At 40.0% G+C, this 115,343-nt stretch carries 100 protein-coding genes and 5 tRNA genes (2 of these 105 running past the window's edge); 70 read left to right on the forward strand and 35 right to left on the reverse strand.

Annotation, left to right across the window (positions count from 1 at the left end; translation table 11 throughout):
• The 3 genes from mazG to RI844_RS18560 form a co-directional block, all read left to right on the forward strand.
• Positions 1–208, forward strand: the 3' end of a protein-coding gene (gene mazG / locus RI844_RS18550) for a nucleoside triphosphate pyrophosphohydrolase (RefSeq protein ID WP_348396129.1). The gene continues 593 nt to the left of window position 1, outside the view; 208 of the gene's 801 nt are visible here — the last part of the coding sequence; the start codon falls outside the window, past its left edge; the stop codon is at positions 206–208.
• Between the two features lie 9 nt (positions 209–217).
• Positions 218–829 (forward strand): hypothetical protein, encoded by a 612-nt coding sequence (locus RI844_RS18555; RefSeq protein WP_405054427.1) that lies wholly within the window; start codon positions 218–220, stop codon positions 827–829.
• 117 nt (positions 830–946) lie between these two features.
• The gene (locus tag RI844_RS18560) at positions 947–2,104 is read left to right on the forward strand and encodes a DUF3083 family protein (protein WP_348396130.1); all 1,158 of its coding nucleotides are present in this window, start codon (positions 947–949) and stop codon (positions 2,102–2,104) included.
• A gap of 4 nt (positions 2,105–2,108) precedes the next feature.
• Here the strand turns inward: RI844_RS18560 and RI844_RS18565 are convergent, their stop codons facing one another.
• Entirely contained in the window at positions 2,109–2,528 is a 420-nt protein-coding gene (locus RI844_RS18565) for a secondary thiamine-phosphate synthase enzyme YjbQ (protein WP_348396131.1), read from the reverse strand.
• 206 nt (positions 2,529–2,734) lie between these two features.
• On the opposite strand from RI844_RS18565, the gene RI844_RS18570 reads away from it, so the two are divergent.
• The 12 genes from RI844_RS18570 (at position 2,735) to rpoS (ending at position 13,159) form a co-directional block, all read left to right on the forward strand.
• Complete coding sequence (locus tag RI844_RS18570) at positions 2,735–4,372, forward strand: CTP synthase (RefSeq protein ID WP_348396132.1); 1,638 nt, start codon at positions 2,735–2,737, stop codon at positions 4,370–4,372.
• A 218-nt stretch (positions 4,373–4,590) separates the two neighbouring features.
• On the forward strand, positions 4,591–5,889 hold the full coding sequence (gene eno / locus RI844_RS18575; protein WP_348396133.1) for a phosphopyruvate hydratase: 1,299 nt from the start codon (positions 4,591–4,593) through the stop codon (positions 5,887–5,889).
• A 144-nt stretch (positions 5,890–6,033) separates the two neighbouring features.
• The gene (locus tag RI844_RS18580; protein WP_348396134.1) at positions 6,034–6,678 is read left to right on the forward strand and encodes a hypothetical protein; all 645 of its coding nucleotides are present in this window, start codon (positions 6,034–6,036) and stop codon (positions 6,676–6,678) included.
• Positions 6,679–6,772: 94 nt separating this feature from the next.
• Entirely contained in the window at positions 6,773–7,051 is a 279-nt protein-coding gene (gene ftsB, locus RI844_RS18585; RefSeq protein WP_348396135.1) for a cell division protein FtsB, read from the forward strand.
• 2 nt (positions 7,052–7,053) lie between these two features.
• Positions 7,054–7,761, forward strand: a complete 708-nt coding sequence (ispD, locus tag RI844_RS18590; protein WP_348396136.1) for a 2-C-methyl-D-erythritol 4-phosphate cytidylyltransferase — start codon at positions 7,054–7,056, stop codon at positions 7,759–7,761.
• Complete coding sequence (gene ispF, locus RI844_RS18595) at positions 7,752–8,249, forward strand: 2-C-methyl-D-erythritol 2,4-cyclodiphosphate synthase (RefSeq protein ID WP_348396137.1); 498 nt, start codon at positions 7,752–7,754, stop codon at positions 8,247–8,249. Before ispD ends, ispF begins: the two co-directional genes overlap by 10 nt.
• Positions 8,242–9,288, forward strand: coding sequence for a tRNA pseudouridine(13) synthase TruD (gene truD, locus RI844_RS18600; protein ID WP_348396138.1), 1,047 nt, complete (start codon positions 8,242–8,244; stop codon positions 9,286–9,288). The genes ispF and truD overlap by 8 nt, the downstream gene beginning before the upstream one ends.
• A 27-nt stretch (positions 9,289–9,315) precedes the next feature.
• A complete protein-coding gene (gene surE / locus RI844_RS18605) occupies positions 9,316–10,068 on the forward strand; it encodes a 5'/3'-nucleotidase SurE (protein ID WP_348396139.1) in 753 nt (250 codons plus the stop codon).
• Positions 10,069–10,070: 2 nt separating this feature from the next.
• Positions 10,071–10,721 carry a protein-L-isoaspartate(D-aspartate) O-methyltransferase gene (locus RI844_RS18610; protein ID WP_348396140.1) on the forward strand — a complete coding sequence of 217 codons (651 nt, stop codon included), beginning with the start codon at positions 10,071–10,073 and terminating at the stop codon, positions 10,719–10,721.
• Positions 10,718–11,296, forward strand: a complete 579-nt coding sequence (locus RI844_RS18615; protein ID WP_348396141.1) for a YqaA family protein — start codon at positions 10,718–10,720, stop codon at positions 11,294–11,296. Before RI844_RS18610 ends, RI844_RS18615 begins: the two co-directional genes overlap by 4 nt.
• Positions 11,297–11,358: 62 nt before the next feature.
• Entirely contained in the window at positions 11,359–12,168 is an 810-nt protein-coding gene (locus tag RI844_RS18620; protein WP_348396142.1) for a peptidoglycan DD-metalloendopeptidase family protein, read from the forward strand.
• 67 nt (positions 12,169–12,235) lie between these two features.
• Complete coding sequence (rpoS, locus tag RI844_RS18625; RefSeq protein ID WP_405054428.1) at positions 12,236–13,159, forward strand: RNA polymerase sigma factor RpoS; 924 nt, start codon at positions 12,236–12,238, stop codon at positions 13,157–13,159.
• Between the two features lie 75 nt (positions 13,160–13,234).
• On the opposite strand, the gene mutS is transcribed toward rpoS, so the two are convergent.
• The gene (gene mutS, locus RI844_RS18630) at positions 13,235–15,802 is read right to left on the reverse strand and encodes a DNA mismatch repair protein MutS (protein ID WP_348396143.1); all 2,568 of its coding nucleotides are present in this window, start codon (positions 15,800–15,802) and stop codon (positions 13,235–13,237) included.
• A gap of 394 nt (positions 15,803–16,196) precedes the next feature.
• Between mutS and recA the strand changes: the two genes are divergently transcribed.
• The 13 genes from recA to RI844_RS18695 all read left to right on the forward strand — a co-directional run bounded on the left by recA (position 16,197) and on the right by RI844_RS18695 (position 30,208).
• Positions 16,197–17,228 carry a recombinase RecA gene (gene recA / locus RI844_RS18635; RefSeq protein ID WP_348396144.1) on the forward strand — a complete coding sequence of 344 codons (1,032 nt, stop codon included), beginning with the start codon at positions 16,197–16,199 and terminating at the stop codon, positions 17,226–17,228.
• A 157-nt stretch (positions 17,229–17,385) separates the two neighbouring features.
• Positions 17,386–18,297 carry a homoserine O-succinyltransferase gene (locus RI844_RS18640; RefSeq protein WP_348396145.1) on the forward strand — a complete coding sequence of 304 codons (912 nt, stop codon included), beginning with the start codon at positions 17,386–17,388 and terminating at the stop codon, positions 18,295–18,297.
• 51 nt (positions 18,298–18,348) lie between these two features.
• The gene (metH, locus tag RI844_RS18645; protein ID WP_405054493.1) at positions 18,349–22,044 is read left to right on the forward strand and encodes a methionine synthase; all 3,696 of its coding nucleotides are present in this window, start codon (positions 18,349–18,351) and stop codon (positions 22,042–22,044) included.
• Between the two features lie 122 nt (positions 22,045–22,166).
• Positions 22,167–22,607, forward strand: a complete 441-nt coding sequence (locus RI844_RS18650; protein WP_348396147.1) for a regulatory protein RecX — start codon at positions 22,167–22,169, stop codon at positions 22,605–22,607.
• A gap of 49 nt (positions 22,608–22,656) precedes the next feature.
• Positions 22,657–25,278 (forward strand): alanine--tRNA ligase, encoded by a 2,622-nt coding sequence (gene alaS, locus RI844_RS18655; RefSeq protein WP_348396148.1) that lies wholly within the window; start codon positions 22,657–22,659, stop codon positions 25,276–25,278.
• A 32-nt stretch (positions 25,279–25,310) separates the two neighbouring features.
• Positions 25,311–26,531, forward strand: a complete 1,221-nt coding sequence (locus tag RI844_RS18660) for an aspartate kinase (protein ID WP_348396149.1) — start codon at positions 25,311–25,313, stop codon at positions 26,529–26,531.
• Positions 26,532–26,654: 123 nt separating this feature from the next.
• Positions 26,655–26,849 (forward strand): carbon storage regulator CsrA, encoded by a 195-nt coding sequence (csrA, locus tag RI844_RS18665; protein ID WP_348396150.1) that lies wholly within the window; start codon positions 26,655–26,657, stop codon positions 26,847–26,849.
• 216 nt (positions 26,850–27,065) lie between these two features.
• Positions 27,066–27,157, forward strand: a tRNA-Ser gene (locus RI844_RS18670).
• 66 nt (positions 27,158–27,223) lie between these two features.
• Positions 27,224–27,300, forward strand: a tRNA-Arg gene (locus RI844_RS18675).
• Positions 27,301–27,493: 193 nt separating this feature from the next.
• Positions 27,494–27,570, forward strand: a tRNA-Arg gene (locus RI844_RS18680).
• Positions 27,571–27,711: 141 nt separating this feature from the next.
• A tRNA-Arg gene (locus RI844_RS18685) sits at positions 27,712–27,788 on the forward strand.
• 1,017 nt (positions 27,789–28,805) lie between these two features.
• Positions 28,806–29,759, forward strand: coding sequence for a ribosome biogenesis GTPase YlqF (ylqF, locus tag RI844_RS18690; RefSeq protein ID WP_348396151.1), 954 nt, complete (start codon positions 28,806–28,808; stop codon positions 29,757–29,759).
• A gap of 23 nt (positions 29,760–29,782) precedes the next feature.
• A complete protein-coding gene (locus RI844_RS18695; protein WP_348396152.1) occupies positions 29,783–30,208 on the forward strand; it encodes an HIT family protein in 426 nt (141 codons plus the stop codon).
• 16 nt (positions 30,209–30,224) lie between these two features.
• Here the strand turns inward: RI844_RS18695 and RI844_RS18700 are convergent, their stop codons facing one another.
• Together RI844_RS18700 and RI844_RS20305 are read right to left on the reverse strand one after the other, a co-directional pair.
• On the reverse strand, positions 30,225–31,115 hold the full coding sequence (locus RI844_RS18700; RefSeq protein ID WP_348396153.1) for a ketopantoate reductase family protein: 891 nt from the start codon (positions 31,113–31,115) through the stop codon (positions 30,225–30,227).
• Positions 31,112–31,465 carry a VanZ family protein gene (locus tag RI844_RS20305; protein WP_405054429.1) on the reverse strand — a complete coding sequence of 118 codons (354 nt, stop codon included), beginning with the start codon at positions 31,463–31,465 and terminating at the stop codon, positions 31,112–31,114. Before RI844_RS20305 ends, RI844_RS18700 begins: the two co-directional genes overlap by 4 nt.
• Positions 31,466–31,631: 166 nt before the next feature.
• On the opposite strand from RI844_RS20305, the gene RI844_RS18705 reads away from it, so the two are divergent.
• Both RI844_RS18705 and RI844_RS18710 read left to right on the forward strand, forming a co-directional pair.
• Positions 31,632–32,114 carry a YajQ family cyclic di-GMP-binding protein gene (locus RI844_RS18705; protein ID WP_348396154.1) on the forward strand — a complete coding sequence of 161 codons (483 nt, stop codon included), beginning with the start codon at positions 31,632–31,634 and terminating at the stop codon, positions 32,112–32,114.
• 164 nt (positions 32,115–32,278) lie between these two features.
• Positions 32,279–33,625: a sodium-dependent transporter gene (locus tag RI844_RS18710; RefSeq protein ID WP_348396155.1), complete on the forward strand. Its 1,347-nt coding sequence runs from the start codon at positions 32,279–32,281 to the stop codon at positions 33,623–33,625.
• A 361-nt stretch (positions 33,626–33,986) separates the two neighbouring features.
• Here the strand turns inward: RI844_RS18710 and RI844_RS18715 are convergent.
• Positions 33,987–34,062, reverse strand: a tRNA-Trp gene (locus RI844_RS18715).
• A 268-nt stretch (positions 34,063–34,330) separates the two neighbouring features.
• On the opposite strand from RI844_RS18715, the gene RI844_RS18720 reads away from it, so the two are divergent.
• From RI844_RS18720 to secF, 6 genes are all read left to right on the forward strand, one after another.
• The gene (locus tag RI844_RS18720) at positions 34,331–34,510 is read left to right on the forward strand and encodes a hypothetical protein (RefSeq protein WP_348396156.1); all 180 of its coding nucleotides are present in this window, start codon (positions 34,331–34,333) and stop codon (positions 34,508–34,510) included.
• Between the two features lie 134 nt (positions 34,511–34,644).
• Positions 34,645–35,685, forward strand: coding sequence for a tRNA preQ1(34) S-adenosylmethionine ribosyltransferase-isomerase QueA (gene queA / locus RI844_RS18725; protein WP_348396157.1), 1,041 nt, complete (start codon positions 34,645–34,647; stop codon positions 35,683–35,685).
• 92 nt (positions 35,686–35,777) lie between these two features.
• Positions 35,778–36,914, forward strand: a complete 1,137-nt coding sequence (gene tgt, locus RI844_RS18730) for a tRNA guanosine(34) transglycosylase Tgt (RefSeq protein ID WP_348396158.1) — start codon at positions 35,778–35,780, stop codon at positions 36,912–36,914.
• A 61-nt stretch (positions 36,915–36,975) separates the two neighbouring features.
• Positions 36,976–37,308, forward strand: coding sequence for a preprotein translocase subunit YajC (gene yajC / locus RI844_RS18735; protein WP_348396159.1), 333 nt, complete (start codon positions 36,976–36,978; stop codon positions 37,306–37,308).
• A gap of 9 nt (positions 37,309–37,317) precedes the next feature.
• The gene (gene secD / locus RI844_RS18740; RefSeq protein WP_348396160.1) at positions 37,318–39,168 is read left to right on the forward strand and encodes a protein translocase subunit SecD; all 1,851 of its coding nucleotides are present in this window, start codon (positions 37,318–37,320) and stop codon (positions 39,166–39,168) included.
• A gap of 14 nt (positions 39,169–39,182) precedes the next feature.
• On the forward strand, positions 39,183–40,130 hold the full coding sequence (secF, locus tag RI844_RS18745; RefSeq protein ID WP_348396161.1) for a protein translocase subunit SecF: 948 nt from the start codon (positions 39,183–39,185) through the stop codon (positions 40,128–40,130).
• Between the two features lie 318 nt (positions 40,131–40,448).
• Here secF and cobA read toward each other — a convergent pair whose 3' ends face one another.
• Positions 40,449–41,321: a uroporphyrinogen-III C-methyltransferase gene (gene cobA / locus RI844_RS18750; protein WP_348396162.1), complete on the reverse strand. Its 873-nt coding sequence runs from the start codon at positions 41,319–41,321 to the stop codon at positions 40,449–40,451.
• A 219-nt stretch (positions 41,322–41,540) separates the two neighbouring features.
• Here cobA and RI844_RS18755 point away from each other — a divergent pair, with 219 nt between their 5' ends.
• Complete coding sequence (locus RI844_RS18755) at positions 41,541–42,887, forward strand: M24 family metallopeptidase (protein ID WP_348396163.1); 1,347 nt, start codon at positions 41,541–41,543, stop codon at positions 42,885–42,887.
• 59 nt (positions 42,888–42,946) lie between these two features.
• On the opposite strand, the gene suhB is transcribed toward RI844_RS18755, so the two are convergent.
• The gene (gene suhB / locus RI844_RS18760) at positions 42,947–43,750 is read right to left on the reverse strand and encodes an inositol-1-monophosphatase (protein WP_348396164.1); all 804 of its coding nucleotides are present in this window, start codon (positions 43,748–43,750) and stop codon (positions 42,947–42,949) included.
• A gap of 350 nt (positions 43,751–44,100) precedes the next feature.
• Between suhB and trmJ the strand changes: the two genes are divergently transcribed.
• From trmJ to fdx, 9 genes are all read left to right on the forward strand, one after another.
• Positions 44,101–44,871 (forward strand): tRNA (cytosine(32)/uridine(32)-2'-O)-methyltransferase TrmJ, encoded by a 771-nt coding sequence (gene trmJ, locus RI844_RS18765; RefSeq protein ID WP_348396165.1) that lies wholly within the window; start codon positions 44,101–44,103, stop codon positions 44,869–44,871.
• A gap of 58 nt (positions 44,872–44,929) precedes the next feature.
• The gene (gene cysE, locus RI844_RS18770) at positions 44,930–45,736 is read left to right on the forward strand and encodes a serine O-acetyltransferase (RefSeq protein WP_348396166.1); all 807 of its coding nucleotides are present in this window, start codon (positions 44,930–44,932) and stop codon (positions 45,734–45,736) included.
• A gap of 173 nt (positions 45,737–45,909) precedes the next feature.
• On the forward strand, positions 45,910–46,416 hold the full coding sequence (gene iscR / locus RI844_RS18775) for a Fe-S cluster assembly transcriptional regulator IscR (RefSeq protein ID WP_348396167.1): 507 nt from the start codon (positions 45,910–45,912) through the stop codon (positions 46,414–46,416).
• Between the two features lie 31 nt (positions 46,417–46,447).
• Positions 46,448–47,662: an IscS subfamily cysteine desulfurase gene (locus tag RI844_RS18780; protein ID WP_348396168.1), complete on the forward strand. Its 1,215-nt coding sequence runs from the start codon at positions 46,448–46,450 to the stop codon at positions 47,660–47,662.
• A gap of 44 nt (positions 47,663–47,706) precedes the next feature.
• Positions 47,707–48,087, forward strand: coding sequence for a Fe-S cluster assembly scaffold IscU (gene iscU / locus RI844_RS18785; protein ID WP_348396169.1), 381 nt, complete (start codon positions 47,707–47,709; stop codon positions 48,085–48,087).
• Between the two features lie 9 nt (positions 48,088–48,096).
• Positions 48,097–48,420 carry an iron-sulfur cluster assembly protein IscA gene (gene iscA, locus RI844_RS18790; protein WP_348396170.1) on the forward strand — a complete coding sequence of 108 codons (324 nt, stop codon included), beginning with the start codon at positions 48,097–48,099 and terminating at the stop codon, positions 48,418–48,420.
• 24 nt (positions 48,421–48,444) lie between these two features.
• Positions 48,445–48,969, forward strand: a complete 525-nt coding sequence (gene hscB, locus RI844_RS18795; RefSeq protein ID WP_348396171.1) for a co-chaperone HscB — start codon at positions 48,445–48,447, stop codon at positions 48,967–48,969.
• Between the two features lie 33 nt (positions 48,970–49,002).
• A complete protein-coding gene (gene hscA, locus RI844_RS18800; RefSeq protein WP_348396172.1) occupies positions 49,003–50,868 on the forward strand; it encodes a Fe-S protein assembly chaperone HscA in 1,866 nt (621 codons plus the stop codon).
• A 2-nt stretch (positions 50,869–50,870) separates the two neighbouring features.
• Complete coding sequence (gene fdx, locus RI844_RS18805) at positions 50,871–51,209, forward strand: ISC system 2Fe-2S type ferredoxin (RefSeq protein ID WP_348396173.1); 339 nt, start codon at positions 50,871–50,873, stop codon at positions 51,207–51,209.
• A 67-nt stretch (positions 51,210–51,276) separates the two neighbouring features.
• Here fdx and RI844_RS18810 read toward each other — a convergent pair whose 3' ends face one another.
• From RI844_RS18810 to RI844_RS18850, 9 genes are all read right to left on the reverse strand, one after another.
• Positions 51,277–51,702 carry an acyl-CoA thioesterase gene (locus RI844_RS18810; protein ID WP_348396174.1) on the reverse strand — a complete coding sequence of 142 codons (426 nt, stop codon included), beginning with the start codon at positions 51,700–51,702 and terminating at the stop codon, positions 51,277–51,279.
• Between the two features lie 121 nt (positions 51,703–51,823).
• A complete protein-coding gene (gene fdhA / locus RI844_RS18815) occupies positions 51,824–53,020 on the reverse strand; it encodes a formaldehyde dehydrogenase, glutathione-independent (protein WP_348396175.1) in 1,197 nt (398 codons plus the stop codon).
• Positions 53,021–53,342: 322 nt separating this feature from the next.
• Positions 53,343–54,221, reverse strand: a complete 879-nt coding sequence (gene purU / locus RI844_RS18820; protein WP_451923623.1) for a formyltetrahydrofolate deformylase — start codon at positions 54,219–54,221, stop codon at positions 53,343–53,345.
• Between the two features lie 128 nt (positions 54,222–54,349).
• Positions 54,350–54,946: a sarcosine oxidase subunit gamma gene (locus RI844_RS18825; protein WP_348396176.1), complete on the reverse strand. Its 597-nt coding sequence runs from the start codon at positions 54,944–54,946 to the stop codon at positions 54,350–54,352.
• Complete coding sequence (locus tag RI844_RS18830) at positions 54,939–57,962, reverse strand: sarcosine oxidase subunit alpha (protein ID WP_348396177.1); 3,024 nt, start codon at positions 57,960–57,962, stop codon at positions 54,939–54,941. The genes RI844_RS18825 and RI844_RS18830 overlap by 8 nt, the downstream gene beginning before the upstream one ends.
• On the reverse strand, positions 57,959–58,258 hold the full coding sequence (locus tag RI844_RS18835; protein ID WP_348396178.1) for a sarcosine oxidase subunit delta: 300 nt from the start codon (positions 58,256–58,258) through the stop codon (positions 57,959–57,961). The genes RI844_RS18830 and RI844_RS18835 overlap by 4 nt, the downstream gene beginning before the upstream one ends.
• A gap of 12 nt (positions 58,259–58,270) precedes the next feature.
• A complete protein-coding gene (locus RI844_RS18840; RefSeq protein WP_348396179.1) occupies positions 58,271–59,521 on the reverse strand; it encodes a sarcosine oxidase subunit beta family protein in 1,251 nt (416 codons plus the stop codon).
• A 74-nt stretch (positions 59,522–59,595) separates the two neighbouring features.
• Complete coding sequence (gene glyA / locus RI844_RS18845) at positions 59,596–60,849, reverse strand: serine hydroxymethyltransferase (protein WP_348396180.1); 1,254 nt, start codon at positions 60,847–60,849, stop codon at positions 59,596–59,598.
• Between the two features lie 209 nt (positions 60,850–61,058).
• On the reverse strand, positions 61,059–62,156 hold the full coding sequence (locus tag RI844_RS18850) for a hybrid-cluster NAD(P)-dependent oxidoreductase (RefSeq protein WP_348396181.1): 1,098 nt from the start codon (positions 62,154–62,156) through the stop codon (positions 61,059–61,061).
• A gap of 335 nt (positions 62,157–62,491) precedes the next feature.
• On the opposite strand from RI844_RS18850, the gene RI844_RS18855 reads away from it, so the two are divergent.
• Both RI844_RS18855 and RI844_RS18860 read left to right on the forward strand, forming a co-directional pair.
• Positions 62,492–63,766 (forward strand): aromatic ring-hydroxylating oxygenase subunit alpha, encoded by a 1,275-nt coding sequence (locus RI844_RS18855; RefSeq protein ID WP_348396182.1) that lies wholly within the window; start codon positions 62,492–62,494, stop codon positions 63,764–63,766.
• A gap of 465 nt (positions 63,767–64,231) precedes the next feature.
• Positions 64,232–65,824 (forward strand): BCCT family transporter, encoded by a 1,593-nt coding sequence (locus RI844_RS18860; protein WP_348396183.1) that lies wholly within the window; start codon positions 64,232–64,234, stop codon positions 65,822–65,824.
• A gap of 292 nt (positions 65,825–66,116) precedes the next feature.
• Here the strand turns inward: RI844_RS18860 and RI844_RS18865 are convergent, their stop codons facing one another.
• The 8 genes from RI844_RS18865 to RI844_RS18900 all read right to left on the reverse strand — a co-directional run bounded on the left by RI844_RS18865 (position 66,117) and on the right by RI844_RS18900 (position 75,481).
• Complete coding sequence (locus tag RI844_RS18865; RefSeq protein WP_348396184.1) at positions 66,117–66,671, reverse strand: GFA family protein; 555 nt, start codon at positions 66,669–66,671, stop codon at positions 66,117–66,119.
• Positions 66,672–67,021: 350 nt separating this feature from the next.
• Positions 67,022–67,228, reverse strand: a complete 207-nt coding sequence (locus tag RI844_RS18870) for an AbrB/MazE/SpoVT family DNA-binding domain-containing protein (protein ID WP_348396185.1) — start codon at positions 67,226–67,228, stop codon at positions 67,022–67,024.
• Positions 67,229–67,763: 535 nt separating this feature from the next.
• A complete protein-coding gene (locus RI844_RS18875) occupies positions 67,764–69,125 on the reverse strand; it encodes an L-serine ammonia-lyase (protein WP_348396186.1) in 1,362 nt (453 codons plus the stop codon).
• Between the two features lie 262 nt (positions 69,126–69,387).
• Positions 69,388–69,612 carry a formate dehydrogenase subunit delta gene (locus RI844_RS18880; protein ID WP_348396187.1) on the reverse strand — a complete coding sequence of 75 codons (225 nt, stop codon included), beginning with the start codon at positions 69,610–69,612 and terminating at the stop codon, positions 69,388–69,390.
• Between the two features lie 36 nt (positions 69,613–69,648).
• Positions 69,649–70,491 (reverse strand): formate dehydrogenase accessory sulfurtransferase FdhD, encoded by an 843-nt coding sequence (gene fdhD / locus RI844_RS18885; protein ID WP_348396188.1) that lies wholly within the window; start codon positions 70,489–70,491, stop codon positions 69,649–69,651.
• Positions 70,478–73,378, reverse strand: a complete 2,901-nt coding sequence (gene fdhF / locus RI844_RS18890) for a formate dehydrogenase subunit alpha (RefSeq protein WP_348396189.1) — start codon at positions 73,376–73,378, stop codon at positions 70,478–70,480. The genes fdhD and fdhF overlap by 14 nt, the downstream gene beginning before the upstream one ends.
• Before the next feature lies 1 nt (position 73,379).
• A complete protein-coding gene (locus RI844_RS18895) occupies positions 73,380–74,993 on the reverse strand; it encodes a formate dehydrogenase beta subunit (RefSeq protein WP_348396190.1) in 1,614 nt (537 codons plus the stop codon).
• Positions 74,990–75,481, reverse strand: coding sequence for a formate dehydrogenase subunit gamma (locus RI844_RS18900; RefSeq protein WP_348396191.1), 492 nt, complete (start codon positions 75,479–75,481; stop codon positions 74,990–74,992). Before RI844_RS18900 ends, RI844_RS18895 begins: the two co-directional genes overlap by 4 nt.
• 430 nt (positions 75,482–75,911) lie before the next feature.
• On the opposite strand from RI844_RS18900, the gene gbdR reads away from it, so the two are divergent.
• From gbdR to RI844_RS18945, 9 genes are all read left to right on the forward strand, one after another.
• On the forward strand, positions 75,912–76,958 hold the full coding sequence (gbdR, locus tag RI844_RS18905) for a choline metabolism transcriptional regulator GbdR (protein ID WP_348396192.1): 1,047 nt from the start codon (positions 75,912–75,914) through the stop codon (positions 76,956–76,958).
• Between the two features lie 84 nt (positions 76,959–77,042).
• A complete protein-coding gene (locus tag RI844_RS18910) occupies positions 77,043–78,935 on the forward strand; it encodes a hypothetical protein (RefSeq protein WP_348396193.1) in 1,893 nt (630 codons plus the stop codon).
• Between the two features lie 281 nt (positions 78,936–79,216).
• The gene (locus tag RI844_RS18915; RefSeq protein WP_348396194.1) at positions 79,217–80,203 is read left to right on the forward strand and encodes a dipeptidase; all 987 of its coding nucleotides are present in this window, start codon (positions 79,217–79,219) and stop codon (positions 80,201–80,203) included.
• 3 nt (positions 80,204–80,206) lie between these two features.
• Positions 80,207–80,752, forward strand: coding sequence for a DUF5943 domain-containing protein (locus RI844_RS18920; RefSeq protein ID WP_348396195.1), 546 nt, complete (start codon positions 80,207–80,209; stop codon positions 80,750–80,752).
• Positions 80,753–80,803: 51 nt separating this feature from the next.
• On the forward strand, positions 80,804–82,864 hold the full coding sequence (dgcA, locus tag RI844_RS18925; protein ID WP_348396196.1) for a dimethylglycine demethylation protein DgcA: 2,061 nt from the start codon (positions 80,804–80,806) through the stop codon (positions 82,862–82,864).
• A 75-nt stretch (positions 82,865–82,939) separates the two neighbouring features.
• Positions 82,940–84,889 carry a (Fe-S)-binding protein gene (locus RI844_RS18930; protein ID WP_348396197.1) on the forward strand — a complete coding sequence of 650 codons (1,950 nt, stop codon included), beginning with the start codon at positions 82,940–82,942 and terminating at the stop codon, positions 84,887–84,889.
• Entirely contained in the window at positions 84,886–86,127 is a 1,242-nt protein-coding gene (etfA, locus tag RI844_RS18935; protein ID WP_348396198.1) for an electron transfer flavoprotein subunit alpha, read from the forward strand. Before RI844_RS18930 ends, etfA begins: the two co-directional genes overlap by 4 nt.
• Positions 86,117–86,908, forward strand: coding sequence for an electron transfer flavoprotein subunit beta (gene etfB / locus RI844_RS18940; protein ID WP_348396199.1), 792 nt, complete (start codon positions 86,117–86,119; stop codon positions 86,906–86,908). The genes etfA and etfB overlap by 11 nt, the downstream gene beginning before the upstream one ends.
• A gap of 201 nt (positions 86,909–87,109) precedes the next feature.
• Positions 87,110–88,315, forward strand: a complete 1,206-nt coding sequence (locus tag RI844_RS18945; protein WP_348396200.1) for an MFS transporter — start codon at positions 87,110–87,112, stop codon at positions 88,313–88,315.
• A 388-nt stretch (positions 88,316–88,703) separates the two neighbouring features.
• Here the strand turns inward: RI844_RS18945 and RI844_RS18950 are convergent, their stop codons facing one another.
• The 3 genes from RI844_RS18950 to RI844_RS18960 form a co-directional block, all read right to left on the reverse strand.
• A complete protein-coding gene (locus RI844_RS18950) occupies positions 88,704–89,906 on the reverse strand; it encodes a serine hydrolase domain-containing protein (RefSeq protein WP_348396201.1) in 1,203 nt (400 codons plus the stop codon).
• Positions 89,907–90,008: 102 nt separating this feature from the next.
• Positions 90,009–90,875, reverse strand: coding sequence for a TolB-like translocation protein (locus RI844_RS18955; RefSeq protein ID WP_348396202.1), 867 nt, complete (start codon positions 90,873–90,875; stop codon positions 90,009–90,011).
• Entirely contained in the window at positions 90,872–91,741 is an 870-nt protein-coding gene (locus RI844_RS18960; protein WP_348396203.1) for an alpha/beta hydrolase, read from the reverse strand. The genes RI844_RS18955 and RI844_RS18960 overlap by 4 nt, the downstream gene beginning before the upstream one ends.
• A gap of 263 nt (positions 91,742–92,004) precedes the next feature.
• Here RI844_RS18960 and RI844_RS18965 point away from each other — a divergent pair, with 263 nt between their 5' ends.
• The 3 genes from RI844_RS18965 to RI844_RS18975 all read left to right on the forward strand — a co-directional run bounded on the left by RI844_RS18965 (position 92,005) and on the right by RI844_RS18975 (position 96,092).
• Positions 92,005–94,206, forward strand: coding sequence for a winged helix-turn-helix domain-containing protein (locus RI844_RS18965; protein WP_348396204.1), 2,202 nt, complete (start codon positions 92,005–92,007; stop codon positions 94,204–94,206).
• Between the two features lie 255 nt (positions 94,207–94,461).
• Complete coding sequence (locus RI844_RS18970) at positions 94,462–95,400, forward strand: phosphotransferase (protein WP_348396205.1); 939 nt, start codon at positions 94,462–94,464, stop codon at positions 95,398–95,400.
• Between the two features lie 125 nt (positions 95,401–95,525).
• A complete protein-coding gene (locus RI844_RS18975) occupies positions 95,526–96,092 on the forward strand; it encodes a hypothetical protein (protein WP_348396206.1) in 567 nt (188 codons plus the stop codon).
• A gap of 427 nt (positions 96,093–96,519) precedes the next feature.
• Here RI844_RS18975 and RI844_RS18980 read toward each other — a convergent pair whose 3' ends face one another.
• Positions 96,520–97,734 (reverse strand): carbohydrate porin, encoded by a 1,215-nt coding sequence (locus tag RI844_RS18980; protein ID WP_348396207.1) that lies wholly within the window; start codon positions 97,732–97,734, stop codon positions 96,520–96,522.
• Positions 97,735–98,132: 398 nt separating this feature from the next.
• Here RI844_RS18980 and glyA (RI844_RS18985) point away from each other — a divergent pair, with 398 nt between their 5' ends.
• The 5 genes from glyA (RI844_RS18985) (at position 98,133) to ribBA (ending at position 102,979) form a co-directional block, all read left to right on the forward strand.
• On the forward strand, positions 98,133–99,389 hold the full coding sequence (glyA, locus tag RI844_RS18985) for a serine hydroxymethyltransferase (RefSeq protein WP_348396208.1): 1,257 nt from the start codon (positions 98,133–98,135) through the stop codon (positions 99,387–99,389).
• Positions 99,390–99,523: 134 nt separating this feature from the next.
• On the forward strand, positions 99,524–99,979 hold the full coding sequence (gene nrdR / locus RI844_RS18990; protein ID WP_348396209.1) for a transcriptional regulator NrdR: 456 nt from the start codon (positions 99,524–99,526) through the stop codon (positions 99,977–99,979).
• A gap of 6 nt (positions 99,980–99,985) precedes the next feature.
• Positions 99,986–101,125, forward strand: coding sequence for a bifunctional diaminohydroxyphosphoribosylaminopyrimidine deaminase/5-amino-6-(5-phosphoribosylamino)uracil reductase RibD (gene ribD / locus RI844_RS18995; protein ID WP_348396210.1), 1,140 nt, complete (start codon positions 99,986–99,988; stop codon positions 101,123–101,125).
• Positions 101,126–101,194: 69 nt separating this feature from the next.
• Positions 101,195–101,863, forward strand: coding sequence for a riboflavin synthase (locus RI844_RS19000; protein WP_405054494.1), 669 nt, complete (start codon positions 101,195–101,197; stop codon positions 101,861–101,863).
• Between the two features lie 6 nt (positions 101,864–101,869).
• Entirely contained in the window at positions 101,870–102,979 is a 1,110-nt protein-coding gene (gene ribBA, locus RI844_RS19005; protein ID WP_348396212.1) for a bifunctional 3,4-dihydroxy-2-butanone-4-phosphate synthase/GTP cyclohydrolase II, read from the forward strand.
• Between the two features lie 161 nt (positions 102,980–103,140).
• On the opposite strand, the gene RI844_RS19010 is transcribed toward ribBA, so the two are convergent.
• Complete coding sequence (locus tag RI844_RS19010) at positions 103,141–104,076, reverse strand: DUF808 domain-containing protein (protein WP_348396213.1); 936 nt, start codon at positions 104,074–104,076, stop codon at positions 103,141–103,143.
• 296 nt (positions 104,077–104,372) lie between these two features.
• Between RI844_RS19010 and RI844_RS19015 the strand changes: the two genes are divergently transcribed.
• The 4 genes from RI844_RS19015 (at position 104,373) to RI844_RS19030 (ending at position 108,940) form a co-directional block, all read left to right on the forward strand.
• The gene (locus tag RI844_RS19015; RefSeq protein ID WP_405054495.1) at positions 104,373–104,963 is read left to right on the forward strand and encodes a transglycosylase SLT domain-containing protein; all 591 of its coding nucleotides are present in this window, start codon (positions 104,373–104,375) and stop codon (positions 104,961–104,963) included.
• Between the two features lie 192 nt (positions 104,964–105,155).
• Entirely contained in the window at positions 105,156–105,725 is a 570-nt protein-coding gene (locus RI844_RS19020) for a hypothetical protein (protein ID WP_348396215.1), read from the forward strand.
• A 2-nt stretch (positions 105,726–105,727) separates the two neighbouring features.
• Complete coding sequence (locus RI844_RS19025) at positions 105,728–107,824, forward strand: alpha/beta hydrolase family protein (protein WP_348396216.1); 2,097 nt, start codon at positions 105,728–105,730, stop codon at positions 107,822–107,824.
• A gap of 330 nt (positions 107,825–108,154) precedes the next feature.
• The gene (locus tag RI844_RS19030) at positions 108,155–108,940 is read left to right on the forward strand and encodes a PhzF family phenazine biosynthesis protein (protein ID WP_348396217.1); all 786 of its coding nucleotides are present in this window, start codon (positions 108,155–108,157) and stop codon (positions 108,938–108,940) included.
• A 236-nt stretch (positions 108,941–109,176) separates the two neighbouring features.
• Here the strand turns inward: RI844_RS19030 and RI844_RS19035 are convergent, their stop codons facing one another.
• The gene (locus tag RI844_RS19035) at positions 109,177–109,359 is read right to left on the reverse strand and encodes a hypothetical protein (protein WP_348396218.1); all 183 of its coding nucleotides are present in this window, start codon (positions 109,357–109,359) and stop codon (positions 109,177–109,179) included.
• 92 nt (positions 109,360–109,451) lie between these two features.
• Entirely contained in the window at positions 109,452–109,607 is a 156-nt protein-coding gene (locus RI844_RS19040) for a hypothetical protein (RefSeq protein ID WP_348396219.1), read from the reverse strand.
• 252 nt (positions 109,608–109,859) lie between these two features.
• Between RI844_RS19040 and RI844_RS19045 the strand changes: the two genes are divergently transcribed.
• Entirely contained in the window at positions 109,860–110,522 is a 663-nt protein-coding gene (locus RI844_RS19045) for an outer membrane beta-barrel protein (RefSeq protein ID WP_348396220.1), read from the forward strand.
• Between the two features lie 35 nt (positions 110,523–110,557).
• Here RI844_RS19045 and RI844_RS19050 read toward each other — a convergent pair whose 3' ends face one another.
• The 4 genes from RI844_RS19050 to RI844_RS19065 form a co-directional block, all read right to left on the reverse strand.
• Complete coding sequence (locus tag RI844_RS19050) at positions 110,558–112,174, reverse strand: GMC family oxidoreductase (protein WP_348396221.1); 1,617 nt, start codon at positions 112,172–112,174, stop codon at positions 110,558–110,560.
• A 140-nt stretch (positions 112,175–112,314) separates the two neighbouring features.
• The gene (locus tag RI844_RS19055) at positions 112,315–113,595 is read right to left on the reverse strand and encodes an HlyC/CorC family transporter (protein WP_348396222.1); all 1,281 of its coding nucleotides are present in this window, start codon (positions 113,593–113,595) and stop codon (positions 112,315–112,317) included.
• An 81-nt stretch (positions 113,596–113,676) separates the two neighbouring features.
• The gene (locus tag RI844_RS19060; protein ID WP_348396223.1) at positions 113,677–114,477 is read right to left on the reverse strand and encodes a cytochrome C assembly family protein; all 801 of its coding nucleotides are present in this window, start codon (positions 114,475–114,477) and stop codon (positions 113,677–113,679) included.
• Between the two features lie 87 nt (positions 114,478–114,564).
• On the reverse strand, positions 114,565–115,343 hold the 3' portion of the coding sequence (locus RI844_RS19065) for an SO_0444 family Cu/Zn efflux transporter (protein WP_348396224.1). The gene runs 304 nt beyond the window's last position; 779 of the gene's 1,083 nt are visible here — the last part of the coding sequence; its start codon lies beyond the right edge, outside the window; the stop codon is at positions 114,565–114,567.

Here is a 115,343-nt window from a genome sequence, read left to right on the forward strand (position 1 = left end):
GATTGGCGATTTGTTATTTGCTGTGGTTAACTTAGCTCGACATGCCAAACAAGATCCCGAGCAACTACTGCGTCAAGCAAGTCGAAAGTTCACCAAACGTTTTAATTATATCGAGCAATATCATTTTGATAATAACCTTGATATCAAACAGTCGACATTATTGCAGTTAGAACACCTTTGGCTACAAGCTAAGAACATAACCATTTAGGAAATTAGTATGAAAATGAAAGCCGTAATATTTACTTTATTAAGCGCTACAATTTTAACCATAAACTCCAATCTATCGACTGCTAGTGAAGCGCCGTTGGTTTCAATTAAAAGCCAAGATGCATTTTTTAATAATATCAAAGCTCATTGTGGCAAAGCATTTGCTGGTCAAGTTACCGTTGATAATTCATCATCGGACAGTTTTGCCAATAAAGCATTAGTGATGCATGTAAGAAAATGCAGTGACACTGAATTACAAGTACCATTTCATGTTGGTGAAGACTCATCACGTACTTGGATCATCACTAAAACTGGCAGCGGTATGTCGTTAAAGCATGACCATCGCCATAAAGATGGTTCAAACGATGAATCAACCATGTATGGTGGTCATACATTGGACGCAGGTTGGGCACAGGTACAATCATTTCCAGCAGACCAATACTCGAAAGAGTTGTTTGTCAGCCTGGGTATTCCACAGTCGAATGGTAATACCTGGCAAATGTATATCTACCCTGAAGTTTTCACGTACAGAATGGTTAGAGAAGGACGCGAGTTTAGAGTTGATTTTGACCTAACAAAGCCTATTACCCCACCAAGCGCTCCTTGGGGCTATAAAGATTAGTTGCGACAGCCCATATAATTCAATCCGCGGGCAATTAACGTCATAAAAACGTCATCTTTTTGTCACCGCGCTGACATCTTTTAACTTTATTCTACTTCTAAATCTAAGGAGTAGAATATGTTAAAAGTGAATTCCAGAATAAATCTAATTCGTAAACGAAGTGCCGCAGATAAAGTATATGTACCAAGTGACGCCCGAGAAAATCAATATGTATTAGTTGAATTTAAACCTAATTTAGCCTTACTGGAATTAATCTCTGGTAAGTCAAACAATGGTGTATATTTTTCTGATTTCTATCGAAACTTGAGTCATAGCTTTTTTAATTTATGTGAGCAATATGGTTTTGAAAATGTCAGCTTTATTGCTAAAAATAAATTAGTAAGAGTGATGTATGCGCAAGAACAGCAAGTGATTGAAACGCAGCAGCAAATCCTGTTTATGTATAACCCCGAAGTTCATACTGGGCTAAGAACATTTTTTAATGCCGATTTGTTGGCTGATAAAATAGAGTTATTATTTTTAGCAACTGGAGAGCAGCTTCGTTTAAATGCGCCTGAATTTCATCAACGAGTTAGTGAATTAATCACTACATTTTCCCGATTGATGAGCGTCGATATTGGCACCTTTAAAATACGCGATCATCAACATTTGACCTACGATGTATTTTCGTCAGTTAAAGGCAATAAGAAAACCGTCACTCATGGCTTTAGGCCTTTGATTAAAAGGTATCAGCAACAATCATTAATATTACCTAAAACTAATCACAATATGACGTTTGCAATAGCAAGCTTACCGGTAAATAAGAGTTTATTGCAGTTTTGTGATATTGATGAAAGTGCGCCAGATCCTTACAATCCGCTGTACACATATGTAAGTGATTTATTTGTAAAAATTGCCAAGCAATACAATCTTAATCAACTAGCGATAGTTGCTAATGGTAAAGTGCCTATTATTCGACAAGACAATGAAGATTATCTGTTGCCTAAAGGTGAGTTGCTTTATCTTGGATTTAAACCTGTTGGTAGTGGTGGCCTTTTTGTAAGTCAGTGGGATAGTCAAAACTTGGTTGATACCATTAAATTAGTATTTATCGCATCAGAAATAAATATAAATAAACGCGGCTATGGTCGGTTTGTAAACCATTTAACCGAGGCGTTAAAGCAATTAAGTTTTGAATTAGGGTATAAGCCCAACAAAGACACTGTGATGCTTAGGTTTCATCAACATTTGATGTATAACCTTCCCAAAGCAAATGACAGTTCAACTGGGATATAAAAATTTATTGACCATTGATGGTGGCTAATATTCTGCGCGGGGAAGCGTGATCACGATGTTCATTCAAATATATACCCTGCCATGTGCCTAATGCCAGTAGGCCATTGGTAATAGGAATAGTTAATTGACAACCTAAAATAGACGACTTGATATGTGCTGGCATATCATCGCTTCCTTCATAGTCATGCTCGTAATAGGGTGCATTTTCAGGCACAAATTTATTAAAATGTCGTTCCAAATCTGCGCGCACTGTCGGATCGGCATTTTCATTTATTGTTAGTGACGCTGAGGTATGTTGTAAGAATAGATGCAATACCCCCATTTCTATGGTTTGTATTTGCGGTAATTGCACTGAAATTTCATTATCAATTAAATGAAATCCACGATTTTTAGCGTTAAGTTTTATTTGCTGTTGCAACCACATTTTGACCTCTGTTGTGCGGAGTAATTATTGATATAACTTGTATAGCAAAATATTATAGATACTGACATAAAATCTCTATTGTTGAAATGCTTCTCTTTTGCTACAATATCGCCCCGTCCTGCTACACTTGTAGCGAAAGTAAATTTATACGTTAAATCTACTTAAAATAAACAATTTTCTGTTAATTCCATTGTTCTGGGTTTCAAATGACAACAAGATATATTTTTGTAACTGGTGGGGTTGTATCATCCCTTGGTAAAGGTATTGCTGCTGCTTCAATGGCTGCTATTTTAGAAGCTCGTGGCTTAAAAGTTACCATGCTAAAACTTGATCCGTATATTAACGTTGATCCAGGTACCATGAGCCCTATTCAACATGGTGAAGTTTTTGTTACTGAAGACGGTGCTGAAACCGATTTGGATCTTGGCCATTACGAGCGTTTTATTCGTACCAAGATGACTAAGAAAAATAACTTTACTACCGGTAGAATCTATCAAGGTATCCTAGCGCGTGAACGCAGAGGTGAATTTCTTGGTGCAACAATTCAAGTTATCCCGCATATTACCAATGATATTAAACGTCGGGTAATTGAAGGTGCTGAAGGCTACGATGTTGCTCTGGTTGAGATTGGCGGAACGGTTGGTGATATAGAATCACAACCATTCTTAGAAGCAATTCGTCAATTAGGTGTTGAGCTAGGCCGTGAACGTGCTATGTATATGCATTTAACGTTAGTACCTTATCTTGCTGCTTCTGGTGAAATAAAAACTAAACCAACCCAACACTCGGTTAAAGAATTACGTTCTATTGGTATTTTCCCTGACATTCTTGTGTGTCGTAGTGAACGTCCTATCCCTGCAAACGAACGTGCAAAAATAGCCTTGTTTACCAATGTAGAAGAAAGAGCTGTTGTGTCAATGCGTGACGTAAACAGTATCTACAAGATCCCTGCAATGCTAAAAGCGCAAGGTATTGATGAAATTGTCTGTAAGCGTTTTGGTATTGAAGCGCCTGAAGCTGATTTACACGAATGGGAACAAGTGCTATTCCATGAAGCTAACCCTAAGGGTGAAGTAACTATTGGTATGGTTGGTAAGTACATTGAATTACCAGATGCCTATAAATCGGTTAATGAAGCACTAAAACATGCAGGCCTTAAAAATCAGTTAACTGTAAACATTAAATACATTGATTCACAAAGTGTTGAAGCCAAAGGGTCGGAAGCGCTTGAAGGTGTAGATGCATTACTTGTTCCTGGTGGTTTTGGTGAACGTGGCGTTGAAGGTAAAATAGCAACGGCTAAATATGCTCGTGAGAACAACATCCCATACTTTGGTATTTGTTTAGGCATGCAGGTTGCACTAATCGAATATGCTCGTAACGTAGCTAACATGACTGACGCCCATTCTACAGAGTTTGATGCAGAATCCACGCACCCAGTTGTTGGTCTAATTGAAGAATGGTTAGATGAAGATGGTCAAGTTGAAATGCGTGATAGCAATTCAGATCTTGGCGGCACTATGCGCTTAGGCTCACAACAATGCCATTTGATAGCGGGTACCCGTGCGGCAAATATATATGGCGGTACAAGTGTTTTTGAACGCCATCGCCATCGCTTTGAGGTAAACAATAACTTCCGCAAAGAGTTATCTGATGCCGGTTTAGTGTTCTCAGGTTTATCAGCAGACAAAAAGCTGGTTGAGATGATTGAGATACCAGAACATATTTGGTTTGTTGCTGGCCAGTTCCATCCAGAGTTTAATTCAACCCCTCGTGATGGACATCCGCTATTTGAAAGTTTTGTTGCTGCAGCATTTGAGCATCAAAAATTACTAGAAAAATAATTAAATAGATAAAGCCGCGTTTTTTACATGCGGCTTTATTACTTCTACGGCTCTATTTCATAGAATGTAATTCGATTGCTTAATAAGTGATCTATTCGATGAAAAAAAACATTGTTCCAACATGTAATTTTTAAAAGATTTTTATCTTTTTTATCTTTATTATAGAGCCATAATTTATAAATTTACTATCTGTTAAAAATTGAAATTTTGAGGTTAATATGTCTGAAATAGTTAAAATCATCGCGCGTGAAGTTATGGACTCTCGTGGTAACCCTACGGTTGAAGCTGATGTGCGTTTAGCATCTGGTGCGTTTGGCCGTGCTTGTGCTCCATCTGGTGCATCAACTGGTTCTCGTGAGGCACTTGAATTACGCGATGGTGACAAAGCTCGTTACTTAGGTAAAGGTGTATTAAAAGCCGTTGCTGCGGTAAATAACCAAATCGCTGGCGCGTTAATTGGCAAGAGCGCTTTAGCACAAAGCGAAATTGATCAATTAATGATCGACCTTGACGGCACTGAAAATAAAGAAACATTTGGCGCTAATGCTATTCTTGCCGTGTCTCTTGCTGTTGCTAAAGCTGCAGCTGTTGATAAAGGTGTTGAGCTTTACGAACACATCGCCGATCTAAATGGCACTCCTGGTGTATATAGTCTGCCAGTACCTATGATGAATATTATTAACGGTGGCGAACATGCAGACAATAATGTTGATATTCAAGAGTTTATGATCCAACCTGTTGGCGCACCTAACTTTAGCGAAGCGTTACGCATGGGTGCAGAAGTATTTCATGCCCTTAAAAAGGTTTTATCAAGCAAAGGTTTAAATACCGCTGTTGGTGATGAAGGTGGTTTTGCCCCTGATTTGGCCTCAAATGCTGATGCATTAGCCGTTATTAAAGAAGCTATTGCTGCAGCCGGTTATGAACTTGATAAAGACATTACTTTAGCGATGGATTGTGCTGCTTCAGAATTTTATGATGCTGATAAAGGTATTTATGACCTTAAAGGTGAAGGCAAGCAATTCACTTCAAATCAATTTTCAGACTACTTAGCTGAACTTTGCCAGCAATACCCAATTGTTTCAATTGAAGATGGTTTGGATGAATCAGACTGGGATGGTTTCAAATATCAAACAGATCTAATTGGTGACAAAGTACAAATTGTTGGTGATGATCTGTTCGTTACTAATACTAAAATACTTAAACGCGGTATCGATAACGGTATTGCTAACTCAATTTTAATTAAATTTAACCAAATCGGTTCACTAACTGAAACGTTAAATGCAATTAAAATGGCTAAAGATGCTGGTTTTACTGCTGTTATTTCTCATCGTAGTGGTGAAACTGAAGATGCTACTATTGCAGATTTAGCGGTTGGTACTGCAGCTGGCCAAATTAAAACAGGTTCATTATGTCGTTCAGACCGTGTTTCTAAGTACAACCAACTTCTTCGTATTGAAGAATTCTTAGGTGACAAAGCGATTTATAACGGTCGTAGCGAAATTAAAGGCCAATAAACTAATAGTTATTATAAGCTCTTAAATTAGCTGGTTAATTTTATAAAAGGCTCTTCAATTGAAGAGCCTTTTTCTTTTATAGCAGCCGATGATGAGCTATTATTATTTAATCTAAGTTTGAAGTTATTTTGAGCAGGTTTGTAAATGCATGATTTATTATCTAACGCACTCGAGCACTCGACCCAGTTTTCTGAACTGTGTAGTGCTTTGTATGAGCGGGAAATAAATCTGTTAGCCAATACTCAGTTAAACAGTAAAGAACAAATTCAAGCGCGCTTGAAAAGCTTAAATTATTATGTGAAACGCACTGCAGGCTCTATGTTGGCAGTGCAAAGCCCACTTTTGCTTGATTTGCAAAATGCCAGTTGGACAGAGAAACAATCGAAACAGTTGCCAATAAAAGAGCAAACTGACGCTGATATCCAAAAATGGTATCAAAGCAATAAACTTTGTTTAGGCTTAGTAGTGCCTGTACTCATTAAAGATCGTGAAAAATCTCGTATAATGATTGATTGCATTGACCGAGTAGATGAAGAAAATCAACGTTTTAGAACAAATTATTGTGGTTGGTTTTATTTAAATAAAACGCCATCTCATCAAGACGAAAGTTACACTTTGCTTAAACCCAGCAAAAAAGTGTTTACTGCAGCGTGCAGCGGGCATCAATGGCAGGGCAATAATCGTACTCAGCCGCTCACCCTACCACTAAGAGAGTTATTACTGTCTTGTCAAATAAACTGGCGTAATTTGCGCTTGCCAGTATCTTTAAAGTCGACCATTTTTAATTAAAAACTCGTTCTAGGTTAATATTAATGGACTTGTGATCCTCAGTATTTATAATGATCAGTACAATAATAATTATTAAATTTATATATACTCGTTTATGCGTTTAATCACAGCTATGCTGGTACTTTTTTTAGTATTACTTCAATACCGTCTTTGGTTTGGAAAAAACAGCGTGCCTGATTATCTCGAATTAAAAGAGAGCGTTGCTCGGCAAGTAGATCTTAACAATAAACTTAAACAGCGAAATAAACTGATTTATGCCGATATTGATGATCTTAAAAATGGTTTGCAAGCGGTTGAAGAGCGAGCTCGGAATGAACTGGGCATGATTAAAGATGGCGAAACTTTTTTCCGCATTATCCCTACAGAGAACTAACCTTGAATAGTAAAATAGACTCCCTTTGTGTTGTTTTACCCGCCGCAGGTATCGGTAAACGTATGAGTCAAAATATCCCTAAACAATACCTGAAAATTAATGATAAATGCATTATTGAGCACACCATTGAACGGTTGCTTTCGCACCCGAGAATTGGCCAAGTTATGGTTGTACTTGCTGAGCATGATAATATTTTCTCAGCTCTTGAAATATCAAAAAATGCCAAAGTCTGTACTACTATTGGCGGAAAAGAACGAAGTGATTCTGTGCTAGCTGGACTAAAAGCAATATCTGAACAAACTTGGGTGTTGGTGCACGACGCCGCACGTCCTTGTTTAACTCATACTGATATAGATGCCCTCATTGACTTTTGCATTGAACAAAATACTGGCGCAATTCTAGCTTCGCCGGTTAGAGATACAATGAAGCGCAGCCAGCACAATCAAAAAATTGAAAACACAGAAAACCGTGACAACTTGTGGCATGCACAAACACCGCAAATGTTTAAACATGAACAATTAATTTCTTCCCTGGAGCAAGCATTAGCACATGGTGTGGCAATAACCGATGAAGCATCAGCGATGGAGTTTGCCAATGTTGATTGTTTTATTGTTAGTGGACGGGAAGATAATATTAAGATCACCCGTCCAAGTGATTTAAATTTAGCTGCGTTTATATTAACCCAGCAAAAGGAAGAAACATGCGTATAGGACATGGTTTTGATGTTCATAAATTTGGTGGTGTCGGGCCAATAGTATTAGCCGGTGTTAATATTGATTTTGAACATGGTTTTATTGCTCATTCTGATGGCGATGTTGCTATTCATGCCTTGTGTGATGCCATATTGGGTGCCTTAGCACTAGGAGATATTGGTAATCATTTTCCAGATACTGACGCCAATTATGAAAATATTTCCAGCCGAATCTTGTTGCGTCATGTTGTTTCATTAATGCTTGAGCGTAACTATCAAATTGGTAATGTGGATATAACCATTGTGGCGCAGGCGCCGAAAATTGCTCCTCATTTGTTAACTATGCGCGAAATCCTTAGTGAAGATTTACAAACCCAAATTGGCAATGTGAATGTAAAAGCCACAACTACAGAAAAACTTGGCTTTGAAGGTCGTAAAGAAGGTATTTCAGTTCATTCAGTAGTACTCTTGAATCCTGTAAGATCAAAGGCAACATCACATGACTAACTCGATAACCGAATTGGCATATTTATATGACAAGCCAAAAAGTCACGGTGAATTGCGCAGTTGTGTAGATGACTTTAAAGTGTTTGAAATTTTACCCTTTGAACCCTGCGGTGAAGGTGAACATTTAATTATTCACATTCGCAAGACCGGGGCTAATACCTTATTTGTTGCTCGCCAATTAGCGAAGTATTTTAAGGTAAAAGACGCATTAGTATCTTACGCTGGGTTAAAAGATCGAAATGCCGTGACCGAACAATATTTTGGTGTACATGTGCCTGGTAAAACTCAGTACGATCTTAGCGATTTAGATATCGAAGGTGTGCAAGTTTTATCCTATAAGCGTCATAACAAAAAATTAAAAACCGGTGCATTAATTGGCAACCGTTTTGAATTAATGCTTAGAAATGTTGATGATATTGACGACATTAAAACAAGATGGCAAAAAATCCTATCTTTTGGTGTTCCTAATTATTTTGGCGAACAGCGCTTTGGCCAACAGGGCAATAACTTAACTGCAGCAAGTGAACTGTTCAATGGCAAAAAAGTAAAAGATAAGAAAAAACGCGGCTTTTATTTATCGGCGGCGCGTTCGTTTCTGTTTAATCAATTTGTTAATGAACGCATAAACAACAACCAATTCTCCAGCCCAATGAATGGCGATGTTTATATGCTTAGCGGCTCGCGCTCTATATTTTCTCAAGATGAAATTGATGACGTGATCATGACCCGATTGGCTGAGAAAGATATTGCAATTACTGCGCCACTCTGGGGGGCAGGAGAGGTAGCTACATCTAATCAAGCCTTAGACTTCGAGCAAGAGCTAGCTAGTAATTATGTTGAATTTTGTCAAGGCTTAGCAAAGTTTGGTTTAAAACAAGAGCGCCGGAGTATTAGTTTGTTTGTAGAATCAGGTCAGCTGGAGGTTATTAACGATGACATAAAATTGTCATTCTTTTTACCCGCTGGCTGCTTTGCAACCACCATTTTACGAGAGCTGTTGCAATATACTGATGTCTCGCAAAGCCATTTTGAACAGTAATTAAAGAATTTAAAAAAAGAATTAACAATGAAAATATTAGTCAGTAATGATGATGGAGTAAATGCGCTGGGGATCAAGGTTCTTAATGATGAGTTAGCAAAATTTGCACAAACATTAGTAATAGCACCAGATCGAAATTGTAGTGGTGCAAGTAATTCTTTAACGTTATTAAACCCGTTGCGAGCTGAAACTTTGGCAAATGGTTTTGTTTCTGTAAATGGTACCCCAACTGATGCTGTGCACTTAGGGATTAGTCAAATTTTTGATGGTCAACCCGACTTGGTAGTGGCAGGTATTAATAATGGTGCCAATTTAGGCGATGACGTACTTTATTCTGGTACAGTTGCGGCGGCAACAGAAGGTCGACATATGGGGCTTCCAGCGGTCGCTGTTTCTTTAGTAGGCAAAGAGCAAAATAATTACCAAACTGCAGCAATTGTCGCTGCAAAATTTATTCAACGGTTAAAACAGCACCCTTTACCTAGCGATCAAATCATCAATATTAATGTGCCTGATTTACCTTTAGAACAATTAAAAGGCATTAAGGTGACACGCCTTGGCAATAGGCATAAAGCGGAAACCATGCGTAAAATGTCAGACCCATGGAAGCGAGATATATACTGGTATGGTACGTTAGGTAATGAATTAGATTGTGGTGAAGGCACTGATTTTCAGGCTATAGCTAATGGGTTTGCTTCAGTGACTCCGTTAACGATAGATATGACCGCTTACAGTAGCATGCAACAAATGACAGATTGGATGAGTGAATTGAGTTTATGAATATGACACAAAGAATTAGCGGTAAATCTCAACGAAGCGGAGAAATCCTAGCTCAGCACCTTTACAATTCGGGTATTCGCAATACTGCGGTACTTCATGCCATTGCAAATAGCCCAAGGCATATATTCGTACCTGAAATTTTAGCTCATAAGGCTTACGACAATACCGCACTGCCTATTGGTCAAGGGCAAACTATTTCCCAACCATATATTGTTGCTAAAATGACAGAGCTTATTTTAGAGCAAGAGGGTAACGAAAATGTGCTAGAAATAGGTACCGGCTCTGGTTACCAAACATCAATTTTGGCGCAGTTGTTTAATAAAGTATATTCGGTTGAACGTATTAAAGCGTTGCAGTGGCAAGCTAAACGTCGTTTGCAAAAAATTGATTTGCATAATGTCTCGATGAAACATGGTGATGGTTGGAAAGGCTGGGCAAGTAAAGGCCCTTATAAAGCTATTATTGTTACCGCTGCTGCGCGTGAAATACCAACGGAGTTACTTAATCAATTAACTGATGGTGGTAAGTTAATCATTCCGGTTGGAGAGCAGGCACAAGTACTCAAATTGATCACTCGCCAAGGTGACAACTTCATTAAGCAAAGAATTGAAGCGGTAAAATTTGTACCTCTTGTTCCGGGCGCATTACTATGAAAATTTTTACACCGTTGTATAATTGGACTATGCGCTGGGCTGAACATAAATTTGCCCCAATGATGCTAGCGATATTAACTTTTGCTGAGTCTGTGTTTTTTCCTATCCCTCCTGATGTCCTACTTGCCCCTATGGTGCTGTCTAAGCCAGAAAGAGCATGGCGATTAGCTACACTTACAACCGTTTCATCGGTAATTGGTGGTGTAGTGGGGTATTTACTAGGTTATCTACTGTTTGAACCCGTTATCCAACCTATTTTAATTGATTTTAATTACATGGATAAATTTAACCATGCTATGGATTGGTTTAAAGAGTATGGGGTCTGGGTGGTGTTTATTGCTGGTTTTTCACCAATTCCATATAAAGTTTTTACTTTAAGTGCAGGTTTTCTGCAAATGTTGTTTATTCCGTTCTTAATTGCTTCAACTGTGGGAAGAGGTTTACGTTTCTTTTTGGTTGCAGGCTTAATTAAAGCGGGTGGCAAACCTATGGAAACTAAGATAAGAGAAAGTGTCGATCTTATTGGCTGGGTTATTGTATTTCTTATCATAGCGTTATACTTTATTATTAATTAAAAAAATATTATTTTTCAATGGGATACTTTAATTTAAAGAGCAAAAGGATATTTTTATTGTTCATGGTACCAGTAACCATGACAATGCTGCTCAGTTGTGCCGATAGGACACGGCCAGCTCCTGTTGTTAACCTTTCCGGATCTACCGTAACCACAGCAACTAATAAGAACACCTTAAATAGTAGTCAGTATAAAGTAAAATCTGGTGAGACATTATATTCTATTGCTTGGCGCTCAGGTAAAGACGTCAGAACTATTGCCGAACTCAACCGCTTGTCAGCACCTTATAAAATTTATCCTGGACAGATTTTGCAACTTCATACAAAAGTGTATAAATCCCCAGGTTCGAGCTCAACGGTAAGTAAAGCAAATGTTAAAACTAGTCAAATTAAGCGAAAAACTAGTCCTAAAGTTGTTGCAAATCAAAAATCACAGGAGTATGGTAAATCTAGTGGTGGGAATTTCACTGGTGTAAAAGTGCCATCTCTCACTCAGAAAGTGAAAAGTTGGATGTGGCCGGTAAATGGTCGAATAATATCAAACTTTTCAAATTCCCCGCAGGGCAATAAGGGGATCGACATTGACGGCAATAAAGGGAAACCGATAAAAGCCGCTGCCGATGGACTTATTGTTTATGCAGGAAATGCGTTACGCGGTTATGGCAATCTAATAATAATAAAGCACAACGATGATTATCTAAGTGCCTATGCTCATAACGATACTTTACGGGTTACAGAACAACAAACCATAAAAGCAGGAAGCGTAATTGCGACAATGGGCAACACTGGTACAGATAAAACCATGTTGCACTTTGAGATTCGATTTAGGGGCAAATCGGTAAATCCATTACGGTATTTACCGAAAAATAATTAATTAGCTAATAGAGGCGAGTAAAAAGTGACAGTGTAATTATAAAACCGGTGAGTATTGGGAGATATCAATGGTAAAAGTTAAAGAACCTGCAGTAGCAATGAATGTAACTGCAAACAGTGAAAAAAATCAGAAAATAGCTGTAGAAGAAACCTCATCAAATTTAGATGCAACACAAATGTATCTAGGTGAGATTGGCTCTTCCCCCCTTTTAACTGCAAAAGAAGAAGTATATTTTTCGCGCAAAGCGCTGAAAGGTTGCGAAGCATCTCGAGCCCGAATGATAGAAAGCAACCTGAGACTTGTTGTAAAAATTGCACGAAGATATAATAATCGCGGCTTACCTTTATTAGATTTAATTGAAGAAGGCAACCTAGGCTTAATCCGCGCAGTAGAAAAATTTGACCCTGAACGAGGTTTTCGCTTCTCTACTTATGCAACTTGGTGGATCCGTCAAACAATTGAACGGGCTATCATGAATCAAACCCGCACCATTCGACTTCCTATCCATGTGGTTAAAGAACTTAATGTATATTTACGCGCCGCACGTGAACTCATCCAAAAACTAGATCACGAACCAACAGCAGAAGAAATTGCTAAAAAATTAGATGTACCCGTTGCCGATGTGAGCAAAATGCTTAAACTGAACGAGCGTATAACATCTGTAGATACACCATTTGGCGGCGAATCAGACAAAGCTTTGTTAGATGTTATTGCTGATGAAAAAAGCCAAGGTCCGGAATCTGATTTACAAGACAACGACATAAAACAGAATATTGTTCATTGGTTAAATGAGTTAAATTCAAAACAACGTGAAGTGTTGGCAAGACGTTTTGGCTTGCTTGGTTATGAACCTGCTACGCTTGAAGATGTAGGCCATGAAATTGGCTTAACTCGTGAACGAGTAAGACAAATTCAAGTTGAAGCGTTAAAACGTTTACGTGATATTTTATCGACTCAAAATTTATCGATTGAAGCGTTGTTCCAGGCTTAGCCTATAAAGTGACTACCGGATAAAAAGAAACCAGCGTTACGCTGGTTTCGTTGTTTTTGATGAATAAAAACAGCGCTACACTTTGTTTTTCAATTCAAATAACAAATCCATCGCCTGTCTCGGCGTAATGTCATCAATATTCAAGTTTCTTAATTGTGCAATCATCGGGTGCTCTTCGACAAACATATCTTGTTGTAGTTCAGCCGCTTGTTGATTTGTAATAACTGTCGCAGGTGCTTGCATTTCAAGTTCATGTAAACGCTGTTTTGCTCGTTTTATTACCGTTTTCGGAACTCCAGCAAGTTGTGCTACCTGCAAACCGAAGCTTTTGCTGGCAGCCCCTTCTTGCACAGCATGCATAAAAATAATTGTGTCATCATGTTCCATTGCATCAAGGTGAATATTAGCGAGCGTATCGAGTTGCTCAGCTAATTCAGTAAGCTCGAAATAATGACTGGCAAATAAAGTAAAGGCTTTACTATTTATCGCTAAATACTCAGCACAGGCCCAGGCCAACGATAAACCATCGTAGGTGCTGGTACCTCGACCAATTTCATCAAGTAATACCAACGACTGTTCTGTTGCATTATGTAGAATATTCGCTGTTTCAGTCATTTCTACCATAAATGTTGAGCGGCCACTGGCTAAGTCATCAGACGCACCTATTCGGGTAAAAATTCTATCTACTAAACCTATTTTTGCATTGTCGGCAGGCACGTAACTGCCGACATGCGCTAACAGAGTAATTAACGCCGTTTGTCGCATGTAAGTAGATTTACCGCCCATATTAGGCCCGGTGATAATTAACATTTTGCGTTGCTGTGATAATTCAACCGGGTTAGCGATAAAAGCATCAGTAGTAACTTGTTCAACCACTGGATGGCGACCAGCATCAATGTGTATGCCCGGATCTTTACTTAACATCGGCTTATTATAATTTAATGTAAGCGCACGCTCGGCAAAGTTATTTAATACATCAAGACTTGCAACAGCCTCTGAGCATAATTGTAATTGCTCAATAAATGGCGCAAGTTGATCAAATAATTCATCGTATAAGCGTTTTTCTAAGGCAAGGTATCGGCTTTGTGCTGTTAGAACTTTCTCTTCATGAGATTTTAGCTCTTCGGTAATAAATCGTTCGTTGTTTTTAAGAGTTTGTCTGCGAATATATTCCACAGGTACTTCATTTGACTCTCTTCGACTTATCTCAATATAAAAACCATGAACTCGGTTATAACCAACTTTTAATGTGCTGATCCCGGTTTTTTCACGTTCACGTTGTTCTAATTCTGCTAAGAAGTTACTCGCACCTTGGCTTAAGTTTCTCAGCTCATCTAGCTCGCTATTATAGCCGGGAGCTAATACGCCACCATCTCTAATCAACACTGGTGGGTTTTCAATAATGGCTTTACTTAACAATTCATGTAACTGTGGAATTGGGCGGCTAACATTTGCCAATTGCTGCATATAAGGTTGAGAATTTAATAACAGAAGTTGATTAAGCTCTGGCAACAAACCCAACGCATTACGTAAGCGGGCAAAATCTCTTGGGCGCGCGCTTCTAAGAGCAATTCGAGCGATAATTCGTTCAATATCACCAATACCTTTAATGGTATCGAAAATATCTGTTTGTACGTCCTCGCTAATAATTGCGGCAATTGCATTTTGACGATTCTCTAGTGCCTCTATGTTCCTTAGCGGAAAGTGCAGCCAACGCTTTAATAACCGAGACCCCATAGGTGATGCAGTTTTATCAAGAACCGAAGCTAAAGTATTATCGCTACCGCCTGAAAGGTTTTGCGTTAACTCAAGGTTTTTACGGGTGGCAGCATCTAAAATTACCCCTTGAGCATAGGCTTCTGCTTTTATACTTCTAATGTGTGGAAGTTCACTGCGCTGAGTATCTTTGACATATTGCAATAGGCAACCAGCAGCAGCTAAGCCGTAATGATATTCATCAACGCCAAAGCCAACCAACTCTTTTGTGCCAAATTGCTTATTTAAGATTTTGATCGCAGTATCTAAATCATACTCCCAGTCAGGACGACGTCTTTTGCCTTTTATTTGCTCAATCAAGTCTGTATGTTCAAATGATTCTGGATATAGTAACTCTGCAGGTGTTAAGCGTTGCAATTCAGCTTGTAATTGCTCTTCATTGTTTGGCTGGCAAAGGACGAAGCGACCGCTGCTCATATCAAGGTAAGCAATGCCAAATTTTTCTTTATGAGCAAAAATAGAGACAAGTAAGTTGTCTTGCTTATCTTCTAATAATGCTTCATCTGAAATGGTTCCGGGTGTAACAATGCGTACAACTTTTCGTTCAACCGGTCCTTTACTGGTGGCTGGATCGCCAATTTGTTCACAAATGGCTACGGATTCACCCATTTGAACCAGTCGAGCTAAATAATTTTCAACTGCATGATAAGGAACACCGGCCATAGGTATTGCGTTGCCACCAGTTTTTCCTCTGGCAGTTAGAGATATGTCCAGTAGATCAGAGGCTTTTTTAGCATCATCAAAAAACAACTCGTAAAAGTCGCCCATTCGATAAAACACTAGAATATGTTTGAATTCTGATTTTATTTTTAAATATTGGCGCATCATAGGGGTGTGATTAGATTGCGCAAAAAGATCGTCTGTCATTTATTAGCTTTTGTATTTATTAAAGTTATTTTGAGTTCGGCAAATTAATTGGAAAATAGATAAAATAGGCCGTGATTCATAGCGTATATGGATGGTAAAATATTATTACTCGAAGCGCAAAGCAAGATATCATTAATTAACAATATAATTATCACTAAACTACTGTATAAAAAATCTAAATTTTAATTTTTATTACTGTATATAAAACCACGCTTGTGTGTGTTTATATTTTTTATTAAAAATAAATAGATTATTAATTTCTTATTTATCAGGTTGTTAAGTGTTTTTGTTGTTGATTTTAAGAAAAAATAAAATTTAGTAGTTGATACTGTATTATTATACAGTATACTGAGTGCATAACTACTGGATAAATAGAAAAATATTGGAGATTTTAATGGACGCAAATAAAGAAAAGGCATTATCAGCAGCCCTAGGTCAAATTGAACGTCAATTCGGTAAAGGTTCAATCATGAAGCTAGGTGATAACCAAAGCATGAACGTAGAAACAATTTCTACCGGCTCGCTTGCTTTAGATGTTGCCCTTGGTGCTGGCGGTTTACCAATGGGTCGTGTTGTTGAAATCTATGGTCCAGAATCTAGTGGTAAAACGACACTTACTTTAGAAGTAATTGCTGAAGCACAGCGCAATGGTAAAGTATGTGCGTTCGTTGATGCTGAACATGCTCTTGATCCAATCTATGCAGAAAAACTTGGTGTGGATATTAATGAATTGTTAGTGTCGCAGCCAGACACTGGTGAACAAGCATTAGAAATTGTTGATATGTTAAGTCGCTCAGGTGCGGTAGATGTTATCGTAGTCGATTCGGTTGCAGCACTTACGCCAAAAGCTGAAATTGAAGGTGATATGGGTGATAGTCACATGGGCTTGCAAGCTCGCATGTTGTCACAAGCAATGCGTAAATTGACTGGTAACCTAAAGCAATCAAACACCATGCTTATCTTTATTAACCAAATTCGTATGAAAATTGGTGTAATGTTTGGTAACCCTGAAACAACAACCGGTGGTAATGCGTTGAAGTTCTATGCTTCTGTTCGTCTAGATATCCGTCGTATTGGTGCTGTGAAAGAAGGTGATGAGATTACCGGTAACGAAACCCGTGTTAAAGTGGTTAAAAACAAAATTGCACCGCCATTTAAACAAGCTGAATTCCAAATTTTATACGGTTTAGGTATCAATAGTTTAGGTGAGCTTATCGACTTGGGTGTTAAGCATAAAATGGTTGATAAAGCTGGTGCATGGTACAGCTGCATGGGCGAAAGAATTGGTCAAGGTAAAGCAAATGCAACTAAGTACCTTGCAGAAAACACAGCAATGGCGAAAGAGTTAGAAGCTAAGTTACGTGGCTTGTTACTCACTACTGTTAAAGATTCAGAAGATGAAGAAGTTGTTGCTGAAGTAGAATAATATTCAATACACTATTATTTAATAAACCGCTCACTGAGCGGTTTTTTTATGTCTAAAGGTAAATAATAAGTTTATTTAGACGTCTATACGTTTAGATGTTGACATTTCTATATGGTTGGGTAGTATTAAGTTTTTACTCTTTCATAGGTCTGTATTAATGCCGATTAAAATCCCTGATCAACTTCCTGCCTTGGCTGTACTCGCAAATGAGAACATCTTTGTCATGTCTGAAAATAGGGCTGTTAATCAAGATATTCGACCAATGCAAGTAGCAATATTGAATTTAATGCCTAATAAAATTGAAGCAGAAATTCAAATATTACGCATGCTTTCCAATACACCATTGCAAATCAATATTGAATTTGTACGTTTAAATTTAAATGAGTCTAAAAATACGCCTAAGGCACACTTAGATGAGTTTTATTGTTTATTCGATGATATTAAGCATAAACACTATGACGGCTTGATTGTTACTGGTGCTCCTTTAGGCCAGCTTAATTATGAAGATGTTTCTTACTGGGACAAAATTGTAGAAGTGTTTGAATGGTCACAAACAAATGTAACATCAACGATGTATTCATGCTGGGCTGCGCATGCTGCGCTATACTACCGTTATGGCTTAAACCGAAAATTACGGGATAAAAAGCTTTCAGGTGTGTATCTTCATAAAACATTAGATTCAATGGAACCATTAACACGTGGCTATGAAGAAGAATTTTCAGTACCGCATTCACGCTATGGTGAAATTGATAAAACAATTTATCAAAGCGTCGATGAACTAAATATTTTAGCTGAATCTAAGCAAGCAGGAGTTTACTTGGTTGCTACAAAGGATAAGAAACATGTCTTTGTAACCGGACATCCTGAATATGATGCTTGTACCTTAAGTGATGAATATCAACGCGATATAAACGTCGGAGTTGATACCTTCATACCCGAAAATTATTTTAAATTTGATGATGTAAATAGCATCCCAAAAAACAAGTGGCGTAGCCATGGCTGCTTATTGTTTAGCAATTGGCTAAATTATTATGTTTATCAAATTACTCCTTACAACCTTGAAAATTAGCTCTGTTAAAATTAGTACAAGCAGCAATTATTTAATTCAGAACCAGGAACTATTACGGTGAAATCTCCAACCACTATTTTATTAGAGCAACAACTGCAAGACCGAATTTTAGTACTTGATGGTGCTATGGGTACTATGATCCAAGATCATAAATTTGAAGAGCAAGATTATCGAGGTACCAGGTTCGCAGATTGGCATTGTGATGTGAAAGGTAACAATGATTTACTTTCAATCACCCAAAGTGAAGTTATAAAAGATATCCACCGTCAGTACTTAGTAGCGGGTGCTGATATTATTGAAACTAATACATTTAACTCTACTACCATTGCCATGGCTGATTACGATATGGAAGATATCAGTCGTGAGATAAACTTAGTTTCAGCACAAATTGCTCGCCAAGTTGCAGATGAAATAAGTTTAACAACCCCGGATAAACCAAGGTTTGTTGCAGGTGTGTTAGGGCCAACTAACCGTACATGTTCTATTTCACCTGATGTAAATAATCCGGCATTTCGAAATGTAAGTTTTGATGAGCTAAAAGACGCATATATTGAATCTATTCTTGCCTTAATAGAAGGCGGAGTAGATATTATAATGCTCGAAACTATCTTCGATACGTTAAACGCAAAAGCTGCTGTTTTTGCTGTGGAACAAGTGTTCGCCGATCTAGGCTATCGCTTACCCCTAATGATCTCTGGCACAATCACAGATGCTTCGGGTAGAACCCTATCAGGGCAAACTACTGAAGCATTTTATAACTCATTGCGTCATGCTGACCCTATTTCATTCGGCTTAAACTGTGCGCTTGGTCCGGTTGAGCTTAGGCAGTATGTAGAAGAGTTAAGCAATATCTCCGACTTCGCCGTTTCAGCCCACCCAAATGCGGGTTTGCCAAATGCCTTTGGTGAATATGACTTTACTGTTGAAGATATGAATGAGCATATTATTGAATGGGCTCAAGCTGGCTTCTTAAATATAGTCGGCGGTTGTTGTGGTACCACACCTGCACATATAAAAGGTATTGCCGATTCAGTTGCAAGTATTAACCCTCGTAAAATCGAAGCTAAAAAAATAGCGTGTCGGTTATCAGGGTTAGAAGCGCTAAATCTTGATGAAAACAGTTTATTTGTTAACGTTGGTGAGCGTACCAATGTGACAGGTTCAGCCATATTTAAACGCTTAATAACCGAAGAAAAATACGATGAAGCAATCGCCGTAGCGCTCCAGCAAGTTGAAAATGGGGCGCAAATAATTGATATCAATATGGATGAGGGCATGCTTGACTCCTATGGGGCAATGGTTAAGTTTCTAAACTTAATTGCTGGCGAGCCTGATATCTCGAAAGTACCTATCATGCTTGATTCCTCTAAATGGGAGATCATGGAGGCAGGCTTAAAATGTATTCAGGGCAAGGGCATTGTTAACTCTATTAGCTTAAAAGAAGGTGAGGAAGCGTTTAAGCATCATGCTGAACTCGTTCGTCGTTATGGCGCCGCAGTAATTATCATGGCTTTTGACGAAGTTGGCCAAGCTGATACCAAAGATAGAAAAGTAGAAATTTGTCAACGAGCTTATCGTATATTGGTTGATGAGGTTGGCTTCCCGCCGGAAGATATCATCTTTGATCCAAATATTTTTGCGGTAGCAACTGGTATTGATGAACATAACAATTATGCCGTAGACTTTATTGAAGCCACTAAAGTTATTAAGGAAACTCTACCGCATGCGATGATTTCTGGTGGCGTATCAAATGTGTCGTTTTCATTTCGTGGTAATAACCCGGTACGTGAAGCAATCCATGCAGTATTCCTTTATCATGCGATTAAAAATGGCATGGATATGGGGATTGTTAATGCCGGGCAATTAGCAATTTATCAAGATGTTCCTGAAAATTTATTAAAAGCTGTTGAGGATGTTATTCAAAATAGCGATGAAGATGCGACAGAACGTCTGTTAGAGGTTGCTGAAGAGTATCGTGGCCAAGGTGGTCAAAAAGCTGCTGGAGCTGACTTAAGTTGGCGTGAGCTACCGGTAATCAAAAGATTAGAGCATGCATTAGTAAAAGGCATTAATGAATTTATTGTTGAAGATACTGAAGAAGCAAGGTTAGCAGCAGCGCGACCTATCGATGTTATCGAAGGGCCGCTAATGGACGGGATGAATATCGTTGGTGACTTATTTGGCGAAGGTCAAATGTTCTTACCGCAAGTGGTAAAATCTGCACGAGTAATGAAGCAAGCTGTGGCGCATTTACAACCTTTCATTGAACTTGAAAAAACAGAAGCAAGCTCCAACGGTAAGGTATTACTAGCCACGGTTAAAGGTGATGTGCACGACATTGGGAAGAATATAGTTGGTGTAGTATTGCAATGTAATAACTATGAGGTAATCGATCTTGGCGTTATGGTTTCATGTGATAAGATTTTGCAAGTAGCCCGTGATGAAAATGTTGATATTATCGGTTTGTCAGGCTTAATTACACCTTCTCTCGATGAAATGGTCCATGTGGCCAAAGAAATGCAGCGTCTTGATTTTGATTTACCTTTATTGATTGGTGGTGCAACAACATCGAAAGCGCACACTGCAGTTAAAATTGAACAAAACTATGAGCATCCAGTGGTTTATGTACCAAATGCCTCTCGCTCAGTATCAGTGGTTAATTCATTATTAACCCCAGAATTGAAAGATGCATTGGTTGAACGTACAGAAAAAGAATATGAAACTGTTCGCCAACGTTACAGTAAAAAAGGACCTCGCTCTGATTTATCGTCATTAAAAGATTCTCGCGCGAACGCTTTTCCATTAAGTTTTGACAACTACACACCGGTCACACCAAAACAATTGGGCGTAACAGTATTAGATAACTTAGATTTGAATGTGGTACGAAATTACATCGATTGGACGCCATTTTTCTTAACCTGGCAGTTATCAGGTAAATATCCAAAAATTTTGGAACATGAACTTATTGGCGAAGAAGCAAAAAAATTATTTGCTGATGCCAATGCCATGCTTGATGAGGTGATTAACAATCAAACCTTAAAAGCAAAAGCGGTATTTGGCTTATTTCCGGCACAAAGTATTGGTGATGACATTGAAGTGTTTACCGATGACACACGCAGTGAAATATTAAATACACTTTGTGGATTGCGCCAGCAAACGAAGAAGCAAGCAGGGCAGTTCAATCGTTGTTTAAGTGATTACGTTGCTGATAAAGACTCGGGCATTAATGACTACGTAGGTGCATTTGCAGTATCTGCAGGTTTTGGTGCGGATGAGTTAGTGCAAGAGTATGACTCTAAACATGATACTTATAATTCTATTTTATTAAAGGCTGTTGCCGATAGGCTTGCTGAAGCAACAGCAGAATATTTACATGAACAAATTCGTAAGGAATATTGGGGTTATGCCAGTGATGAAAATCTAGATAACGAAGCTCTTATCCGTGAAAGTTATCAAGGTATTAGACCTGCTCCAGGTTATCCAGCATGCCCTGAACATACGGAAAAGGCAACGATATGGCAGTTACTTGATGTTGAAAACAACATCGGCATGGAGTTAACAACAAGCTATGCGATGTGGCCAGGTGCAGCAGTTAGTGGTTGGTATTTTGCTCACCCAGACAGCAAGTATTTTGCTGTTGCTAAAATAGATAAAGAGCAAGTAGAAAGCTATGCAACTCGTAAAAATATGAGTGTAACTGAAGCTGAGCGCTGGTTGTCACCAAACCTGGGTTATGATCCTGATTAAAGATTAATTTAGCGAACAAAATTTAAAAGGGCCAGAAGGCCCTTTTCTTGTTTCAAGCAGTATTTTTTTTATCCAAACACAGGTAGAATATGCACAATTATACCCGTTGAAGTAATGCTTTAGTGATAAAAAAGGACGTTAAAAAAGCCGCTTATTCTTTATTAGCAAGACGCGAACATTCGCAAAAAGAGCTAATGCAAAAGTTAAAGCTAAGAGAGTTCAATAGCGATGATATACAAATTGTATTAGATGCCTTGAGTGAGCAAGATATTCAGAGTGATTTACGTTTTGGTGAAAGTATGTTTCGCCTACGAATTGCCAAAGGTTATGGATGGATTTATATCGCCGCAGAATTAAAGCAAAAAGGCCTGACAAGTGATACTATAGCCGCCGTTTATGCTAGCCAGCACGTTGACTGGTTTTTACAGGCAGAGATTGCTTATCAAAAGCGTTTTGATAACACTGAAATTATCGACCAAAAAGATAAAGCCAAACGAGTAAGATTTTTACAATATCGTGGATACAGTTTTGAACAAATAAACACGGTATTGAACTTAAGCTAATAAATAGCTACCTAATTAATGAATACAAATTTTTTATTGGATAACGACCATGATTAAATCCAGTGCCGAAATAAGACAGGCATTTTTAAACTTCTTCGCGCAAAAACAGCACCAAATAGTTGCGAGTAGCTCACTTGTACCAGGCAATGATGCAACTTTACTGTTTACCAATGCTGGTATGGTACCATTTAAAGATGTGTTTTTAGGCGCTGAAACTCGCAGTTATACCAGAGCTACATCATCACAGCGTTGTGTACGTGCTGGTGGTAAACATAATGATTTAGAAAATGTGGGTTATACCGCTCGCCATCATACATTTTTTGAAATGCTGGGTAACTTTAGCTTTGGTGACTATTTCAAAATAGATGCTATCAACTTCGGTTGGGAATTCTTAACTTCAGTGTTAGGTTTACCAAAAGAGAAATTATTAGTAACGGTGTATGAAACCGACAATGAAGCATTTGACCATTGGGCAAATGTGATTGGTGTTCCGGTAGATCGTATCATTCGTATTGGCGACAAGTCAGCAGACAAAAAATTTGAGTCTGACAATTTTTGGTCAATGGGTGATACTGGACCATGTGGCCCTTGCTCTGAAATATTTTATGATCATGGCGAAGAAATTTGGGGCGGTCCTCCGGGTTCACCTGAAGAAGATGGTGATCGTTTTATCGAGATTTGGAACCTTGTTTTCATGCAGTTTAACCGCCAAGCTGACGGCACTATGGAACCACTACCTAAGCCTTCTGTTGATACCGGCATGGGACTGGAGCGTATTGCTGCAATCATGCAAGGCGTACATTCAAACTATGAAATAGATATATTCCAAGGTTTAATTAAAGCTGCGGCTGACTTACTTGGTTGTGAAGATTTAGAACATAAATCATTACGAGTAATAGCCGATCACATCCGTTCGTGTAGCTTTATGATCACCGATGGCGTTAACCCATCAAATGTAGGGCGTGGTTTTGTACTTCGTCGTATTATTCGCCGTGCGGTACGTCATGGGCATAAACTTGAAGCAAAATCCCATTTCTTCCATCAATTGGTTTCAGCGTTGGCTGAACAAATGGGAGAAGCATATCCTGAGCTTATCAAGCAACAAGCGATTATAGAAAAAACATTACGCATTGAGGAAGAGCAATTTGGCCGCACGTTAGACCGTGGCATGAACTTACTTAGCGATGTGATTGCTAATTTAACTGGGGATGTTATTCCTGGCAAGGATGTGTTTAAGCTCTACGATACCTACGGATTCCCAGCTGACTTAACTGCCGATATAGCTCGTGAAAAAGAATTAACCATTGACCAAGACGGTTTTGATAGTGAAATGCAAGCACAACGTGAACGTGCGCAAAAAGCATCAAATTTTGGTACTGATTACAATGATCAAATCAAATCAGACAAAACCACACATTTTGAAGGCTATGATAATCACAGTTTTAGCTCCACTATAGTTGAATTATTTAACAGTGAAGGTAGTGTTTCATCGTTAAATGCCGGTGATAAAGGCGTCATTGTTTTAGACAATTCCCCATTTTATGCTGAATCTGGTGGTCAAGTAGGTGATACCGGCACTATAACCACTGACAGTGGCATTTTCAAAGTAACTGATACAGTTAAATTGGGTAATGCTTTTGCTCATCACGGTGTGGCCGAGTCAGCTATTCAATTAAATGCTAGAGCAAATGCAGCAATAGACAGTGCTCGCCGTAGTAATATTGTCAAAAACCATTCAGCGACACATTTATTACATGAGGCGCTTCGTCAGGTTTTAGGTGAGCACGTGATCCAAAAAGGCTCATTATGTGATCCTGACAAACTTCGTTTTGACTTTTCTCATTTCGAAGGCGTAACAGCTGTAGAGCTTCGTCAGGTAGAGCAATTAGTAAATGATAATATTCGTGCCAATTTCATTCGTGAAACAGCACTAATGGATATTGAATCAGCTAAAGAAAAAGGCGCAATGGCGCTGTTTGGTGAAAAGTATGACGATGAAGTGCGTGTTGTTAGCTTAGGTAGCTTTTCAACAGAGCTTTGTGGTGGTGTGCATGTTGAACGTACCGGCGATATTGGTTTATTAAAAATCACTTCTGAAGCAGGTATTGCTGCAGGCACAAGACGTATTGAAGCAGTGACTGGTATTGCTGCAATGACATACGTTGACGAGCAAGCTGATAAACTAACCACTATTGCAAACTTAGTTAAATCAGATGCCGTTAATACGGTAAGCAAAGTTGAGCAGTTAATTGCTAAATCTAAACAATTAGAAAAAGAAATCGCACAATTAAAGCAAAAGTTAGCTTCACAAGCGGGGTCAGACTTAATCAATAGTGCAATTAATATTAATGGCGTTAAGGCATTAATTGCCGATGTTGAGGGGAGCGACCCGAAAGCATTACGTGAAATGGTTGACGATCTTAAAAATAAATTAGGCTCCGGCGTTGTATTGTTAGCGTTAGCTAATGGCGCCAAAGTAAGTTTAATTGCCGGGGTTACCAAAGATTTAATTAGCAAAGTAAAAGCTGGCGATTTAGTGAAAATGGTTGCCGAACAAGTTGGTGGTAAAGGCGGAGGCCGTCCAGATATGGCGCAAGCCGGTGGCACTCAACCTGAGAATATTGCAACTGCACTTGCCAGTGTTGAAGCTTGGTTAGCTGATAAGCTATAAGGGTTGAATTATATGATGGCGATTAATCGTTAATGGCAATTATTGTACAAAAGTTTGGGGGGACCTCTGTTGGTTCCCTTGAACGAATTGAAAATGTAGCCGAACAAATCATTAAAACAAAGCAACAAGGACATCAAGTTGTTGCTGTGTTGTCTGCAATGTCAGGTGAGACTAACCGTTTAACTGAACTTGCTAACAAACTCGATCCAAATCCCTCTCCTCGTGAACTCGATATGCTGCTCGCTAGTGGTGAGCAAGTATCAATTGCTTTGCTCTCTATAGCGTTGATTAAACGCGGTTTTTCAGCTGTTTCGTTATTAGCTCATCAAATTGGGCTGCTAACTGATAATCGCTTTAATAAAGCGCGCATTTTAAATGTTGATAATCAGCGAATGCTGAAAGAGTTACAGCAAGGACATATTGTTATCGTTGCAGGTTTCCAGGGTAATGACAATGAAGGCAATATTACTACATTAGGAAGAGGGGGGTCTGATACATCAGCAGTGGCAATTGCAACAGCGCTGCAAGCGAAGGAGTGCCAGATTTTTACTGATGTAGATGGTGTATATACTACGGACCCCCGTCTCGATGAAAATGCTCGAAAATTACCTTATGTGAGTTTTGAAGAAATGTTGGAGATGGCAAGCTCCGGTGCGAAAGTATTACAATCACGATCAGTTGAATTTGCCGGCAATCATAAAATGCCACTTAGGGTGCTTTCAAGCTTTAGCGAAGGTGATGGCACTAGTATTACTTTTGAGCAACAAGCAGACAAAACGCATCCAGTGTCGGCTATTACCAGCCACAAAGATGAGGCAATGATCAGTGCTAGTGGAGTCGAGAGTGGTGAAAAATTTAGAAATAAACTCTTTGCATTACTTGCCAAAGTAGATATTGAAGTTGATATGCTAACGCAAACAGCTAAAGATAATGATAAAATTAACCTTAGTTTTACTGTTCACCGAAATGATTATCAACAAACACTACGCATTGCTAATTCTTTAACCGCTGATTTTTCTATTGAGCAACTCTGTGGTAATAATAAAGTAGTAAAAATATCTGCAATTGGTAATGGTATGCGCTCACACTCCGGAGTCGCAGCAGAACTGTTTGAGTGCCTATTAGATAATAAAATCGATGTTTATTTAGTTTCAGCAGCCGAAATCAAAATATCAGTACTAGTAAAAGAAAGTGATTTAACAAGTGCTGTTTGTTTTTTACACGAAAAGTTTCAACTAAATGTAACAAATTAGTCTCTTTTTCCGAAAACTTTGCTAAATTCTTATATGTTAAGGAAAAAATCTAGTTATTTTGTTTATTTATTGAGCCTAGGTTTGCTAACATAAGAGTGATTTCTAATAAAAGGGAGCATATGGATGCTAATATTAACAAGAAGGGTTGGTGAAACTCTAATGGTCGGTGACGATGTTACAGTCACTGTTTTAGGGGTAAAAGGGAACCAGGTCCGCATAGGTGTTAATGCACCAAAAGAAGTGTCTGTTCATCGTGAAGAAATTTACATGCGCATACAAGCGGAAAAGGATAATCCTGATAATGTGGGTAACGAGTAATTAGCGTTATTTAATTGTCAAAATTGATTCATTAATATTTGCTAAAACCTTTGGTATTTATTTAATGGGTTAAGTTAGTTTGATGTTAACTTCAGCGTTAACTCTGTATATAAATGGTCTGATATTTAAACATCTTGTTTGAAATATCAACAAACAGAAAAAAAGACAAAAAAATCCGTTGACTTATTTTTCGAATCCATTAATATGCACGCCATTGGTGAGGTGGCCGAGAGGCTGAAGGCGCTCCCCTGCTAAGGGAGTATAGGCGTTAAACCCTATCGAGGGTTCGAATCCCTCCCTCACCGCCATTCTTCTTCGAAAGATTGCTGAATGGGCAAGAAAAAGAGTTTTTAATATTTTAATTTCTCGATTGCGGACGCGTAGCTCAGCTGGATAGAGTACCTGGCTACGAACCAGGCGGTCGCAGGTTCGACTCCTGCCGCGTCCGCCACTTCTTTCAAAGAAGTGGTCACTTTCTCAAAGTGAATAAATAACTGAGTCGTGTTGTTCGAGGTAACAACAGTGCGGGTAGCACTTAAAATATACGATCCTGATTTGGCATTAGCCGCTCAGCGTAAGTAAACACTTCCTCAAAGTGGCTAAACATTGAGGGGTGAGGTTATCACTTTAATTATAACGACCGCGGACGCGTAGCTCAGCTGGATAGAGTACCTGGCTACGAACCAGGCGGTCGCAGGTTCGACTCCTGCCGCGTCCGCCACATTAGAAGGCCCTATTTTATCGGAAGATAAATTAGGGCCTTTGCTTTTATTGAGGTCATTGTATTTTGGCTTTTAGTAACACTTCCTCAAAGTGGCTAAACATTGAGGAGTGAGGTTATCACTTTAATTATAACGACCGCGGACGCGTAGCTCAGCTGGATAGAGTACCTGGCTACGAACCAGGCGGTCGCAGGTTCGACTCCTGCCGCGTCCGCCACATTTACAATAAACCGATCCTGTGATCGGTTTTTTGTTTTTTGAAATATAAAAATATAAGTACCTGGCGCTAATACAAAGGCCAGGCGGTCGCAGGTTCGACTCCTGCCGCGTCCGCCACATTTACAATAAACCGATCCTGTGATCGGTTTTTTGTTTTTTGAAATATAAAAATATAAGTACCTAGCGCTAATACAAAGGCCAGGCGGTCGCAGGTTCGACTCCTGCCGCGTCCGCCACATTTACAATAAACCGATCCTATGATCGGTTTTTTGTTTTTTGAAATATAAAAATATAAGTACCTAGCGCTAATACAAAGGCCAAGCGGTCGCAGGTTCGACTCCTGCCGCGTCCGCCACATTTACAATAAACCGATCCTGTGATCGGTTTTTTGTTTTTTGAAATATAAAAATATAAGTACCTAGCGCTAATACAAAGGCCAGGCGGTCGCAGGTTCGACTCCTGCCGCGTCCGCCACATTTACAATAAACCGATCCTGTGATCGGTTTATTGTTTTTTGAAATATAAAAATATAAGTACCTAGCGCCAATACAAAGGCCAGGCGGTCGCAGGTTCGACTCCTGCCGCGTCCGCCACATTTACAATAAACCGATCCTGTGATCGGTTTTTTGTTTTTTGAAATATAAAAATATAAGTACCTAGCGCTAATACAAAGGCCAGGCGGTCGCAGGCTCGACTCCTGCCGCGTCCGCCACATTTACAATAAACCGATCCTGTGATCGGTTTTTTGTTTTTTGAAATATAAAAATATAAGTACCTAGCGCTAATACAAAGGCCAGACGGTCGCAGGTTCGACTCCTGCCGCGTCCGCCACATTTACAATAAACCGATCTTGTGATCGGTTTTTTGTTTTCTGAAATATAAAAATATAAGTACCTGGCGCTAATACAAAGGCCAGGCGGTCGTAGGTTCTAGTTTCTATTCCTTCCCCCTCGTTTCTTTTACGTTTCCTTGCTAAAATATTAGTATCTTTCAAATACCTAAGTAATTTTACCGAATGGCAATAAACTGGTTCCCAGGGCATATGCATAAAGCCCAAAAAGAAATCAAAGAAATTATTAACCAAATTGATGTAGTTATTGAAGTTTGCGATGCACGACTGCCATTTAGCAGTGAAAACCCAATGATCACTGATATTCGGGGTGATAAGCCGCTTATTAAGATCCTCAATAAAAGTGACTTGGCCGACGCTGAGTTAACTAAAGTATGGATAGATTATTTTCATTCGCAGCATAATGTCAAAGCCATTGCATTAACAACGGAAGAGCCAAGTGGCGCTAAAAATATTGCCGCATTAATCCGTAAACTTGCTCCGCATAAAAATGAAGACGGAAAGCAAATTAACGCAATGATCATGGGGATCCCTAATGTAGGTAAATCCACATTAATTAACACTCTGGTTGGTAAAACAAAAGCTAAAGTTGGTAACGAGCCGGCAGTGACTAAAGCTCAACAACGTATTCGTTTAGAAGAGGGCGTGTATTTATATGACACACCAGGCATGTTGTGGCCTAAAATTGATAATGAGAATAGCGGCTATCGTCTTGCCGTCTCTGGTGGTATTAAAGATACGGCCTTTGACCATGAAGAAATAGCCTGTTTTGCCGCTGAATATTTATTGCAATCTTACCCTGAACTGCTAAAAGAACGTTATAAAATAAGTGAATTGCCTGAACATGAAGTCGAGTTTTTGGAAGAGCTTGGTCGCAAGCGTGGCGCGGTAAGAAGTGGTGGGCATGTTGACTTTCATAAAGCTTCTGAAATATTAGTGAATGAAATTCGTGATAAAACCTTGGGCAATATAACGTTTGAAACCCCTTCAATGATAGAAAAAGAAAACGTTTATTTTGCTGAGTTACAAGCTAAAAAAGTAGCTGACCGAGAGGCTAAAAAAGAGGCTCGAGGCCGAGGCCGAAAAAATAAACCAAAAAAGAAAAAGAGCGGTAAATAACCGAAACAGTATAGGAAAATAAAATGAGTAATGAATTTGTACTACATAGCGATTTACAACGAGATGGCATTGAAATAGCTAATTTACCATTGTGTACATTACTGCTTTGCAACGATAGTAATTACCCTTGGTTTATTATGGTTCCACGTCGTAGTGATGTTAAAGATATTTATCAACTAGAGTGGCAGGACCAACTTCAGTTTCTTAATGAATCAAGTGCCGTATCTGAAATTTTAATGCAGTGCTTTAATGGTGACAAAATGAACGTTGCAGCGTTGGGGAATATGACGCCGCAATTACATATTCATCACATTGTTCGCTTTAAAAATGATCCTAGTTGGCCTAAACCTATTTGGGGACAACTGCCTTTAAAGCCTTATGAAAAAAATGAGCTGGAACAATTGCAGAGAAAACTAGTACCAATGCTCAAAGAAGTGATTGGTAGTTAATCGGCATTAGTTAAATTTAATTGCTTATGCTTTTTACTTGCTTGTAGAGCTTGGTGTTGGTTGGGGTAGCAATGTTATGTTTTTGCCCTAACCGATAAATAAAACCATTAATAAAATCAATTTCTGTCTCTTGCTGCTTTAATACATCTACGCGCATTGATGAGCTATTGTTTGCTGTTTTGTCGATGACATCCACAATGGTACTAATTAAATTATCGAAGTTAAGAAGCATCCCTTCCTGTTTGGCCACAACAATTAACTCTTTGATAGCATCTGCTATTATATTTCTATAATAGAGTCCTTTTAATTCTCCGTTATCCACATTATTAATGGCAGTTAATGCATTAATCGCACAGTTAATTGCTAGCTTTTGCCATTGAAGACTTACAATCTGTTCAGTATATGTAAAGCAAGGTACTGAATTTGTTAGAATGTTTATAAGCTCTCGTTCATGTTGCCCATTAGCCTTGCCACTAACTAAACCCATTTGATTTTTACCTATCCCAGTGTGAATAATATGACTAGGAGAAAGCCGCTTCGCCGCCATTGTCGTTAATAAGGCATAAATGGGATTACTACGGCTAAATGTTTTTTGAAGTTGCTCAATTATACCCATGCCATTATTAGTTAGAACTATTGCACAGTGGCTCTTAATATAAGGGGCTATCTCAGCAATTACCGTACTAACATCATAGGATTTAACGCAGCAAATAATGCAATCGGCATTCGCTATCTCTTTATTGCTGGCCGGATTAAAATGGTGCTGTGATGATAAGCCATAAATGTTAGTGAAAGAAAATATATCCGTAAATGAAGTCGCACGTGCCTTTACACTAATATCATGATCGATAAGATAATGAGAAAACAATAACCCCATTGCTCCTCGACCAACGATTAAAATTTTCAAGCTTGTTCCTTTTTCACTTTGTTTTTGTTGGCCATAACAATTAATACGTAACAGAGACAGCCTAATACATCGGCGATGAAGTCAGTAAATTGGCCACTTCTAAATTCTAAATATGATTGCCCAAGCTCAGTCAGGGCTGCATAAACGCATAAAGTGAGTATAGTCGGGGTTAAATCAATTTTTATTAATCTATTTACTAACCAGGTCAGTAATAAAAAGCCGAAGAAATGTCCCGATTTATCAAGTAAATGGTATTGATAAAGAAGTTTAGTAATAAAAGTATAGTTAAGTGCTAATAAGCTAAAGGTTATTACGATGAAGAGGTATATACGAAAATTTGATGTATTCACGACGGCATATTTTTATAAATTTTATCCATGTTAACATGCTTGCCAGCTTAATTAAAAAAACTAAAATATTGTTATTTAATTTACACATTCACCCTAGCCCTTAAAAGAGAGCTTTGTTAATCTATAGCTAACTAATTAATAAAAATTATTTTAAAGAGATTTAATTATGCCTTCATTAGATATTGTGTCTGAAGTTGATTTAGAAGAAATTCGTAACGCTACTGAAAATGCCAATCGCGAGCTCGGAACTCGTTTCGATTTTCGCGGTGTAGAAGCATCATTTGAATATAAAAACCCTGATGTGACGGTTAAAGCCGAAGGTGATTTTCAAGTTAAACAAATGCTTGATATGTTACGTGCACAATTAGCAAAACGTCAAATTGACTCCAAAGCGATGACTATTGGTGACTTCGTTCACTCAGGTAAAACATACTCGCAAAAAGTGTCATTTAAAGTTGGTGTTGAACAAGCGGTTGCTAAAAAAGTTGTTAAGCTTATTAAAGACAGTAAATTGAAAGTTCAAGCGTCTATTCAAGGCGAAAAAATTAGAGTTACCGGTAAAAAACGCGATGAACTTCAAGCTGTAATGAAACTCGTTCGAGAAGCAGAGTTAGAACAATCATTTCAGTTTAATAATTTCAAAGATTAACGCTCTAACAGTAAAACTCAACAGCAATGTTTTGTTATTGGTAACGATATAATTACAAGTTCAATAATTGAAATTATCAATCCCCTCCACAATTCATTGCTTATGCAGATAACTTTCATTATTGTTATCTATCACATATCAATAGAAAAAATATAAGAATTAATATGGCAGCAGCACGTGGTGGGTTTAGCTCACGTTTAGGGTTTATTTTAGCAGCGGCGGGTTCTGCCGTTGGTTTGGGCAATATTTGGGGATTTCCTACACAAACAGCGAGTAATGGTGGTGCAGCTTTTGTTTTAGTGTATCTCATTCTAGCTTTCAGCTTGGCTTATCCTGCATTTATGGCTGAGCTATTAATTGGCCGTTATGGTCAAGCGAATGCGGTAACTTCATTACAAAAAATGTCTAGAAAAGCATGGCAAAAAAAGTTTGCCTTTGTTGTCGGCTTTGGTGGGATTATCTGTGCAGCTTTAATATTAAGCTTTTATGGCATTATTGCCGGATGGATGATGTCATACGCAGTTGAACCAATAGCTCGGATGTTTTCCTTACAGCAAACGGCAGATTGGCTTATTACTCAAAGCAATGTGCGCAACCTATTATTTACGACGCTATTTATGTTTTTAACGGTATTTATTATCCGTAAAGGCGTAGAAGACGGTATCGAAAAATGGTCAAAAAGATTAATGCCATTGTTAATAGGTTTATTAATTATTCTCATCGTATATGTCATGACTTTAGATGGCGCCTCAGAAGGTTTGCAAGCCTACTTAAATCCAGATTTAGAGCGTGTTTTTCATCCTGATCTTTTAGTCAGTGCACTTGGCCAAGCGTTCTTCTCTCTTTCTTTAGGCACCAGTGTAATGGTGATTTATGGCTCTTACATATCTAAAAAAGAAAACTTAATTACTTTAGGCGCGCAAGTTACCTTAATTGATGTGTCAATTGCATTCCTCGCTGGCTTGTTAATTATTCCTGCTATGTACGTAGCACAGCATCAAGGCGTTGCTATATTTGCAGCTGATGGCTCCCTTATCGCTGGGCCAAGTATGGTCTTTACTGTTTTACCAGCATTATTTAATGATATGGGGTTTATGGGCTTATTTGTGGCTTTTGCATTCTTTGTATTAATGAGTGTTGCAGCACTTACTTCGTCAATTTCGATGCTAGAAGGGCCTGTTTCATATGCGGTTGAACGCCACAATATACAACGTGAAAAAGCAACGCCTTTAATCAGCGTTATAATATTCTGTATTAGTGCGATTATTATTTTTAATTTAGATTTCATGCTTGATTTTGTTGCTATGTTGGCAACGGAATACGGTCAGCCAATTATTGCTATGCTATGTTGTGTTTTTGTCGGTTGGATTTGGCATAGAACAGAAATACTCGAAGAAATAAAACAAGGTAATGAGCAAGTTGAACATACTCTATTCTGGAAGATTTGGCCTTGGTATTGCAAGTTTGTTTGTCCAGTGGCAATTGCAACTGTGTTTATTCATTCATTGTAAATTGTATTATAGATAAATTAAATCAACAGTATCAGGAAGTTTTTACCTAATTTGTATGTGATTTTAAGCACTTGATTATTTACTTAATCAAGTGCTTTTTTATTGTAGTAATTGAATTTATTGCGCTTTGTTGTTCATGGTTCACTTTTTAATATCCACAGCACGCTTTATGAGGTCCCCGATGTCGCATTAGCTCTTCGGGAATGACGGTGTATTTTTTCTATTTCTGTTGATGCCATTTTGATATAGTCAAAAGTGAGTGACTATTCTGCTTTTAGGGGGATATCCATTAGATCTTTTAATTAGAAAGAAAAAGCTATTTGAATCGAAATTTAATTTGCAGAAAAATAAATAAAAGAAGTGGCAGGGGTGGAGAGATTCGAACTCCCAACATTCGGATTTGGAATCCGACGTTCTGCCATTGGAACTACACCCCTGCAATGGCTTTGCATTATACGTATCGTTTAAACGCTGTAAAGAGAAAGTTTAATAAAAGCGGTCAACCGATTAATTATTCACCAGCTTTGAATGAAGAAGTTGAACAGGTCTAAAATAAAGGGCTTTTTAAACAGAAGTGAAGAGATATTAAACTCCCCATTAAAGTTGTAAAAAATATGTTAATAAAAATTTGAAAATAGCTTTTTTACAAACTACTATAAATGCTTAATAATAAAAATTGTCTAATTACTTAAAAGGAGTTTAAGTATGAATTTTTTTAAATTCATTTCAACCATCACTGGTTTTAAAAAGCAGCCAAGCAATAATAAAGTACAAGTCGATATTAACTATATTCAAACTCATGCCGAGCCCGGTAGTTTCTTTGGTCAAACCATGGATTCAAGCGAAACAGAATGCGAACCTGCTGAGCATAATGTAAATAATTAGTTAAAGACTTATTTACTGACATTCAATTTTCATGAAAAGCCAATGTAATAAGCAAGTGTTACACATTTTTCTTGCTATTAATGAGCCTCAGCACTAAAATTACGCGTTTTATTTTTATCTAACTAGTGCTGAATATGAAAGTTTCTGACTTTTCCTTTGAATTACCAGACGAGCTCATTGCTCGTTATCCTCAAGCTGAACGTTCAGCCAGCCGATTAATGTCGGTTGACGGCCGTACTGGCAATATAGAGCACCACAAATTTAATCAAATTATTGATAAGTTAGAGCCGGGTGATTTGTTGGTTTTCAACAACACCAGGGTTATTCCTGCTCGCGTCTATGGCGTTAAATCTACTGGTGGCAAAATTGAAGTGCTGGTCGAGAGAGTATTAGATCAACACCGTGTTTTAGCGCATGTAAAAGCAAGCAAATCGCTTAAAGTCGGTAATGAAGTATTGCTTGAAGGTAAAGTGAATGCCACCATGGTTGCTCGCCATGAAGCCTTGTTCGAGTTAGAGTTTCATGGTGAACAAACGGTATTAGAAGTGTTGGAAGATATTGGTCATATGCCATTACCTCCTTATATAGACCGTCCTGATGAAAATTCAGACCGTGAACGTTATCAAACAGTATATAATGAAAAGCCAGGTGCAGTAGCTGCACCTACTGCTGGATTGCATTTTGAACATGAATTACTTGAGAATATTAAAGCCAAAGGGGTGAACCTGGCCTTTGTTACTTTACATGTTGGCGCTGGTACTTTTCAGCCCGTAAAAGTTGATAAAATTGCCGATCATGTCATGCACTCTGAATATGTTGAAGTTAGCAGTGACGTAATGAAACAAGTGCAGGCAACCAAGGCTGCAGGAAAGAGGGTTGTTGCTGTTGGAACAACCTCTGTTCGCTCTCTAGAAAGCGCCGCCCAATATGCTCTTAAAAACGGCAAGCCACTTGGCGAATTTTATGGTGATACAGATATCTTTATTACCCCAGGCTATGAATTTCAACTGATTGATGCCTTAATTACTAATTTCCATTTGTCAGAATCAACGTTGTTAATGCTAGTGAGTTCTTTTTCTGGCTATGAGCATATGATGAATGCATATAAAGTAGCAATTATTGAAAAATATCGATTCTTCAGTTACGGCGATGCGATGTTTTTAACTAAACAATAAGCAAAATATCAATAATAAGACAATTCTTATTATTGATGCCGTAACCTCAACTACACCTGTGGCCTGTTTCGCTACATGGTAAGGAAAATAACATGAAATACGAATTAATAAATAAAGACGGTAAAGCCCGTCGTGGTCGCATCACTTTTGATCGTGGGGTTGTCGAAACGCCAGCATTTATGCCGGTTGGTACCTATGGCACGGTTAAAGGTATGAAAATGGATGAAGTTGAAGCAACTGGTGCTCACATCATCTTAGGCAATACCTTTCATTTAATGTTGCGCCCTGGTACTGAAATTATCGAAAAGCACGGTGATTTGCATGATTTTATGAATTGGCACAAACCAATTCTTACCGACTCAGGTGGTTTTCAGGTATTCAGCCTTGGAAAAATGCGTAAAATCACCGAAAAGGGAGTAGAGTTTCGCTCTCCGGTCAATGGTGAAAAAATTATGCTTACACCTGAACGTTCGATGCAAGTGCAACGGAGTTTAGGCTCAGATATTGTGATGATATTCGATGAATGTACGCCATACCCTGCAACTCATGATGAAGCTAAAACATCGATGGAGTTATCTTTGCGTTGGGCCAAACGCTCAAAAGCTGAGCATGGAGATAACCCATCAGCTTTATTTGGTATTGTGCAAGGTGGTATGTTTGAAGATCTTCGTGAAGTCTCGGCAGCTGGGCTGTTAGACATCGATTTCGATGGGTATGCTATTGGTGGTTTATCGGTTGGTGAACCAAAAGAAGAGATGATTAAAATTTTAGATCACACACCAGACTTGATCCCTGAAAATAAGCCCCGATATCTAATGGGAGTTGGCAAGCCTGAAGACTTAGTTGAAGGTGTGCGACGCGGTATTGATATGTTTGATTGTGTAATGCCAACTCGTAATGCCAGAAATGGACATTTATTTGTAACTGATGGTGTGGTAAAAATTCGTAATGCACGTCATAAAACGGATACTGGGCCATTAGATCCGCAATGTGATTGTTCTACATGTAAAAATTATTCGCGTGCTTATTTACACCACTTAGATAAATGTAATGAGATTTTAGGCTCGCAATTAAATACTTTGCATAACCTGCACTTTTATCAAAGAGTAATGCAAGGTTTGCGTGATGCGATAGAGCAAGGTAAATTAGATGAATTCGTGGAAGAATTTTATGCCATTCGTGGTTTAGAAGTTCCACCGTTAAATGCAACACAAACAACAGAAGAATAAAAACAAATATTTTTGTGATTTTTCAAATTTTTAAACTTTAATTTAGTAGTAAGAGGATTTTATGGACTTTTTAATTAGCAAAGCATACGCAGCAGATGCCCCACAACAAGGTGGCGGTTTTGAGATGTTGATCATGTTGGGTGTGTTTGGTGTGGTATTTTATTTTATGATTTATCGCCCACAAGCTAAACGTGTTAAAGAGCACAAAAGCCTAATGGAAGCGATTTCAAAAGGTGATGAAGTTTTAACTCAAGGCGGTATCGTAGGTAAAGTTACCAAAGTATCTGCTGAAAAAGATTTCATCATTGTTAGTGTTGCTGAAGGTACTGAACTAACAGTACAAAAAGGCGCAATCACTGCTGTTTTACCAAAAGGGACTATGAAGTCTCTATAAGGACTTGTTGTGTTAAACAAATATCCATTATGGAAAACATTGATGGTGGTGTTTATCGTCGCTATTGGTGCTTTATATGCTTTACCTAACTATTATGGTGAAGATCCTGCTGTACAAATTTCGGGAACGAGAGGAGTACAGGCTGATCTTTCAACGTTAGATGCGGTAAAAGATACATTGGCACAGGCAAATATCACTTATCAAAGTGTAGCGCTTACTAATGGCCAAGTATTGGTGCGATTTTCTGATTATAAAACTCAGCAAACTGCTAATGAATCGTTATCAGCCAGTTTAGGTGATACATATTCAGTTGCACTGAACTTGACTCCAGCAACACCAGAATGGCTTGCCAGTTTAGGTGGTGTACCAATGAAGCTAGGCTTAGATTTAAGTGGTGGTGTTCACTTCCTTATGGAAGTTGACATGAAAACTGCGATGGGCCGTGCACAAGAGAATATGATTGGTGATTTTCGTACTAGCCTGCGTAATGAAAAAATTCGTTATCGTAGTGTTAAAGAATCAGGCAACGGTGTAGAAGTTATCTTTCGTAAGCTTGATGATTTAGAGAATGCAGAAGATGTTTTAAAACGTACTTATGGTGATTACTTGTTTGTTGATAATGAAGATAAGTTATCTTTAAAAATCACCATGACAGATGCCAAACTAAAAGAAACTCGCGAATACGCATTACAACAAAACATTACCATTATCCGTAACCGTGTTAATGAATTAGGTGTTGCAGAGCCTCTAGTACAGCGTCAGGGCGCTAAGCACATTGTTGTTGAACTTCCTGGTGTACAAGATACTGCCCGCGCGAAAGAAATTTTAGGTGCGACCGCTACTTTACAATTTCATATGGTTGATCAAGAGCATGATCTTCGTGACGCAGTTAATGGTCGCGTACCGCCAGGTTCATTCTTAGTAAATGATCAAGACGGCCGTCCACAATTGCTGAAAAAACGTATTATGCTTCGTGGTGAACACATCATTGGCGCTGCACCTTCTCGTGATCAACAAACCAGCCGTCCGCAGGTGAGTATCGATCTTGATAGTAAAGGCGGAAGCATTTTCTCTAATGCAACTAAAGATAATATTGGTAAGCCAATGGCTACTGTATTCATCGAAAGTAAAGCAACCGGTGAGAAAAACCCTGATGGCAGCTTGAAGTTCACGCAAGTACAAGAAGTGATCAGTGTTGCTACTATCCAAGCTCGTTTGGGCAGTAAGTTTGTTATTACCGGCCAAGAATCTCCGGCAGAATCTCAGAACTTAGCATTACTACTTCGCGCCGGTGCATTAATTGCTCCTATCGCAATCGTTGAAGAGCGTACTGTAGGCCCATCACTGGGTGCTGAAAACGTCGAATTAGGTATGCAAGCAATCCTGTGGGGGTTCGCTTTAGTGCTATTATTTATGATGGTTTATTATCGTAAGTTTGGTATTGTCGCTAACCTTGCATTAGCCGCTAACTTAGTACTTATTATTGGTATTATGTCTCTAATTCCAGGTGCTACATTAACGCTTCCAGGTATGGCTGGTATTGTTCTTACTGTTGGTATGGCTGTTGATGCGAACGTACTTATATTTGAGCGTATTCGTGAAGAACTACGTGAAGGTAAAACAGTACAACAATCAATTCATCATGGTTATGACTCAGCGTTTTCAACCATTATTGATGCCAATATTACAACTTTGATCGCTGCACTTATATTATTTGCTGTTGGTACCGGCCCTATTAAAGGCTTCGCGGTAACGCTATCAATCGGTATTATTACTTCAATGTTTACCTCAATTATTGGTACCCGTGCTGTCGTTAATGCACTTTGGGGTGGCAAGAAAATTGATAAGCTTCCTATTTAGGTCAGGACGATATAATGCAAATTTTAAAAATTAAAGAAACCCTGGCTTTCATGTCGTATCGAAAGCTAGCATCTATTTTTAGTATCATTTTAGTTGTAGCTTCTCTAACGTCATTGGCTACCAATAAATTAAATTTTGGTCTTGATTTTACTGGTGGTACATTACTTGAAGTTGGTTTTGAACAACCGGCTGATTTGAGTAAAGTACGTACAGTACTTGAAGCTGGCGGCTTTGAAGATGCCGTTGTGCAATTGTTTGGTAGTTCAAATGATGTACTTATTCGTTTAGGTCAACGTGACAATGTAAAAGCCGAAATGCTTGGTAATCAAATTTTAGGAATACTGGAGCAAGGGACGGGGCAAAATATCGAAATGCGTCGTATTGAGTTTGTTGGTGCAAACGTTGGTGATGAGCTAACTGAGCAAGGCGGACTTGCAATGCTAACAGCACTTATTTGTATTTTAGTGTATGTAGCATTTCGTTTCGAATGGCGTTTCGCATTAGGCTCGGTAACGGCACTTGCTCATGATGTTATTTTAACCTTAGGCTTATTCTCAGTTTTAGGTTTAGAGTTTGATTTAACTGTATTAGCAGCAATACTAGCGGTAATAGGTTATTCACTTAACGATACTATTGTTGTTTCTGACCGTATTCGTGAAAACTTCAGAAAAGTGCGTAAAGGTACCCCTGAAGAAATCATCAATATATCTTTAACACAAACGTTAAGCCGTACGATGATCACTTCACTGACAACGTTCTTAGTATTACTTGCCTTATTCTTTAAAGGTGGGGCGTTAATTCATGGTTTTGCGACAGCATTGTTGTTTGGTATTGTTGTTGGTACATACTCATCTATATACGTGGCTTCTACAGTTGCATTGGCATTAGGTATTTCTAAAGAAGACTTAATTCCGGAAGTAATTGAAAAAGAAGGTGCTGATCAAGATGAACTTAGAATGTAAATTTGATTAAAGTATTATTTAAGAAACCAGCTACGGCTGGTTTTTTTAATTCAGGGATTAATTAACTTAGAATTGCCATGGATGGCGTTAATTCTGTTGCATATGGATGTGCTTATCCTCTCAAACCAGAGATAGTGGAAAGGGAGGATTTATGTTTAAGATTTACGAGAAACGAGAAACGAACCAAATGGTGTGACCCCGTTTAAGTGGCCATAACCGACGTACTAACGTCGTCTCGAACTTAACTCGGGATCCGATTGAGAATTTTTAAAGCAAATAAAAAAAAGTTGATACTAACTAGAGCGTCAACCTAATGTTCTAGCCCAACTTTGGAAGTGCCTTAGTAGCTAGCTCTGGCAGTGATTGAACAATATCTGTAGGAGCAAAGAATGCCGGTTGTTGTGCTTCGTTAACATCTGCTAAAGCTTGCTGGTTTACTGCATTAACCACATCGCCTATAACTAATAAGCTCGGCGGTTTAATCTCGTTATTGGCAACTATACTAGGTAAGTCACTTAACGTAGTACGCCAGACTTGTTGATCGTTTTGTGTACCTTTACGAATAATTGCAACAGGCGTTTTCGCATCTCGGCCATGAGCAATTAGCTGCTCTGAGATTGTCTCAACGCTTTTTACACCCATGTAGAACACCAGTGTTTGAGTTTTATCTGCGTAATTTTTCCAAGGTAAAGATAATTCGCCATCATGACTAAAATGACCCGTTATAAAGCTGCAACTATGAGCAACATCACGATGTGTTAATGGGATCCCTGCATATGTTGTGGCGCCTGATGCCGATGTAATTCCAGGGATCACATGACTAGCAATACCATGCTCTAGCAGGTAATTTACTTCTTCTGAACCTCGACCAAAAATGAAGCTGTCTCCACCTTTCAAACGGACAACTTTTTTACCCTTATTTGCCCATTCAACAATCGTGTCATTAATTTTATCTTGGGTGACACAATGTTTATGAATGGCTTTGCCAACATATATTCTGCGACAACTTTGGGGAGTTAACATTAAAATTTCATTACTTACCAAACGATCATAAATAACAACATCAGCATTTTGTAAAAAGCGTAATGCTTTTAATGTCAGTAACTCAGCATCACCGGGACCCGCTCCTATAAGGGCAACCTCACCAGCATTAAATTGAGATTTGTTTGTGATCTTGTTAAAAATATTCATGTTAGCCTTAGCCATTCAGTTAGCACATAGTAAATATTAAAGGTTTTCTAATAACAATAAAGTATCAAAATAAACTTATTTAGATTTAAATGTTATTAATAGTGCTTGTTGGATTGGTTTATTACCTATAATTCAATACCTAAGGTTAAAATTATCAACTTGCTAAAAAGACAAAAAACACCCACTCTAATTAATACTCAACTTAAAAAGAACAATTTAATGTCAAAAATTGATATCTATAAAAAACTTTATCTCTTGCTAGCCCTTAGCTTAGCAAGCTTTTCTTGGGCCTATGCAGAGCAAAATTTACAGACAGAGTTTAATATTCTATCCATGCAAGAACGCGCTAATGTAATAGATCGCATTTTATCTAAGCGAGTAGATCTGCTTATGCCAAAGTTGATGAAACAAGCAAATGTAGATATGTGGATTTTGATCTCCAGAGAAAATAATGAAGATCCAGTTTTGAAAACTTTTCTACCTGCGACTTGGTTGGCAGCAAGGCGTAGAACTATTTTAGTATTTAGTCTACTTGAAGATAACACTGTTAAAGCCGAAGCCATGTCACGTTATGATGTGGGTAAGGTTTTCACGAAAGCTTGGGATAAAGAATATCAACCCGATCAAATGCGCGCTTTAATTGAATTAATTAAAGCACGAAATCCCAATCGTATAGCATTAAATCAATCTGACAATTATGAAATTGCTGACGGGCTAGTGGCCACCGATAAAGAGCTTTTATTTTCTTACTTACCCAATCAGTACCGAGAAAGAGTTGTATCGGCAGAAGAGTTGGCAGTGAGCTGGCTAGAAACACGAATAAAAGAAGAAGTTGAACTGCAAAAGCACATGGTGGCGTTAACAAAAGCGATTATTAAACAAGGTTTTTCAAATGTAGTAATACGCCCTAGAAAAACAAAGATCGGTGACCTAGTGTGGTGGTTTCGAGATAAAGTGAACGAACTGGGTTTACAAACCTGGTTTCAGCCAAGTATTCGGTTACAGCGTAAATATAAAAAAATGGCCGTAAGTGAAGACCCTGAGGAGATCATTTTACCTGGCGATTTACTGCACGTTGACTTTGGTATTAGTTACTTACGCTTAAACACTGATATTCAACAGCATGCCTACGTGTTAAAGCAAGAAGAGAAACAAGCCCCAAAATTTTTAATTAACTCACTAAAGGTAGGAAATCAATTGCAAGATATTCTTACCAGTCAATTTAAAATAGGCATTAGTGGTAACGAAATCTTATCAAAAAGTCGAGAGCAGGCATTACTGAGTGGCATTAAACCTATGATTTACAGTCATCCACTTGGCTATCATGGCCATGGTGCGGGTACTACAATTGGGAAGTGGGACTCTCAGCACGGTGTTGCAGGTGAAGGAGATAGGGTACTGCACGATAATACTGCTTATGCAATTGAATTAAATGCGACTGTATACAGTGAAGAGTGGCAAAAAGATGTGATGATCATGCTTGAAGAGAATGCATTATTCAGTCAAGGGAAGGTTGAGTATTTGGCGCCAAGGCAAAAACAGCTAATTTTAATCAATTATAAATAAAAAAGCTAAACTCAAAGGGAGTTTAGCTTTTTAATTAAATTCTTTTAATTGCTTAGAAACTAAAGCTTCATTGCCGGCGTTAAGTGTGGACGTACATCCGTTAAAATTTCTTTTAACAAACGTGGGCTACCCGCAACTATATTGCCATTTTTCGAATGATTGTGGCCACCAACAAAATCGGTAACTAAACCACCAGCTTCAATAACTAGTAATTCACCCGCTGAAGTATTCCAAGGTTTTAAGCCTAGTTCAAATAAGCCATCCATACGACCAGCCGCTATATAGGCTAAATCTAATGATGGACAGCCCGCACTACGAATATCAGCGGCTTTGCTGAATAATGCTTGGTACATAGCAAAGTAAGCATCACTGCTTGCTTTTTGCTTGTAAGGAAGGGCCGTAGCTAAAATGGTACCTGCTAGTTCTTTATGAGCTTTAATACGAACGCGTGAGCTGTTTAATTGAGCTCCTTTACCACGGCTGGCAGTAAACAATTCGCCACGAATTGGATCGTATATTACAGCTTGGTCTAATTTACCTTTAACTTTAAGGGCAATTGAAACGGAAAAATGAGGAATGCCTTTGACAAAATTAGTAGTACCATCGATAGGATCGATGATCCATTGGTAGTCAGAATCTTTACCCGCTAAAACACCACATTCTTCACCAACGATAGAATGTTCAGGATACGATTTACGTAACGTATCAATAATAATTTGTTCAGCTTCCAGATCAATATTTGTAACAAAATCAAATTTACCTTTCGCTTCTACTTCTACTTTATCAGTATTTTCGAAAGCTCTAGCAACAACAGAACCGGCGGCACGCGCAGCGCGTATCGCGATATTAAGCATCGGATGCATAATTGACTACCCTAATTTTTAAAAGAACAATTTAAACCGTTGCACCCGACAGGCACAACAAAACGGCGCGCAGTATATCAAAAGCTGATAACAAAAGCGAACCTTGGCTGAAATTGTATTTGTAAGGATTATTTATAGTTCAAAAATAAATGTTTGTCAGTTAAACCCTATATAAAAAAGAGGTTACAGGCGATTAACTCAATATACAGAAAATATATTTCTAATAAATAAATGAACTAAGCTTATCTGATAAATTGATCTTTATTGTAATCAATTCATGTTATTTTAGGCTACATAATCAGTGTACATGTGTTAAAATCGCGGAAAATTATCACCGAAGAAATAAACACATGTTAGATAATGTACGTATTGTTTTAGTAAATACTTCTGATTGCCGCAATATGGGCTCGGCGGCTAGAGCCATGAAAACCATGGGCCTTAAAAATTTGGTTTTGGTTGATCCAAAAGAAATGCCAAATGGTCAAGCACAAGCATTAGCAGCAGGTGCTACCGACGTACTTGCCAATGCTAAAGTCGTTGCAACAATGAAAGAAGCCATTGAAGATTGTGGTCTTGTTGTTGGTACCAGCGCTCGCTCTCGTACGTTGCCATGGCCAATGCTAGATCCTAGAGGTTGTGGTAAACAAATGTCACAAGAGGGGAAAGAATATCCTGTAGCGTTAGTCTTTGGTCGTGAAAGTAGTGGTTTAACCAATGATGAATTACAGTTATGCCATTATCATGTCGCTATTCCTGCCAACCCGGAATACAGCTCGTTAAACTTGGCAATGGCAGTGCAAACGCTAAGCTATGAAATTAGAATGAACTTCTTAGAAGCAGAACAAGCACAGTTTGACAAACAAGAAGTTGAGTCAGATTCTAGTGATTCTGAATTACAAGAAGGTGAGAGTAAATATCAACTGGTTGAAGAAACAGAGCGATTTTATGATCATTTTGAAAGTGCCCTGCAAAAAACCGGTTTCATTCAACCTAAGCATCCGGGCATAATTATGACCAAGGTACGCCGTTTATTTAACCGTGCTCGCCCAGATGGTAAAGAATTAAAAATGCTTCGAGGCATATTGGCCTCGATTGATAAATCAGTGAAAAATAAAGATTAGTTAATGATGGATATCGTTAATTAAGTTTTCGATAAACCAAACTATTAATAGGATTTACATGTTCAGCCGAATTCGAGAAGATATTAAAAGTGTGTTTGACCGCGATCCTGCGGCGAGAACCACATTTGAAGTATTAACCAACTACCCAGGACTTCATGCTATCTGGGGACACTGTATCTCAAATTGGCTATGGCAACGAAAATTTAAGTGGTTGGCTCGAACTGTTTCTACATTATTTCGCTGGTTAACTGGTGTCGAAATTCATCCCGGTGCGACTATTGGTCGACGGTTTTTTATCGATCATGGTATGGGAATTGTCATTGGTGAAACCGCCGAAATAGGTAATGATTGTACCGTTTATCATGGTGTAACTTTAGGTGGTACCAGCTGGAGTGCAGGTAAACGTCACCCTACCTTAGAAAATAATGTAGTTATTGGCGCCGGTGCTAAAGTCTTAGGACCATTGAATGTTGGTGCAAATGCACGTATAGGATCTAATGCGGTAGTAGTCAAAGATGTGCCTGAAGGGGCAACAGTTATCGGTATTCCTGGTCGCATCGTTAGTAACTCAAAAGATCCAAGTGCCAGTGAGCGCAGTAAACTGGCTAGTAAATATGGTTTTGACGCTTATGCTGTTGCAAGTGACAATCCTGATCCTGTCGCTAAAGCAATTGGTCGAGTTCTGGATCATGTACAGCTAATGGACTCAAAATTGCAAGAAGTGACAAAAGCCGTTAACGAAGTTGGTGGTAAAGTTTGTGAAGAAGAGTTACCACCATTGCACGTTAGTGAGTTTGTTGAAGATGAAAAAGCCGCAGCGAAACGTCGTAAATCTGAAAAAGAATCCTTCGATCCTACAATTTAACCTTGCCGTTTGTATAATACCTGAGTAAAATAGTCGGATATATAGTTGACTATTTTACAAGGTTAAGTAAAATGCGCTTGTAATGCCAATGAGTCAACTCGGTATAGTTACCAAATACAGACAATTATAAGTACTAAAACGTACAATTTGGTATATAAATTAAAGGTGAAATAATGAAATTAACTTCCAAAGGACGTTATGCAGTAACGGCAATGCTTGATGTAGCGATTCACGCTGAATCTGGCCCAGTGCCTTTGGCTGACATATCTGAGCGACAAGGCATTTCATTATCATATTTAGAGCAATTATTTTCCCGTTTACGTAAACATGGTTTGGTAAGCAGCGTGCGTGGTCCTGGCGGAGGCTACCGATTAGGTCGCTGTTCAGCTCAAATCGCTGTTAGCGATGTTATTAATGCTGTTGATGAGAGCGTTGATGCAACGAAATGTGGTGGCCGAGGTGATTGTCAAGCTGGTCAAAAATGTTTAACCCATGATTTATGGAACGATTTAAGTGATCGAATAGCAGATTTTTTAAGTAACATTACCTTGAGTGAACTTGTTCACCAAGGTGATGTACAACGAGTGTCAGAGCGTCAAGATGCAGTATATGCAGCAAACAGCAGCGACAAGCCTGTAGGCACTTTGATATCAACACGAAATATTATTAGCGAGTGGTAATTAAACCACCGTTTATTGAGAGAGAAAATTCATGAAGTTACCTATTTATCTTGACTATTCTGCCACAACACCAGCTGATAAGCGTGTTGCAGAAAAGATGATGCAATACATGACCACCGACGGCTTTTTTGGCAATCCGGCGTCACGTTCACATAAATTCGGCTGGCAAGCTGAAGAAGCAGTAGATATTGCTCGTAACCAAATTGCCGATTTAATTAATGCCGACCCTCGTGAAATTGTATTTACATCAGGTGCTACTGAATCAGACAACCTTGCTATTAAAGGTGCTGCGCATTTTTATAACAAACGCGGTAAGCACATAATAACCAGTAAAACAGAACATAAAGCGGTACTAGATACTTGCCGTGAATTAGAACGTCAAGGCTATGAAGTGACGTATTTAGATCCGGAAGTTAATGGCTTAATTGATCTTAATAAATTAGCAGCGGCAATGCGTGAAGATACTGTATTAGTAAGTATCATGCACGTAAACAATGAAATTGGTGTAATTCAAGATATCAATGAAATTGGTGAACTATGTCGTTCTCGTAAAATTATTTTCCATGTAGATGCCGCACAATCGGTTGGCAAAATACCAGTAGATATGCAGCAAACTAAAGTAGATTTATTGTCTATTTCTGCTCATAAAATGTATGGCCCTAAAGGTATTGGTGCCTTATATGTTCGTCGTAAGCCTCGTATTCGCTTAGAAGCTCAAATGCACGGTGGCGGTCATGAGCGTGGTATGCGCAGTGGTACACTTGCGACACATCAAATTGTTGGCTTTGGTGAGGCTTGTCGAATTGCAAAAGAAGAAATGGCACAAGATCTAGCTCATGTTACTGCAATGCGCAACCGTTTATGGGAAGGCGTTAAAGACATGGAACAAGTATTCATTAATGGCGACTCTGATAAACGTTACCAAGGTAACTTAAACATCAGCTTCAACTTTGTTGAAGGCGAATCATTAATTATGGCATTAAAAGATTTAGCAGTTTCATCTGGCTCAGCTTGTACATCAGCTAGCTTAGAACCTTCATATGTATTACGCGCATTAGGTTTAAATGATGAAATGGCACACAGTTCAATTCGGTTCAGCTTTGGTCGTTTTACTACCATTGAAGAAGTTGATTACGCGATTGATCTTATTCAAAAATCAATTAACCACTTACGTGAGATGTCACCGCTTTGGGAAATGTTCCAAGACGGTATCGATTTAGACACAGTAGAGTGGGCAGGACACTAGGCGCATAAGGCGACTAGTGCAATTACAGAATTTAGGGGCAAATTATGGCTTATAGCGAAAAAGTAATCGATCATTATGAAAATCCACGTAACGTAGGTTCATTTGATAAAAATGATCCTAAAATAGCAACCGGTATGGTTGGCGCGCCAGCGTGTGGTGATGTAATGAAACTGCAATTAAAAATTGATGAGCAAGGTATCATTGAAGACGCTAAGTTTAAAACTTATGGTTGTGGCTCTGCCATTGCGTCTAGTTCATTAGTTACCGAGTGGGTTAAAGGCAAGTCTATTGATGAAGCGGCCGAAATTAAAAACACTGCTATTGCAGAAGAGTTAGCATTACCTCCAGTGAAAATTCATTGTTCTATTTTAGCTGAAGATGCTATTAAAGCAGCAATCGAAGATTACAAAACAAAGCAAGGCTAGGCAAAAAATATGGCAATTTCAATGACGCCAGCGGCGACTGAGCGGGTTAGATCATTTTTACAAAACCGTGGTAAAGGTCTAGGCTTACGCCTGGGTGTTAAAACAACGGGGTGTTCAGGTTTAGCCTATGTATTGGAATTTGTTGACGAGCTAAATGTTGATGATGAAGTATTTAATTTTGACGATGTCAATATTATTGTCGACGGCAAAAGCTTAGTGCATATTGACGGTACACAACTAGACTTTGTTAAAGAAGGTTTGAACGAAGGCTTCAAATTTACCAATCCAAACGCCAAAGGCGAATGTGGTTGTGGCGAAAGCTTTAACGTATAACTTATCAAACTAGCGGACAACACCTTGAACTACTATCAATTATTTGGCTTAGAGGCTAAATTTAATCTAGATTTAACCGAGCTGTCTGCAACCTATCAAGCATTACAAAAAACGGTCCACCCAGACCGTTTTGCTCATTCTTCATCGCAAGAGCAATTATTAGCTGTGCAAAAATCTGCTGAGATAAATGACGCATTTCAAACGTTGAAACAGCCAATATTGCGTGGTGAATATCTGTTAAAATTACGCGGTACAGAACTTCCTTTAGAGCAAGAATCCTTTGGTGATGTAAGCTTTTTAATGGAACAAATGGAACTGCGAGAAATGCTTGGTGATATCGCTCATGCAGGTGATGTTGATGCCGCTATTTTTTCAGCACAAGAAACATTAGACGTACAGGCTCAGTATTTATGGCAGCAAGTTGAAAGCTTGTTGGCAGTAACTAGCCAAGCTGAAAACGTAAAGGCGAGCGAATTGATACGCAAATTAAAATTCTATCAAAAACTACAAATTGAATTAGATCGTATTGAAGACGATTTATTTGACTAAGTTAAAAAATTAATCACAAAAGATATAAAAAACATGGCTTTATTACAAATTGCTGAACCCGGACAAAGTACTGTTCCACATCAACACAGATTAGCGGCAGGTATCGATTTAGGTACTACCAATTCATTAGTGGCGAGCGTGAAAAGTGGTTTAGCAGAAACGTTAGCAGATTCAGAAGGTAATGATATTTTACCTTCAATTGTTAGTTATCAAAGTGACGCGGTTTTAGTTGGTAATGCAGCTAAAGCACATTCTATAAGCGACCCTGAAAATACAGTTGTTTCAGTTAAACGTTTAATGGGCCGCTCACTCGCTGATATCAATGCTAAATATCCGGCGCTGCCTTATCAGTTTTGTGGAGAAGATTCACATCCATCGTTAAATACTCGCAGTGGACCTATGAACCCGGTACAAGTATCGGCTGAAATTTTAGCAAATCTGGTAGAACGAGCTAAGCACTCTTTAGGTGGCGAATTAGAAGGCGTTGTTATTACCGTTCCTGCATATTTTGACGATGCTCAACGTCAAAGTACCAAAGATGCGGCGACCATTGCCGGCGTTAATGTATTACGTTTATTAAATGAGCCAACCGCAGCAGCTGTAGCTTATGGTTTAGATAGTGGCCAGGAAGGTGTTATTGCTGTTTTCGATTTAGGTGGTGGTACTTTTGATATCTCTGTATTGCGCTTAGCAAAAGGTGTCTTTGAAGTATTAGCTACCGGTGGTGATTCAGCCTTAGGTGGTGATGACTTTGACTTAATCTTAGTTGAACACATTCTTGAGCAAGCGAACTTACAGCGTCCTTTATCCAGTTCAATGGAACGCCAAGTACTTCAACAAGCCTGTACTGCCAAAGAACAACTTACTGATAAAGAACAAGTTAGCATAGATTTAGCGTTAGAATCAGGCGCTGATTTTACTTGTCAGCTAACCCGCGAAACATTTAACCAATTAATTAAACCTTTAGTTACAAAAACATTACGCGCTTGTCGTCGTTCTTTAAAAGATGCCGATGTTAGTATTAGTGATGTAAATGAAGTGATTATGGTTGGTGGTTCTACTCGAGTGCCATTAGTTAGAACTGAAGTTGGTAATTACTTCAATCGTCCGCCATTAACCTCAATTGATCCTGATAAAGTAGTCGCTATTGGCGCCGCTATTCAAGCGGATGTGTTAGCCGGTAATAAACCTGACAGTGACATTTTATTGCTTGACGTTATTCCATTATCGCTAGGTTTGGAAACCATGGGCGGCTTGGTTGAAAAGGTTATTTCACGTAACACTACAATTCCTGTTGCCAAGGCACAAGAATTTACCACCTTTAAAGATGGTCAAACAGCGATGGCAATACATGTATTGCAAGGCGAACGTGAATTGGTTGAAGACTGTCGTTCACTAGCTAGGTTTGAATTAAGGGGCATTCCGGCAATGACCGCAGGTGCTGCGCATATCCGCGTAACATTTAAAGTTGATGCCGATGGATTATTAAGTGTTAGCGCCATGGAAAAATCTACTGGCGTAGAGTCTTCTATCGAAGTTAAACCATCATTTGGGCTTGATGAAAATGACATAATTACCATGTTAAAAGATTCAATGAGTAACGCTAAAGAAGATATGGATGCGCGTATGCTTAAAGAGCAGCAAGTAGAAGCGGCTCGTGTTTTTGAAAGCGTTACTGCCGCCATCGGTGAAGATGGCCAACGATTACTTACAGAGCAAGAGCTTGCGGAAATAAATTCCGCACTTTCTAATTTACTTACAATTAGTCAAACGTCAAATATTGCGGCAATAGAAGTTGCGATAGCGGCGGTTGATAAAGTTACAGCGACTTTTGCTGAGCGTCGTATGGATTCTTCCATCCGCACCGCTTTAGCAGGTCATTCGGTAGACGAGGTTTAATCATGCCACAAATTATCTTTCTTCCTAACGAAGAATTATGCCCAGAAGGTTTAGTAGTTGAAGCTGAAAAGGGCGAAACAGTGCTAAATGTTGCGTTAAAAAATGACATTGGCGTTGAACATGCTTGTGAAAAAGTATGTGCTTGTACCACTTGTCATATGATCATTCGTGAAGGTTTTGATTCACTAGATGAAAGTGATGAGCTCGAAGACGATATGCTTGATAAAGCTTGGGGTTTAGAGCCTGAATCACGTTTAGGTTGCCAAGCCATCATCACTGACGAAGATTTAGTCGTCGAAATACCCAAATACACCGTTAATATGGTTAGTGAAAACCACTAATTAATTATAAAAGTATTGAATATAAAGGCTGAAACCCAAAAGTTTCAGCCTTTTTAATATGTGAGTCTTAAGTTGTTTTGTTATGCAGTTCAAGCGCCTGTCTGATAGGCGCTGGCATTTCTGTTGATTGACGTGTCAGCGGGTCAAAAAACACTTCAACAGTTTCATATGTTGCATGTATTTCCATCGTATCCGCATGTAAAATTCTCTCGATAAAAGTACAGCTTTTATTACCAATGCGGGCTAGCACGCTATCTACAACAATCAAATCTCCTGCAACGAGTTCCCGCTGAAACTGCAGTTTTGCTGAAGCGGTTACGGTATGTACGCCAAATTCTTTTTGCATTTTTTGGTGACTGCCCCAGTAAAGCGGCCATAAATGAAATGCTGCATCATCAAAAAAATGACTATAAAAGCGGACATTCATATGCCCAAAGCTGTCACAATACCAGGGATGCACAACTCCACGGAGAATTTCGAGTGGATCAGACATAATTAATCTTCTCCTATATATTATTAAACTGATTAGTAATCATCGAGATAGGGGGCGGTAATGCATTCTAAGTTACAGATAACGGCGCAAAAAATGCGCCGTTTACTAAATAAAAGAATGCTTAAGACACCATTGAGTGAGGGTCTATTACAAACTTCTTCGCCGCGCCATGATCAAAAGCTTCATATCCTTGTGGTGCGCCATCAAGTGAAATTACTTGCACGTTAACCGCCTTAGCTATTTGAACTTTATCCCACAAAATGGCTTGCATCAGGTTGCGATGATACTTCATCACCGGGCATTGACCGGTAACAAAATAATGTGATTTGGCCCAACCAAGACCAAAATTCATGCTAAGTTGTCCGGTTTTGGCCGCTTCAGTAGAGGCACCAGGATCACCAGTGACATAAAGTCCTGGAATACCAATACCACCGCCTGCACGAGTAACTTCCATCATAGTATTAAGTACAATTGCTGGCTGTTCTTTATGATGACTACAGCCATGGCTGTGAGCTTCAAAGCCAACACAATCGACAGCAGCATCAACTTCAGGCACACCTAGTATTTGTTCGATCATGTCTGGTACGGTCGCATCTTGGCGTAAATCAATGGTTTCGCAACCAAAGCTACGTGCCTGGGCTAGACGATCCGGGTTCATGTCACCAACAATGACACAAGCCGCGCCAAGTAATTGCGACGATGCAGCAGCCGCAAGACCAACTGGACCTGCACCGGCAATATAAACCGTAGCACCAGGAACAACACCAGCCGTTACTGCACCATGGTATCCGGTGGGGAAAATATCAGAGAGCATGGTTAAATCACGGATTTTTTCTAACGCTTGATCTTTATCTGGAAATTTTAACAGATTAAAGTCAGCATATGGCACCATCACATATTCAGATTGACCGCCAACCCAGCCGCCCATATCAACGTAACCAAAGGCAGCACCTGCGCGACCTGGGTTAACGTTTAAACAAATACCTGTGTTTCCTTCACGACAGTTTCGACAACGACCACAGGCGATATTAAATGGTACGGAGACAATGTCACCAACATCTAAAAATTCAACGTCACTACCTTTTTCGATGATCATACCGGTAATTTCATGACCTAAAACAAGTCCTGGTTCGGCAGTAGTACGACCGCGTACCATATGTTGGTCACTGCCACAGATATTTGTGGTCACTACTTTTAAAATAACCCCGTGCTCGCATTTGCGGTTGCCAATGGCAAGCTTAGGGTAGGCAATATTTTGAATTTCAACATTTCCCGGGCCTGTGTAAACAACGCCGCGGTTTCCATGATTTGAACACATATCAAGCTCTCTTGTTGGTTAAATGACGCTAACAATATTTTTTTGATGGTTTGTTTTGGTCATTAATTAAGGATCAAAGCCACTTCCTATCGTTATTTAAATAGTTGTTGGCTTAGGTGAAAAAACACATAGGTCAGAGTAACGTTTTGCTACTTATATCGGCATATCTGAAAAAGACATCGGCATGTCTGAAACAGACAAAAACTGATTTTTGAAGAATGTCTAGAAAAAGGTAACCAACGACAAACTTTAATAATATTAATTTAAACTTAGTCGTTGGTTTTTGCTGCTAGAAGTGCGTTAAGTGGTTGTGCTTGTTAGCTTACTTGGAAAAGACTACTGTTTTTTTACCATGCATGAAAATTCGATGTTCGATATGGCAACGTACCGCGCGAGATAGTGTTAAACATTCGATATCACGCCCTTTAGCCGCTAAGTCCTGAGGGTAGTAGCAGTGATCAACAGTCTCGACGCCTTGGCTAATGATCGGCCCTTCATCGAGATCATCACTCACGTAATGCGCCGTGGCGCCAACTAATTTAATGCCACGATCATAGGCTTGATAATAAGGTCTAGCGCCTTTAAAACCAGGCAACAACGAATGATGAATGTTAATGGCTTTACCGGCAAGCTTTTCACACATGTCACTAGAGAGTACTTGCATGTAACGAGCTAATACCACTAAGTCCGCTTCACAATCTTGAATTATTTGCCAAACTTTGGCTTCTTGCTCAGGTTTGGTTTCCTTACTTATTGGCAAATGGTAATAAGGAATGCCATGCCATTTTGCCAGCTCTTTTAAATCAGGGTGATTAGAAATGATCGCTGGAATTTCAATATCAAGATCGCCAGTTCGATAACGGTATAATAAGTCATTCAGACAATGATCGTGTTTTGACACCATGATCACCACTTTTGATTTATAAGAGCTTGATGCCAGTTGCCATTGCATCTCAAATTCACCGGCTCGTTGTTCGAACTCTTGGCAAAAATTTTCTCGGTTAAATTCTGTCTCTGTATCGGATCTAAACTCTATGCGAATGAAAAAACGATCTTCAGCAGTATCATCAAACGAGTGAATCTCATTAATATAAAACCCCTGTTCATACAAAAAACGGGTCACCACGTCAACCGTCCCAGGTCGGCTAGGGCAGTCTGCGGTGATAATGTGGGTTTGTGGTACTGGTTTGATATCGGACATTTTGATCCTCTATTTTAATTTAAAAAACCGCTTGGTTTGATTAATGCAAACTTGAGCGGCTTTATTATTGTCGTTATCTCTCCCCTTAAACCGTTAAAACAGTTAGCTTAAGGGGAGGTTAGGGTTATTTAAACAATAGTCAGGCCGTATTCTTGGCTGCCTTGTTGGATCCATAACCAAATATAGTCAGAAAAACTGCGGCGTACAACTAATTGAAATTTGTTTTCACTGACTCGCAAAATATGTGCGCCAGCCTTGGCGAAGGTGGTACCTATGACTTTGCCAACAGGAAAACTATCCAAATGTAGATCATAACCAGTCGATTTCTTCATTAGTTCAACAACATTGCTGCCGCTCAATTCAAGAATGGTTTGCGCGCCACTAATATCACTGACCGCAAAGTGACCTTTGAGATATGAGCGGAGTTTTTGCTCGACATCATATTCGCTGCCTGAAGCAACAACAATCAGCCACTCATCAGGCGCTAACCACATTATCTGGGCGAGGTCGCTCTTAGCACTGCTACAAGGAGTAACTGGCAGCGCTACTCCTAAGGCTTCTTGCACGCCGGCCAAAAACTCGACATCTTGAGCATTGCCACGTAAGTTAAGGTGACCTAAAAATGCCGCCTCATGTAAGACAATACCACCTGAATTTGATTGGCCAATTAGCTGGTCAAGTTGGGCATGGTGCAACGGCGATTCTACATGTACTGAATTAGACATTTTGACGGTCTCCCTTTGGATCATAAAATACTGGGCTGCAAATTTCAGCTTCAACAGTAGTGCCATCACTTAATGGCAAAAATACACTCTGTCCCTTGCGGTCAATACCACCTTTAACTACGGCTAAAGCAAAAGAGTAGCCCATGCAAGCACTGTAATAGCTTGAGGTTACATGACCGACCATTTTCATTGGAATACTTTGGTTTTTCTCAAACACAATTTGCGCGCCTTCTGGCAAGACAAAGTTTGGATCTTTTGGTTTTAAACCAACCATTTGTTTGCGATCATCACGTTTGTTGTCATAGCGGGTCCAAGAACGTTTGCCGATAAAGCTAAATTCTTTCTTCTTGCCGACTACCCAGTCCATGTCTAAATCTTGTGGTGTAACCGAGCCATCGGTGTCTTGTCCAACAATGATGAAACCTTTCTCTGCACGTAAAATGTGCATAGTTTCGGTGCCATAAGGAGTAATATTAAATTCTTCTCCCGCAGCCATCACCGCTTTCCAGGTATGCATACCGTAGTTGGCTTGTACGTTAATTTCAAAAGACAACTCGCCGGTAAAAGAGATGCGGAAAATTCGCGCCTTAACGCCAGCAACCTCAGCCGCGCGCCAGTCCATATACTTGAAACTGTCGTTGCTTACATCAATGTCACAGATTTTTTCGAGCACTTTACGTGCATTAGGACCTGATATTGTCATTGTTGACCAATGATCAGTCACCGTTGAGAAATAAACCTCAAGCTCAGGCCATTCAGTTTGATGCCACAACTCTAACCATTGCAACACACCTGCGGCGCCGCCTGTGGTTGTGGTCATGATAAAACGATTTTCATCAAGACAGACTGTAACCCCATCATCAAAGACCATACCGTCTTCTTTACACATTACTCCATATCGACATTTTCCAACGCCTAACTTACTCCATGGGTTGGTATAAACACGGTTTAAAAATTCTCGCGCGTCTTTACCTTGAATATCAATTTTACCTAAGGTGGAGGCATCTAGAATACCGACGCTATTACGCGTAGCTAAACACTCACGTTCAAGGGATTCTTGCATGGTTTCCCCAGGTTGTGGGAAATACCAAGGACGTTTCCACTGGCCAACATCTTCAAACTCGGCGCCATTGTCAAGGTGCCATTTGTGCATTGCACTAAAACGCGCAGGATCAAACAAGTGCTTAACATCGGCGCCGGCTAAGGCACCAAACGTTGTTGGCGTGTACATTGGACGGAAGATGGTTGTGCCGGTTTCAGGAATTGTTTTTCCTAACGATTTGGCCGTGATGGCCATGCCGTTAATATTGCCCAGCTTGCCTTGATCGGTACCAAAACCTAACGCGGTATAGCGCTTTACATGCTCGATAGACTCAAAACCTTCACGGTTTGCCAGCTCGATGCCAGCCGCGGTCACATCATTTTGATAGTCGACAAATTGCTTTGGCGCTCGGCTGGTTTTTTTACTGTGCGGCACGTGGAATAATGCCATTGATGCATCTTCTTTTGGATCGCTGGTTTGCGGTAATGTGCCGCTGAAACTGCCTTCACCTTTGCCTGCCGCTTGAGCAGCTACCGCGCCAGTAGTAAAGCCATCACTGATCACTTTCGATAAGGCGTAAACGCCTTCAAGCCCACCGCAAATATGTTGCTGTTGTACAGTTTCACCCGGTACAAAACCTGCGATGTCTTCATTCCATACCGGACGAGAGCCAGTATGTGATGATAGATGGATAACCGGGCTCCAACCGCCAGAGCTGGCGACAGTGTCACAAGCAATATGTTTTGCGGTGCCGGTAACACTATGATTCACAGCATTGATTGGTGCAATATCAACACCTTTAACGCGTTTGCTACCGCTTACTTCGATAACCGCGTGACCAAAGATGACGTTTATGCCTAATTTTTGGGCTTTTTTAACCAATTCACCATTTGACGATTCGCGGGTGTCAACAATGGTGACAACCTTGCGTCCTGCCTGATGCCAGTCGATCGCCGTTTTGTACGCATTGTCATTGGTGGTCATTAACACCAATTCTTTGCCAGGCACAACATCATAGCGATTAATATAGGTAGAAACCGCATTCGCTAACATACAACCTGGTACGTCATTGTTACCATAGACCAAAGGACGTTCATGAGCACCAGTGGCTAAAATCACTTGTTTTGCTCTGACTTTGTGTACTCGTTGACGCGTGCTTTGTAGCTGATTTTCACCTAAATGATCGGTGCGGCGCTCGTTAATACCCACTAGGTTGTGATCGTAATAACCAAAAACCGTACTGCGTGGTAATAATAAAACGTTGTCCATGGCAGCAAGTTGAGCGACAGTTTTTTCAACCCATTGGCTTGGTAGCTCACCATCTATTTGCTGTTTAGAGCATAATAAACTGCCGCCAAATTCGTTTTGCTCGTCACTAATGATCACCCGTGCGCCAGTTTGTGCAGCAGACAGTGCTGCCGCTAACCCCGCAGGGCCGCCACCAACAATCATCACATCACAGTGATGGTGCATTTTGTCATAGCTGTCTGGATCGTTTTGTTGCGGGCTAGCACCTAAGCCTGCGCCTTTGCGGATCAAATGTTCATAAGACATCCATAATGACTGAGGAAACATAAAGGTTTTGTAATAAAAACCTGGTGGCATCATTGACCCACCTAGCTTGCCCACCGTTGACATTAAATCAAAGTCAACATTCGGCCAGCCGTTGGTAGAACTTGCCGCCAGCCCTTGATAAAGATCGGTTTGCGTAGCACGTGGGTTCGGAATAGTAGTGGCTTGCGTTGAACCAATTTGAAAAATTGCATTTGGCTCTTGTGAGTCACTGGTAATAATACCGCGCGGCCGTGAGTATTTAAAACTACGGCCAACTACATCAACACCATTGGCCAGCAAAGCTGACGCCACGGTATCACCTTCAAAACCTTGAAACTCTTTGCCGTTGAAGGTAAAGGTTAACGTGCGGTTGCGATTAATGCGCTTGCTGCTTGCAGCGATTCGATTAACTTGGCTCATGATTGGCCCTCTTCACTAGCGGTGACACTGGGTTTTAGACCCATTTTGTATGTTTCCATGATCTGATAAGTCACGGTATTTCTGGTCATGTTAAAATATTTTCGACAACCAGCAGCGTGCAGCCACATTTCGTGGTGCAAACCGCGTGGGTTTTTACGGAAAAATAAGTATCGTGCCCATTGTTCATCGGACAATTCTTCTGGGTTTAGTGGACGCTCGATATGTGCTTGTCCTGCCGGACTAAACTCTTCTTCTTCGCGCATCTCTTCACAATAAGGACAGTGGATAAGTAACATAAATAATTCCTCTTAGTGGGCAACGCCGGCCGCACCGTGTTCGTCAATTAGTTCGCCAGAAGTAAAGCGGTCGATGCTAAATGGTTTTGCTAACGGATGTGGCTCATCGTGGGCAATAGTATGGGCAAACACATGACCTGCACCAGGCGTAGCTTTGAAACCACCGGTACCCCAACCACAGTTAAAGTAGAGGCCCTTAATATGTGTTTTAGAAATAATCGGACAAGCGTCAGGGCAGGTATCAACAATACCGCCCCATGCGCGATTGAGTCGTACACGACTAAAAATTGGGAACATTTCGATAATTGCAGCAATGGTATGCTCAACGACATTGAATGAACCACGTTGACCATATCCTGTATAGCCATCGATACCCGCACCAATGACCAAATCACCTTTATCTGATTGACTCACATACCCATGTACATGATTTGACATCACGACGGTATCCAAAATTGGTTTTAGTGGCTCTGACACCATCGCTTGCAGAGGATGTGATTCAAGCGGTAATTCCATACCAACCATTTTGGCGATCACACTTGAGTTACCCGCGGCCACACAAGCGACCTTGCTAGCTGAGATAAAACCACGATTGGTTTCAACACCTTCTACTGCTCCATCTTTACGACGAATACCGGTTACTTCAGTTTGTTGCAATAAATCAACGCCTAATGCATCTGCCGCACGGGCAAAACCCCAAGCGACGGCATCGTGGCGCGCAGTACCTGCACGAGCTTGCCATGAAGCCCCCATTACCGGGTAACGTGCGCCTTTAGAACAATCTAAAATAGGCACCATTTCTTGTACTTGTGCGGTGGTAAGAACTTCACCATCAATGCCGTTCAGACGGTTGGCATTAACGCGACGTTCGATGTCGCGCATGTCTTGCAGCGTATGGCCAAGGTTCAATACACCACGTTGACTAAACATCAGGTTGTAGTTCAGCTCTTGGGCCAGACCTTCCCATAGTTTTAATGAGTGTTCATATAAGTGCGACGCTTCGTCCCATAAATAGTTAGAACGTACTATGGTGGTATTACGGGCGGTATTACCACCACCAAGGTAGCCTTTTTCAATCACAGCAATGTTAGTGATACCATGTTCTTTGGCTAAGTAATAGGCTGTCGCCAGACCATGTCCACCACCACCGATGATCACTACGTCATAATGTTTTTTGGGAGTAGGATTACTCCAAACCCGTTGCCAGTTCTCGTGGTAGCTTAACGAGTGTTTTAACAAGCCAAATCCTGAATATTGTTGCATGGTCTTACCCTTTTCTAAATTGCATTATTGGACGAACAAGGTGACCTAAATTACTTAGGTCACCGGTGTATCAATTAACGATACACAGGGTTTTGGTCACATAAGTCCAACACTTTATTACGTACATCCGTAATCGTTTGTTCATTGTCAATGTCGTCTAACACATCACAAATCCAACCTGTTAGTTCAGCCGACTCATTAATACCAAAGCCACGACTGGTGATTGCTGGTGTGCCAATGCGTAGGCCACTAGTAACAAACGGTGATTGTGGATCGTTCGGCACTGAGTTTTTATTAACTGTGATATTGGCACGGCCTAGGGCGGCATCGGCGTCTTTACCTGTAATGCCTTTATCGATTAAATCAAGTAAAAACAAATGATTATCAGTACCACCAGAGACAACGTTATAACCACGTTGCTGGAATACTTTTGCCATCTCACGAGCATTGTCGATGACTTGTTGCTGATACTCTACATAACCACCAGATAATGCTTCTTTAAACGAAATTGCTTTCGCGGCGATAACGTGCATTAATGGTCCACCCTGGCCGGCAGGAAATACCGCTGAGTTTAATTTTTTGGCAAGTTCATCATTTTGTTTCGCCAAAATTAGTCCACCACGTGGGCCACGCAATGTTTTGTGGGTTGTGGTGGTAACTACATCCGCAATAGGCACTGGGTTAGGGTATAGGCCTGCTGCGACTAAACCGGCTACGTGCGCCATATCGACAAAAAACCAAGCGCCAATGCTGTCAGCAATGTCACGAAAACGTTGCCAGTCAACAACACGTGAATATGCAGAGAAACCAGCAATGATCATTTTCGGTTGATGTTCTTTGGCAAGGCGTTCTACTTCCTCGTAGTCAATTTCACCGGTTGCTTCATTTAAACCGTACTGCACTGAGTTATATATTTTACCGGAGAAACTTACTTTCGAACCATGGGTTAAATGACCGCCATGAGCTAAACTCATACCAAGTACAGTTTCACCTGGTTTTAATAGCGCCATAAATACCGCAGCATTGGCTTGTGAACCAGAGTGCGGTTGCACATTGGCATAGTCGGCGCCGAATAACTCTTTGGCACGATCAATGGCCAGTTGCTCAATAACATCTACGTGTTCACAACCGCCGTAGTAACGTTTGGCTGGATAACCTTCAGCGTATTTGTTGGTAAGTTGAGTGCCTTGAGCTTCCATAACCCTAACACTGGTATAGTTTTCTGATGCTATCAACTCAACGTGATCTTGTTGACGCTTGTCTTCTTGCTGAATTGCTTGCCAAATGTTGTCGTCGAAGCCTGCTATTTGATCATTTTTATAAAACATTTCACTTCCTTTGCGTCAAAACACGCCGTAGTTTATTTATTGAGGTTAGATTCGATACTAGCTTGCAATATAGGGGGTAACCATTCCGCTAACGTCTTGGTTACATCTATTTACGACATAAAAATTAACGTCGTAATTGAACTATAAATCGCATCTCTAATTGTTTGATATGTGTATCGGTTATCAAGTTTTATGCCGTTTTGGCAAAGTTAATATTCAACCGAAACGTCGCCCTGAGGTACACTACAACAGCTTAAAATGTAACCATCAGCAACATCTTCATCTGTGATGCCACCGTTATGTGACATTACTACTTCACCTTGAGTTTTTTTAACTTTACAGGTGCCACATATGCCCATACCGCAGGCTTTAGGGATGTGCAGGCCAACTTTTGAGGCGGCCGAATGAACCGTGTCACCTGATTTGATTTTGACTATTTTACCGGTCTTGCTAAATTCAACTTCGAGTAGGTCATTATCATCAATTGATACTCCTGCGGCATTTTCGGCTTGCTGTTCGGCGTCAAGTTTTGCTTCTTCTGGTGGCGCACCAAAACTTTCTTCATGGTAGTTCGCCATGTCAAACCCGAGACGTTCGAGCATTTTTTTAACTGCCGTCATATAAGGCGTTGGCCCACAACAATATACTGTGCGGTCCATGAAGTCTGGTGCGATTATTCGTAGCTTATGCTCATCGAAGAAACCGGTAAAACCGCTCCAGCTTTCGCCAATGTCATATTTCTCACAAATTAAATTGAGATTGAAGTTAGTTATTCTGGAATCCATGTACTCAAGTTCGCGACGATAAATGATGTCGCTAGGAGTGCGGGCACTGTGGGCAAAGATCATATCGACTTCACCATTGGTATCAAACCACCAACGAGCCATTGACATCACCGGTGTAATACCAACTCCTCCAGAGAGTAATAAAACTTTTTCTGCACTGATATCAATACAGTTGAAGATACCTACAGGGCCATGTACTGCAATTTGATCACCTTGTTGAAGGTTGTCGTGCAGCCAATTTGAAACTTGCCCTCCTGGTGCACGCTTTACTGTGATTGAAAAACTGTAAGGAACCGAAGGCGATGACGAAATAGTGTAACTACGTAATACCTGAACGTCATCGATCTCTAATTCTAGGGTTACGAATTGGCCTGGTTTGAAAAAATGCATCACTGGCTTAGTACTGGCAAAACAATAAGTGCGTACATCAATGGTTTCGTCAATCACTTTGACGCATACGACGTCGTGACGACCATTTGTCCATGCTTGAGTGTTAACGGCTTGCTGAAAGGTATTTGTCATAATAAAAGGCCTGAATATTATATTTATGGTCATACAATAGCTTTGAGTGCTTATTTGCCGCTTAACTAAAAACGACATTGATATAGTCGTTTTTGCCATATCAAGTCTTCATCCTGCTGATGTAAATGTTGATCTAGATCAATTTCTTTAGGAATTACTATTTTTGGTCGGTATTAATAAGTTTTTAAGTCGTTTTTAGATAAATCGATTGACGCGGTGGGACTCAATATCTTAACCAAGAAAGAATGCGAACATCTCGTTGGTTTAAGTTGTTCATTATCTAAATAAACATCGACATCAAGTGTTGTCGATTATTAAGCATTAAGGAATTATTCATGACATGTTCACATGAACAACAAAATTTACTGGTTACTTCAGAAAGTCAGTCGGCAAAGGCCGTTGCTGATACATTAGAAAGGCATCCAATAACTTTTTCTTTACCACAGCAGTTTTATACCGATGCAGATGTTTTTCAGGTAGAAATGGAACAAATTTTTTACAAGGAATGGTTGTTTGTCGGCATTACTGGGGAAATCCCGGACAATGGCAATTTTATTACTTTAGATATTGGTGATAATCCGATCACCGTGATAAGAGATCAAAATGGTGAAGTGCGCGCTTTTCATAATACCTGTCGCCACCGCGGCTCTAAAATTTGCTTAGTTAAACAAGGGAAAGTACCTAAGTTAGTATGTCCTTATCATCAATGGACTTACGAATTAGATGGCGATTTACTCTTTGCCGGTACAGAAATGGGCGATGATTTCGATAAGAATGATTATGGTCTGCATAAAGTTAATTGTCGCGTTGCTGGTGGTTATATTTTTGTTTCGCTAAGTGATAACCCAACTAATATTGATGGCTTCTTTGACGATTTAACTCATTACCTGGAACCTTATGATTTAGATAATTGTAAGGTCGCCGTCGAAAGTACCTTAATTGAAGATGCTAACTGGAAGTTAGTGATTGAGAATAACCGTGAATGTTACCATTGTAACGGTAACCACCCAGAATTATTGAATACTTTACTAGAGTGGGACGACACCGAAGATCCACGCGCAAGTGATGAATTTAAAGCACAAGTAGCGGCCAAACAAGCAATGTGGGAAGAAGAAGGCATTCCTTATAAGCATGTTTCTCATGGTCATGGCTTACGTAACCGTATAGTTCGAATGCCGTTACTCGAAGGAACCGTGTCGATGACGATTGATGGTAAAGCGGGTTGTAAAAAATTAATGGGCCGTATTAAAAACCCAGATCTGGGCTCAATGCGAATTTTACATCTACCAAATTCGTGGAATCACGCGATGGCAGATCATTTAATTGCTTTTCAGGTACTGCCGCTAGGACCGCAAAAAACACAAGTAACCACTAAGTGGTTAGTTCATAAAGACGCAGTGGAAGGTGTTGATTATGACGTAGAACACCTACGCCGAGTTTGGGACGCAACCAATGAACAAGATCGAACGTTAGCTGAAAACAACCAAAAAGGGATTAATTCTAAGGCTTATCAGCCAGGACCTTACTCAACCACTTATGAGTTCGGTGTGGTTAATTTCATCGATTGGTTTAGCGATACTATGCAAAAAAACATCAACTCTTCATCTTAAATGGTTAGTCTGATAAAGGCGTTAATAAACGCCTTTTGATTAAAAATATGGTTATACTTTTTTAACTTTGTTATGGGGTAAATCACAGTTCGCCCTAAAATCCAGTGATATAATCACTGGATTTTTTTTCTTCAGGGAGGAATGTTTTAACCTCCTTACAGAACTCTTACTTATGTTAAATCATTTTAAACTTTCTATAAGTCGGTACATGTCATCTGGGTGTCGCATTTAGATAGTTTGATCTAAATCAACTCTGACTTAATGGAATCAGTTGGTGTTTTCAGCCATTAAGTTGGCTACATATGTGTATTTTAAGTGTGACTCAAACTATAATTGAGTCATTAACTTTTAATAATAAATGTGAGTGAACACCCTTCATCCAGATGGTTATAAACTGGTAGCCTAACTAACAGTTTATAGACATCTTTACTTTTACTTATAACAACTAAAAAAAGGTGGTTTATCATGGTGGCGAATCATGGTCTGTTAAAAGGCATGAATCCAGTTTCAACACTTGTATCGATGGCAATTATCATGCTGTTTGTTTTGGCCGGTGTATTTTTTACCGAACAATCGGCAACGGTATTTAATGCGATATCAGGTTGGATCTTGGCTTATCTTAAATGGTATTACATTGGCATTGTCGCAATATTCTTATTTTTCTGTATCTGGCTGGCATTTAGTCGCTACGGTAACTTACGTTTAGGTGATGATGACTCAACACCTGAATATAGTAACTTTTCCTGGTTTGCAATGCTGTTTAGTGCCGGAATGGGGATAGGTTTAGTGTTTTGGTCTATTGCCGAACCTATTTACCACTTTCAAAGTAATCCGTTTATCACTGAGGGATTAACCGCGGAAGCGGCACAAGTTGCTATGCGTCTGACCTTTTTCCATTGGGGACTTCACCCATGGGCAATTTATGTAATTGTTGGTTTGTCGTTATCTTATTTTTCTTATCGAAAGAAGCTACCTTTGACCATCCGCTCTGCACTTTACCCGTTAATTGGCGATAAAATGTATGGACCTGTTGGTCATGCGGTTGATGTGCTTGCTGTATTTGGTACCGTATTTGGTGTAGCAACGTCGTTAGGTTTAGGGGTTACTCAAATGAACACCGGCCTTAATACCATGTTTGGTATGGACGTGTCTCTTGGTAATCAAATTATGCTTATTGCCGTTATTTCCGCTGTAGCAACAATCTCTGTAGTATCAGGTGTTGGTAAAGGTGTGAAAATTTTATCGGAAGTAAATATGTGGCTAACGATTGGTATTTTAGTGTTTTTACTTTGTTTTGGTCCTACTCGTTATTTACTTGGCAGCTTACTGCAAAATACCGGCGATTATTTAGGGAATGTATTATCTCTAAGTACATGGACTGATGCGAACGACAACAGTCAGTGGCAATCTTGGTGGACCGCATTTTATTGGGGCTGGTGGATGGCCTGGGCACCATTTGTAGGTATGTTTATTGCGCGTATTTCTAAAGGTCGCACTATTCGTGAGTTTATTGTTGGCGTATTGCTGGTACCAACCATGCTAGGTTTTGTTTGGTTAACTTTGTTCGGTAGCACTGCTATTTATCTAGAGTTGTTCCATCAAATTACCAATGAAGCGGGTGAGGTGGTTGCGGCTGTTGGACAAGCGGGCATTGTTGACGCAGTTAAGGCTGATGTAACCCAAGCCTTGTATGTGACGTTAGACAAGCTTGATGCTGGCTTTATCGGTACTATCGCGGCATTCCTGGCAACTCTGTTGATTGCCACATATTTCATTACCTCATCAGATTCTGGCACCTTAGTAGTCACTACGATTTTATCAATGGGTGATTCACACCCACCAACCAGTCATCGAGTATTCTGGGGCTTGGGTGAAGGTGCTGTTGCTGCCATATTATTAATGGTTGGCGGGTTAAAGGCTCTGCAAACAGCCTCAATTACCGCAGCACTACCATTCTCATTTGTGATGATAATTATGATGTGGGGTTTGATAAGGTCGCTGAAGCAGGAGGGGGTGGTCCCTTTGGTACATCGCCAATCTAAACTAAGTAGTACCTAACTACGATTTCAGATTGGTTGTTTAATGATTGAAAAGCCAGAGCAGTAACATGCTCTGGCTTTTTTCACTTCAAGGATGAAGTGATGCAAACTGCTTTGATAGCATGTCCATTGTTTCTTATCCGTCTCTTAAGTGCGATTAACTGAAATAGAAAAAATACACCGTCATATAAAGGTTTTGTCAATTAATACAAGCAGAAAATGCAATTTTCGGATCGTATTTCTTAAAGTCACTACAAAGTGACTCATATCATGAGTCACTTAGAGCTTACTTTATATTAAGATCTACTAAATCAGGCAAGAACCTTCATGCCAAGAGCTTTAATATTCATGACCCAAGGATGGTGATACTCTTCAAAACCTGTAATCTTTGGTGGTGGAAAGCTCTGATCTGCGAAAGTGCCGATTTTGATTCCAATACGAGAATTATCTGTATCTGCCGTGTAGTAAACTGTCGATGCGCATTCTGGGCAGAAATAGTATGTAGCGCCCTGATCGGCACAAGTTCGATATGGAACTGGCTTATCTCCAGGAAACTTCCATGTAGAAGATTTACCTTGAATTGTTAACTCTTCACGGGGAAATCTCGCTTGCACGCTAAAAGCACTACCTGATTGTTTTTGACATAAGTAGCAATGACATAAGGAAACACGTTCAGGGTCAGGACCAACATGCGTTACAGTTAACTGCCCACAATTACATGAAGCTGTACGCGTTTTTATTGAAGTATCACGAGTTTCTTCCTTAGTAGGAGAAACTCCTGCTCTAACATTAGCAGCTATTAATGCCGAGCCTAAGAGAGAAGCCCCTCCAGCCAATAGAGTTCGTCGAGTAAGTTTTTTTGTCATTGAAAATTACCTTTTATCTTAATGAGAACTTAAGCTCTAAATGTATTATCTCCAGTAAAGTATTGGTGACAATTACTGTAGATTACCTCTGCTCAAAGTATCATCAATTTATTAAAAAGTGATAGTTCACATCACAATAGCTAAGTATAGTATAAGTATTGTGAATTTAGACATTTATATCGGTCAACGATTGAACGGTAGTTGTTCGCCCTCAGCGGCCCGTGAGCGAACAGGATAAGTTGAATATTTCATTAATTAAGTTAGATAAAACTACTTTAAAAGTAACAAATAGTGCTAAATATTTTCTGTAATTACAACACAGCTGCATTCGTAACTGTTATCTCCAAATTTTAGGCATCTTCCTCGTGCATTTGGCCGTCGACCAGTGTCATTTGTTGTACGAATTCTTCGTCATGTTTTACCAGCCTATAGCTTCCGTCAAACATATTTTCTAGAAAGATGTTTTCTCCTTTATTGGTCTGTAACTGGTTGAGCACTTCTTGTGGTAGTTCTACTCCCAAGCCCTTGCCGACAGCTCGTATCTTAAGTTCAATCATTTTTTAACCTCTTAAGCAATTATATCCTCAGAGTTGTACCTGTCTTTTGATGACAAGATACTATAACTTAAATTGTAGTTGTTCAATTTCATTGGTACAAGTCTATGCAGCTGAATAGGTGTCACATAAAAATAGCATTATGAGTGCTATTGTACCTTTTGCAGCAAATGGTAGTTTGACGAAACTTATTTAAAAGTGGGCGGCTATAATGAGCGATCCGCGGAAGTAATATCACGACACACTAAATCTACTTATAGTACTCAGTCTACCCGTGATGTTTTGCACGGGATCTCACTCTAGCTTAGCCCTTAAGTAAGAAATTACTTAGGGGCTTCTTCTATTATATGACGGTACTTTTTAACGATCTATGCTGTAACTGACAATGGCGCTGAAGGGACGGATGCCTTTCAATGGAATTTAAGAAAGGTAGTCCCATTTTTCTTGTCAAAAACTTAAAATGTAATATGATTTTTATTCAAATGTAATCTTTAAACAATTAGCGCTAATAGAGCCAAATTATCTGACTTGGTATAAATTAACAGGCCACCACATTAATGGCCAAACCACCTAATGAAGTTTCCTTATATTTACTCATCATATCTAAACCGGTTTGGTGCATGGTGGCGATAACATCATCTAGGTGTACGTGATGGGTACCATCATCTTGCAGTGCCAGTTTACTTGCATTAATAGCTTTTACTGCACCCATAGTGTTGCGCTCTATGCACGGTACCTGTACCAAACCATCGATAGGATCACAGGTTAAACCCAGGTTATGTTCCATGCCAATTTCAGCAGCATTTTCTACTTGCAGGGGCGTACCCCCCATTACGGCAGCCAAGCCCGCTGCAGCCATTGAACACGCGACGCCAATTTCACCTTGGCAACCCACTTCAGCGGCAGAAATAGAGGCATTGCGATGATATAACAGACCAATGGCGGCTGCGGTAGCCAAAAACTCGATAATTGCTTTGTCATCATCTTTACTGTGAAACTTTAAGTACCAGGCAAGAACGGCAGGAATGACCCCCGCAGCACCATTGGTTGGTGCAGTAACCACGCGTCCGCCAGCCGCATTCTCTTCGTTGGTGGCCATAGCAAATAAGTTTAACCAATCTAGAGAGTCAATATTGTCAGTGTTATTTTTGTCGGTTAACTTTTGGTGCATTTGATGAGCACGGCGTTTTAATTTTAAACTGCCAGGTAATGTCCCTGGTGTATTTATGCCGCGTTTGATACAGCTATCCATGACCCGCCATATATGTAATATCCTGTTATTGATGTCTGCATCGCCCAATTTTTTTTCGTTGGTTAACATTATTTCAGCGATTGACTTGTTTTCTTGTTGACAAATAGCGAGTAATTCTCGAGCAGAATCATAAGAGTAAGGCAGACAAACTTGTTCATTTTCCTGTTGAACAAGCTCAGATTCATCGACAACAAAACCGCCACCGACAGAAAAATAACGACGACTAAGCAGAGTGTTTTTGTGTTCATCATAGGCACAAATTTGCATGCCATTGGCATGTTGATCTAAGAACTTGGTAAAGTTAAAGCATAAGTCATCACTCATGTTAAAATCGATGCTCCGCTCACCTGCCAGAATAAGCTTGTTGTTGTCTTTTACTTTTTCGATATAAGGCTGGATGTTGTCAGGATCGACCTCGTTTGGTGTTTCTGCCATTAAGCCTAAGATACAAGCTGTATCGGTAGCGTGTCCTCGGCCGGTTAACGCCAAAGAACCATATAAATCAATACGAACTCTTGTAGTGTGCTTTAACTGGTCTTGTTGTTTTAATGTTGCAACAAAACGATTACCCGCGACCATAGGTCCGACGGTATGGGAGCTAGACGGGCCAACGCCAATTTTAAATAAATCGAAAATACTGTGTGCCATTTGAATTAATCTCGCTGAGTTTGCTCTTAATACCAATTCCGCCAATTTTTTGACTAATAAATTATTGGGTTTAGTATGGTTTGTGTTGTTATTTTTTTGACAACATAGCAGCGCTTAAAGCCGCGCGCTATCTAATATTTGCAACGTGTAGGGATTGGATAAAAGGGTGTCGTGATTGGATGGTTTTATCGGTTAATATCAGCAAATCGATACTTGCGATTAATATAAAAAGGCGATTTTTATCGCCAATCAAATAGTGTAATTAATCGTTTTTGATTTCTCTCAACGCTAAAATAACCATATCATCAAGTTGATAGTTATCATGGTTTGCTGCTTCTGCAAGCTGTGCGCGCATGCTTGGCGCCCAAAAACGATTTATGTGATGACTGATCTCAATCACGCATTGCTGTTGCTCTTTACCATGTAATAAATTAAGCGCAATTTGATTGGCCATATCTACCACATATTTTAAACGATCATCTGACATATCCTGCTCTCTTGTTTCTTTGTTATTGGTAATTGATTAACTGTAAATTGTATGACGGCCATTACGAGCAAACCCCACTAACGTCATGTTAGTGTTTTTTGCTATGTTTATCGCAAACGCCGTCGGGGCCGAAACAGCAATCAGCATAGTGATACCTGCAGCTTGTGCTTTACTGACCATTTCATAGCTGGCACGGCTGGATATCAACAAAAAACTGCTGTGGTTGATGACAATGTTTGACGCACTGATTGCACCAATGAGTTTGTCTAATGCGTTGTGGCGACCAATATCTTCGCGAATAAGTTTTATGTTACCGTTTTCATCACACCAAGCAGCACCATGAATGGCACCGGTGAGTTGTTGGAGTGGTTGATGCGCTTGTAAGCGAGTCACCGCTTTTTGTATCGCCAAGTTGGTGAACTCGCTTAATTCTCGGGGTGGTTGCTTACTTCTCTGTCCATTGATTCGTTGATTTTTCATCGCTTGCTGTAAAGATTCTGCACCGCACAAACCACAACCTGTGCGACCAGTCATGTTGCGCCGCTGTTGCTTTAAACGCCATACCGCTCTGCTGGTTACAGTGATATTTAATTCAACTCCTAGCTCTTGTTCTGTAACACTAATGTCCAGTATCTCACCAACGTCATTGACAATTTTTTCGCTTAAACTAAAGCCTATTGCCAAGTCGTACAAATCACTTGGTGTGCTCATCATCACCACATGAGAAATACCGTTATATATCAAAGCAACGGCAGTTTCTTCAGCGATGTCATCCATCACGGTGGTTAGAGAATTATTCGAACAACGCAGCACTTGCTGTTGCTGCGCTGTCGGCATATTGACGGCAGTGTCTGCTGCCATAATGTTATGTTTCAGCAACTTGCCTCCCGTTTTTATTTTTTAAGTATTGTTCCTGGCGCTGACTGAACTGCTCGTAGTCCGCTTGCCACTGCGACGGTTCATCTACCTTAGTCGCTTGCACTGCTGTTACTTTATATTCAGGGCAATTAGTTGCCCAGTCAGAATTTTCAGTGGTAACCACATTAGCGCCGCTCAATGGGTGATGGAAGGTGGTATAAACAACCCCAGGCTGCACGCGTTCACTAATGTGCGCGAGTAATGCCGTGGTGCCTGCACGACTGGCAATACCTATCCAATCACCGTTATTGATACCTCTGTCTTCAGCGTCATTAGGGTGGATTTCCAATACGTCTTGATCGTGCCAAATTTGGTTGTCGGTACGCCTTGTTTGCGCGCCAACATTATATTGGCTTAAAATTCGCCCTGTGGTTAATAACAATGGAAAACGTTTATTCGCCTTTTCCTGTGTTGGCACATATTCAGTAATAGCAAACTTGCCTTTTTCGCCAACAAAACTCTCAGTGTGCATGATTGGCGTACCCAGTGGCGCCTCTTCATTGCACGGCCATTGAAGAGAGCCAAGCTGATCTAATTTTTGGTAACTAACACCGTTAAACGTTGGCGTTAAACGCGCTATTTCATCCATTATTTCACTCGGGTGCTGATAATTCATGTTATAGCCGAGTACTTTGGCAAGTTCGATAGTGACTTGCCAATCTTCCTTCCCTGCCAGGGCCGGCATAAGTTTACGCACTCTGGAAATACGTCGTTCGGCATTGGTAAATGTGCCATTTTTTTCCATAAATGACGAGCCTGGTAAAAATATGTGAGCGTATTTTGCGGTTTCATTAAGAAATATATCTTGCACAATAATACACTGCATCGAGCTTAATGCTTTTTGTACATGCTGAGTGTTTGGATCCGATTGGGCGATATCTTCACCTTGACAATACAAGCCTTTAAAATCGCCATGTATTGCCGCTTCGAACATATTTGGAATGCGCAAACCAGGCTCACTATCTAATGATACTTGCCATTCTTGTTCAAATAAGTTGCGTGTGTTTTCATCGCCAACATGACGATACCCTGGCAGCTCGTGTGGAAAAGAGCCCATATCACAAGAGCCCTGCACATTATTTTGGCCACGCAGCGGATTCACGCCAACACCTTCTCGACCAATATTGCCGGTAACCATTGCCAAATTAGCAATTGCCATTACTGATGAGCTGCCTTGCGAGTGTTCGGTGACACCTAAACCGTAATAAATGGCACCGTTTTTAGCGCTGGCGTATAGTCTGGCAGCAGCGCGTAATTCACTCGCGTCGACTCCGGTGATTGCCATGGTGTTTTCTGGTGAATGGCGTTGGTCTTGAATATGCTCAAACCATTGCTGAAAACTTGCATCATCACAACGATGGTTTATGAACTCAGTATCTTCCAGACCTTCGTCAACAATGACATGGGCCAGAGCATTGATCAATGCCACGTTGGTACCAGGGCGCAGTTTAAGGTGATGTTGCGCTTTGGTATGCGGGCTGTCAATAAGGTCTATGCTGCGCGGGTCGGCAACAATTAACTTAGCACCTTGGCGTAAACGGCGTTTAAGTAATGAACCAAATACCGGGTGCGCGTCGGTTGGGTTGGCGCCAATGATGAGCACTACATCCGTTGCCATCACTGATTCAAAGGTTTGGGTACCCGCGGATTCGTTTAAGGTGGCTTTTAAACCATAACCGGTTGGCGAATGACAAACTCGGGCGCAGGTATCGACATTATTATTTTGAAAAACTGCACGTACCAGTTTTTGCACCAAATAGGTTTCTTCGTTGGTACAGCGAGACGATGTTATAGCGCCGATGCTGTTGCGACCATGTTCTTTTTGAATATCGGTTAAGCGCTTAGCGGCAAACGCTAATGCCTCTTCCCAACTAACTTCACGCCAGTCTTGTTCGATATTATCGCGGATCATCGGGCTGGTGATCCTGTCCTGATGGGTGGCGTAACCAAAAGCAAATCGGCCTTTAACACAGGAGTGCCCCTGGTTTGCTTGGCCATTTTTATCTGGTACCATTCTCAACACCTTATCGCCTTGCATGTCTGCGCGGAACGAGCAGCCAACACCACAATAGGCACAGGTGGTAATAATGCTGTGATCTGGCTGACCATTATCGATCACTGACTTTTCGGTTAATGTCGCAGTTGGGCAGGCTTGAACACAGGCGCCGCACGACACACAGTCAGATTCGATAAAGTTCTGGTCTTGACCGGTACTTATACGCGAATCAAACCCTCTACCTTCAACCGTCAAGGCAAAAGTGCCTTGCACTTCTTCACAAGCTCTAACACAGCGAGAGCAGGCAATGCATTTAGAATCGTCAAAGCTAAAATAGGGGTTCGATGAATCAGTTGCGCCATCAAGATGATTCTTGCCTTCAAAACCATAGCGTACTTCACGTAAACCGACGGCACCCGCCATATCTTGTAATTCACAATCGCCATTTGCTGGACAGGTAAGGCAATCTAACGGATGATCTGAAATGTAAAGCTCCATAACATCGCGACGCAATTTGGCTATTTTTGTATTTTGCGTTTGAACCTTCATACCATCTTTTACTGGCGTTGTACAAGAAGCCGGCATGCCACGCATCCCCTCAATCTCTACCGCACACAAGCGACATGAACCAAAGGCTTCTAAGTTATCACTGGCACACAGCTTAGGAATATTTATATCAGCAATAGCGGCGGCTCGTAATACCGACGTTCCTTCAGGCACGACAATATTTACACCATCAATTTGTACGCTAACCTGTACGCTAGATTTAGACAAAGGTGTGCCTAAATCTTTACTAAGGTCGGTTGGTAGAACGGCAGCTGGCTCTTTTTTGGGATCGAAATAATTTATCATTTTATTGAGCCTTTTCGGTTGACGGTTGCGGCAAAAAGTCATCGGGGAAATATTTAAGTGCACTGCGCACCGGGAATGGAGTCATGCCTCCCATAGCACATAAAGAACCGTATTCCATGGTGTCGCATAAATCGTGTAATAAGTTTACGTTGTCCTGTCTGATCTGTTCGTTATTATCATTTTTGATGATTTTATCTATTACCTCAACACCACGTACCGAGCCAATACGACATGGGGTGCATTTACCACAAGATTCTACTTCACAAAACTCCATGGCAAAACGCGCCTGAGCGGCCATATCTACGGTATCGTCAAATACGACAATGCCGCCGTGGCCCAATACCGCACCAATGCTGGCAAATTCTTCATAATCGAGCGCCGTATGCCATTGTTCTTCTGGCAAGTAAGCACCTAACGGTCCACCTACTTGTACACTACGCATGGGGCGCTTGCTTTTACAGCCCTTGCCATATTGCTGCAGTAATTCATTGAGAGATATACCAAATGCCAATTCAACCAGACCGCCTTGGGCAATGTTACCCGCTAATTGAATGGGCAAGGTGCCACGCGATCGGCCCATACCAAAATCACGATAACTGGCGCCGCCATGGCTTAAAATATAAGGTACTGAAGCAAGTGATATAACATTATTCACTACGGTTGGCTGACCAAATAAGCCTTCAATAGCTGGCAATGGTGGTTTGGCGCGAACTAAACCACGCTTGCCTTCCAGGCTTTCCAGCAATGAGGTTTCTTCACCGCAAATATAAGCGCCAGCGCCCAAGCGTACTTCTAAATGAAAGCTGTGCTTACTGCCACAAATATTCTCACCCAGATAACCCTTCGCTTGCGCGTTTTCAATCGCCAGATTTAAAATGCGCTGGGCTTGCGGATATTCACTACGTAAATAGATATAGCCTTGATTTGCCCCTACGCTAAGGCCAGCGATAATCATGCCTTCAATCAGCACTAAGGGGTCGCCTTCCATTAACATACGATCGGCAAACGTGCCTGAATCACCTTCATCGGCGTTACAGACGATATATTTTTGCTGCTCTGGCTCATCTAATACGGTTTGCCATTTTATACCTGTAGGAAATGCTGCGCCGCCACGACCTCTAAGACCAGACTCTTTTACTTCATCAACTATCTGTTGTGCAGTTTTCTTTAAGGCACTGGTTAACCCGACAAATCCGCCATGATTAATGTAATCATCTACATCGATAGGGTCGATAATGCCTACTCGGGCAAATGTTAAGCGTTGTTGAGATTTAAACCAAGGCAACTCTTCAGTAAAACCAAGACATAGTGGATGCTCAACAATATCATTAAAACATTGCTGATTAATGATCTCGCTTACATCTTCTGGTTTTACCGGCCCATATGCGACACGACCCTTAGGAGTATTAACTTCTAATAAAGGCTCTAACCAAAACATGCCTCGCGACCCATTCCTTACTAATTTTGCTTCTAGGTCTGGCTGTGAGTTAAGTATATTTTCAGCCTGCGTTGCCACTTTGTCGCTACCTTTCGAACGGGCGGTAGTATCTAAAGAGACGAAAATTTTTCGTGACATTAATGCCATTGAGTTTTCAGTTGAAGGTGAGAGATTCATTTTAACTCCAACGAATAAGTATTTAACGACTCGAGAATTTGCTCAAATTTTTGTTGGTCTAATTCGCCATGGATATCATCACCAATACGAATAGCCGGTGAACATGCACAATTACCCAAGCAATAAACCGGCTCTAAGGTATATTGGCTATCTTTGCTGGTTTGGTGGTAATCGATGGCCAGCCTCTGTTTGATATTTTCCTCTAGCACTCTTGACCCCATGGCTTGGCATGACTCTCCTCGACAGACTTCGATAACATGAGTACCAGGTTTTTCGCTGCGAAAATGATGGTAAAAGCTAATCACGCCATGAACTTCGGCGCGAGACACATTTAATGCCTTGGCGATTAAAGGGAGGGCATTGGACGGAATAAAAGATAAGTTATCCTGAATGGCATGTAATATAGGTAGCATCGCGCCGGGCAATGTTTGGTGTTGCTCGATAATACTGGCGATCTGCAGCAGGCCTTGCTCGTTGGTGGCAGCCATAATATTCCTCTGGGCATTGTCACTTTTAGGCATTATCAAATAACTGCTCATCATCGATATAGCAGATTAAGACATCTTCATAGCTAATTAAGACATTTGTCCATTGCGGCATATCGGAAAATTTAAATGGTTTTTTAACAAAAAGTTAAATAATTGTTAACAAATGTCGCTTTTAGGTATGAAGTGTGTCGTAATTTGAATGGTTTTAATGTACTGTAAATCTATTGTTATACGGCTTTTTGATTTTGATCGTTTATTGATCTGGATCAATTTTAATTCTTGAATAATTCCTGGTTTTTTGATCCAGATCAACCTTTGGCGATATTGCAGTGTTGTCTGTTGGATTAGAAAAATAAAAAAAATAAAGTTATTAGGAAAAATCGAGACACTGGTTTTAACCTGAACAGCAACGAACAAGAGGAACAAGTACATGCCATTAGCAAAATCGAATAGCAGTAAACCACCGGTAAAATGTTCTCACGTCGGTTTTTTATTACAACCTAACTTTACCATGCTGGCTCTGTCATCAGCAATCGAACCAATGCGAATGGCCAATCAATTGTCCGGCCAAACTCTTTATCGGTGGACCATTCTAAGTGAAGATGGTCGTTCAGTTACTGCCAGCGACGGTCTAAAAATTGAAATTGATTCCTGCATCAATAATCATGTTGATTTCGACACTGTACTGGTTTGTGGTGGTGTTGATATTAAAAGTACTATTACTCGAAAAACCCTCAGCTGGCTGACCCATTTATCACGCTGCAATATTGTTTTAGGTGGTATTTGTACAGGCAGTTATTTGTTAGCTAAAGCCGGTTTGTTAGATGGTTATCAATGCACCATTCATTGGGAGTTATTAGCAAGTTGGCAGGAAGAGTTCCCATTTTTGAAAAGTTCCAATCAACTGTTTACCTATGATCGCGATCGCATAACCTGCTCAGGTGGCACTGCGCCGATGGACATGATGCTGCACGTGATTGCTAAAGAATATGGTAAGGAGTTAACAACGGCTATTTCAGACATGTTTACCCATGAAAATATACGTGATGAAAATGACCAGCAGCGTATACCATTACAACATATTGTTGGTGCCACCCAATCAAAACTGCAAGATGTAGTGGGGTTAATGGAAGCAAACATTGAAGAAGTATTATGTCTCGATGAATTAGCTAATTACGTTGATTTATCGCGTCGACAGTTAGAGCGACTGTTTCAAAAGTATCTCGACTGCTCACCGCATCGTTATTATTTACAGTTACGCTTAACTAGGGCTCGTCAGCTGTTAAAGCAAACCAGTATGTCTATTATTGAAATAGCCATCGCCTGTGGCTTTGTATCAACACCGCATTTTAGTAAGTGCTATCGTAATTCATTTAACATCCCGCCTCGCGATGAGCGCAACGTCATATCAGCAAACATGCAATCGGCTGCAAGTAATGAATCTAGTTTAGGCTCGGTTACGATTAATCATCATTAGTTGCCAAGTAAGGCTTTACAGGATACCGTTTATAATTGAAGTGAAACGGTATCTGTTTAACTGCTTATTTGTATACTTGGCTATATGAAATTATTATCTTTTTTAAATTCTGAAAACTCTGCAAAAGACCATCTGCAAATTCAGCAGAGTGGTCAACGCCGTATCGATCGTATGGCGCAATCTGGTGTGGGTAAATCTTCATTATGGAGTTTAGCTGAGGTCGGCTGGACCGCGGGACCGGTGACGTTTTTGGCGGCTCAAGGTGGGTATTACTTGGGGTTTGGTACTTGGCTACCGAATGAAAATCTGATTTTTTTTATCGGTTATACCGTTTTAATGGGCTTGATTGCCGTTTTAGTCAAGTTCATCTATAAGGCGACAAAAGGGCAAGTGCTGCTAGATGCTAAAGAACAGTTGTTACTGGTTATTGGTACCTTGCCTGATTTCATTTTCTCTGTCAGAGATCTCACCCTAAGCCGAATGGAGCCCGAATCTCGGCGTTATGAATCGGCGCGAATTTTGCTGCAAAAATCTGATCTTGGTCCGCAATGGCTGTCTCTGGCAGTAAATAGCATTATCGACTCACCGGTGATCGCTCGCGCCGTTGCCGATATTGAAATATATTGGCGCTCGGGTATGTATAGTCGTATTCACGATATCAACCAAGAACTTGCTGATGAAATATCGGACGCATTGGCGACATTAGAGCCTGATCGTCCGCGCTTGGCTCGATTGCTAGAACAACGCTTGCAAGGGAAAAAAAATACTTTGCGTAGCGGTGTTGAACGAGAGCCATTTTTCATTGAGCGCATATTTTCGGCGATTGAAGAAGATAACGAAGACATCATGGGCTTAAGTGATGTTGAAGAAGTCTTAACCTTGGCTTTTGAGCTCTTGTCGGGAAGACGCATTCCAATGCTGGTTGTTAATTGTGTTGGTTCATCACAATTAGCCAATGCTACAGAAAAACTCGAAAAAGAGCGTTCTAAATACCGCATCGCCAGAGCACGTGGTTATAGTCAATTATTGGCCTTGGCTAACTTTTTAAGTGACAGTAATTTACTTGATTATTCAACCGTGGCCGAACGTTTGCCGAGTCGTGATTTATTGCAAATTTGCCTCGAAACTCTAGATCGACTTTGTCAAAATATTTGCTCCGATATTGATAGTGTAGAAAAGCGTGAAGTAGTCGATATGCGTACATTAAAACTCAACCATAGCGTGTTGGTTAAGGCACTAGAATTGTATCAGCAAGCCTATCAAAGTAGTGCCATGGTAATGAGTGAACATGCTGACTTCTTAAAGGATATTAATAGTTGGCAGCGAGTAAATCGAAAATATGCGAATGCGAAAACTAAAGTATCGGTCACTGGCAAGCGGGGCCTGCACATTGTTGAACGGCAAATACAGTTAACCGATGCTGATAAAATTACGGTCGTTAAAAAAATCGCTCATCATTTTAGCAGTAACAGCATACTGTTCAAGGGGTTAAAAAATCGTACCCAACAGAGCAATTGGTTAGTAAGTAATCAACAGGTTAGGGCGGCGAAACAATTGGCAATAGACCTGGCTTTGGCTCTTGATCCTTGTGTCTTTATTAGCTTACCTGAAGTGCAGCGAGCTATTTATACCGCTAATGCTGTCGATTTAGGTGGTTTTGAACCCGGTTTAAGCACCACCACTAAAGTTGGCTGGGGCGAGTCGGTAGCAAAAGAAGTGCAAAAAGATATGGTTAAGGCATCTGGTCAACTGGCACAAGCTATTCATCGCTACTATGGCATTTGCCTAGGAGATGAAGAACTCGACTTTATGCATCAAACCTACGGCATGGATAAGCAGTATGTGATTGACTATTATCAAGATAATGAAAAAGACGAGCTATCGAGTAATGTTTTTGAGCCGCGCTCTCCTTTGATGATCCCTGCGGTTAAGTTTGGCTGGCGTAAAACACTTATCTTGTACCGAGAGCATTTATAATTCTGATGATTAAAGGCTGACTCTTGTTATTCCCGTCACTGTGTAAACCATCCTTTATGCCGATAGGTATTAATTTGCCTGAGTTTGAGGTAATAGCTGCTTATTCTAAATTTAGTTCGAGCTCAGATTAGCTATTCAATTAACGACATCTACGCCGTTTTTAGTATGGTAGGTGTCGCATTCTCCCATACCAAGCAATTTGCCTTTGTTAGACTGACTTTAGTTTAAATTTGCCTGTGATTGATCAATATAGATCTCACAGCATTGATGAGGTCAGTTTAATGAACACAGATCAAGCTTTAGCGTTACATCAAAGCTCAACAATTTTCGATGGTTTAGTCATCGCAAAATGGAACCGCGATTTATTCGAAGACATGGCAAAAGGTGGCCTAACCGCCGCTAACTGTACTGTCTCAGTGTGGGAAGGGTTTAAAGATACCATCGACAATATCACCGAATTTAATCAATTTTATCGTGATAACAGTGATTTAATCATGCCGGTACATACTACTAGCGACATCGCTAAAGCGAAACAGCAAGGCAAAACCGGCATCATTTTAGGCTTTCAAAATGCCAATGCCTTTGAAGACCAAATTGGTTATGTCGAAATATTCAAAAAACTCGGTGTTGGCATTGTGCAAATGGCCTACAACACGCAAAACCTAGTAGGTACTGGCTGCTATGAACGTGATGGTGGATTGTCGGGCTTTGGTCGTGAAATCGTTGCCGAAATGAATCGTGTTGGCATTATGTGTGATTTGTCTCATGTTGGTCCACAAACATCAGAAGAAGTTATTTTAGCATCAACGAAACCAGTGTGTTATTCCCACTGTTTACCTTACGGTTTAAAAGAGCATCCACGCAACAAAACTGATGAAGAGTTGCGTTTTATTGCCGAACATGGCGGTTTTATAGGCGTAACCATGTTTGCCCCATTCCTGAAAAATGGCATCAACTCTACGGTTCATGATTACATTGAAGCGATTGACTATGTGGTTGACATTGCTGGTGAAGACTGCGTTGGCATAGGTACTGATTTCACCCAAGGCCATGATCAACAATTCTTCGATATGTTAACTCATGACAAAGGCTATGCCCGTCGTCTAACTAACTTTGGCAAAATCATTAACCCTGAGGGCATTCGTACCTTAGGTGAATTTCCTAACCTTACCGCGGCGATGTTACAACACGGTTGGTCAGAATCTAAAATTAAAAAAATCATGGGCGAGAACTGGGTTCGCGTTCTAAAAGACGTCTGGGGAGAATAGACAATGAGCACTTTAAATACCGCGAGTCACAGTCCAGAAATGCCGATAGAGGTCGATAATGAGACTGGCGTTTGGACCACAGATGCCTTACCAATGTTGTATGTACCACGTCACTTTTTTGTCAATAATCATATGGGTATCGAAGCAGAGCTTGGCGCCGAAAAATACGCCGAGGTTTTATATAAAGCCGGTTATAAATCTGCTTTTTACTGGTGCGAAAAAGAAGGCGAAGAACACGGTATTGGTGGTGAGGCGTTGTTTGAGCACTACATGAAACGTTTATCACAACGTGGCTGGGGTTTTTTCGTTACTGAACAACTCGATCTTGAAAAGGGCACTGCCAAGGTACGCTTAGAAAACTCAGCCTTTGTTTATCAATATGGCAAGGTTAATCGCAAAGTAGATTATATGTTTACCGGTTGGTTTGCTGGGGCGATGGATCAAATCTCTGCCACTTTAGGTTACCCGGTTAAAACTCTGGCACAACAAACACAATGTGCCGCCGAAGACGGTTGTGATGTAGGTTACTTTGAAGTAACACCACTTTAACTTTTTATTACCAACAGCTTTTTTAAGAACTATAAATATCAGGAGCTCATCATGGCGCAGTTCGATGCATTATTTCAGCCATTAAAAATTAATCAACTTACCATACGCAATCGTGTGGTTAGTACGGCACACGCCGAAGTATATGCTACCGAAGGTGGCATGACGACCGAACGATATGTAAAGTATTACGAAGAAAAAGCCAAAGGTGGGGTTGGCCTGTCAATTTGTGGCGGCTCCAGTGTCGTGTCTATTGACAGTCCACAAGGTTGGTGGAAATCAGTTAACTTGTCTACCGACAGGATCATTCCTCACTTTCAAAATTTAGCCGATGCAGTACACAAGCACGGCGGAAAAATCATGATTCAGATCACCCACATGGGACGTCGCTCTCGTTGGGATGGTGGTAATTGGTCGACTTTAGTTAGCCCAAGTGGCATTCGTGAACCTGTGCATCGCGCCACTTGTAAAACCATTGAAATTGAAGAAATGCAACGCATTATAGGTGATTATGCCAAAGCAGCCGGGCGTGCAAAAGCCGGTGGCTTAGATGGTATTGAGCTTTCAGCCGTTCATCAGCATTTAATTGATCAATTCTGGAGCCCTCGGGTTAACCAGCGTGACGATGAATACGGCGGAAGTTTTGAAAACAGAATGCGTTTTGGTATGGAAGTATTGCATGCTATTCGTGCTGAAGTGGGTCGTGACTTTGCCGTGGGCTTGCGTATTTGTGGTGATGAATTTCATCCTGATGGGTTAAACCATGACGACATGAAAGAAATTGCGGCTTATTATGATGCCACCGGATTGCTCGATTTCTTCAGCGTAATAGGCTCTGGCTGTGATACTCATAACACCCTGGCTAATGTTATCCCGAATATGAGCTATCCACCTGAGCCCTTCTTGCATTTAGCCGCTGGCATTAAAGAAGTGGTTAATTCGCCAGTCATGCATGCGCAAAACATTAAAGACCCGAATCAGGCGCAACGTATTCTTGAGAGTGGTTATGTTGATTTTGTCGGTATGACCCGTGCTCATATTGCCGATCCGCATTTGATCACAAAGATCAAACTGAACCAGGTCGATCAAATCAAACAGTGTGTTGGTGCAAACTATTGTATCGACCGTCAGTACCAAGGCTTAGATGTGCTGTGTATTCAAAATGCCGCTACCTCGCGTGAATCAACGATGCCGCATATTATTGAAAAAACCGAGGGTAAAGTTCGTAAAGTGGTGATTATTGGTGGTGGCCCTGCTGGTATGGAAGCCGCACGTGTTTCTGCTGAGCGTGGCCATGACGTTATTTTAATTGAGAAAAACTCGGAACTTGGTGGGCAAATTACCATAGCCGCGAAAGCGCCACAGCGCGATCAAATTGCCGGCATTACTCGTTGGTTTGCGTTGGAACTAGATCGCTTAGGAGTCGATTTACGCCTTAATACAGCCGCCGATGAAGCAATGATCCGTGACCTTAATGCCGATGTGGTGATTTTGGCAGTCGGTGGTAAACCCTTCTTAGCACAAAACCCACATTGGGGCGTCGAAGAAGGATTGTCGGTAAGCACTTGGGATATTTTAAGTGGTGAAGTTGCACCCGGTAAAAATGTCTTGGTTTATGACACCATTTGTGAATTTAGTGGTTTATCGGCCGCTGACTTTTTAGCACAAAATGGTTCATTGGTCGAGATGGTGACCGATGATATCAAACCGGGCGCCGCGGTTGGCGGAACCACGTTCCCGACTTACTATCGCAGCTTGTATGAAAAAGAAGTGATCATGTCCTCAGATTTAATACTGGAAAAAGTCTATCGTGAAGGCGATAAACTGGTGGCGGTATTAGAGAATGAGTATACAGGACAGCAAGAAGAACGTGTGGTCGATCAGGTGGTGATTGAAAATGGCGTTCGTCCTGATGAAGAAATTTATCTGCAACTGAAAAGTGATTCTCGCAACAAAGGTCAAATCGATATTGAAGCGCTTTATGCGGCAGAGCCTCAGCCGATATTGGCTGAAGAAGGAGAAGGCTACTTACTGTATCGCATCGGTGACTGTGTGTCGCAGCGTAATACTCATGCGGCAATATATGACGCATTGCGTTTATGTAAGGATTTCTAGCTTTAAGCAGCTTTTAGATTGTATGCCACCGCTAGATGCGGTGGCATATGCCTAGGATAATTAATAGGTATTGTTATGTCATCATCCGAATTTCTTTCCCAATTTCTGTTTACCCTTATATCAACAGCTTTGCTGCTGACGTTAATCGGTGCAGTTAAACGTGCATTGTTGTGGTCGCAGGGGCAATCATCAACGATACATTGGCGTGGTTTATTGCAGATCCCTCGTCGTTATCTGGTTGACTTACATCATGTGGTTGCCCGTGATAAATACATGTCCAATACCCACGTCGCTACAGCGGGTGGCTTTGTTTTGTCTGCCATATTAATCGTACTGCTTTATGTCTTTCAGCTGCAGTTGCAGATATTAACCTGGGCATTACTTGGTTCATCGTTGCTAATGTTTGTTGGTAGTATTTTTGTCATGTTTAGGCGCCGTAATCCTCCACCTAATTTATCATTGGGTAAATGGCAGCGATTACCAAAAAGCTTGATGGTGTTTTCGTTGAGTTTTTTTATCCTCACCTTACCGGCAACGGGAATATTACCTAGCGATACCGGCGGGTGGTTATTAGCGCTGCTGTTAGTTGTTGGCATTATTTGGGGAATTGGTGAAATGTTTTTCGGCATGACCTGGGGCGGGCCGATGAAACACGCGTTTGCTGGTGCTTTGCATTTGGGTTTACACCGACGCCAAGAGCGTTTTGGCGGCGGTCAATCAACAGGATTAAAAGCCATAGATCTTACCTCGAACAAACTGGGCGTGGAAAAGCCGGTCGACTTTAAATGGAATCAATTATTAAGCTTTGATGCCTGTGTTGAATGTGGGCGCTGTGAAAAAAATTGTCCGGCATTTGCTGCTGGCCAACCGCTAAATCCGAAAAAGCTGATCCAGGATATGGTAATTGGCATGGCCGGGGGCGATGACGCAAAATTTGCTGGTAGTCCGTATCCTGGCATTAAGGTAGGAACTCATAAAGGCGGTGCAATCATTCCTATTGTGAATGTATTGGTGGAAAGCGAAACCCTATGGTCATGTACCACTTGCCGCGCCTGTGTTGACGCTTGTCCAATGATGATTGAACATGTTGACGCAATAGTCGATATGCGCCGATTTGAAACGTTGGAGAAAGGACAAACTCCCGGCAAGGGCAATGAAATTTTAGAAAACTTGAGCGCGACCGATAATCCTAATGGATATGCACCAAATACCCGGATGAACTGGGCAGCCGATCAAAACCTTACTGTATTTGGCCAAAATGCCGATAAACAGGAAGTTACTCAGGCTGACGTGCTCTTGTGGATTGGTGATGCGGCTTTTGACATGCGCAACCAACGGACACTTCGGGCAATCATTAAACTGCTACGCACCGCTGATGTTGATTTTGCCGTATTGGGTGATGCTGAGTTTGATAGTGGTGACTTAGCAAGACGTTTGGGTGATGAAGCCACTTTTCAACGTCTGGCCACCAGTAATATTAGCAACATGAATAAATACAGTTTTAATACCATAGTTACCGCAGATCCACATGCCTTCCATTGTCTTAAAAATGAATATGGCGAGTTTGGTGGCAACTACAACGTATGGCACCACACAGGTTTTTTTGCTGAGCTGGTTAGTCAACAGAAACTTAAGTTAGATAATAGTAAAGAGCTGGCGCTGACCTACCACGACCCTTGTTATTTAGGTCGTTATAACGGTGAGTATGACGCCCCGCGATTCTTATTAGAAAGCATGGGGGTTAAAATTAAAGAAATGGAGCGCAGTAAGTCAACCGCGCGTTGTTGTGGTGGCGGCGGTGGCGCACCTGTTACCGATATTCCAGGCGAGCAGCGTATTCCTGACATGCGCATGGCGGATGTTACTGAAACCAACGCTGAGATTGTTGCGGTAGCTTGTCCACAGTGTAATTTGATGCTTGAGGGCGTGGTTGAACCAAGACCTGAAGTGAAAGACATTGCCGAATTAATGCTTGATGCGTTAATTGAAAGTGAAGTTGAAGACGCGGTTGGAGGTGCAGTATGAGTGAATTATTCCGCCGCGATCCAAGAGCACACTGGATAGCACGTAATCGCTTGCATCCACAGCATCAAACATTGGCTAGTGGGCCGGTATTTGGACCGTCAGGATTACTGCGTAAAAATCCGCATATCATAGGTTTTATTGGGCCTAATGGCCTGAAGCGTATCGATCGTTCAGGGGCATCTTCTGATAATGGGCAAGGCTCACGTCGCTCAGCAAGTGTAGCAAGCGAAGTAATATTGCCGTTACATCAAGTAGCAGAGCCAACATTTTATATTGTTGTTGCACTGGACTTGGTTTCAGGGCGTTTGAATGGTCATGACAAAGACACTCTTGGCTTGGCGCAACAATTAGCGAATCGCAATAATGGTGGTGGCGCAGTAGTCGCTGTTGCTTTTGGAGAGCTAAAAGATGACTCGTTGGATAAGTCTGGTGTTGATCGATTGATCCATCTAGACGGGCAGCAATATAGCAATTATAACCCCGAGCAACGATGTAATGATCTACAAAGCATTATTGCTGAACTAAATCCGCAACATATCCTGTTGCCAGATAGCATTAATGGTGGCGGCGATTTAGGTCGTCGCTTGGCAGCTGCATTAGCGCTGCGACCTGCTTGTGGGGTTTGGAAATTAAATGATGAAACCATTATCTGTCGAGGCAGTGGTGGTAAGAGTGACATTACCCGACCGTTAAGCCAGCTATTGTTGGTTATGGAAGAGTGTAGTGAACCAATCAGTGAAACCCGACATGAAAATATATTAATTCCACATGAGGCAAGCCAATCCACTGACAGTAAATTGTTTGACCATGGCAATATTAGTGTTGATCCCAATGCTATTCCTTTGGGAGAAGCTGGTTTTATTCTCTCTGGTGGTAATGGTATCAATGACTGGCCACAGTTTCATCACACTGCGAATGTGTTGGGGGCCACTGAAGGGGCGAGCCGAGTCGCGGTCGACGATGGCAATATGCCACGAGAGCGACAAGTGGGGGCCACAGGTACTTGGGTAACTGCACAAGTGTATATTGCGGTCGGCATATCCGGCGCAATTCAGCACATGCAGGGTATTGGTCAATGTGACAAAGTGGTGGCAATTAATACTGATGAAGGTTGTGATATGGTCAAGCGCGCCGACTTAAGCGCGATTGGAGACAGTACTGAAATATTAACTCGATTGGTGGAACTGGTTGAGCAAAGAAAACAATTAATTAATGAGGGTGCTACAAATGAGCAATGATAACTTGTCGGTGATATCGTTAGTTTCTATTGGTGAACATCCAACGTCACGCCGACCAAGACGTGCAGAACAAGACGCTAGGGCGATAGAATTGGGTCTTAAACTGGTAGGCGATAATTTACAAACCCTGCACGCTGGTCAGATTTCTGACGATCCTAGACAGCAAACTGCATTGCGTAGTTACCTAGGCATGGGGCTTGCGGATATAAATCTGCTAGAAATGCCAGAACAAGCAGACGCTGTACTGGTTATTGCTGAACATTTAAAACAGCAAAATCCAGATGTTATTTTAACCGGTGTACGCGCCGAAAATGGCGAGTCATCTGGCATGTTGCCTTATTTATTGGCCGAGCAGCTTGGTATGGCCATGGTTACTTCGATTGCCGATATCTTATCTGTTGATGACGTTAATAAACAAGCGGAGGTATTACAAGCCTTGCCCCGTGGCCAGCGCCGTAAAATCAAAGTTGATTTACCATTTGTAGCCAGTGTTGACATGGCTGCTGCACTGCCAAGGCAAAGTGCCTTTGGCCCCTCGATGCGCGGGCAATTTCAAGCAACGCTTGGTGGGGCTTTTACAGATCAAGAATCGCCTTTATGGCAAACAGCCGATGCTAAAAAACGCCCGAAACGTCTTAAAATAGTGAAAGCAAAAACTGCGGCAGACCGTTTTAAAGCGGCTACAGCCAAAGCATCTGGCGGCGGTGGCAAAGTTGTACATGGCGTAGAAGAGTCGGCGCAAGCGATTTTAGACTTGCTGGTGGAAGAAGGGCTAGTGTAATACTAAATTAATCAACTTAGTATGAATATTCCTTATCTGAAATACCGCGTTAAACACCAAGTTGCTTAACGCGGTAAATCTTTCTTTCCTTCGGCGAGATGCTGAATATTAAATGGTAACTTTATTCATAACTTTTCCTAAAAATTCCGGTAATAAATTTGCCTAAATGTATGATATAAAAATTAAGTTGGAGATTATACTTTGCGAGTTGCAGCTGTTTTCGGTTTGAATCAGATTGTCAGCCATGGTTTTGGACTATTTCTATTTGCCGCTTTAGTTCCGTTGATGCGTGAATCTATCGCCATTACTAACTGGCATCTAGCCGCTATTGGTGCACTTACCCAATTGTCATACCTTGCAGGGGCATTATTACTCGGATTTATTGGCAATAAAGTTAGTTCTGCACGACTGGTTTTAACTACTGGCACTATCACCACAATATTGCTGTTTAGCATGTCACAATTACAAGATCCGATAATCATCACCTTGGTGTTGGTTTTGTTAGCCGCTAGCGCTGCCATTAGCTGGGGCGCCATTGTTGAGATCGTTGGTCGTAATTCCAAGCCTGAAAAATGTTCAACGTATTTGTCGTTTGCTGCCAGTGGTACGGCTTGGGGTTATGGATTAAACGGTTTACTTATCTTACTGGTAGTCCCTGCGCTTGGTTGGCAAAGTAGCTGGCAGATTGCCGCTTTAGTTGGCCTGATAGTTGTGGGTCTTACATGGCGGCTATTGACCAAATTAAACAGTCAGTCTTCAACTCATAACATTCCTGAGCAAGCAATGATCCCGGCGTCAAAATTATTGACCACCATTATACGTGAACGTACAGCATTATTTGCCTGCACGGTCTGCTTCCTGGTTGGCTTTAGCACGATGCCATTTGCCAACTGGCTTAATACTTACTTGCATGAATTACAATTACCTGCCTCTGTCGGCGGGTATACCTGGACCATCGTCGGAGTGACTGGCATGGTCGCCGGATTTATTGCCGGTTGGATCGCAGATCGTACCAGCCATGGTACGGCATTAATGATTATCTTTAGCGGTTTTGCCCTTAGCTTAATGGCCTTTGTTTATGATCCAAGCCAATTCGCCGCTGTCGCTGGCTTTGGTTATGGACTGATGTACTTTCCGGTCTGGGGTATTTTGGCTGGCTGGCTTCGGCAATCGTTCTCTTCCACGGCCACTATGCAAATTAGCAGCATTTGCATGGTAACTTCGGGTTTAGGTGGGGCTTTGGGGAATCTGTTGGCCGGATATATTCGTGACACTACCGGTTCGTTGGAACTTGTTTATTGCATAGTGACGCTGGCCGTGTTGTTAATGGTGTTTTTAACCGTGATAACTGTGGGGTGGAAGCCGGTAACGAAGGAGCTTGTTTCGCCACGGTCTATGGTGAAATAAAACTCTTTCATGCCGGGCGCAGACACGCCCTTAAGCTCCTACCCTCCTTTGGAGGTGACGCTCGATGCAAACGGTTCCGCCACCATGTCTGCTGGCTTTTGCCTTATATAGGGGCCTTCCAGGACTGGAAATTCATCTTGACTATAAATATCGCTACTCATAGTTAGCGCCTAAAGCAGCAGAGCGCTAAAAATATAAATAAGTTTCATGATTTATTCCTGATTTAATTCAGTAATTTATTTAACTAATCCTTGGTAATAGGTTGTTCAGAGACAAAGCTACTGGGAATCAAAACCTGTAACATCCATGTAACAGGTTTATTTTCATTGGATAAAAGCTGGCAGGAGCCTTGCTGCCGTCACCTAACAAATTTAAATTGAGCTATGCCTTATTTAACAAATGCAGGTAGGATGTTTTTTGAAACCTGAGCCAATATAGTATCTTCCCTATCATGGCCAGTGATCACAACAATTAAGTCAAGCTCTTCAAGCGCTATAATGTGTTGTCCTCCACCACCCCAAGCAATTTTGACATCATAGCTTTTATCTTCGACTATCATGTCAGTTTGATACCAAAAATAGCCATAATTAAAGCTTTCGGGTTGCCAATCTTCAGTAGCTTTAGTGATTCCGCTGGTGGCATAGGCTAAATATTTTGCTGAAATAAGTTGTTCGCCATTCCATTGTCCTTTATTGGTGACCAATGATCCCAACTTAATCATATCGCGTGATGTCATGCTTGCTCTTTCACCCGCTAGTGGCAGGCCACTGAGGTCATTTCGCCAGTTGTAAACATTGATGCCTATCTTACCTAGCAGTTCATTTTTGATAAAATCTTCAGCGGTTCCTGGCACGACAGCATCAAGTACTTGCATCACCAGTTGCGGGTCGGCTCCTTGATACTCGAAGCCCTGAGACTCTGAGGTAATCGGTGCACTAAGCTCAAGAAAAGCCTGAATCTTATCTAGGCCTTTAAACTCGCTGGAATTTTTCCTGAATTTTTTGAGCTGTTCTTCACTGAAGCGAAGCCCAGAGCTCATAGTCATCGCTTTGTGAAGGGTGATCTTTTCTACACCACCGACAAATTTTGTTGGGTCCAGGTCTTTCAGAAAGCTGACCACAGGTTTGTCCAGATCAGCCATTGTCAGGTAGCCCAGTTGCATTGCTCGGCCAACAACCAGGCTTGTATAGGCTTTGGTGGCTGACGCTTGCATATGGGGCAGGTTGACGCGACCGCGCAAATAATAGGATTCAAAGACTAGCTTGCCGTGGAGGGCAATAAGCAGGCTATCGTATTTACCATGTTTCTTGTCGGCAATCTCTTGCGCCAGCTGCAAAATCATAGCTTTATTGTCACCATTAGCTACCAAATCGCCAACCGCTAGACCGTCTTTTCTGTCTGCCGGCGTTGAATCGATAAAAGCTTTTTCAAGATAAGACATATCCCAAAATGAAATCTTGGCTTCGGAGGGTGAAACCTCCGGCGCTCGACTATTCGTTGCTTTGGCATTTTCTTCGGTATTTGCTGCAACTATATTGCTGAAACCGCTTAATAGCGCAACGGCGATTAAGCTTTTCAAGATGATGTTCATAGTTTTTCCTATTGTCTTGTTCACTATTTGTAATTAATTTGATTCGAAGCTGTGTGCTTTTATATTGGCTCTGTACCTGCGATTGTTTTCTACTTTTATGGTTTATAGTTTGGGTCTAAGTGTCTCAATAATCTGTGCATCCACCCAGTAGATATCTATATTACCCTTGTCATCCATGCCTCGGTTGAAGAGTATGTACTTGCCATCAGGGGTGACGCTGGCATAGAAATCCTCTTTATCGGAATTGACCTTGTCGCCCATATTGATCGCAGGTCCCCATGAACCATCCTTTTGTCGGTAACTAATAAAAAGATCAGAGCCTCCAAAACCGCCTTCTACCTCGCTATCCCAAATCAGGTAGCCTTCGTCTGGCGCGATAAAAGGATGGGCTGTCCATTTGCCCGCGTTTATCGCTTTGTTAAGCGGCTTAGGCTCTTCACGTTTGCCATTGATTAATCGAGAATAACGAAGAACACCATCACCCTCTCTAGTCGCTTCGTCAAAAACATAAGTGCCTTTTGTGGAAGCCGACAAGCGCATAATATGCCAGTCTTTGCGGTCAATCATCGGGCCTTGGCTTTTGCGTTCTGACCAGCCATCGCCGATGCGGTCCATATAGCCTTTTGCCATATGCATGCGCTTGCCGTCAGGCGAGAATACGATTTCACCGCTTCGCGGAAATTCAATGTATTTCTTCCAGACATTATTTTGCTGACGGAAGCCGATAACGGTGGAGCGTTTTCTGTTTGTAGTGAAGTAAAACTCCTTCATGCCAGGCGCAAACACGCCCTCAAGCTCCCAGCCATCTTTGGAGATGATGCCCGGTGCAAAAGGCTCTGCCACCACGCCTGGTGGTTTTTGCCCCATATAGGGGCCTTCGAGGACTGGAAATTCATCGTGACTATAACTTTTGCTACTCATAGCTAACACAGAAAGCAGAAGAGCGATAAGAATATAAATAGGTTTCATGATTTTTCCTTGTTACTTTGTAAGTTTGATAACCAAGTCACACTGCGTACACCCGTCAGAGGAAACGCTCTCTGATGGCTCCCCTCAAGCACTACATGCTTTAAAGATAAACTCTTATCGTTTTTATTTTTCAGCATGGTAATCAGTTTCTCGGCATGCTCGCCCAACTCCTTCTCCAATGTGCCATATGAAATGAAAACGTTGGCATTAAAGCCTTTAGGTTTTAATGCGGTATTAGCACCAAGCTCAGTTAGATAAGGAATGTCGCCCTTAAGCGAAGGACTACCCAGGATGTAGTTTTTAAAGGTATCGGGTTGTGTCATTAATATGTAAGCGCCAAACTCACCGCCAGCGGAAAAACCAAAATAAGTGCGATTGCCGGGGTCGGTTCGGTAATTGTTTTCTATATATTTAACTACGTCGTTGCGAATAAAGCCCAGATGATTACCGGCCTGTCCTAACTGATATTTAGCTTGAACTTTCGGGTTGCTTGACTTCCTCATTGAATAATCTCGAAATCTGCTGACATATGCCCCATGTTCTTTCTTTAAATCTTCATTTATATCTTTTTGCCAGGAAATTCCGACCAAAATAACGTCTTCCATCAGGAATGATGTGGCAGCAGATAACATTTCGATATGCCACACTGCATCTGTAAAATAAATGACAGGATACTGTGCAGTCTTGTTTTCTACATATCCCTCTGGCAGCTTGATATAAAGTTCATATTGACCTCCTGTGTCAGTATTTTTTATAGGTACTACCTGTGTCCTTGGTATTTCGTATAATTTTTGTTCACTTGCTTTAGCGCTTATAAAAGGTAGCAAAAACAAAAAAACTAAGATTAAGCTCTGCTTCATATTCATCAATTTATCTCTTCTTATAACGGTATACATAAATTAAAGTTCGCTCTTTTAAATAAAATGGAGAAATTGAATTTAAACGGATCAAAATTAAAATACTTGAAGTTATGATGATTTTTAGCTGACGTCTTGCTGATAACAAAAAAAACAAGGTGTTATCAACAGGTTAAATAATTAAGTTTAGTTAAAGTCGGGGTTGTGTTAAGGTCATTTATCTAGTTTAGACTCACTTTTGAGCACCAGTTTTCATCCTGAACAGAGGTTATATGGCAGAGCAATATTGGATTGGTGGTTTTTATATCGATTTATCCAGAAATCAAATCACTCAAAATAAACAATCTCAAATAATTGCCCCTAAAGCTTTGGCCGTTCTAACCTACCTGGCTGAAAATCAGGGCAAGGTGGTTAGTCATGACGCATTGTTAGCGAAAGTCTGGCAAAACACTGTGGTGTCACCTAATACCCTACAAAGAAGCATCGCCCAATTAAGAAAAGCATTGGGTGACGATAGCAAAGTGCAAGTCTATATTAAGACACATGCTAAACAAGGATATAGCTTGGAGTGTGATGTTCGATGGCATGAGCATATCGAATCGGTCAACCTCAATAGCTCCCAGGAAAATGTAGTCGACGAAACCCCAGTTATTGAAGCCAATAGCAGTGAAGCCAATAGCGATATTAATAATGCCACTATTACAGCAGCTATTACCCCAGCTAGGCCAAAACCTTCGAGATCGAGTTTAATATCGATTTCTATCATCTTTGGCATAATGATTCTGGGTATAATTGGATATCAGACTCTCCCTGCCAAGCAACCTTCGCAATTGTCCTTTGGCGAGTTACGCGCACTGACCTCAACTGACAGCAAAGAACTCGCTAGCATCTATTCACCTGATGGTCAGTACGTGGTTTTCCATCGTTATTCACAAGAGTTTTGTGTTAATAATATCTGGGCAAAAAATACCAAAACACAGCAAGAGTTCCAGCTAACAAATAACTTTGATTCATATGGCAGCCATAGTTTCTCTAAAGATGGCAAGAATCTGGTATTTATTAAAACTGGCGGCTGTAGTCAACCGGACACACAAAAAAAATGTTATAAACTCATGAGCTTGGATTTTAACCGGGCACTTGGGGCGCCTCAATCTCCCAACGTATTGTTGGAATGTAAAAATTCAGCAATACGAAACCCTAAATGGTTAAATAACAACAATATCGCTTTATTACAGAAGTTTTCGGATCGTTGGCAGTTAATCAGTTACTCGGTTAATGAAAATAAAAGCCAGGTCTTATATGCCATCGATGATGGCAATATACTCGACTATGACTATTCGGTTACAGACGATTTGATTGCCCTAACCAGTTTTCATGTTGATGGCCATTATTACATTGAAGTGCTCAACGCAGATGGTCAGCTTGTATCGAGTCATCGAATCAAATACCCGGAAGAAATAGCAAATTTCAGGCTTATCTATCCAAATTTTTCGCCTTTAAAAAAACAACTCATCTTTAGCACGGGGAGGCAGCTTTTTACACTATCTCATGACGGTCAAGTAACCAATATCAGCTTGCCGCTTGATGAACCTATGGGAACCCCTACATTTCATCCTGATGGCAATCGAATGATTGTAATTAAAGGACGCTACGATAGTGACATCGTATCGATGCCGATTTCACAAATAGCACAGGCACAAACAGAACAGGTGCAAAGCCAACAAAATATAAGTCTCTCAGTGCTCGAACGCTCGATAGTCGCTGATGAGAGCGCCATACTGCAACCCAATGGCGAGCTAATCGCTTACAAATCTGAACGTTCTGGAGAAGACCAACTTTGGATAACCGACGGCAAAGGTTCACAACAACTCACCCAGTTTCCTATGGATACTTATTTATTTGGAATGGATTGGGCGGCAGACGGTAAAAGTATTTTAGTCAATGCCAACAACACTCTAACTCAGGTATATCTGGATTCAAGTCAAAAATCCTTTCCGTTGGAATATGCTGTTGTTCAACTTTTCCAATGGGATAGTAGCAACAACAGCGCTTTATTGCTTATACGTAGCAAAGGGATATTAAAATTCGCCGAACTCAATTTAACTAACTCCGAGATTCGTATTATTAATGACAATACGGTTAATTGGGCGCTAAAAAGTGAGAACGGTCAATTAGTCTACACCGATCACATGGCTAGGTTTTGGCAGCAAGGACCGGTTGAAGATCAGCTTATTGAAGCACTAGAAGGTCAAGGAAGAGAGAAGCAGCGATTCGTGATAAAAGACAATGTCATTTATGGTATCAATGAGGATTTCCAATTGTGGTCGTATGCTCTTAACCAGGATAGGTTTGAAATCATCACACAGTTACCTAACAATATAGATGATTTATCCGACATAAATCAGACTCAGCTTTTGATGACCGTGGAGGTTTCCTCAAAAAAAGAAGTGGTTGAACTCTCTTTAAGTGAATAGAGTAATTCGAAAAGTCGATTGTCTTCTAGGGCAATTGACTTACCTTGTCGAAATATCTGCCTCTTCTTTCGTTTTGGTAGCATTGCCTATAGAGTTGAGGTATATACGTATTAAAGGCTTAAGCTCTGAAATTCTTCTTGCCGAATACTTTGGCGTACTTGAATTGCAAGATATATGAGAGTGATTATTATCCCTATAGCTGAAAATGAGCGAGCAGCAAACTGTTTCAATAAAATAAAAATTTAAAAATTCAATATGAAAAATTCTTTAAATTGGGACTCATCTGAGTGGATGGAGTCAGTCCAGCTTTGGACTAACCAAAATCTTTCAAAATATGGTCTTGAACCAATAGGTAATCTGCAAAAAGTGTCAGGTTGGGCGTTAGGGCAAATATTTAAGCAAAATACAAATGACGGTTTTTATTTTTTTAAAGCAACAGCGTTTCTGCCTTTATTTTCAAACGAATCAAAACTTTGTTCAAAGCTTTCGGAATTGGTACCTGAATATGTACCTGAAACTATATGTAGTTCTAGCGATAAACAGTGGATGATAAGTAAAGATTTTGGAGGTGGATTACCTGAATATGCAGATAAAAGTTTATGGGCTAAAGCTTTTCAGCGATTAGCTAATTTACAACAGCAATCTATAAAACACATTAATGAACTAATTATAAGTGGTTGTTTGCGTAGACAAATAACTGATATTCCAAAACAATTAAATGAAATTCTAAACGATAGTAATATAACTCAATACCTTCCTGATGAATTCAGATTAAAGAAAGAAGAACTGGTATTCAAAGTTAAACAGTCGATTGAAGAACTAGAAAATTTTAATATTCCAAGCACTATTGTGCATGGTGACCTGCATATCGAAAACATAGCTCAGATCAATGATGATTTCCTTTTCTTTGATTGGAGTGATGCTTGTATTAGTCATCCTTTCATTGATGGAACATACATCTTTAGAATGCCTGAAAGTGAAGATAAGGAAACGATAGTTAAAGCTTATTTATCACAATGGTCTGATTTAGCTGATTTTGAAACACTACAAAAAGCTTGGAACACAGCGGAGTTAATTTGCTATGCGCATCAAGCAATATCTTATGCTTCTATGAAGAAGACGCTTACCAATGAGCAAATGAAGGATTTAGAACAAGCTTTTTTAAACGCATTTAACAGAATACTTCCTGAATGAGTGACAAGAGATGGTACTGACTTGACCATAAGCTATTGAAAAGGTTATGGTCTGCAAAGAGCGATAACCAGTCGTCAAAATAAAAAATATTATGAATCATTTTTTAATCTTATCATGCAAACTTTATGTTTAATAAAACCAAGCAAGCAGCCAAAATACTTATTTTATCTTCACTAATTCAATTATTAATGGGTTTGAGCACGTATTTTTGGCAAGAAGTAAGTGGCGAGGTGATAGATTACAAGAACTTCAAGCAAAGTATACCAGGAACAATGGTCGGCAGGAGCCACATTGGCGGTTATGCCAATGACTGGGAATCTTTGAATTATCGCTACACATTTAATACTAAAGAATATCAATCTTCCTTTGTCGGATTCTATTTACCTTTTAATAATCATATTGCAGATGAATTAGTTACAAACGATGACAAAGTAAGGGTGTTTGTATTTCCATTATTTGGGGCGGTTTCTGTTGTTAAACAAGGTGTAGGCTACGCATTGACTTTAGTATTACTAGGTAGCGGACTATCTTTGTTAATTTTAGTGTCAACTGGAAATTGGAGAACCTTTCCGCCCAATTTTGAAGAGGAAAAACAAGAAAAGACTAAGTATGTTTCTCTAAGAAAGAAAAATCGTCGTGCAATTCGAGAAGAGAGAAGAGCTAAGAATTATAAAAAGCGTATACAAGACTGATGAAGATTACAATAAAGCACGGTGGAATGACGTTGTAATTTTTCTAATATTGTATGTCGGCGATTGGCACAAAGCAGACCAATTAAAGATCCTGAAACGAGTTCAGGAGGTTGAATTTTTTATATCCACAATACGCTTAATGAGGTCCCCGATGTCGCTTTAGCTCCTTGAGAATGACGGCGCATTTTCTCTACTTCTGCTTGTGGCACTTGACTGCCGGATCAAGCCTGACTTCTTGCCTTTATTTTTAGAGTCTAATATAAGTACATGGTTATTTTATTGAGCTATGCCTTGCCTCTACGATTGGATTTGAGCTTAAAGGAATTAGGAATTAGGAGCTAGGGAACAAGAGGGGAATATTGTGTGGATATGCCGTATTAAAGCAGGTTGGCACTAAAATACGGCATAAGTTGGGAACTATTTGATATTAGAAGTAATAACCAATATTAATGTTCAGACGATTGTTGGTTTCGTCTGAATCGCCGGCCATGGTACCGCCGATAAATGGCTGGTTTTTCGCCATTATGTAATCAACGTAGGCGTAAATTCCACCTGCGCTAATGGCAACACCAGTAACGTTCATCATAGTATCTTCTTCATAAGAACCTGATTTATCAGTCATCAAGTTGTAGTCGTTATAAAAAGTAAGATTGGTAATTGGGCCAAATGTTACGTCTTTTGAATACGACAAATTAAGGTTATATAACGTTGCTTCTGCTGGAATAGTGTCATGGAAGCTATACGCACCAACAGCAACCGAATCACTGTTATCGTCTAAGTCATATTCGTAACTTGTGTATTGAGCCATGATTCCAAATTTGCCGATATTGCTTTTAAGGTGTACTGCATAGGCGTTGTGGTCGCCAAGTGAACCGGTAGAGCCTTCTAAGTCACCAGAAAGTACTGATGCACCCACTTCGGTATTGTCGAATTTGTAAGCGTAACGTAAATTAACTGTATTGCTTTCAGCCATAGCTGTTGCAGGAGCATCCCAAATGCCTTCGTCTGCGCCACGAACACCCACCACGTCATAAGAATAACGGTCGGTTTTATTATCAACATAGCCGTCGATACCACCAAGTTCATCATTTACGAAATACGCCACACGAATATCGTGATTATCATACTTACCTATAAATGACAGGCCAGTATCATAATCGTCTTCAAGGCCAGCGTAATAAGCCGAGCTGAAAAAGAAACTGTTAGAGTTATAATTTAAATTACCAAAAGGTACTTGCGTGATACCAACTTGGCCTTCCCAGTTTTCATTAAAATCATAAGCAGCGTAAGCATGATGAACAACATCCATATATTGATACCAACGATACTGCGCCGATACTCTAACATCACCTATGCTGCCATTAACGTCGAGACGGAAGGTGTCAAAATCAAAGTCGCCGCCTCTGTCTTTATTGTCATCATCATAATCTTCATAGCTGTATTGAAAACGTACTGCACCGCCAATTTTAATTTTAGGGGTTAAATCTGCGCTGCTTTTTGTATTCGCATTAACTTCTTTTTTTAATTCTGCAATTTGTTTTTCAAGTTGTTCTAATCTCTGTGTTTTATCATCTGCTTGGGCCGCCAAGGCCGTGGTCGAGCTCGCTAATAATAAACCTAGTAATGGGGTGGATACTTTCATTCGTTATTCTCCAGTGGGTAATTCGCCGTTTCTTTTTTATATTAGGTACGTGTTTTACATGTTGCCGTTCTGTTTCGAACAATTTTCAACCACTCAAGTGTAAAACGTTAGTCATAGGTGCAACTAAGCCATTTACGACCTTAAACAGGCAACTAACGTCGTTAAAAAGTGCCAATTAATTTCTACCCTGAGCACAAATTTTGATCTACAAATAACATTATGGCCTATTTTTTAAATTCAGTTATCAGTACTTACCTTTGATGGAGCAATAAGATATTCAAAATAGTTATCTGAGTACAAAAATAGTCATATACAACGGCTTACTGTTAAGGCAAAATACTGCCATTAAAAATTTGAATAGTACCGTGAGTACTATAAATGCTGACTGAGGAAAACCAATGCTTAAACGTGATATGAATATTGCTGACTTTGATTCTGAATTATATCAAGCAATGACCAATGAAGTTGAACGCCAAGAACACCACATTGAATTAATTGCATCTGAAAATTATTGTAGCCCTCGCGTTCTTGAAGCTCAAGGTTCTCAATTAACCAATAAATATGCTGAAGGTTACCCAGGTAAGCGTTATTACGGTGGTTGTGAATACGTTGATATTGCTGAGCAACTAGCAATAGACCGTGCTAAAGAATTATTTGGTGCAACTTACGCAAACGTACAACCACATGCTGGCTCGCAAGCAAATGCTGCTGTATTCCAAGCTCTAGTCTCTCCAGGCGGAAAAGTATTGGGTATGAGCTTGGCTCATGGTGGCCATTTAACTCATGGTTCACATGTTAATTTTTCTGGTAAATCTTACCAGGCATTTCAATATGGTCTTAACCCAGAAACTGGTGATATTGACTACGAAGAACTTGAGCGTTTAGCGTTTGAACACAAGCCTGAAATGATCATTGGTGGTTTCTCTGCATTCTCTGGTGTTGTTGATTGGGCAAGAATGCGTGAAATCGCTGACAAAGTAGATGCCTACTTTATGGTTGATATGGCTCACGTTGCCGGTCTAATTGCAGCAGGCCTATATCCTAACCCAGTACCACATGCACACGTTGTTACTACCACAACACATAAAACCTTAGCCGGACCTCGTGGTGGTTTAATTATTTCGGGTTGTAATGACGAAGCTATCGAGAAAAAATTAAATTCAGCGGTTTTCCCTGGTGGCCAAGGTGGTCCGTTAATGCATATTATCGCAGCGAAAGCGGTAGCGTTTAAAGAGGCACTACAACCAGAGTTTAAAGAGTACCAACAAAAAGTTTTAGATAACGCTAAAACGATGGTGTCAGTTTTACAGGATCGTGGTTACAAAGTTGTATCTAACGGTACTGAAAACCACTTATTACTTCTTGATCTAATCGATAAAGATATCACTGGTAAAGATGCTGACGCAGCATTAGGCAAAGCTTTCATTACAGTAAATAAAAACTCTGTGCCAAATGACCCGCGTTCTCCGTTTGTTACTTCTGGTTTACGCCTTGGTACTCCTGCTATTTCTCGCCGTGGTTTTGGCTCGGCAGAAACTACAGCATTAACCGGTTGGATTTGTGACATTCTTGATGATTTATCAAATGAAGAAACCATTGCTACAGTACGTGAAAACGTAATTGAGCTTTGTTCACGTTTCCCTGTTTACGCATAGTTAGCAGTATAAATTTTTAATTGCGGATAGCTTTCGCAATTAAAATTTAATTAGATTAAAATGGTCGCACTTTGCGGCCATTTCTGTTTTTATGCTCATTGTAAAGGCCACAAATAATAACTGTTAGGAATTTTATGTACTGTCCATTTTGCGCTGCAACTGATACTAAAGTAATTGATTCAAGACTCGTTTCTGACGGTCACCAAGTTAGACGTCGTCGTGAATGTTTAGATTGTAAAGAGCGTTACACTACCTTTGAGTCTGCAGAGCTTGTGATGCCTAGGATCATAAAACGCGATGGTTCAAGAGAGCCATTTAATGAAGATAAATTGCGTAATGGTTTACTACGAGCTTTAGAAAAGCGCCCGGTAAGCACCGAAAGTACAGAGCTTGCTATTAATAAGCTGAAATCACAACTTAGGGCCACTGGTGAGCGAGAAATTTCTAGTGAAATGCTCGGCAACCTTATTATGGATGTGCTCAAGGCTCTTGATAAAGTCGCCTATGTACGCTTTGCATCAGTGTATCGTTCGTTTGAAGATATCCGCGAATTTGGCGAAGAAATTGCCCGTTTAGGCGATCAGGATTAACATTAGATGCAAACATCTTTACAACAATTACATGAACATTATATGCAACGAGCTATTGCTCTGGCTAAAAAAGGTGAGTATACAACATCACCTAATCCTGCCGTTGGTTGTGTTTTAGTTAAAAATGGTGAAATTGTTGGGGAAGGTTGGCACCAGAAAGCTGGTGAAGGCCATGCTGAAGTTAATGCCTTAAAGCAAGCAGGCGAGAAAGCAAAAGATGCAATTGCTTATGTTACATTAGAGCCATGCAGCCATTTTGGTCGAACCCCGCCATGTGCGCAAGGGTTAATTACTGCTGGTGTTAAACATGTTGTGATTGGTATGCAAGATCCTAATCCTTTAGTATCGGGGCGCGGCATTGCAATGTTAGAGGAAGCTGGCATAACAACTGAAGTTGCAGTACTTGAACCAGCGGCAAAAAATTTAAACCCTGGCTTTATTAAGTTAATGAGTACAGGAAGGCCATTTGTACGTTGTAAGATGGCCGCTAGCCTAGATGGTAAAACTGCTATGGCTAATGGTGAAAGTAAGTGGATCACCGGCACTGATGCTCGTCAAGATGTACAGCGCTATCGCGCGAAAAGCTGTGCAATTATAAGCGGCGCAGACACAGTAATGATTGATGATGCCAAGTTAAATGTGCGGCATAGCGAATTAGGGTTTGTTGCAAATGACTTGAAACAAGATCAAATCAGGCAACCGGTTCGGGTTATAATTGATAGTCAAAATCGCTTAGCGCCTACTTTGGCATTGTTCAATCAGCACTCTCCTATAATTTTAGTACGCACAAAGCTTGAAAATGAACAACAATGGCCACATTTCGTAAAACAGATACAAGTTAATGCTATTACGATAGCAGATAACTCAAGTAAAGCTGATTTAAACGACTTGATAAATAAACTTGCAGAGCTTGGCTTAAATACCTTGTGGGTTGAGAGTGGCGCTCGTTTAGCCGGGGCATTTTTAGCACAGGGGTTAGTCGATGAATTGGTGTTATATCAAGCACCAAAGTTGATGGGTGAAAACACTCGTGGTTTGTTTGATATTGAGGGATTAGCCCATTTACAAGATGCGATATCATTAGACATTAATGATATACGAATGATAGGCGCTGATATCAAAATTACTGCGACTGTTAATAAATAAACAAATTTAAAATATTAAGCAGTAATGCTTATTGAACTTGGTATTAATTTCATTGAAGGCAAAAAATTAATGTTTACCGGAATTGTAGAAGCTATTGGTCAAGTAAAAGCAATTAACTTAAATGCTTCGGGTGCGCGAGTGGTAATCGCCAGCGGTAACTTGGATTTAAGTGACGTAAAGCTTGGTGACTCCATTGCCACTAATGGCATCTGTTTAACCGTAGTCGATTTTGATGGCGCAAGTTACAGCGCAGATGTATCAACAGAAACATTGACTCGTACCGGCTTTGCCAATTATGGTACTGGCACCAAAGTAAACCTTGAAAAAGCCATGTTACCAACCACGCGTTTTGGTGGCCATATGGTAAGTGGTCATGTTGATGGTATTGGTAAAATACTGTCAATAAAGCATGTAGGTAATTCTATCGAATACTGGATTGAATTAGCCGATTCATTAAAACAGTATGTGGCAGAAAAAGGCTCTATTACTGTTGATGGTATAAGCTTAACGGTGAATTCAATCGACAATAATCGTTTTCGATTAACGATAGTGCCACATACCACAGAACAAACTATTATTAGTACATATCAAGTAGGGCAAGTGGTTAATCTCGAAGTAGATTTAATTGCCCGTTATATTGAACGGTTATTATTTTGCCAAGAGCAAGAAAATACAGCACAAACTAGCACTGGCATAAGCAAAGAACTGCTATTGCGTAGCGGTTTTATAAAAGGTTAATAAATAATGAAATTAAATACACCACAAGAAATTATCAACGATATCGCGCTTGGTAAAATGGTTATCTTGATGGATGATGAAGATCGTGAAAATGAAGGCGATTTTATCATGGCTGCTGAAAAAGTTACCCCTGATGCAATTAACTTTATGGCAACTCATGGCCGTGGCTTAATTTGTATGCCTATGTCACGTGAAAAATGTGAAACGTTAAAACTGCCATTAATGGTTGATAAAAACGACGCACAATTTACTACCAACTTTACTGTGTCTATTGAAGCTGCTCGTGGTGTTACTACTGGTATTTCAGCTGCAGATCGTGCAACGACCGTATTAGCGGCATGCGATAAAGATGCTGATCACCGCTCAATTGTACAACCAGGGCATATTTTTCCTCTGATAGCTAAAGATGGTGGTGTACTTAATCGTGCTGGTCATACTGAAGCCGGTGTTGATTTAGCTCGCATGGCTGGTTGTGAACCAGCAGCAGTTATCGTTGAAATTTTAAATGAAGATGGCACCATGGCACGCCGTCCCGATTTAGAGTTAATTGCAGAAAAACACGATGTTAAAATGGGTACAATTGCCGATTTAATCGAATATCGCAATACCACTGAAACAACGATCACTCGTGTAAGTGAGTGTATACTACCCACTCAGTTTGGTGATTTTGATCTAGTTTCATTTACCGATACCATCGATGGCCAAACTCATTTTGCTCTTACCAAAGGTGAGATCAAAGCCGATGAGCCTACTTTGGTTCGTGTACATTTAGAAAATACCTTCCGTGACTTGTTATTTTCTACAAGAGACAGCAAAAATAACTGGCCAATTGGCAATGCTTTAGAAAAAATTGGTAAAGAAGGCGGAGTGTTAGTGCTTCTTGGCAAGCATGAGTCGCCACAGCAACTTATTCAACAAGTTGAAAAATATGCTAAGCAAGACCAAGGCATTGATGTAGCTGAAGTTACTAAGCATGTAGGCTCTCGCAACGTTGGTGTTGGCTCGCAAATATTAGCTAATTTAGGCGTACACAAAATGCGTTTATTGAGTTCACAAACTAAATATCATTCATTATCTGGATTTGGTTTAGAGATAGTTGAGTACATCTCTGAGTAGGTTTGAGAGACGAGAAACGAAGAGCAATAAGAACTCCCTTTCCTGAACTCGTTTCAGGATCTACTATTTAAAAAGCCAGAATATGGGATAACCAATTCTGGTTTTTTACTTCATGGATGAAGGAATGCAAATCGCCATGGATGGCAATAGATTTGTAACTTTTATGATTTCAACTTTTGATATGCACTATAAATAACGTTAAATATCATTAGCGAAACAGCTCCGGCAACGATGCCAACAACACCATTAAACACAGGTCCAGTAAACCAGACTAATACCTCTGAAGTGAAACTATGCTCAATACTCTCTAATGCATGATGCAGGTAGGGTAAACCATGAACAATAATTCCGCCACCAACTAAAAACATTGCTGCAGTACCTACAATAGCTAAAGTTTTCATTAGTTTTGGCGCAAAACTTAATAGGCACTTACCAATAAACTGTTTAACCTTACTCCACATATTTTCAACCGGTTGTGTGAGCAAATGCAGGCCTAAATCATCAAGCTTTACAATACCTGCAACCAGACCATAAACGCCGATTGTCATAATTAAAGCAATTATTGTAACAACACTGGTTTGCTCTAATATACTTTTGTTTTGAACTGTCCCAAGGGCAATAACTATTATTTCTGCTGATAAAATAAAGTCGGTTTTAATCGCGCCCTTAATTTTCTCTTTTTCAAATTCTAACATGTTAACTTCAGGATCTGATAAAGCTTGTAAATCACGCTGATGCTCTACTTCCTTATCATCTTTACTGGTGAATAAAGAGTGAGCAATCTTTTCAACACCCTCAAAACAAAGGTATAAACCCCCAATCATCAACAGGGGCGTAATTAACCAAGGTATGAATGCGCTGATCAGCAGTGCGGAAGGGACTAAGATTAATTTATTTATAAAGGAGCCTTTCGCCACGGCCCACACTACTGGAAGTTCACGATCAGCTTTTACACCTTGAACTTGTTGCGCGTTTAAAGCTAAATCATCACCTAGCACCCCCGCAGTTTTTTTAGCCGCTACTTTTGTCATTAAGGCAACGTCATCAAGTGCAACGGCTATTTTATCTATTAATGTGAGTAAGCTTGTACCTGCCATAGCGTTTCCATTTTATTCTTTTTGTAAATTCCTGAGGTTAAATTACTGTGTTAATACTGAAGTGAATATAGCCCATTTATGGACAAAAAAAAGCACATAACATTGTTATGTGCATAAAATAAAACTAAGGAGAAATAAAACTACACAATGTATGAGCGTTTAATAATAAAAAAGTTCAGAAAAATCTAAAAAAAATTAAAAAACTTTTTAATTTCTGTCAAACTAGAGAAAACAGCATCTTCTGAGTCGTTATGAATAAAAATACTACGCTGACAATAATTAAACCGTTAATACTTATGTTCACTATGTTGCAACTTAGTGGTTGTACAACACCTCCTCCTGAAAATCCTGAGAATATTTGTGAAATTTTTCGTGAGCACCATAGTTGGTATGAAGGTGCGAAAGACATGAATGATCGCTGGGGAGTTCCTATCCATGTGCCTATGAGTATGATGTATCAAGAAAGCTCCTTTAGAGCTGATGCGCTACCACCCAGAGATTATCTGTTTGGATTTATTCCTTGGGGACGAGTAAGTAGTGCATATGGCTTCTCACAAGCGAAAACACTTACCTGGGACGATTACATACGTGAATCTGATAATAGTGGTGCCGATCGTGATGATTTCGACGATGCGATAGACTTTATGGGCTGGTTTATTTCGAAAACTCAAAAAATAAATGGCGTTTCAAAATGGGATACTTACAGCCAATATTTAAACTATCACGAAGGTTGGGGCGGCTTTAAACGAAAAACCTATAACCAAAAAGCCTGGTTAGTGAAAGTGGCTCGTAAGGTAGACTCAAGAGCAAAAACTTATGGTGGTCAGTTAAAGAGTTGTCAAGATGAGCTCGACAGCAGCTGGTTATGGCGCTTAATGTTTTATTAACTAGCAAAGTAAACAGTTTAAACTTACCCAAAAATTATCAATGATACTTAATTTATTTCTGTACTAAGTTTTATAGAAAAACTCGAATAAATTAAGTATTTAACAATATATTAATAAATCACTGGTTTTATTTTTTGTAGCTATTTATAGTATAAATGTCCTATAAAAAGAATAAAAACAAGGAAGTAATCAGTGACGCAATTTAAACTTCTATTACTGGCATGTCTTGCTATTATTTTGACTGCCTGTGCCACCAAAGTCAGTAGCATAAAAAAAGAACAATCGGTAACCCTTAATCAGCAGAAGAAAGAAGGCTTTTTTCTGCTGGCCGTTGATACTAACCGTCAGCTTCAGGAAATTGTTATTAGCGGCCCCAAAAGCATTGCGCTGGGCAAAGAAGATCTGAAGAAAGGCAACAACTATATCCTCCTTAACTTACCCGAAGGTGAGTACACTTTAAGCAAAATTAAGTTTAATAAATACGCCAGACTTAAAAGCTTCGACGATGAATTGTGGAGTTTTCGTGTAGAAAAAAACGCGGTCAGTTATGTTGGTCACTTAAGTATGAAAGTGTATACCTACTGGTGGTATACATCGTACTCGCAACTGGAACTCCTGAATAACTCTTCAATCGCGCTAGAGTATATGGAAAATAACTTTCCTACCATTTTAGCTGGTAAAAAAATGCAATACGCCGGGCCCGGAAAAGATAATTTTTTTAATGTTGTTCGCCCGCAGTACAACACAACGACGGGAGAATAACGATGAAACAAATAATTCTCATATTAATTAGTATATTGGTTATTAATGGAGCTTCGGCTCAAAAGCTTATCCCGGTAGAAGATATCTTTAGAAATCAAGCCGTCAACGACATGAAGCTTAGCCCAAACGGTCGTTATATCTTCTCTCATGAATACGTAAGTCAACGCAATATTTATATTCTCGCCATTATCGATCCTATCGCTGAAAAGAAGTATCCCATTTTCAGAATTGATAATGTCAGGCACTCTAGAGTAAAAAAATTTTCCTGGGTAGATAACGACACGCTCTTTATAGAGATAGGCAAACGAAAAGGTTTTATTGAACTGGATTTTAACGGTGAAAACCCCATTGGTAATTTCGAGCTTATTACCGCAAAAGGTTATGTGATTGCAACTTTGCCAGAGCAAGAAGATACAGTGGTTTTTGTACACGATGAAGGGCGCCGAAAACCTAAGCACTACGTATATAAAATTAATAAACAGCAACTTGCTGATCGTGATTTTGATAATGCTAAACTTATTGATGACGATCGTAGTGATGCACTTTTCTTTCACTATGATCACCACAACAATGCATTAATGGCTGCAACAGGTGACACAGATGAATTGCAATTCTGGTATAAAGAACTCAATAAAAAGTGGCACAAGTACTGGGAAACTGATTTAAAAATCGAATTCACGCCGGTGGGTTTTATGAATGATGATACCCTCGCAGTATTATCAAACAAGGATTTGGGCACAGTTTCACTCGTAGCTTTTGATATAAAAAGCCAACAATTAGGTGATGTTATTTATAAACACCCAATGTATGATTTGGTCGATGTGGAGCTTAATCCAAAAGGCCAAGGTGTTCATTCCGTTAGTTATTTGGAACATGGCATGCAAGTAACCAAATATTTTTCGGCCAAAAATGCGCGCTTTAAGAAAAAATTAAACAAGTCTTTTGCCAACCAACAAAGTTCGGTTTTAGATTCTAGCTTAGATAAAAACTTCCATATTATAGGTACATATTCTGCAACCAACGCTGGCTTTTTCTACTATCTTGATCAACAAAAAGAGCTCGCGATAGAGATAGGTCCACAATTTCCAAGCTTAAGTGAATATACACTTAGCGAAACCAAAACCTTTGACATAGAAGTTGAACCTGGCGTTACAGTAGAGGCTATACTGACAACCCCTTCAGACTATAACAATAATACTTTATTGGTATACCCGCATGGCGGCCCTGTTGGTATTCGAGATGATGCTGGTTTTAATCGTGACACTCAGTATTTGGCAAATCGAGGATACAGCATTTTACAAGTCAATTTTCGCGGTTCCGCTGGTTTTGGCACACAATTTAAAGATGCTGGTAGAGGCCAATTTGGCCAGTTAATTGAGCACGATATTACAGCCGCAGTTAATCATGTCAGAAAAAACTACCAATATGATCATATGTGTTCAATTGGAGCCAGTTACGGCGGCTATTCCGCTGTAATGCTAGCGATTAAACATCCAGAGCAATATGAATGTGTCGTTTCTATGTATGGTATTTATGATTTATTGCACCTGTTTAATGCTTCAAACTACAAAACCCAAGATGAATTTCGTGAAAAAGTCAGTGCAGTTGTCGGTGAGTTTAACGATAACCTGATAGAGGTATCGCCTTTTTACTTTGCCGAAAAAATTAAGTCTCCTATTTTGCTAATTGCTGGTAAAAAAGACAAAATTGCCGATTTTGAGCAAGCTAACCGAATGAAATACAGACTTCAGCAATTAGATAAAGATATAGAAACAGTTTTTTACAACAAAGTAGGGCACGGCCACTATAGCTGGTATGGTGATCGCCACCAGTTTGCTTATATTGATGACTTTATCCGCCGTAAGCTTAATTTGGACGCTCCGCAAGGCAGTAACGACACTATAATTAATAGTCAAGAACGCAGTCGTTTAATGGAGGGCTACAACCTAGATAAAGACAGTAATCCTTATCGTAAAATGATCGAACAGCAAGAGAGTGATATAGATGCGCAAATACGTGCATTAGAAGAGCAAGAGCGACTCGAAGAAGAACTGGAAAAGCAAGCACATAAAGAAATTGAAGAGACGTTAAATCGATGAAAACAAATATGCCTCCGATGGGCGGAAGTTAATAAAGTTAAATAAAAGGAGTTAAATGAGCAAAGTATTTGATAAGTTAGAGTATATGGATTGTATTGTATGTCGCAAAGGCAAAATACCCCTGCATCTAACAGGTAAGGGGCACTTTTCAGATAAGTCTGTATGTAATCTTTGTAATGCAAAGCCTGGAGGGAAGCCAAGTAATAACACTTCACTTCTGGATGCTCTGTTTAGTTTATTCAAGTAACAGATATAACGAGCAACTCAAAAGCTCACGGGCAGGTCACAGCGACTTCCTGCCGTTTACCACCAATAAATAGAACTTCAATAATGACGACCCACACTATACATACAGTTAATGCTTTCACCGACTCAGACACAGGTGGTAACCCTGCTTCTGTGATGTGTTTTAATTCCATGCCTAACGATCAAAAATTGTTAAAAGTGGCTAGAACTCAAACAGCACCTGTGATTGCATTTGTTTTTCCTGAAAAAGAAAATAATACGTATGCCATTCGATGGTTTTCTCAACAAGGGGAGATAAGTCTTTGTGGTCACGGAACTCTAGCTGCCGCCTCTATTTTGTTTTCCAATAACCCGAACGTAGATGAATTAATGTTTACTAGCCCTTATGGAAATGTAACGGTTAATAAAGTTGGAAATATGCTATCAATGATATTTCCTGCTTGGAAAAGAAAGGCAACTAAAATAAAGAATTTACAGTTTGGAATGAGTTCTTCTAATGTTGTTGAACATTTTTCAACCAGAGATTTAGTAATCGTATTGGAAAATCAGTTAGCTGTTGAATTATTCGAACCAAATAAAAGTCTTATCCAATCGTCAGGTTTTCACGCTATCATTGTTACAGCCAAAGGGAACAAGAGTGATTATGTATTACGTTTTTTTGCTCCATCAATTGGCATAGATGAAGACGCTGCTACAGGTTCGGCTCAATGCTCCTTGGCAAAATATTGGGTAGAAAAACTAAACAAAGATATTTTACAAGTTGAACAACTTTCTTCTCGAAAAGGTACTTTTACCGTTGAAAATATTAAGGACTCTATTGTTATCAAAACTAAAACTATAATACTTCCAGCCCAAAAAATTACGATGTAGTCTATTTGTTGGGCATAATGTAAAGGTCAGCTATTGGCACAATATAGCAATTGAAGATCCTGAAACAAGTTCAGGAACTGAAATTTTTTAAATCCACAATACGCTTAATGAGGTCCCCAATGTCGCTTTAGCTCCTCGAGGATGACGGAATTTATTTCTAATATCGTATGGCGGCAATTGGCACTGTTATCTTACCAGGTGCAGTTCCACCTTTTTGCTGTTGGATTCTTAAGCAATTAATTGTCAATTTTCTCTGTAATCATTTGCATGCTTGTAGCTGAAAATAGGACAATTAAATGACCTACACCAAATGGTGCATCCAAAGTAGCGTTATCAAAAATCCAATAAAACACCCCTAACCATGCGCTACATATCATTAATACAATTGGTAAACTGAATAACCAATATTTAATTTTCATAAAATTTTCCTCTAAGTTTTGCCTATTTTATCAACTCTCATAGGATAAGCTGTTACGCTTTGTTGGTGATTTGTAATTGGTAGGTTTATGAATTAATGCAGTACTTCATAGTCAAACAAATCTAAACGGATCATAGCCCCTGTATTAAGCAGTTTGCTTGCATAGTGCAATTCCATCGCTTCAACATGTTGGAATAATAATTGAGCTGCCCTAATCCGTCCTAGTGATGGCTTCTTCGCAATGCTCATTATTTATAACCGGCCCTTATCGAGTACCAACCGGGCAGACAGTGCAAGTTTGGCTAAAGTTATATTTAGTATTAACGTTAGTAAAAAATTAACCTCCTTACAATTTAAAACTTCAATGTCTATCCTTTGACCTTACGTCATCAAAAGTCGACCTACCCTGTTTTCTTGACCACAACAATAGGGCAGTATATTTTTTTGTAACTTATATTGTTATCTATACTTATATTAAGAGAACAATATAGGTATCAAGCCGTGACTAAAAATACTATCCGTAGTTTATTTTTAGTATTTTCTATCTTTTCTTGTTCTTTGGTTATGGCAGAAGTTGAAGATATAGAATCTATTGAATCGAACTCACATTTTTATATAGGTGTTACGTTAGGTAAGGCATCGAGTGAAGAAACGTTTCATAATGTTTTCACCTTGATGGGCAATGAATATTCAAAAAAAGATGACAATACGGCCTTAGGGTTATATGCGGGTTATAATTTTGCTGATAAATGGTCATTAGAAGGTGGGGTGATATTTGTTTCTCACTTAAATAAGCGGCCGTCACCACAACCTATTGAAGAAGTGTACTTAACTGTTTTTACCTTCACTCCAATAATATACATAGATTTAAATGACGATCTGTCTTTATTTGTTAAAGCGGGCTTAGGTGTTTTAATTTATAGCGAAGATTATCATAAGCACAACGATATATTTAGTCTTGGTAGTGGCGATAGCTGGGCTGGTGGGGGTTTAGCTTTGGGGGCAGGTATTGAAATGTCTGTGTCTAGTGATATTGAATTTCGCTTTGGATACGATTACATCAAGGCCGAACTTGAGGCAGATGAAGAGAATCATTTACAAAACTTAACCACGATTGATGAAGAGTTTTCGTTAATCTCGCTTAGTTTTCATTATAAGTTCTAAACGAGATCTCCAATTGATACAGGATGTTTCTCAAACTATAGGTTCTGCTGATTATCCGTCAATATCATATTTGCTGCTTTTGCACCAATCATAATACATGGAGCGTTGGTATTGGCACTAACAATGGTTGGCATAATAGAAGCATCAGCTACTCTTAATTTTGCAACTCCATGAACTTGTAAACGCTCATTCACTACCGCCATTTCATCATTGCCCATTTTACAGGTACCTACGGGATGATAAATATTATTCGATTTTTCTTTTAAAAATTCGATAATTTGTTCATCGCTTTGTATGGAATCTCCTGGAAATATTTCACCCATATTATTTTTTCTAAGAGGCTGAGTTGACATCAATTGTCTGGTCATGCGCACGGCTTTTATCATATCTTTAATGTCGTCATCATGGCTGAGTAAGTTGCCATTAATTAAAGGCGCACTGTTAATATTATTGTCTTTTAATCTTAAACTTCCTCTGCTTTTAGGACGCAGTAAACAAACATGCATTGATAAACCTTGTTCAAAAAATAATTTAAGATTTCGTCCATGATCATCCATTGCGCCCGCAATTAATTGCCATTGAATATCAGGTCTGGCATTTGAATCACCGTTTAATGCAGTAAAACCTCCTGACTCAACCAGGCTGGTAGTCATAGTTCCGGTTTTATGTTTGAAGAAACGTACGCTTTGTTTAGCCAAATTGATAAAAGGCTTAGGGTGTAAACTGATTAAATTCTCTCGCTTGTGGCGATTAACAATTATTGCATCTACATGATCTTGAAGATTTTTACCGACACCCTTTAATTCATGTTCGAGCTTAATATTTAGCTGTTCAAGTTCATCATTAGTGCCTATACCACTTAACATCAGTAGTTGTGGGCTGTGTATAGCACCAGCAGATATAATGACTTCTTTATTGGCCTTAAGGTTTAACAAACTATTTTGCAGCTGATATTGCACGCCATAGGCAATTTTATCTTTAATTAGAATTTTAGATACTTTGCTATGGGTCAATACGGTCAGGTTTGTGCGAGTCATTATCGGTGTTAAGAATGCTTTTGCAGCACTAAAGCGTAAACCGTCTTTTTGGGTAACTTGATAATATCCAACGCCGTTTTGTCTGGCACCATTAAAATCAGGGTTAAAAGAGTAACCCGCGTTTATCCCTGCTTGTACAAAATCAGCGCCAATAGGGTGCGAAGAACGCGAGTCGGCCACATTTAAACCGCCGGATTGACCATGATATTGATCACATATACGTTCTTGTGACTCTGTATTGATAAAAAAGGGGAGAACATCATCATAGCTCCAGCCATCATTACCTAAATTGGCCCAATCATCATAATCTTCACGTTGACCTCGGGTATATAACATTGCATTTATCGCGCTACTGCCGCCTAAGCCTTTGCCTCTAGGGTTATAAATAGTGCGATTATTTTGCTGCGGTTGCGTAGTTGATTCAAAGCAGTAATTAAACTTGTTTAAACGCATTAAGGCTGCTGTACCTATAGGTGTATTTACGAGAAAATTATCATTTTTCCCGCCAGGCTCTATTAGGCACACCGTGTATTTACCACATTCACTTAATCGGTTTGCTAATACGCAACCGGATGAACCACCACCTACAATTATATAATCAAACGTATCAGTCATTTTTAAACTTATAATAAAAAGTAAGCGTTTAATCTAATCTATAAATAACAGATTTACAAGTTCAGGTCATACCAGTTTGGTATAAGAAGGTGTTGAGATAAAAAAAGCTGCAAAATGCAGCTTTTTAATTGATTTATAAGTTATTCAGCATTAACTTGATAATGAGCTGGCATGATCCTGACAGACTTTATCATGTTGTCATTTACATCAATAACTTCCATCGGATAGCCGGCAATTCTCACACTGATATTAGGCTCGGGAATTTCTTCTAAATACTCGAGAATTAATCCATTGAGTGTTTTAGGGCCATCAATTGGTAAGCTCCACTCCATTTCTTTATTAATGTCTCTAACGTTGGCGCTACCATCGACTAAGAAGCTACCATCTGGTTGAGCAGTAACTTCATCACTAGGTGCAGGCTCCATTGTCGTGGTGAAGTCACCAACAATTTCTTCCAATATATCTTCTAAAGTTACTAACCCTTGGATATCACCATATTCATCAACCACTAGGCCTAAACGCTCTTTAGCATGTTGGAATTTCAGTAGTTGTACATTAAGTTGAGTGCCTTCAGGGATGAAGTATAATTCTCTTACTGCACGTAATAATGTTGCTTTGGTAAATTGGCTTTTCGAAAGCATTTTAACTGCATCACGCATGTGCACATAACCAACAACATCATCAATGCTGTCGCGGTATAAAATTACCCGAGTGTGATTGGCGTGAGTTAATTGTTTTTGAATAGCCTTCCAGTCGTCATTGATATCAATGCCCTGAATTTCACTGCGTGGGATCATAATATCTTCAACCGTGACTTTTTCTAGGTCGAGAATACTCACTAGCATATCTTGATCTTTAGCTGGTAACAGAGCAGTTGATTCATTAACTACTGTACGTAATTCCTCAGAACTTAAACTATGCTCTTGGCGTTGCTCAGGGCTTATTCTAAACAATATTAATATACCATTTGTGATCCAGTTTAATGCAACTACAAATGGGTAAAATATTTTGAGCAGTATTTTTAATAAAATAGAGCTTGGAAAAGCAACTCTTTCAGGGTGCAACGCAGCTAAGGTTTTTGGTGTAACTTCAGCAAATATTAAAATAATAAAAGTTAAAATTAGACCCGCTATAAATGGACCTGCTTCACTATCTAGCAGGCGTGCGCCAATAATACCGGCAAGAATAGATGCAAATATATTTACTAAATTATTGCCAATTAAAATCAGACCAATTAGTTGATCTGGTCGATCAAGTAATTTACTAACTCGTTTTGCGCCATTGTGATTATTTTGTTCTAAATGCCGTAAACGATATCTGTTTAATGACATCATGCCGGTTTCTGAGCCAGAGAAATATGCAGAAATTAAAATTAATACACCAAGTATGCTAAACAGCGTACTAGTCGATATGTCGTCCAAGAAAGGAGTCCTATGTTGCTAAAATCATAAAAAGTGACGTTAGTTAAAACATCACTTCAAAATATACTTATACCTGAACTTTTAAGATAAGAGAAATTCTTTTACAAATCTACTACCAAAGTACGATAACGTTAACAAAGATGTTGCGATAACAGACAGCACTAATACCTTATTACCACGCCAACCCATTTTGTAATGCCCACGCATAATTATTAGATAAATAGCCAAAGCAAACAATGATAACAATGTTTTATGTAAAAATTCTTCAGCAAAAAAACTTTCAATAAAAACCAACCCTACGGCTTGTGACAGCATTAAACAAACTATACCGGCTGACATGATTGAAAATAATTGCCCTTCAACTTGCATTAAAGGTGGCAAGTGGTTTACTGCACTTATGTTCTTAGATTTTAATTTATAATTGATATAACTTACCTGGAAAGCGTATAAAGTCGCTATCACTAGAATACCATAAGACAATAACGCCAAAGTTATATGTATTACTAAAGGAATTTTCGTTGGGTCAATCACCAAATGGTGATCTTCTGGAACAAAAATTAACACTGTGTGTAAGATCGCTGAAAATGCATACACCACAGGCAAAATTAAATTGGCTTTAAAGCGAATAGAAATCAAAGTAACCGAAAAAGAGATAATAAACGCGACTAATGAAATAACGTTAATTAAGCTGAAATCTACATCGTCGTGAAAAAATATACTTTTTGACAATAATAAACTGTGGCCAACCACAGCCAAACAACCAAGTGTTAAATATACTTTTGGGTTAGGACCTGTTGTGTCAAACAACTTTGAAGAAACAGCTAAGGCTGCAGCTACATATAATGTAATAACTACAATGGTGAGAATACTAACTAAATCCACCGATTACTCCTGTAAGGCGTTAATTTTTTTACTAATCTAAATTAAGTATCGAAGATAGTAACAAAATACTAATCTCTAAAGCTAATGTTATTTAATGATCAAACGTCGTAATGGTTTAATTGCCATGCTCACTAATAAAATTGAGCAACTTAAGGCGAACCAGTTTGGTAGCATTTCATGGCTATGGCTCATTTGTTCGCTAATATTAATGTTAAAAGCAATTAAAGCCAGATCTAAACAATAACCAAAGCTTATTGCTGAAATAGAAATTCCTAATAAATAACGAATAAGCACACTAGCGCCCATTTCTTTTTTTATCACACCCAAGGTTGAAATATTAGTAGCGGGGCCAGCCATCATAAATACCAAGGCCGTTCCAGGCGATATTCCGGCAAGGATAAAGCCCGCCGCAATTGGTGTTGAAGCTGTTGCGCAAATGTACATAGGAATTGAAATAGCGATCATTATGAGCATAGCAACTAAACCACTGCCATAACTTAATAAAAATTCTGCAGGTAAAAAGGTGCGAACCAATGTAGCAAACAGTAAACCAATAAATAACCAAATAATTAAGTCATCAATTAACTGAGTAAAGCCGTATTTAACGCCTTGCAATGCTTTTGTTAATAATGAATCAGATTTTGGCGCTGCGTTTGAGGCACAGCAGGTGGTTTCAGTTTCTTCATTATCAACATGTTGATGTTGACCGTTGCTTTTACTGGCGCAGCAAGATTTAACTTCATCAGTTGAAAGTGTTAGTTCTTCTTTACTGGTACTAACTAGGAAACCAGTAAAAATGGCGGAGAAAATCGCTGCAAACGGGCGATAGATTGCCATAATAGGGCCTAGTAACGCGTAGGATACAG

Source organism: Thalassotalea fonticola, from assembly GCF_032911225.1.
Taxonomy (GTDB): domain Bacteria; phylum Pseudomonadota; class Gammaproteobacteria; order Enterobacterales; family Alteromonadaceae; genus Thalassotalea_A; species Thalassotalea_A fonticola.

Coding starts and splice junctions, on each gene's coding strand:
- RI844_RS18555 (WP_405054427.1), top strand. CDS start 218: ATGAAAATGAAAGCCGTAATATTTACTTTATTAAGCGCTACAATTTTA.
- RI844_RS18560 (WP_348396130.1), top strand. CDS start 947: ATGTTAAAAGTGAATTCCAGAATAAATCTAATTCGTAAACGAAGTGCC.
- RI844_RS18565 (WP_348396131.1), bottom strand. CDS start 2,528: ATGTGGTTGCAACAGCAAATAAAACTTAACGCTAAAAATCGTGGATTT.
- RI844_RS18570 (WP_348396132.1), top strand. CDS start 2,735: ATGACAACAAGATATATTTTTGTAACTGGTGGGGTTGTATCATCCCTT.
- eno (WP_348396133.1), top strand. CDS start 4,591: ATGTCTGAAATAGTTAAAATCATCGCGCGTGAAGTTATGGACTCTCGT.
- RI844_RS18580 (WP_348396134.1), top strand. CDS start 6,034: ATGCATGATTTATTATCTAACGCACTCGAGCACTCGACCCAGTTTTCT.
- ftsB (WP_348396135.1), top strand. CDS start 6,773: ATGCGTTTAATCACAGCTATGCTGGTACTTTTTTTAGTATTACTTCAA.
- ispF (WP_348396137.1), top strand. CDS start 7,752: ATGCGTATAGGACATGGTTTTGATGTTCATAAATTTGGTGGTGTCGGG.
- truD (WP_348396138.1), top strand. CDS start 8,242: ATGACTAACTCGATAACCGAATTGGCATATTTATATGACAAGCCAAAA.
- surE (WP_348396139.1), top strand. CDS start 9,316: ATGAAAATATTAGTCAGTAATGATGATGGAGTAAATGCGCTGGGGATC.
- RI844_RS18610 (WP_348396140.1), top strand. CDS start 10,071: ATGACACAAAGAATTAGCGGTAAATCTCAACGAAGCGGAGAAATCCTA.
- RI844_RS18615 (WP_348396141.1), top strand. CDS start 10,718: ATGAAAATTTTTACACCGTTGTATAATTGGACTATGCGCTGGGCTGAA.
- RI844_RS18620 (WP_348396142.1), top strand. CDS start 11,359: ATGGTACCAGTAACCATGACAATGCTGCTCAGTTGTGCCGATAGGACA.
- rpoS (WP_405054428.1), top strand. CDS start 12,236: ATGGTAAAAGTTAAAGAACCTGCAGTAGCAATGAATGTAACTGCAAAC.
- mutS (WP_348396143.1), bottom strand. CDS start 15,802: ATGACAGACGATCTTTTTGCGCAATCTAATCACACCCCTATGATGCGC.
- recA (WP_348396144.1), top strand. CDS start 16,197: ATGGACGCAAATAAAGAAAAGGCATTATCAGCAGCCCTAGGTCAAATT.
- RI844_RS18640 (WP_348396145.1), top strand. CDS start 17,386: ATGCCGATTAAAATCCCTGATCAACTTCCTGCCTTGGCTGTACTCGCA.
- alaS (WP_348396148.1), top strand. CDS start 22,657: ATGATTAAATCCAGTGCCGAAATAAGACAGGCATTTTTAAACTTCTTC.
- RI844_RS18660 (WP_348396149.1), top strand. CDS start 25,311: ATGGCAATTATTGTACAAAAGTTTGGGGGGACCTCTGTTGGTTCCCTT.
- csrA (WP_348396150.1), top strand. CDS start 26,655: ATGCTAATATTAACAAGAAGGGTTGGTGAAACTCTAATGGTCGGTGAC.
- ylqF (WP_348396151.1), top strand. CDS start 28,806: ATGGCAATAAACTGGTTCCCAGGGCATATGCATAAAGCCCAAAAAGAA.
- RI844_RS18695 (WP_348396152.1), top strand. CDS start 29,783: ATGAGTAATGAATTTGTACTACATAGCGATTTACAACGAGATGGCATT.
- RI844_RS18705 (WP_348396154.1), top strand. CDS start 31,632: ATGCCTTCATTAGATATTGTGTCTGAAGTTGATTTAGAAGAAATTCGT.
- RI844_RS18710 (WP_348396155.1), top strand. CDS start 32,279: ATGGCAGCAGCACGTGGTGGGTTTAGCTCACGTTTAGGGTTTATTTTA.
- RI844_RS18720 (WP_348396156.1), top strand. CDS start 34,331: ATGAATTTTTTTAAATTCATTTCAACCATCACTGGTTTTAAAAAGCAG.
- queA (WP_348396157.1), top strand. CDS start 34,645: ATGAAAGTTTCTGACTTTTCCTTTGAATTACCAGACGAGCTCATTGCT.
- tgt (WP_348396158.1), top strand. CDS start 35,778: ATGAAATACGAATTAATAAATAAAGACGGTAAAGCCCGTCGTGGTCGC.
- yajC (WP_348396159.1), top strand. CDS start 36,976: ATGGACTTTTTAATTAGCAAAGCATACGCAGCAGATGCCCCACAACAA.
- secF (WP_348396161.1), top strand. CDS start 39,183: ATGCAAATTTTAAAAATTAAAGAAACCCTGGCTTTCATGTCGTATCGA.
- cobA (WP_348396162.1), bottom strand. CDS start 41,321: ATGAATATTTTTAACAAGATCACAAACAAATCTCAATTTAATGCTGGT.
- RI844_RS18755 (WP_348396163.1), top strand. CDS start 41,541: ATGTCAAAAATTGATATCTATAAAAAACTTTATCTCTTGCTAGCCCTT.
- suhB (WP_348396164.1), bottom strand. CDS start 43,750: ATGCATCCGATGCTTAATATCGCGATACGCGCTGCGCGTGCCGCCGGT.
- trmJ (WP_348396165.1), top strand. CDS start 44,101: ATGTTAGATAATGTACGTATTGTTTTAGTAAATACTTCTGATTGCCGC.
- cysE (WP_348396166.1), top strand. CDS start 44,930: ATGTTCAGCCGAATTCGAGAAGATATTAAAAGTGTGTTTGACCGCGAT.
- iscR (WP_348396167.1), top strand. CDS start 45,910: ATGAAATTAACTTCCAAAGGACGTTATGCAGTAACGGCAATGCTTGAT.
- RI844_RS18780 (WP_348396168.1), top strand. CDS start 46,448: ATGAAGTTACCTATTTATCTTGACTATTCTGCCACAACACCAGCTGAT.
- iscU (WP_348396169.1), top strand. CDS start 47,707: ATGGCTTATAGCGAAAAAGTAATCGATCATTATGAAAATCCACGTAAC.
- iscA (WP_348396170.1), top strand. CDS start 48,097: ATGGCAATTTCAATGACGCCAGCGGCGACTGAGCGGGTTAGATCATTT.
- hscA (WP_348396172.1), top strand. CDS start 49,003: ATGGCTTTATTACAAATTGCTGAACCCGGACAAAGTACTGTTCCACAT.
- fdx (WP_348396173.1), top strand. CDS start 50,871: ATGCCACAAATTATCTTTCTTCCTAACGAAGAATTATGCCCAGAAGGT.
- RI844_RS18810 (WP_348396174.1), bottom strand. CDS start 51,702: ATGTCTGATCCACTCGAAATTCTCCGTGGAGTTGTGCATCCCTGGTAT.
- fdhA (WP_348396175.1), bottom strand. CDS start 53,020: ATGTGTTCAAATCATGGAAACCGCGGCGTTGTTTACACAGGCCCGGGA.
- purU (WP_451923623.1), bottom strand. CDS start 54,221: ATGTCCGATATCAAACCAGTACCACAAACCCACATTATCACCGCAGAC.
- RI844_RS18825 (WP_348396176.1), bottom strand. CDS start 54,946: ATGTCTAATTCAGTACATGTAGAATCGCCGTTGCACCATGCCCAACTT.
- RI844_RS18830 (WP_348396177.1), bottom strand. CDS start 57,962: ATGAGCCAAGTTAATCGAATCGCTGCAAGCAGCAAGCGCATTAATCGC.
- RI844_RS18835 (WP_348396178.1), bottom strand. CDS start 58,258: ATGTTACTTATCCACTGTCCTTATTGTGAAGAGATGCGCGAAGAAGAA.
- RI844_RS18840 (WP_348396179.1), bottom strand. CDS start 59,521: ATGCAACAATATTCAGGATTTGGCTTGTTAAAACACTCGTTAAGCTAC.
- glyA (WP_348396180.1), bottom strand. CDS start 60,849: ATGTTTTATAAAAATGATCAAATAGCAGGCTTCGACGACAACATTTGG.
- RI844_RS18850 (WP_348396181.1), bottom strand. CDS start 62,156: ATGACAAATACCTTTCAGCAAGCCGTTAACACTCAAGCATGGACAAAT.
- RI844_RS18855 (WP_348396182.1), top strand. CDS start 62,492: ATGACATGTTCACATGAACAACAAAATTTACTGGTTACTTCAGAAAGT.
- RI844_RS18860 (WP_348396183.1), top strand. CDS start 64,232: ATGGTGGCGAATCATGGTCTGTTAAAAGGCATGAATCCAGTTTCAACA.
- RI844_RS18865 (WP_348396184.1), bottom strand. CDS start 66,671: ATGACAAAAAAACTTACTCGACGAACTCTATTGGCTGGAGGGGCTTCT.
- RI844_RS18870 (WP_348396185.1), bottom strand. CDS start 67,228: ATGATTGAACTTAAGATACGAGCTGTCGGCAAGGGCTTGGGAGTAGAA.
- RI844_RS18875 (WP_348396186.1), bottom strand. CDS start 69,125: ATGGCACACAGTATTTTCGATTTATTTAAAATTGGCGTTGGCCCGTCT.
- RI844_RS18880 (WP_348396187.1), bottom strand. CDS start 69,612: ATGTCAGATGATCGTTTAAAATATGTGGTAGATATGGCCAATCAAATT.
- fdhF (WP_348396189.1), bottom strand. CDS start 73,378: ATGATAAATTATTTCGATCCCAAAAAAGAGCCAGCTGCCGTTCTACCA.
- RI844_RS18895 (WP_348396190.1), bottom strand. CDS start 74,993: ATGAATCTCTCACCTTCAACTGAAAACTCAATGGCATTAATGTCACGA.
- RI844_RS18900 (WP_348396191.1), bottom strand. CDS start 75,481: ATGGCTGCCACCAACGAGCAAGGCCTGCTGCAGATCGCCAGTATTATC.
- gbdR (WP_348396192.1), top strand. CDS start 75,912: ATGCCATTAGCAAAATCGAATAGCAGTAAACCACCGGTAAAATGTTCT.
- RI844_RS18910 (WP_348396193.1), top strand. CDS start 77,043: ATGAAATTATTATCTTTTTTAAATTCTGAAAACTCTGCAAAAGACCAT.
- RI844_RS18915 (WP_348396194.1), top strand. CDS start 79,217: ATGAACACAGATCAAGCTTTAGCGTTACATCAAAGCTCAACAATTTTC.
- RI844_RS18920 (WP_348396195.1), top strand. CDS start 80,207: ATGAGCACTTTAAATACCGCGAGTCACAGTCCAGAAATGCCGATAGAG.
- dgcA (WP_348396196.1), top strand. CDS start 80,804: ATGGCGCAGTTCGATGCATTATTTCAGCCATTAAAAATTAATCAACTT.
- RI844_RS18930 (WP_348396197.1), top strand. CDS start 82,940: ATGTCATCATCCGAATTTCTTTCCCAATTTCTGTTTACCCTTATATCA.
- etfA (WP_348396198.1), top strand. CDS start 84,886: ATGAGTGAATTATTCCGCCGCGATCCAAGAGCACACTGGATAGCACGT.
- etfB (WP_348396199.1), top strand. CDS start 86,117: ATGAGCAATGATAACTTGTCGGTGATATCGTTAGTTTCTATTGGTGAA.
- RI844_RS18950 (WP_348396201.1), bottom strand. CDS start 89,906: ATGAACATCATCTTGAAAAGCTTAATCGCCGTTGCGCTATTAAGCGGT.
- RI844_RS18955 (WP_348396202.1), bottom strand. CDS start 90,875: ATGAAACCTATTTATATTCTTATCGCTCTTCTGCTTTCTGTGTTAGCT.
- RI844_RS18960 (WP_348396203.1), bottom strand. CDS start 91,741: ATGAATATGAAGCAGAGCTTAATCTTAGTTTTTTTGTTTTTGCTACCT.
- RI844_RS18965 (WP_348396204.1), top strand. CDS start 92,005: ATGGCAGAGCAATATTGGATTGGTGGTTTTTATATCGATTTATCCAGA.
- RI844_RS18970 (WP_348396205.1), top strand. CDS start 94,462: ATGAAAAATTCTTTAAATTGGGACTCATCTGAGTGGATGGAGTCAGTC.
- RI844_RS18975 (WP_348396206.1), top strand. CDS start 95,526: ATGTTTAATAAAACCAAGCAAGCAGCCAAAATACTTATTTTATCTTCA.
- RI844_RS18980 (WP_348396207.1), bottom strand. CDS start 97,734: ATGAAAGTATCCACCCCATTACTAGGTTTATTATTAGCGAGCTCGACC.
- glyA (WP_348396208.1), top strand. CDS start 98,133: ATGCTTAAACGTGATATGAATATTGCTGACTTTGATTCTGAATTATAT.
- nrdR (WP_348396209.1), top strand. CDS start 99,524: ATGTACTGTCCATTTTGCGCTGCAACTGATACTAAAGTAATTGATTCA.
- ribD (WP_348396210.1), top strand. CDS start 99,986: ATGCAAACATCTTTACAACAATTACATGAACATTATATGCAACGAGCT.
- RI844_RS19000 (WP_405054494.1), top strand. CDS start 101,195: ATGTTTACCGGAATTGTAGAAGCTATTGGTCAAGTAAAAGCAATTAAC.
- ribBA (WP_348396212.1), top strand. CDS start 101,870: ATGAAATTAAATACACCACAAGAAATTATCAACGATATCGCGCTTGGT.
- RI844_RS19010 (WP_348396213.1), bottom strand. CDS start 104,076: ATGGCAGGTACAAGCTTACTCACATTAATAGATAAAATAGCCGTTGCA.
- RI844_RS19015 (WP_405054495.1), top strand. CDS start 104,373: ATGTTCACTATGTTGCAACTTAGTGGTTGTACAACACCTCCTCCTGAA.
- RI844_RS19025 (WP_348396216.1), top strand. CDS start 105,728: ATGAAACAAATAATTCTCATATTAATTAGTATATTGGTTATTAATGGA.
- RI844_RS19030 (WP_348396217.1), top strand. CDS start 108,155: ATGACGACCCACACTATACATACAGTTAATGCTTTCACCGACTCAGAC.
- RI844_RS19035 (WP_348396218.1), bottom strand. CDS start 109,359: ATGAAAATTAAATATTGGTTATTCAGTTTACCAATTGTATTAATGATA.
- RI844_RS19040 (WP_348396219.1), bottom strand. CDS start 109,607: ATGAGCATTGCGAAGAAGCCATCACTAGGACGGATTAGGGCAGCTCAA.
- RI844_RS19050 (WP_348396221.1), bottom strand. CDS start 112,174: ATGACTGATACGTTTGATTATATAATTGTAGGTGGTGGTTCATCCGGT.